Origin of the sequence: Halomarina litorea (assembly GCF_024227715.1) — an archaeon.
Classification (GTDB): domain Archaea; phylum Halobacteriota; class Halobacteria; order Halobacteriales; family Haloarculaceae; genus Halomarina; species Halomarina litorea.
This window is the reverse complement of record NZ_CP100449.1, coordinates 57672-169480: the sequence shown is the minus strand read 5'-3', so window position 1 is coordinate 169480 and position 111809 is coordinate 57672. Positions and strand designations below refer to the sequence as shown.

At 65.8% G+C, this 111809-nt stretch carries 111 protein-coding genes and 7 pseudogenes (2 of these 118 cut by a window edge); 54 read left to right on the top strand and 64 right to left on the bottom strand.

What is annotated here, in order from left to right; all coding sequences use genetic code 11:
- Positions 1-683: the 5' portion of a thiolase family protein gene (locus NKG96_RS18000; protein ID WP_254538542.1), read on the bottom strand. 472 nt of this gene lie to the left of the window's left edge; the window shows 683 of its 1155 coding nt (coding positions 1-683); the start codon lies at positions 681-683; the stop codon falls past the left edge of the window.
- A 270-nt stretch (positions 684-953) separates the two neighbouring features.
- Here NKG96_RS18000 and NKG96_RS17995 point away from each other — a divergent pair, with 270 nt between their 5' ends.
- Positions 954-1544: a flavin reductase family protein gene (locus NKG96_RS17995; protein WP_254538541.1), complete on the top strand. Its 591-nt coding sequence runs from the start codon at positions 954-956 to the stop codon at positions 1542-1544.
- A gap of 21 nt (positions 1545-1565) precedes the next feature.
- Here the strand turns inward: NKG96_RS17995 and NKG96_RS17990 are convergent, their stop codons facing one another.
- Complete coding sequence (locus NKG96_RS17990) at positions 1566-2816, bottom strand: acyl-CoA dehydrogenase family protein (RefSeq protein ID WP_254538539.1); 1251 nt, start codon at positions 2814-2816, stop codon at positions 1566-1568.
- Between the two features lie 213 nt (positions 2817-3029).
- On the bottom strand, positions 3030-3800 hold the full coding sequence (locus NKG96_RS17985; protein WP_254538537.1) for an IclR family transcriptional regulator: 771 nt from the start codon (positions 3798-3800) through the stop codon (positions 3030-3032).
- Between the two features lie 109 nt (positions 3801-3909).
- On the opposite strand from NKG96_RS17985, the gene NKG96_RS17980 reads away from it, so the two are divergent.
- On the top strand, positions 3910-5082 hold the full coding sequence (locus NKG96_RS17980) for an iron-containing alcohol dehydrogenase (RefSeq protein WP_254538536.1): 1173 nt from the start codon (positions 3910-3912) through the stop codon (positions 5080-5082).
- A 1-nt stretch (position 5083) separates the two neighbouring features.
- Here NKG96_RS17980 and NKG96_RS17975 read toward each other — a convergent pair whose 3' ends face one another.
- From NKG96_RS17975 to NKG96_RS17955, 5 genes are all read right to left on the bottom strand, one after another.
- Entirely contained in the window at positions 5084-5698 is a 615-nt protein-coding gene (locus NKG96_RS17975) for a hypothetical protein (protein ID WP_254538535.1), read from the bottom strand.
- Positions 5699-5702: 4 nt separating this feature from the next.
- The gene (locus NKG96_RS17970) at positions 5703-7274 is read right to left on the bottom strand and encodes a sodium:solute symporter family protein (protein WP_254538534.1); all 1572 of its coding nucleotides are present in this window, start codon (positions 7272-7274) and stop codon (positions 5703-5705) included.
- On the bottom strand, positions 7274-7411 hold the full coding sequence (locus NKG96_RS17965) for a hypothetical protein (protein WP_254538532.1): 138 nt from the start codon (positions 7409-7411) through the stop codon (positions 7274-7276). Before NKG96_RS17965 ends, NKG96_RS17970 begins: the two co-directional genes overlap by 1 nt.
- Before the next feature lie 97 nt (positions 7412-7508).
- Entirely contained in the window at positions 7509-9011 is a 1503-nt protein-coding gene (gene scpC, locus NKG96_RS17960) for a succinyl-CoA:acetate CoA-transferase ScpC (protein WP_254538530.1), read from the bottom strand.
- Positions 9011-9592: a MaoC family dehydratase gene (locus NKG96_RS17955; protein ID WP_254538529.1), complete on the bottom strand. Its 582-nt coding sequence runs from the start codon at positions 9590-9592 to the stop codon at positions 9011-9013. Before NKG96_RS17955 ends, scpC begins: the two co-directional genes overlap by 1 nt.
- A gap of 95 nt (positions 9593-9687) precedes the next feature.
- Between NKG96_RS17955 and NKG96_RS21105 the strand changes: the two are divergent.
- Positions 9688-10140 (top strand): annotated as a pseudogene (locus NKG96_RS21105) (CoA transferase); the annotation flags it as partial.
- A 199-nt stretch (positions 10141-10339) separates the two neighbouring features.
- Positions 10340-10729 (top strand): acyl-CoA thioesterase, encoded by a 390-nt coding sequence (locus NKG96_RS17945; RefSeq protein ID WP_254538527.1) that lies wholly within the window; start codon positions 10340-10342, stop codon positions 10727-10729.
- Between the two features lie 9 nt (positions 10730-10738).
- Here NKG96_RS17945 and NKG96_RS17940 read toward each other — a convergent pair whose 3' ends face one another.
- The 4 genes from NKG96_RS17940 to NKG96_RS17925 all read right to left on the bottom strand — a co-directional run bounded on the left by NKG96_RS17940 (position 10739) and on the right by NKG96_RS17925 (position 15757).
- A complete protein-coding gene (locus tag NKG96_RS17940) occupies positions 10739-11878 on the bottom strand; it encodes an acyl-CoA dehydrogenase family protein (protein WP_254538525.1) in 1140 nt (379 codons plus the stop codon).
- A 47-nt stretch (positions 11879-11925) separates the two neighbouring features.
- Positions 11926-13302 carry an MmgE/PrpD family protein gene (locus tag NKG96_RS17935; protein ID WP_254538524.1) on the bottom strand — a complete coding sequence of 459 codons (1377 nt, stop codon included), beginning with the start codon at positions 13300-13302 and terminating at the stop codon, positions 11926-11928.
- 73 nt (positions 13303-13375) lie between these two features.
- Positions 13376-14482, bottom strand: a complete 1107-nt coding sequence (locus NKG96_RS17930) for a zinc-binding dehydrogenase (protein ID WP_254538523.1) — start codon at positions 14480-14482, stop codon at positions 13376-13378.
- 69 nt (positions 14483-14551) lie between these two features.
- On the bottom strand, positions 14552-15757 hold the full coding sequence (locus NKG96_RS17925; protein ID WP_254538522.1) for an acyl-CoA dehydrogenase family protein: 1206 nt from the start codon (positions 15755-15757) through the stop codon (positions 14552-14554).
- Between the two features lie 893 nt (positions 15758-16650).
- On the opposite strand from NKG96_RS17925, the gene NKG96_RS17920 reads away from it, so the two are divergent.
- Complete coding sequence (locus NKG96_RS17920; RefSeq protein ID WP_254538521.1) at positions 16651-17433, top strand: enoyl-CoA hydratase/isomerase family protein; 783 nt, start codon at positions 16651-16653, stop codon at positions 17431-17433.
- On the opposite strand, the gene NKG96_RS17915 is transcribed toward NKG96_RS17920, so the two are convergent.
- Positions 17434-18570: an acyl-CoA dehydrogenase family protein gene (locus NKG96_RS17915; RefSeq protein ID WP_254538519.1), complete on the bottom strand. Its 1137-nt coding sequence runs from the start codon at positions 18568-18570 to the stop codon at positions 17434-17436.
- A gap of 92 nt (positions 18571-18662) precedes the next feature.
- On the opposite strand from NKG96_RS17915, the gene NKG96_RS17910 reads away from it, so the two are divergent.
- The 9 genes from NKG96_RS17910 to NKG96_RS17870 all read left to right on the top strand — a co-directional run bounded on the left by NKG96_RS17910 (position 18663) and on the right by NKG96_RS17870 (position 27297).
- Entirely contained in the window at positions 18663-19841 is a 1179-nt protein-coding gene (locus NKG96_RS17910; protein ID WP_254538518.1) for a thiolase domain-containing protein, read from the top strand.
- Positions 19838-20251, top strand: a complete 414-nt coding sequence (locus tag NKG96_RS17905; RefSeq protein WP_254538517.1) for a Zn-ribbon domain-containing OB-fold protein — start codon at positions 19838-19840, stop codon at positions 20249-20251. The genes NKG96_RS17910 and NKG96_RS17905 overlap by 4 nt, the downstream gene beginning before the upstream one ends.
- Positions 20252-20347: 96 nt before the next feature.
- Positions 20348-21538 (top strand): acyl-CoA dehydrogenase family protein, encoded by a 1191-nt coding sequence (locus tag NKG96_RS17900; protein WP_254538515.1) that lies wholly within the window; start codon positions 20348-20350, stop codon positions 21536-21538.
- Positions 21528-22451: a TIGR03619 family F420-dependent LLM class oxidoreductase gene (locus tag NKG96_RS17895; protein WP_254538514.1), complete on the top strand. Its 924-nt coding sequence runs from the start codon at positions 21528-21530 to the stop codon at positions 22449-22451. The genes NKG96_RS17900 and NKG96_RS17895 overlap by 11 nt, the downstream gene beginning before the upstream one ends.
- 79 nt (positions 22452-22530) lie before the next feature.
- Complete coding sequence (locus tag NKG96_RS17890; protein WP_254538512.1) at positions 22531-23835, top strand: ABC transporter substrate-binding protein; 1305 nt, start codon at positions 22531-22533, stop codon at positions 23833-23835.
- A gap of 30 nt (positions 23836-23865) precedes the next feature.
- Positions 23866-24762 carry a branched-chain amino acid ABC transporter permease gene (locus NKG96_RS17885; RefSeq protein WP_254538511.1) on the top strand — a complete coding sequence of 299 codons (897 nt, stop codon included), beginning with the start codon at positions 23866-23868 and terminating at the stop codon, positions 24760-24762.
- On the top strand, positions 24759-25829 hold the full coding sequence (locus tag NKG96_RS17880) for a branched-chain amino acid ABC transporter permease (RefSeq protein WP_254538510.1): 1071 nt from the start codon (positions 24759-24761) through the stop codon (positions 25827-25829). The genes NKG96_RS17885 and NKG96_RS17880 overlap by 4 nt, the downstream gene beginning before the upstream one ends.
- The gene (locus NKG96_RS17875; RefSeq protein WP_254538509.1) at positions 25826-26587 is read left to right on the top strand and encodes an ABC transporter ATP-binding protein; all 762 of its coding nucleotides are present in this window, start codon (positions 25826-25828) and stop codon (positions 26585-26587) included. Before NKG96_RS17880 ends, NKG96_RS17875 begins: the two co-directional genes overlap by 4 nt.
- The gene (locus NKG96_RS17870; RefSeq protein WP_254538508.1) at positions 26584-27297 is read left to right on the top strand and encodes an ABC transporter ATP-binding protein; all 714 of its coding nucleotides are present in this window, start codon (positions 26584-26586) and stop codon (positions 27295-27297) included. Before NKG96_RS17875 ends, NKG96_RS17870 begins: the two co-directional genes overlap by 4 nt.
- Positions 27298-27315: 18 nt before the next feature.
- On the opposite strand, the gene NKG96_RS17865 is transcribed toward NKG96_RS17870, so the two are convergent.
- Genes NKG96_RS17865 through NKG96_RS17855 form a run of 3 tightly spaced genes read right to left on the bottom strand, consistent with a single transcriptional unit; the run spans position 27316 to position 31604 of the window.
- Positions 27316-29010, bottom strand: a complete 1695-nt coding sequence (locus tag NKG96_RS17865) for a class I adenylate-forming enzyme family protein (protein WP_254538507.1) — start codon at positions 29008-29010, stop codon at positions 27316-27318.
- Positions 29011-29016: 6 nt separating this feature from the next.
- Positions 29017-30012, bottom strand: coding sequence for an LLM class flavin-dependent oxidoreductase (locus tag NKG96_RS17860; RefSeq protein WP_254538506.1), 996 nt, complete (start codon positions 30010-30012; stop codon positions 29017-29019).
- Positions 30009-31604: a class I adenylate-forming enzyme family protein gene (locus NKG96_RS17855; RefSeq protein WP_254538505.1), complete on the bottom strand. Its 1596-nt coding sequence runs from the start codon at positions 31602-31604 to the stop codon at positions 30009-30011. The genes NKG96_RS17860 and NKG96_RS17855 overlap by 4 nt, the downstream gene beginning before the upstream one ends.
- A 125-nt stretch (positions 31605-31729) precedes the next feature.
- Between NKG96_RS17855 and NKG96_RS17850 the strand changes: the two genes are divergently transcribed.
- Genes NKG96_RS17850 through NKG96_RS17840 form a run of 3 tightly spaced genes read left to right on the top strand, consistent with a single transcriptional unit; the run spans position 31730 to position 34927 of the window.
- The gene (locus NKG96_RS17850; RefSeq protein WP_254538504.1) at positions 31730-32881 is read left to right on the top strand and encodes an acyl-CoA dehydrogenase family protein; all 1152 of its coding nucleotides are present in this window, start codon (positions 31730-31732) and stop codon (positions 32879-32881) included.
- A gap of 45 nt (positions 32882-32926) precedes the next feature.
- The gene (locus NKG96_RS17845; RefSeq protein WP_254538503.1) at positions 32927-34159 is read left to right on the top strand and encodes an MFS transporter; all 1233 of its coding nucleotides are present in this window, start codon (positions 32927-32929) and stop codon (positions 34157-34159) included.
- A gap of 24 nt (positions 34160-34183) precedes the next feature.
- Positions 34184-34927 (top strand): SDR family NAD(P)-dependent oxidoreductase, encoded by a 744-nt coding sequence (locus tag NKG96_RS17840; RefSeq protein WP_254538502.1) that lies wholly within the window; start codon positions 34184-34186, stop codon positions 34925-34927.
- Between the two features lie 12 nt (positions 34928-34939).
- Here NKG96_RS17840 and NKG96_RS17835 read toward each other — a convergent pair whose 3' ends face one another.
- Positions 34940-36631, bottom strand: coding sequence for an AMP-binding protein (locus tag NKG96_RS17835; protein WP_254538500.1), 1692 nt, complete (start codon positions 36629-36631; stop codon positions 34940-34942).
- Positions 36628-37284, bottom strand: coding sequence for an enoyl-CoA hydratase/isomerase family protein (locus tag NKG96_RS17830; RefSeq protein WP_254538498.1), 657 nt, complete (start codon positions 37282-37284; stop codon positions 36628-36630). The genes NKG96_RS17835 and NKG96_RS17830 overlap by 4 nt, the downstream gene beginning before the upstream one ends.
- Positions 37285-37370: 86 nt before the next feature.
- Here NKG96_RS17830 and NKG96_RS17825 point away from each other — a divergent pair, with 86 nt between their 5' ends.
- The 4 genes from NKG96_RS17825 to NKG96_RS17810 all read left to right on the top strand — a co-directional run bounded on the left by NKG96_RS17825 (position 37371) and on the right by NKG96_RS17810 (position 41478).
- A complete protein-coding gene (locus tag NKG96_RS17825; RefSeq protein WP_254538496.1) occupies positions 37371-38147 on the top strand; it encodes an SDR family NAD(P)-dependent oxidoreductase in 777 nt (258 codons plus the stop codon).
- A gap of 61 nt (positions 38148-38208) precedes the next feature.
- Entirely contained in the window at positions 38209-39435 is a 1227-nt protein-coding gene (locus tag NKG96_RS17820) for a CaiB/BaiF CoA transferase family protein (RefSeq protein ID WP_254538495.1), read from the top strand.
- An 80-nt stretch (positions 39436-39515) separates the two neighbouring features.
- Positions 39516-40712 (top strand): CaiB/BaiF CoA transferase family protein, encoded by a 1197-nt coding sequence (locus NKG96_RS17815; protein ID WP_254538494.1) that lies wholly within the window; start codon positions 39516-39518, stop codon positions 40710-40712.
- A 43-nt stretch (positions 40713-40755) separates the two neighbouring features.
- A complete protein-coding gene (locus NKG96_RS17810; RefSeq protein ID WP_254538492.1) occupies positions 40756-41478 on the top strand; it encodes a cyclase family protein in 723 nt (240 codons plus the stop codon).
- Here the strand turns inward: NKG96_RS17810 and NKG96_RS17805 are convergent.
- Entirely contained in the window at positions 41453-41890 is a 438-nt protein-coding gene (locus NKG96_RS17805) for an enoyl-CoA hydratase/isomerase family protein (protein WP_254538491.1), read from the bottom strand. The two genes, NKG96_RS17810 and NKG96_RS17805, sit on opposite strands and share 26 nt — an antisense overlap.
- Positions 41887-42741, bottom strand: a complete 855-nt coding sequence (locus NKG96_RS17800; protein ID WP_254538490.1) for a 3-hydroxyacyl-CoA dehydrogenase family protein — start codon at positions 42739-42741, stop codon at positions 41887-41889. Before NKG96_RS17800 ends, NKG96_RS17805 begins: the two co-directional genes overlap by 4 nt.
- A 112-nt stretch (positions 42742-42853) precedes the next feature.
- Between NKG96_RS17800 and NKG96_RS17795 the strand changes: the two genes are divergently transcribed.
- The 5 genes and pseudogenes from NKG96_RS17795 to NKG96_RS17775 all read left to right on the top strand — a co-directional run bounded on the left by NKG96_RS17795 (position 42854) and on the right by NKG96_RS17775 (position 47703).
- Complete coding sequence (locus NKG96_RS17795; protein WP_254538488.1) at positions 42854-43753, top strand: SDR family NAD(P)-dependent oxidoreductase; 900 nt, start codon at positions 42854-42856, stop codon at positions 43751-43753.
- Positions 43753-44740 (top strand): annotated as a pseudogene (locus NKG96_RS21215) (FAS1-like dehydratase domain-containing protein). Before NKG96_RS17795 ends, NKG96_RS21215 begins: the two are co-directional and overlap by 1 nt.
- A 92-nt stretch (positions 44741-44832) precedes the next feature.
- Complete coding sequence (locus NKG96_RS17785) at positions 44833-45318, top strand: Lrp/AsnC family transcriptional regulator (RefSeq protein ID WP_254538487.1); 486 nt, start codon at positions 44833-44835, stop codon at positions 45316-45318.
- A gap of 82 nt (positions 45319-45400) precedes the next feature.
- On the top strand, positions 45401-46564 hold the full coding sequence (locus NKG96_RS17780) for an acyl-CoA dehydrogenase family protein (protein WP_254538486.1): 1164 nt from the start codon (positions 45401-45403) through the stop codon (positions 46562-46564).
- A 2-nt stretch (positions 46565-46566) separates the two neighbouring features.
- Entirely contained in the window at positions 46567-47703 is a 1137-nt protein-coding gene (locus tag NKG96_RS17775; protein ID WP_254538485.1) for a thiolase family protein, read from the top strand.
- Between the two features lie 42 nt (positions 47704-47745).
- Here NKG96_RS17775 and NKG96_RS17770 read toward each other — a convergent pair whose 3' ends face one another.
- Positions 47746-49020, bottom strand: a complete 1275-nt coding sequence (locus tag NKG96_RS17770) for an MFS transporter (protein WP_254538483.1) — start codon at positions 49018-49020, stop codon at positions 47746-47748.
- 182 nt (positions 49021-49202) lie between these two features.
- Positions 49203-49397, bottom strand: a complete 195-nt coding sequence (locus tag NKG96_RS17765) for a hypothetical protein (RefSeq protein ID WP_254538481.1) — start codon at positions 49395-49397, stop codon at positions 49203-49205.
- A 184-nt stretch (positions 49398-49581) separates the two neighbouring features.
- Between NKG96_RS17765 and NKG96_RS17760 the strand changes: the two genes are divergently transcribed.
- From NKG96_RS17760 to NKG96_RS17745, 4 genes are all read left to right on the top strand, one after another.
- Positions 49582-50373, top strand: a complete 792-nt coding sequence (locus tag NKG96_RS17760; protein ID WP_254538479.1) for an enoyl-CoA hydratase/isomerase family protein — start codon at positions 49582-49584, stop codon at positions 50371-50373.
- 316 nt (positions 50374-50689) lie between these two features.
- The gene (locus NKG96_RS17755; RefSeq protein WP_254538478.1) at positions 50690-52318 is read left to right on the top strand and encodes a thiamine pyrophosphate-binding protein; all 1629 of its coding nucleotides are present in this window, start codon (positions 50690-50692) and stop codon (positions 52316-52318) included.
- Between the two features lie 74 nt (positions 52319-52392).
- Positions 52393-53505, top strand: a complete 1113-nt coding sequence (locus NKG96_RS17750; protein WP_254538476.1) for a TAXI family TRAP transporter solute-binding subunit — start codon at positions 52393-52395, stop codon at positions 53503-53505.
- Between the two features lie 12 nt (positions 53506-53517).
- The gene (locus tag NKG96_RS17745) at positions 53518-55515 is read left to right on the top strand and encodes a TRAP transporter permease (RefSeq protein ID WP_254538473.1); all 1998 of its coding nucleotides are present in this window, start codon (positions 53518-53520) and stop codon (positions 55513-55515) included.
- 112 nt (positions 55516-55627) lie between these two features.
- On the opposite strand, the gene NKG96_RS17740 is transcribed toward NKG96_RS17745, so the two are convergent.
- Entirely contained in the window at positions 55628-56374 is a 747-nt protein-coding gene (locus NKG96_RS17740) for a thermonuclease family protein (RefSeq protein ID WP_254538470.1), read from the bottom strand.
- A 191-nt stretch (positions 56375-56565) separates the two neighbouring features.
- Between NKG96_RS17740 and NKG96_RS17735 the strand changes: the two genes are divergently transcribed.
- Positions 56566-57447 (top strand): ArsR/SmtB family transcription factor, encoded by an 882-nt coding sequence (locus NKG96_RS17735; protein WP_254538468.1) that lies wholly within the window; start codon positions 56566-56568, stop codon positions 57445-57447.
- Positions 57448-57504: 57 nt separating this feature from the next.
- Here the strand turns inward: NKG96_RS17735 and NKG96_RS17730 are convergent, their stop codons facing one another.
- From NKG96_RS17730 to NKG96_RS17710, 5 genes are all read right to left on the bottom strand, one after another.
- The gene (locus tag NKG96_RS17730; protein ID WP_254538467.1) at positions 57505-58803 is read right to left on the bottom strand and encodes an O-acetylhomoserine aminocarboxypropyltransferase/cysteine synthase family protein; all 1299 of its coding nucleotides are present in this window, start codon (positions 58801-58803) and stop codon (positions 57505-57507) included.
- Between the two features lie 170 nt (positions 58804-58973).
- Positions 58974-59639 (bottom strand): DUF2270 domain-containing protein, encoded by a 666-nt coding sequence (locus tag NKG96_RS17725; RefSeq protein WP_254538579.1) that lies wholly within the window; start codon positions 59637-59639, stop codon positions 58974-58976.
- A gap of 264 nt (positions 59640-59903) precedes the next feature.
- A complete protein-coding gene (locus NKG96_RS17720; protein ID WP_254538466.1) occupies positions 59904-60290 on the bottom strand; it encodes a DUF302 domain-containing protein in 387 nt (128 codons plus the stop codon).
- A gap of 53 nt (positions 60291-60343) precedes the next feature.
- Entirely contained in the window at positions 60344-60952 is a 609-nt protein-coding gene (locus NKG96_RS17715) for a DsrE/DsrF/DrsH-like family protein (protein WP_254538465.1), read from the bottom strand.
- Between the two features lie 2 nt (positions 60953-60954).
- The gene (locus tag NKG96_RS17710) at positions 60955-61200 is read right to left on the bottom strand and encodes a sulfurtransferase TusA family protein (protein ID WP_254538464.1); all 246 of its coding nucleotides are present in this window, start codon (positions 61198-61200) and stop codon (positions 60955-60957) included.
- Positions 61201-61430: 230 nt separating this feature from the next.
- Here NKG96_RS17710 and NKG96_RS17705 point away from each other — a divergent pair, with 230 nt between their 5' ends.
- The 9 genes from NKG96_RS17705 (at position 61431) to NKG96_RS17665 (ending at position 69109) form a co-directional block, all read left to right on the top strand.
- Positions 61431-62621, top strand: a complete 1191-nt coding sequence (locus NKG96_RS17705; protein ID WP_254538463.1) for an MBL fold metallo-hydrolase — start codon at positions 61431-61433, stop codon at positions 62619-62621.
- 22 nt (positions 62622-62643) lie between these two features.
- Positions 62644-63141 (top strand): YeeE/YedE family protein, encoded by a 498-nt coding sequence (locus NKG96_RS17700; protein WP_254538461.1) that lies wholly within the window; start codon positions 62644-62646, stop codon positions 63139-63141.
- On the top strand, positions 63138-63617 hold the full coding sequence (locus tag NKG96_RS17695; RefSeq protein ID WP_368409333.1) for a YeeE/YedE family protein: 480 nt from the start codon (positions 63138-63140) through the stop codon (positions 63615-63617). Before NKG96_RS17700 ends, NKG96_RS17695 begins: the two co-directional genes overlap by 4 nt.
- A 93-nt stretch (positions 63618-63710) precedes the next feature.
- Complete coding sequence (locus NKG96_RS17690) at positions 63711-63860, top strand: DUF7512 family protein (protein ID WP_254538458.1); 150 nt, start codon at positions 63711-63713, stop codon at positions 63858-63860.
- Between the two features lie 17 nt (positions 63861-63877).
- Entirely contained in the window at positions 63878-64858 is a 981-nt protein-coding gene (locus NKG96_RS17685) for a sulfite exporter TauE/SafE family protein (protein WP_254538577.1), read from the top strand.
- 66 nt (positions 64859-64924) lie between these two features.
- A complete protein-coding gene (locus NKG96_RS17680) occupies positions 64925-65329 on the top strand; it encodes a helix-turn-helix domain-containing protein (RefSeq protein WP_254538457.1) in 405 nt (134 codons plus the stop codon).
- 100 nt (positions 65330-65429) lie between these two features.
- A complete protein-coding gene (locus tag NKG96_RS17675) occupies positions 65430-66554 on the top strand; it encodes an MBL fold metallo-hydrolase (protein ID WP_254538455.1) in 1125 nt (374 codons plus the stop codon).
- Positions 66555-66575: 21 nt separating this feature from the next.
- Positions 66576-67853, top strand: coding sequence for an MFS transporter (locus tag NKG96_RS17670; RefSeq protein ID WP_254538454.1), 1278 nt, complete (start codon positions 66576-66578; stop codon positions 67851-67853).
- Positions 67854-67864: 11 nt separating this feature from the next.
- Positions 67865-69109 carry a M20 family metallopeptidase gene (locus NKG96_RS17665; RefSeq protein WP_254538452.1) on the top strand — a complete coding sequence of 415 codons (1245 nt, stop codon included), beginning with the start codon at positions 67865-67867 and terminating at the stop codon, positions 69107-69109.
- Positions 69110-69488: 379 nt separating this feature from the next.
- Here NKG96_RS17665 and NKG96_RS17660 read toward each other — a convergent pair whose 3' ends face one another.
- Positions 69489-69932, bottom strand: coding sequence for a hypothetical protein (locus NKG96_RS17660; RefSeq protein ID WP_254538451.1), 444 nt, complete (start codon positions 69930-69932; stop codon positions 69489-69491).
- Here NKG96_RS17660 and NKG96_RS17655 point away from each other — a divergent pair.
- Together NKG96_RS17655 and NKG96_RS17650 are read left to right on the top strand one after the other, a co-directional pair.
- Positions 69917-70462 (top strand): winged helix-turn-helix domain-containing protein, encoded by a 546-nt coding sequence (locus NKG96_RS17655; protein ID WP_254538450.1) that lies wholly within the window; start codon positions 69917-69919, stop codon positions 70460-70462. The two genes, NKG96_RS17660 and NKG96_RS17655, sit on opposite strands and share 16 nt — an antisense overlap.
- Complete coding sequence (locus NKG96_RS17650) at positions 70459-70746, top strand: DUF7521 family protein (RefSeq protein WP_254538448.1); 288 nt, start codon at positions 70459-70461, stop codon at positions 70744-70746. The genes NKG96_RS17655 and NKG96_RS17650 overlap by 4 nt, the downstream gene beginning before the upstream one ends.
- 132 nt (positions 70747-70878) lie before the next feature.
- Here NKG96_RS17650 and NKG96_RS17645 read toward each other — a convergent pair whose 3' ends face one another.
- The 9 genes and pseudogenes from NKG96_RS17645 to NKG96_RS17605 form a co-directional block, all read right to left on the bottom strand.
- Positions 70879-73071 carry a heavy metal translocating P-type ATPase gene (locus NKG96_RS17645; protein WP_368409332.1) on the bottom strand — a complete coding sequence of 731 codons (2193 nt, stop codon included), beginning with the start codon at positions 73069-73071 and terminating at the stop codon, positions 70879-70881.
- Positions 73072-73216: 145 nt separating this feature from the next.
- Positions 73217-73318: a universal stress protein gene (locus NKG96_RS20945; protein WP_256558123.1), complete on the bottom strand. Its 102-nt coding sequence runs from the start codon at positions 73316-73318 to the stop codon at positions 73217-73219.
- A 1189-nt stretch (positions 73319-74507) separates the two neighbouring features.
- Positions 74508-74729 carry a hypothetical protein gene (locus NKG96_RS17635; protein ID WP_254538447.1) on the bottom strand — a complete coding sequence of 74 codons (222 nt, stop codon included), beginning with the start codon at positions 74727-74729 and terminating at the stop codon, positions 74508-74510.
- A 356-nt stretch (positions 74730-75085) separates the two neighbouring features.
- Positions 75086-75481: a PIN domain-containing protein gene (locus NKG96_RS17630; RefSeq protein ID WP_254538446.1), complete on the bottom strand. Its 396-nt coding sequence runs from the start codon at positions 75479-75481 to the stop codon at positions 75086-75088.
- Positions 75478-75708 (bottom strand): antitoxin VapB family protein, encoded by a 231-nt coding sequence (locus tag NKG96_RS17625; protein WP_254538444.1) that lies wholly within the window; start codon positions 75706-75708, stop codon positions 75478-75480. The genes NKG96_RS17630 and NKG96_RS17625 overlap by 4 nt, the downstream gene beginning before the upstream one ends.
- A 1076-nt stretch (positions 75709-76784) precedes the next feature.
- Positions 76785-77714, bottom strand: a pseudogene (locus tag NKG96_RS17620) (transcription initiation factor IIB).
- A gap of 529 nt (positions 77715-78243) precedes the next feature.
- On the bottom strand, positions 78244-78702 hold the full coding sequence (hepT, locus tag NKG96_RS17615) for a type VII toxin-antitoxin system HepT family RNase toxin (RefSeq protein WP_254538442.1): 459 nt from the start codon (positions 78700-78702) through the stop codon (positions 78244-78246).
- Entirely contained in the window at positions 78699-79187 is a 489-nt protein-coding gene (gene mntA / locus NKG96_RS17610) for a type VII toxin-antitoxin system MntA family adenylyltransferase antitoxin (protein ID WP_254538441.1), read from the bottom strand. The genes hepT and mntA overlap by 4 nt, the downstream gene beginning before the upstream one ends.
- Before the next feature lie 378 nt (positions 79188-79565).
- Positions 79566-80072 (bottom strand): helix-turn-helix domain-containing protein, encoded by a 507-nt coding sequence (locus tag NKG96_RS17605; protein ID WP_254538440.1) that lies wholly within the window; start codon positions 80070-80072, stop codon positions 79566-79568.
- 143 nt (positions 80073-80215) lie between these two features.
- On the opposite strand from NKG96_RS17605, the gene NKG96_RS17600 reads away from it, so the two are divergent.
- The 5 genes and pseudogenes from NKG96_RS17600 to NKG96_RS17580 all read left to right on the top strand — a co-directional run.
- Complete coding sequence (locus tag NKG96_RS17600) at positions 80216-81025, top strand: nucleotidyltransferase domain-containing protein (protein WP_254538438.1); 810 nt, start codon at positions 80216-80218, stop codon at positions 81023-81025.
- Complete coding sequence (locus tag NKG96_RS17595) at positions 81018-81542, top strand: DUF8154 family protein (RefSeq protein ID WP_254538437.1); 525 nt, start codon at positions 81018-81020, stop codon at positions 81540-81542. The genes NKG96_RS17600 and NKG96_RS17595 overlap by 8 nt, the downstream gene beginning before the upstream one ends.
- Positions 81543-81898: 356 nt before the next feature.
- On the top strand, positions 81899-82291 hold the full coding sequence (locus tag NKG96_RS17590; RefSeq protein ID WP_254538436.1) for an ArsR/SmtB family transcription factor: 393 nt from the start codon (positions 81899-81901) through the stop codon (positions 82289-82291).
- Positions 82292-82419: 128 nt separating this feature from the next.
- Positions 82420-83343: an ArsR family transcriptional regulator gene (locus NKG96_RS17585; protein WP_254538435.1), complete on the top strand. Its 924-nt coding sequence runs from the start codon at positions 82420-82422 to the stop codon at positions 83341-83343.
- A pseudogene (locus tag NKG96_RS17580) lies at positions 83340-83652 on the top strand (hypothetical protein); the annotation flags it as partial. The gene NKG96_RS17585 and the pseudogene NKG96_RS17580, both read left to right, overlap by 4 nt.
- A 137-nt stretch (positions 83653-83789) precedes the next feature.
- Here NKG96_RS17580 and NKG96_RS17575 read toward each other — a convergent pair.
- Positions 83790-85187, bottom strand: coding sequence for an FAD-binding oxidoreductase (locus tag NKG96_RS17575; protein WP_254538573.1), 1398 nt, complete (start codon positions 85185-85187; stop codon positions 83790-83792).
- Between the two features lie 259 nt (positions 85188-85446).
- On the opposite strand from NKG96_RS17575, the gene NKG96_RS17570 reads away from it, so the two are divergent.
- Positions 85447-86832: an FAD-binding oxidoreductase gene (locus tag NKG96_RS17570; protein ID WP_254538433.1), complete on the top strand. Its 1386-nt coding sequence runs from the start codon at positions 85447-85449 to the stop codon at positions 86830-86832.
- 185 nt (positions 86833-87017) lie between these two features.
- Here the strand turns inward: NKG96_RS17570 and NKG96_RS17565 are convergent, their stop codons facing one another.
- The 4 genes from NKG96_RS17565 to NKG96_RS17550 all read right to left on the bottom strand — a co-directional run bounded on the left by NKG96_RS17565 (position 87018) and on the right by NKG96_RS17550 (position 89639).
- On the bottom strand, positions 87018-87341 hold the full coding sequence (locus NKG96_RS17565) for a hypothetical protein (RefSeq protein WP_254538432.1): 324 nt from the start codon (positions 87339-87341) through the stop codon (positions 87018-87020).
- A 196-nt stretch (positions 87342-87537) separates the two neighbouring features.
- Positions 87538-88356, bottom strand: a complete 819-nt coding sequence (locus NKG96_RS17560) for a TrmB family transcriptional regulator (RefSeq protein ID WP_254538572.1) — start codon at positions 88354-88356, stop codon at positions 87538-87540.
- Between the two features lie 270 nt (positions 88357-88626).
- On the bottom strand, positions 88627-88956 hold the full coding sequence (locus NKG96_RS17555) for a DUF7344 domain-containing protein (protein ID WP_254538431.1): 330 nt from the start codon (positions 88954-88956) through the stop codon (positions 88627-88629).
- Positions 88957-89117: 161 nt separating this feature from the next.
- Positions 89118-89639 (bottom strand): Lrp/AsnC family transcriptional regulator, encoded by a 522-nt coding sequence (locus tag NKG96_RS17550; RefSeq protein WP_254538429.1) that lies wholly within the window; start codon positions 89637-89639, stop codon positions 89118-89120.
- A gap of 312 nt (positions 89640-89951) precedes the next feature.
- Between NKG96_RS17550 and NKG96_RS17545 the strand changes: the two genes are divergently transcribed.
- Positions 89952-91760 carry an SLC13 family permease gene (locus NKG96_RS17545; RefSeq protein WP_254538570.1) on the top strand — a complete coding sequence of 603 codons (1809 nt, stop codon included), beginning with the start codon at positions 89952-89954 and terminating at the stop codon, positions 91758-91760.
- A 101-nt stretch (positions 91761-91861) separates the two neighbouring features.
- Here NKG96_RS17545 and NKG96_RS17540 read toward each other — a convergent pair whose 3' ends face one another.
- Positions 91862-92233: a hypothetical protein gene (locus NKG96_RS17540; protein WP_254538428.1), complete on the bottom strand. Its 372-nt coding sequence runs from the start codon at positions 92231-92233 to the stop codon at positions 91862-91864.
- A gap of 234 nt (positions 92234-92467) precedes the next feature.
- Between NKG96_RS17540 and NKG96_RS17535 the strand changes: the two genes are divergently transcribed.
- Entirely contained in the window at positions 92468-92896 is a 429-nt protein-coding gene (locus tag NKG96_RS17535) for a DUF7539 family protein (protein WP_254538427.1), read from the top strand.
- A gap of 669 nt (positions 92897-93565) precedes the next feature.
- Entirely contained in the window at positions 93566-94174 is a 609-nt protein-coding gene (locus NKG96_RS17530; protein WP_254538426.1) for a hypothetical protein, read from the top strand.
- A gap of 108 nt (positions 94175-94282) precedes the next feature.
- Here NKG96_RS17530 and NKG96_RS17525 read toward each other — a convergent pair whose 3' ends face one another.
- The 13 genes and pseudogenes from NKG96_RS17525 to NKG96_RS17470 form a co-directional block, all read right to left on the bottom strand.
- Positions 94283-95491 (bottom strand): CBS domain-containing protein, encoded by a 1209-nt coding sequence (locus NKG96_RS17525; RefSeq protein ID WP_254538425.1) that lies wholly within the window; start codon positions 95489-95491, stop codon positions 94283-94285.
- A 130-nt stretch (positions 95492-95621) separates the two neighbouring features.
- Positions 95622-95804, bottom strand: a pseudogene (locus NKG96_RS17520) (DNA-binding protein); the annotation flags it as partial.
- Positions 95805-96585: 781 nt separating this feature from the next.
- Positions 96586-97116 (bottom strand): PIN domain-containing protein, encoded by a 531-nt coding sequence (locus tag NKG96_RS17515; RefSeq protein ID WP_254538424.1) that lies wholly within the window; start codon positions 97114-97116, stop codon positions 96586-96588.
- Positions 97113-97343 (bottom strand): UPF0175 family protein, encoded by a 231-nt coding sequence (locus tag NKG96_RS17510; protein WP_254538423.1) that lies wholly within the window; start codon positions 97341-97343, stop codon positions 97113-97115. Before NKG96_RS17510 ends, NKG96_RS17515 begins: the two co-directional genes overlap by 4 nt.
- A gap of 325 nt (positions 97344-97668) precedes the next feature.
- A complete protein-coding gene (locus tag NKG96_RS17505; RefSeq protein ID WP_254538422.1) occupies positions 97669-97995 on the bottom strand; it encodes a DUF8158 family protein in 327 nt (108 codons plus the stop codon).
- A gap of 9 nt (positions 97996-98004) precedes the next feature.
- A complete protein-coding gene (locus tag NKG96_RS17500) occupies positions 98005-98352 on the bottom strand; it encodes a DUF8105 family protein (protein ID WP_254538421.1) in 348 nt (115 codons plus the stop codon).
- Between the two features lie 106 nt (positions 98353-98458).
- Positions 98459-98791 carry a ribbon-helix-helix domain-containing protein gene (locus tag NKG96_RS17495; protein ID WP_254538420.1) on the bottom strand — a complete coding sequence of 111 codons (333 nt, stop codon included), beginning with the start codon at positions 98789-98791 and terminating at the stop codon, positions 98459-98461.
- 60 nt (positions 98792-98851) lie between these two features.
- Positions 98852-99421 carry a hypothetical protein gene (locus NKG96_RS17490; RefSeq protein ID WP_254538419.1) on the bottom strand — a complete coding sequence of 190 codons (570 nt, stop codon included), beginning with the start codon at positions 99419-99421 and terminating at the stop codon, positions 98852-98854.
- Positions 99418-99786 (bottom strand): ribbon-helix-helix domain-containing protein, encoded by a 369-nt coding sequence (locus tag NKG96_RS17485; protein WP_254538418.1) that lies wholly within the window; start codon positions 99784-99786, stop codon positions 99418-99420. Before NKG96_RS17485 ends, NKG96_RS17490 begins: the two co-directional genes overlap by 4 nt.
- A gap of 99 nt (positions 99787-99885) precedes the next feature.
- Complete coding sequence (locus NKG96_RS21210) at positions 99886-100050, bottom strand: DUF7558 family protein (RefSeq protein ID WP_438267431.1); 165 nt, start codon at positions 100048-100050, stop codon at positions 99886-99888.
- Positions 100051-100137: 87 nt separating this feature from the next.
- Positions 100138-100887, bottom strand: coding sequence for a cupredoxin domain-containing protein (locus tag NKG96_RS17480; RefSeq protein ID WP_254538417.1), 750 nt, complete (start codon positions 100885-100887; stop codon positions 100138-100140).
- A 304-nt stretch (positions 100888-101191) separates the two neighbouring features.
- Entirely contained in the window at positions 101192-101554 is a 363-nt protein-coding gene (locus NKG96_RS17475; protein ID WP_368409331.1) for a winged helix-turn-helix transcriptional regulator, read from the bottom strand.
- Positions 101555-101586: 32 nt separating this feature from the next.
- Positions 101587-102806: pseudogene (locus tag NKG96_RS17470) on the bottom strand (RNA-guided endonuclease InsQ/TnpB family protein).
- Positions 102807-103198: 392 nt separating this feature from the next.
- On the opposite strand from NKG96_RS17470, the gene NKG96_RS17465 reads away from it, so the two are divergent.
- On the top strand, positions 103199-103540 hold the full coding sequence (locus NKG96_RS17465) for a hypothetical protein (protein ID WP_254538416.1): 342 nt from the start codon (positions 103199-103201) through the stop codon (positions 103538-103540).
- Between the two features lie 98 nt (positions 103541-103638).
- On the opposite strand, the gene NKG96_RS17460 is transcribed toward NKG96_RS17465, so the two are convergent.
- From NKG96_RS17460 to NKG96_RS17430, 7 genes and pseudogenes are all read right to left on the bottom strand, one after another.
- The gene (locus NKG96_RS17460; RefSeq protein ID WP_254538415.1) at positions 103639-104631 is read right to left on the bottom strand and encodes an arsenic resistance protein; all 993 of its coding nucleotides are present in this window, start codon (positions 104629-104631) and stop codon (positions 103639-103641) included.
- Positions 104632-104984: 353 nt separating this feature from the next.
- The gene (locus NKG96_RS17455) at positions 104985-106178 is read right to left on the bottom strand and encodes a hypothetical protein (protein WP_254538413.1); all 1194 of its coding nucleotides are present in this window, start codon (positions 106176-106178) and stop codon (positions 104985-104987) included.
- 192 nt (positions 106179-106370) lie between these two features.
- The gene (locus tag NKG96_RS17450; protein WP_254538412.1) at positions 106371-106781 is read right to left on the bottom strand and encodes a plastocyanin/azurin family copper-binding protein; all 411 of its coding nucleotides are present in this window, start codon (positions 106779-106781) and stop codon (positions 106371-106373) included.
- A gap of 26 nt (positions 106782-106807) precedes the next feature.
- Complete coding sequence (locus NKG96_RS17445; protein ID WP_254538411.1) at positions 106808-108043, bottom strand: ZIP family metal transporter; 1236 nt, start codon at positions 108041-108043, stop codon at positions 106808-106810.
- Positions 108044-109309 carry a multicopper oxidase domain-containing protein gene (locus tag NKG96_RS17440; protein WP_254538410.1) on the bottom strand — a complete coding sequence of 422 codons (1266 nt, stop codon included), beginning with the start codon at positions 109307-109309 and terminating at the stop codon, positions 108044-108046.
- A complete protein-coding gene (locus NKG96_RS17435) occupies positions 109309-110013 on the bottom strand; it encodes a metal-dependent transcriptional regulator (RefSeq protein WP_254538409.1) in 705 nt (234 codons plus the stop codon). The genes NKG96_RS17440 and NKG96_RS17435 overlap by 1 nt, the downstream gene beginning before the upstream one ends.
- A 449-nt stretch (positions 110014-110462) precedes the next feature.
- Positions 110463-111148, bottom strand: a pseudogene (locus NKG96_RS17430) (DUF7405 family protein); the annotation flags it as partial.
- A gap of 167 nt (positions 111149-111315) precedes the next feature.
- On the opposite strand from NKG96_RS17430, the gene NKG96_RS17425 reads away from it, so the two are divergent.
- Both NKG96_RS17425 and NKG96_RS17420 read left to right on the top strand, forming a co-directional pair.
- Positions 111316-111477: a DUF7556 family protein gene (locus NKG96_RS17425; RefSeq protein ID WP_254538407.1), complete on the top strand. Its 162-nt coding sequence runs from the start codon at positions 111316-111318 to the stop codon at positions 111475-111477.
- Between the two features lie 237 nt (positions 111478-111714).
- Positions 111715-111809: the start of a PadR family transcriptional regulator gene (locus NKG96_RS17420; protein ID WP_254538406.1), read on the top strand. The gene runs 250 nt beyond the window's last position; only the first 95 of its 345 coding nucleotides appear in the window; it begins with the start codon at positions 111715-111717; its stop codon lies beyond the right edge, outside the window.

The window sequence follows — 111809 nt, the reverse complement described above, 5'->3', positions numbered from 1 at the left end:
TCGCCGTCCGCGTTCCCCGACCGTTCGCTCGACACGACCAGCGCGGCCGCCCCGTCGCACGGACGGGGGCAGTCGAACAGTCGGAGGGGGTCGGCGATGGGTCGCGACCCGAGCACCTCGTCGGCGCTCACGCCCGCGTCGAAGACCGATTCGGGGTTCGTCGCCCCGTTGGCACGGTTCTTCACGACGATATCCGCCATCGCCTCCCGCAAGACGCCGTACTCGTGGCAGTAGCGTTGCATCGACTGGGCGTAGACGGCGGGAATCGACGGTCCCGCCGGGGCCTGAAACTCCCGGTCGAAGATGCCGAGGATGTACCGGAAGTAGTCGGCGGTGTCGATGATGGAGTTGCGCTCGACGGCGAGGACGACGGCCGTCTCTGCCCGGCCCGCGCGAACGTCCGCGACGGCGGTCTGGAAGGCGCTCCCGCCGCTCGTCCCACCGGTGTACGTCTCCACCGTCCGCCGGGGTGCCGCCCCGAGGAGGTTCGCGAGGAGCGTCGAGAAGAACCCCTGTGGCGTCCACGGGCGCGGCTTCGGCAGGTAGAGGCCGTCGATGTCGCGTGGGGAACGGCCCGCGTCGTCGAGTGCGTCGAGGACGACCCGGAGTGCGAGGTCACGCTCCGGCGCGTCGTACCGTCCGTTCGGGAGGGCCGCGAGGCCCGTCACGTGTGCTGTCGGCACTGGGTGGTCACCGACCTGAGGTCCGGCCGCGGGGACTTAACTCCCCGGTCGGCGGCGGAGCGACCGACGCGCCCGATGACCGGACACAGGATCGCAGGGGTCGCCGGGCGAGTCACCGTCCGGGGGTCGCGCCGCGGGCCATCGCCGTTCCGTTACACTCTGGACGAGGGGTCTCCCGGAGGCGGTGGGACCACCCCGTGCGGGGGGCGAAACGCTTTGGCGGTCGCCGCGAAAGCGACGGCAGCGTCCCTCGCGAGGGAACCAGACCACATGGAACTCGATCCGAGCACCCACGACCGTTCGATGTACCGCACGCTGACCGGCACCGTCGTCCCGCGACCCATCGGCTGGATTTCGACGACGAGCACCGAGGGCGTCGACAACCTCGCGCCGTACTCCTTCTTCAACGTGGTGAGCGTCTCGCCGCCCGTCGTCATGTTCGCGCCGGGGGTCCGCCCCCACGGGTTGACCGACACCGCCCGGAACGTCGAGGAGACGGAGGAGTTCGTCGTCAACGTCGTCACCGCGCCGTTCGCGGAGGCAATGAATCGGACGAGCGCCTCGGTTCCGAGCGACGAGAGCGAGTTCGACTTCGCGGACCTCGAACGCGCCGCCTCGACGAAGGTGCGCCCGCCCCGCGTCGCGGGCGTCGAGGTGGCCTACGAGTGCGAACTGTACGACATGCAGCGGGTCGGATCGCACCACGTCGTCATGGGCGAGGTGGTGTACGCGCACATCGACGACGGCCTCCTGACCGAGGACGGGAAGGTGGACGTCGGGAACCTCGACGTCGTGGGGCGACTGGCCGGGAGCTTCTACGACTCCGTCGAGAGTCGCTTCCGGATGGAACGCCCCGACTGACCTCCTCCCTCCGACGCCCGCTCACCACGGCAGGCCCTCGTGTTCCCGTCCGACGAGGGACCCGTCGAAGTCCTCGTCGCGCAGTCTGTCGTAGGCGTCGTGCTGGACGATGGCCTTCATCACCTCCGTCGCGCCGCCCATGTACCGCCCGGCGCGCACGTCTCGCTGGATGCGCTCGACGGGGTACTTCGCGGTGGTGGCGACGCCGCCCATCACCTGCATCGCGGTGTCGGCCACCGCGTGGGCCACCTCGTTGCCGAACTGCTTGGCCATCGCCCCCTCCATCCGGCCGGCGGCCATCCCGTCCCGGTCGAGGATGCGCGCCGCCCGCGTGTTGAGGAGGTAGGCGGCGTCCAGCCGGGTCGCACACTCCGAGAGCTGGTGGCTCACGCCCTGATAGCGCGAGAGGGGCCGCCCGTTGACCTCGCGGGCCTCGGTGTAGTTCGCCGCGAATGCGAGTGCGCGCTCGGCCGCACCGAGGCAGTACCGCGAGATGGTGAGGTGTTCGAGGTTGAGTTCGTTCGTGATGTACGACCACGCGCTGCCCGCCTCGCCGATGGTGTTCTCGACGGGGACGTGGGCGTCGTCGAAGCGAATCCACGACGCGCCCGTCCCCCGGAAGCCGTGCCAGTCGGCGTGGCGTTCGAGCACCTCGAACCCCTCGGTGTCGCCGTCGACGACCAGTATCGACAGGCCCTCCCGGTCGCCCGCCTCGCCACCCGTCCTGACGGGGACGAACAGCACGTCGGCGTAGGGCGCGAAGTCGATGAACCGCTTTTCCCCATCGACGACCCAGTGGTCGCCCTCGCGTTCCGCGCGCGTCCCGAGGTGGGCGATGTCCGTCCCGCTCGCCGGTTCCGTGAACGCCTGCGCGACGACGAACTCCCCGGCGAGCATCGGCTTCAGGTAGGTCTCCCGAACGTGCTCGCTTCCGTGTTCGTACATCGTCCGCCCGATGTGCTGGGTGAGCGAGGCCTGACAGGCGTGGACGATGCTCCCCCGGTTGCCGATGGCCCCCTCCGCCAGCGCCGTCTCCGTGAACGTCCCGCCGGCCCCGTTGTACGCCTCGGGGACGCTGATGCCGAGCAAGTCGCGTTCGCCCATCCGCCGCATGTACTCCCGCCAGTCCTCCGCCGACTCCTCGTTGCGGTCCAGCGCACGGACGTGCTCGCGGTCGAGTCGCCCGACGAACACCTCCTCGTCGAGCGCTCGCCGCGTCTCAGCGAGGTACGCCGACTCCTCGTCGGTCAGCAGTGGGTCGTCGCCGATCATACCCCCTCGGTTCGTTCGAGCTGACATAAACCCCGGTGTGGGTACGCCGGCGCCTCCCGGTCCGCACGGGGCGTCGTTCTGCGCGGCGGAACGGCCCGCGGCGCGCGGAACGCGGTCGCTCCCTCCTTCGGGGTTCGATTTCGGGGACGACGCGCGCCGGATGGCGGTTCTACGAGACGAAACAGATACGCCGACGTGACAGTCGTAGCCCTGTCACGAGTAGGTGATGTTGAGTTCGAGTTCGTTGGCCGTCCCCAGCAACAGGTCGGGCAGGTCCCGTTCGAGGCGGTCGCCCTTCATCCGGTGGGTCGGGCCGGAGACGCTCAGCGCACCGACGACGAACCCCTCGGGGCCAGAGACGGGGACGCCCACCGCGCGGATGCCGCGGGTGTTCTCCTGGTCGTTGACGCTGTACCCCCGGTCGCGAATGGTCGACAGGTCCTCGAACAGCGAGTCCGGGTCGGTGATGGTGTGGTCGGTGAGTTCCGACATCCCGTCGCGGTCGAGGAGTTCGCGGACGTACTCGTCGGGGAACTGCGCGAGGATGGCCTTGCCGGCGGCGGTGGCGTAGAGGGGGATTCGCCGGCCGACGCCGGAGTCGGTGTGGACCGCGTGGCGTCCGGTCTCGAGGTGGACGTACACCCCCTCGCCGTGTTCCTCGACGATGAACTGCGCGCGCTCCTCGGTCTCACGGGCGAGTTCCTCTACCTTCGCGCGCGCGAGTTCGTACTCCGGTTTGCGGAGGCGGGCGTGTTCGGACAACTGGAGGAACCGGAGGCCGACGTGGTACTCGTCGCCCTCGCGGACGACGTACCCCCGGCGGTACAGCGTATCGAGGTGGCGGTGGACGGTGCTCTTGGCGACGCCGAGTTCCTCCGACAGTTCCGTGATGCGCGCCCCGTCGAGCGTCCGGAGGGCTTCGATAACGTCGAACGCCGTCCCGATGGACTTGACGCCACCCGTGTTCGTGTCCTGCTGTATCATGGGCTACGATGCCATATGCCTACCCGATATTTAACGTTCCGGTAGAGGGAACGTGGAGTACCGTGGCGTCGTCCCCGAGGACTTTCAGCGGCGGGTGCGAACACGGGGCATGGACGACGTTCACGGCACTCCGATAACGTTTCGAACTCCAGACGTGCGCTTCGGTGCGACCGTCGCCTCGGAAGTCCCGGCGGCACTCGACCGGTACGGCGTCGACCGTCCGCTCGTCGTCACCGACGAGGGCGTCGAGGAGGCGGGCGTCCTCTCGCGGGTCACCGACCCGGTCGAGCGTCCGGTGGAGACGCACTACGCGACGACGGAACCCGGTACCGACGACTTCGAGGACCTCCCGCTGGACGACGTGGACGGCGTCGTCGCCGTCGGCGGCGGCTCCGCCATCGACACCGCGAAGGTGGCCGCAGTCCTCGCGGCCCACGGCGGCCACCCCGCGGACTACCTCGGCGTCGGTCGGGTCGCCGGCCCGACCGCTCCGGTGCTGGCGGTGCCGACGACCAGCGGGACGGGGTCGCAGGCGACACAGACTGCCGTGCTCGCGCACGAGGGGGTAAAGCGCGGAATCAGCGACGAACACCTCCGTCCGACGGCCGCGCTCGTCGACCCGACGCTCACCGAGGGCTTGCCGGCACACGTCACCGCCCGCTCGGGGTTCGACGCGTTCGTCCACGCCCTCGAATCGCTCACCGCCCGCGACCACCGCTGGGTCCCCGAACGGCCCATCACCTATCAGGGGGCCAACCCGGTGTCCCGGCCGCTCTCCCGGCAGGCGCTCACGCTCGCCCACGGGTCGCTCGAACGGGCGTACGCCGACGGTGGCGACCGGGCGGCACGGCGGGCGATGAGCCTCGGCGCACACCTCGCGGGGGCGGCGTTCTCGACGGCGGGACTCGGCGTGGTCCACGCCCTCGCGAGCACCGTCGGCGGGATGACCGGTCGTCCCCACGGGGAGTGTCTCGCCGCCTCCGTCCGACCGGGCCTCACGTACAACCTCCCGGCGCGCCGGGGGGAGTACGCCGTGCTCGCCCGTGACCTCGGCGTGACGGAGGCGGCTACGGACGACGAGGCCGCGGCCGCCCTCCTCGCGGAGTGCGACCGCCTCCGGGCGGCCCTCGATCTCCCGGGGTCGCTGTCGGACCTCGGACTCGGGACCGACGACGTGGGGGCGATAGTCGAGCGGACGGTGGCTCAGGACCGGCGCATCGCGACCAACCCGCGGACCGTCGACGACCGACTGCGGGCCGTCGTCGCCGCCGCGTTCGACTGAGTCACTCGCGGGCGCCTGCTCCCCGCGTCTCCGCGTAGTACCCCTCGACGGGTTTCAGCGAGACGACCTCCTCGACTTGCTTCGTCAGGCCGCTGACGACGTAGCTCTCCTCGGCGCTCCCGTAGTCGACCAGCCAGTAGGGGACGAAGACGAGTTCGAGGTCGTCGAGCGTGTAGTCGGGGCGCTTGACCGGCCGGAAGCGACGGTCGAGGTAGGGGAAGAGCCACTCCTCCCACTCGGCCTCGGCGTCGACCGGCGAACGGTCGGGCGCGATGACCGCGCTCGGGTCGACGCGCCGCGCCTCCCGCGTCGGCAGGTCGACGTCGACTTCGCCGACGCGACCGGTGACGGCGTCGATGCCGACGAGGAACTTCACCGTCCGGTCGCCACCGACGTAGCGGTGGAGCGTGACGGTCGTGTAGGCGACGTAGTCGGGGTAGTAGACGAGCGAGACGTCCGCCGGGCGCTCGTCGCGTCCGAACAGCGACGCGACGCGCGACCGCAGGTAGGCCCCGGTCGTGATGCGGTCGGTCCGCTCTGTCGCCGTCCCCGCGTCGAGGCGCGGGTCGAACGTCCGAACCTCGGTCCCGTCCGGGTGGGGGGTCGTCGTGGCCATGGGATCAGTCGTCCGCCCCCGACTCGGACCTGGTCCCCGACTTCGCCGTCCCCTTCCGCTCGGGTCGGAACACCTCGTCGAGGTGGCTCGCGGGGAGCGGTTCGGTGAACTTGCTGACGAGGTACGTCGTCACACACGAGATGACGAACCCGATGGCCGAGGAGGCGAACGGGTTCTCGTTGTAGGGGTACCAGCCCTCGTAGAGGCCGAACTGCGGGCCAAGGTGGATGACGAAGTAGACGACGAACGCGAGGGAGAACCCGCTGAGGGCGGCCACCTTCGAGGTGTTCTCACGGAACGCGCCGACGAAGTACGGCCCGCCGTACCCGGCGATGATGCCGCCGATACCGACCCACAGGAGGATGGCGAGGTACTCCGGCGGCGTCATGACGGCGGCGACGGAACCGAGCGTCACGAAGACGGTGGCGATGCGCGATATCCAGAGGGCACGCTGGTTGACCGCGTCGTCGTTCGGGTCGCGGCCGCGCCACGGGGCGTACGTCTTCCGGTAGAGGTCGTTCGCGAATATCTGCGAGATGGCGATGATGAGGCCGTCGGCCGTCGAGATGATGGCGCTGAGGATGGCCACGCCGAGGAACGCCGCCACGACCGCCGGCAGATTCTCGACGAACAGCATCGGAACGATGGCGTCGGGATTCTCCAGTTGGATTCCCTGTGCGCGCCCGAGGATCCCCCCGAGGAACATCAGCGGGAGCGCCATCCCGATGACCGCCGAGACGGTCATGAACTTCTTCATGTACTGGGTCCCCTTGATGGCGAAGAACTTGTTGCCGAGGTGGGGAAGCGCCGTGAAGCCGATGTGCGCGATGAACAGCAGGAAGATGACCCACCAGCTCGCGAACGTCGGGTTCGCCGGGTCGGTGTGGGTGTTCCACTGCATGTCGGTCGGGAGCGCGCCGTTGACGGCGGTCATCCCGCCCTCCATGCCCCACCCGGTGACGAACATGACGACGATGAGCAGGGTGACGCCGACCATGATGGCTCCCTGTACGGCGTCCGTGAGGATGTCGGCGTGCGCCCCGCCGGCGGTCAGGTACAGGAGCAACAGGCCACCGGCGAACCAGATGCCGATGTCGTACTCCAGCCCGAGGATGGTGTCGAACATCCACCCGGCGGCCGCTATCTGCGCCATCACGTAGAACAGGAGGAAGAGGGCGAGGAGCGCGGCCAGCAGGCGGAGCAGGGGGCTCTGATAGCGGTCGCCGAGGAAGTCGGGGACCGACTGGGAGCCGAAGCGGTCGCCCACCTTCTTCGTGATGCGGGCGACGAACAGCATCCCGAGGTAGATGCCGATGGGGTAGATCATGGCGTAGTAGCCGGCTTTGAACCCCATCCCGTAGGCCATCGCCGGGATGCCCATGAACGTCGAGCCACTGGCGACGGTGGCCGCGTACGCGAACGCCAGCGTGAGAAAGCCGAACCCGCCGCGGGCCGTCGCGTAGTCGTCCTGCGAGTTCGTCCGCCGGTACCCGAGGTACCCCAGCCCGGCGATGAGGACGATGTAGCCGACGAGGAACCCCCAGCCCCACGTCGAGACGGCCCCTCCCTGTGCCATCACTGCTCACCCCCGGCAGCCGTGGTCTCCCGGTTCTCCTCGCGCGTCTGGAGGTAGTCTTCCATCTTGAGTATCCAGAACGCGACGGCGACGAAGTACAGCACCGTCGTGACGGTCAGCACCTCTAGGACGTTCATCGGTGATCCACCGTGTCCCACGATACCACGGGTGGTAAAATTATTGTTCTTCCGTTAGAAATTCTCAGGAACGTAAACACGAACGGTGCGCGCCCGACTACTCCCAGTCGAACGCCGAGGGGAGGTCGTGGGGGACGTGCCCGCCCGTCTCGCGGGCCCGGTCGAGGTACGACCGGAGCGCGGGCCGGAAGTCGGGGTGAGCGCACTCCTCGACCAGCAGGTCGGCGCGTTCGCGCGGCGAGCGACCCCGCAGGTCCGCGACGCCCTGTTCGGTGACGACGACGCCCACGTCGTGTTCCGTGTGGTCGACGTGGGGGGCCATCGGGACGATTCGGGGGATGTCGCCCCCGGCGGCAGTTGAGGGCAGGGCCGTCACCGAGACGAGGGCGTTGCGGTTGAAGTCGCCGCTCCCGCCGACGCCGGTGCGGACGTGCGTCCCGCCGACGTGCGTCGAGTTGACGTGGCCGTAGAGGTCCACCTCCAGTGCGCTGTTGACGGCGACGACGCCCAGTCTGGCGACGAGTTCGGCGCTGTTCGAGACGTCCGCCGGACGGAGGACCACGTCGTCGGCGTAACGCTCGACGTCCGCGAACAGGCGGTCCTGTCCCTCCGCGGAGAGCGCGAGCGAGGTGGCGCTGGCGGCGGCGAGCGACCCTTCGTCGAGCAGGTCCAGCAGGCCGTCCTGGATGACCTCGCCGAAGTACGCCACCTCCCGGTCCCCGAAGTCGACCGAGCCGAGTTCGCCCATGAGGGCGTTGCCGAGGCTCCCGACGCCGAACTGGAGGCGGACCGCCTCGGCGAACGCCGGGTTGCGCTCGACCTCCTCGCTCAGGAAGTCGCCGAGGTTCGCGGCGATGGCCTCGTCGCGCGGCGACGGGTCGCGGAACGAGTAGGGGGAGTCGCGCGTCTCCGTCTCCACGACGGCGACGAGTTTCCCCGGGTCGAACCGGACCCGTCGGTCGCCCATGCGCTGGCCGGGTCGCGTGAGCGGGATGGGCTCGCGGTGTGGCGGCGGCGCGAGGCGGTAGACGTCGTGGAGGTCACCCAGCGCCAGCGGCTGTGCGCGGTTCACCTCCACGACGAGGCGGTCGGCCGCCGCGACGAACGCCGGGGTGTGGCCGATGGACGTGGAGGGGACCAGCCAGTCCTCGCCCACCGACACGGCCTCGACTATCGCGATGTCCGGGTCCGCGAGCCCGCCAAAGCGCACCTCGTCGCCCAGCCCCGCGATGTGCCGGTCGTGGAAGGCCACGCTCCCGTCGTTGGCGGCCGACCGCGAGGCGGCCCGCGCCTGATAGGGGAAGCGGCGCGCCATCGCGCCCGCCTCCACGAGTGCGGTGTCGAGTTCGTCGCCGACGCTCCCGCCGGAGACGACGGTCAGCGAGAGGTCCCGGTCGCCGGTCGCGGGCGGTCCATCGCCCTCTCCGCCGTCCAGCGTCCCCTCCCACCCCGCCGCCCGTGCGAGGGCGAGCGGGACGGCCTTCGGGTAGCCGACGCTCCCGAACCCGCTGACGGCGAGACAGGCGTCGTCCGGTACCTGTTCGGCCGCCGTCGCCGCGTCGGTCAGAGGCAGGTCGCCGACCAGTCGCTCGTCGCCCATCAGTCGCCCCGCTGGTCCCCGAGGTCCTCGGGCTGGGTACCGACGCCCTCCGGCCACCCCGGCGGCCGGGCGGCGCTCGGCTGGGCGTACTCGCGCTTGAGCACCATCGGCGTGCGCTTCAGGCTGAGGACCTTCTCGCCGTCCTGATTGAACGCCCGGAGCTTCGTGGTGACGATGCCGACGTGGTCCCGGGAGGAGGATTCCCGTTTCTCGATGACCTCGCTCTCGGCGAAGATGGTGTCGCCGTGGAAGACGGGCGCGTGGTGGCGAACCTCGTCGTACCCGAGGTTCGCGGTGGCGTTCACGGAGACGTCCACGACGCTCATCCCCACCGCCAGCGAGATGACGAACAGGCCGTCGACGAGTCGCTCGCCGAACTCCGTCTCGGCGGCGTACGCCTCGTTGAAGTGCATCGGGTTGAGGTTCATCGTCACGTTCGTCAGCCAGACGTTGTCCGTCTCCGTGACGGTGCGCCCGAAGGGGTGTTTGTAGACGTCCCCGACCTGGAAGTCCTCGTAGTACCGTCCCTGCCAGCCGGTCTGCAGACGTCGCTCCGTCGTCGCCGAGTCGTCGTCGCTCATCGTGTTACGACGTGTGCGAGTCGCGCTACTAAGTGTTTCTGTGCGATAACACGTCGCACGGGCGGACTTAACCCCGCCCGCGCGTCCCCGAGAGTATGGCCGTCGTCTCGCTCATGGGCCACCAGCTCGCCGAGTACACCGGCGGCCAGCACCACGTCGACTACGACCCCGCCTACCGCGCGACGTTCGCCCCGAACGGCTACTTCGCCACCGCCGAGGACTACCTCGGACTGCTGGTCATCGACGACCACTGGCGGGACTTCTGTTCGGCCATCGACCGCCCCGACTGGACCGACCCGGACCACCCCTACGGGACGAACACGGCGCGACTGGAACGCAGGACGGAACTTCAGGCGGACGTCGAGGCGGTCCTCGCCGACCGAACCGCCGAGGAGTGGATGGCGTACTTCGTCGAGTGCGAGGGGACGATTCTCGCCTCGCCGGTCAACGACGGCGAGGGGATGGTCGCCGACCCGCAGGTGCGCGCACAGGGGGCCGTCGTCGAGCGCGACCACCCCGAACTCGGGTCGTACCACCTTCCGGGCGTCGTCCCGGAGTTCTCGCGGACGCCCGGCGGACTGGACGACGCGCCCGGCCGGGACGCGGACACCGACTCCCTCCTCGACGCGCTGGGCTACGACGCGGCCGAACGCGACCGGCTCAGAGGGGCGGAGTCGTCGAGTGACCTGCTATCCCCGTGGCGCGCGATGGCGGGAGGTTTAGTACGGCGGGGCGCCCCACGGCGGTATGGACGACCCGTTCGTCACCACGATTCAGGTACGGTTCAAGGACATCGACGCGATGGACCACGTCAACAGCGCCGTCTACTTCACCTACCTCGAACAGGCACGCGCCGCGTTCTACGACGAGGTCATCGGCGAGCGACTCGACCACGTCGACACCGTCATCGTCAGCCAGGAACTGACCTACCACGCGCCGGTCGAACTCGGCGCCGAGGTGCGCGTCGAACTCACCATCGACGGGATGGGGGAGTCCTCGCTCCCGATGTCCTACGAGGTGTACGGCGACGGCGAACTCGCGGCCACCGGCGAGTCGGTGCAGGTCGCGTACGACCGCGAGGCGGGGACCTCGACGCCCATCCCCGAGGTGTGGCGCGAGCGCATCGAGTCGTACTGACGACCGGACTCAGGCGAGGTCGGGCAGGCCGTCCTCGAAGACGGCGCTGGCGATCTGGTCTTTCAGCACCTCGTCGGTCCCGGCGGCGATGCGCCGCCCGCGCTGGAGGCGGTAGAGGTACTCCAGCGGGTGTTCGCGCTGGTAGCCCGTCGCGCCGAACACCTGCAGGGACTCGCTGACGACCTCTTCGGCGGTCCGCGAGGCGACGAGTTTCGCCATGCTCGTCGCCAGTCGGTCGGGAACGCGCCCGCGCGCCTCGGCTTCGAGGGCCGCCCGCCACGTCATGTTGCGCGAGATTTCGAGACTGGTGGCCATCTCCGCCACCTTCCAGCGCATCCCCTGGAACTCCGCGATGGGCTGGTCGAACTGTTCTCGCTGTTGGGCGTAGTCGACGGCCTTCTCGAAGGCACACCGCGCGATGGCGTTGGCGTAGGCGGCGCTCCCGCAGCGCTCCCAGTTGAGCGCCTTCAGTTGCTCCTTGAACGCCTCCCGGCCCCGAACGAGGACGTTCTCCGCCGGGACGGGGACGTCCTCCATGAAGAAGTGCGTCTGGGAGTGCCCGGCCATGTTCGTGTAGTGCTCGCCGACGTCCACGCCCGGCGCGTCGAAGTCCATCAGGACCGTCCCGAGGTTTCCATCGGGGAACCGACACCAGACGACGGCGGCGTCGGCGTCCTCGACGTAGCTGACCCATATCTTCTCGCCGTTCAACACGAAGTCGTCGCCGTCCGCCTCGACGTGGGTGTCCATCGCGCCCGCGTCGCTCCCGGCGTGAGGTTCCGAGATGGCGATGGAGAGCGCCGACTCGCCCGCGGTGACGGGCGGGAGGTAGCGCTCCTTCGCTTTCTCGGTACCGAACATCTCCACCGCCCGGGGGGCGACCATCGACTGCCCGTAGAGGTAGTTCGCCGTGTCGGGACAGACCCGCCCTACCGCCTCGATGGCGAGCATGGCCTCGAATTCGCCCATCCCGCCGCCGCCGTACTCCTCGGCGATGTTGATGCCGACGAGGCCCTGATCGGCGAGGGTCCGGGCGTTCTCCCACGGCAGTTCTCCGCCGTGCGAGCAGGCGTCCTCGGCGAACTCGCGTTCGGCGAGGTCCGAGACGAGTCTGAGAACCATCCGCTGTTCGTCGTCGAGTGCGAACATGGCTCACGAATGGCGGAGGGGGACAAATAGGTTCCCGTCGGCGCCGCCTACGAGAGCGACGACAGCACGCTCCCCGCGTCCTCTTGTTCCCGGAGCGAGTCGAGGCGGTCGTACGCCGCTCCCGCGTCGTCCCCCCGCCCCGCGCGCGCGAGACACATCTCGAACTTCTCGCGCAGTTCCGCATCCGAGAGTGGGTCCGCGGGCGTTCCCGGGGGCACCTCCTGTGTCCGTTCGTAGCGCTCGCCGTCGCGCGTCTCCAGTGTCACGGACGTGAAGTAGGGGTTGTACCCGAGGTCGGGGTCCACCTCGAAGGTCACGCGCTCGCGCACCGCCTGCACCTCGGGGTCGGAGACGTTCTCGTCGTCGAACGCCGCGAGGCCGACCCGGTCGCGCGCGGCCGCGCACGCGACGGTGTACTCCATCGAGAACTTCCCCTCCAGCCCCGTGCTCGGGTCGGGGTAGTGGAGGGCGTCGGCGGCCCCCTGCGAGGCCGACACCGTGATGGACTCCACGTCCTCGGGGGCCACGCCGTTCTCGGCGACGAGTTCCTCCGTTGCGTAGATGGCGGGGTGGGTGAAGTAACAGCAGGGGTACTTTTTCACCTGAATACCGTCCGTGCGGAGCGCCCACTCCTCGCCGAGGGAGGCCATCTCGCCGACGGCGGGGTCCGAGTTCCCCGAATAGAGGTCGATGAAGCCGCGGTCGAGGCCCATCGCGCCCGGCGTGGCGGTGTGGCCCCGCTCGGCGAGGAGCGCCGCCGTGAGACCCGACCGGGCGGCGTGGCCGGCGTGCATCGGCTTGGTCATCGTCCCGAAGTTCGCCTTCAGCCCCGCGGGCAGGGAGGCGGCGGCGTTCAGGGCGTGGCGCGCCTCGCCCTCGTCGAGTTCGAGGAGGGCCGCACCGGCCGCCGCCGCGCCGAACGTCCCGAAGGTGGCGGTGGCGTGCCACCCCCGCTCGTAGTGGGCCGGCAGGAGGGCGTCCGCGAGGTAACACTGCGTCTCGTAGCCCGCGACGTAGGCCGTCACCGCCGCCTCCCCCGACAGCCCCCGCGCTTCGGCGAGTACGAGGATGGGTGCGACGATGGGGACGCTCGGGTGCCACACGCCCCGAGTCACGTCGTCGAAGTCGAGCGCGTGTCCGGCGGTCCCGTTCGCGAAGGCGGCGTCCGCGAGGGAGGCGCTCCCGCCGCCGACGAGGGTGGCTGGACCGTCGCCACCCGTCGCCTCGATGGTCTCCATCGCGACCCGACCGGCGCCCTCCGCCGCGCCGGGGACGGTCACGCCGACGGTGTCGACGAAGGCGCGTTCGGCGGCGCGGACGAGGTCGTCGGGCAGGTCGTCGTACGCGAGGTCCGTGACGAACGCGGCGAGTTCCGCGTCGGGCGCCCGGTCCGTGACGTCGTTCGTCTCGCTGTGGTCGCTCATAGCAGGGGTGAACGGGCGGAGCGACATAACTCCGCGTGTCGGGTGGGGGAAGGAGGGGACCGCCCCGTCGCGCTCAGTCGTGGGCGTGGGGAATCAGCTTCGCCCGCGTCACCTCGCGGTTCTCCGACTTCTGGAGCGCCTCGCTCACGTCCACGAGGTCGAACTCGGCGTCGATGAGGTCGGCGTAGGGGTACGCCTCGTGGTGGTCGGTGAGGAACGAGAGCGCCTTGTGGAGGTACCACGGGTTGTACCGGACGGCGGAGGTGATGTCGATGGACTTCCGCGTGAGGAGGCCGGGGTCGAACTCGGTCATCTGGCCGGGCGAGACGTTGCCCATCTCGAGGTAGCGCCCGCCGTGGCGCAGGAGGTGGATGCCCTCCGAGAACGCGGCGGGGACGCCCGCCACCTCCACACCCACGTCCGCGCCGCGCCCGTCGGTGAGTTCTCGGACCCGCTCGGCGCGCGCCTCGACGGAGTCGTACTCGCGGAAGTCGACGACGTGGTCCGCGCCGAACTCCCTCGCCCGGTCGATACGGCCGTCGACGCCCTCCACGACGATGGTCTCCGCGCCGCGTTCGGTGGCGACGGCGATGGCATTCAGGCCGAGGCCGCCCGCCCCCTGGACGACGACGGTGTCGTCGTAACCGACGCCTACCTCGTCGAAGCCGAACAGCACCTGCGAGAGCGCGCAGTTCGCGCCCGCGGCGATGTTCGTCGGCAGGTCCTCGGGCACTTTGTAGAAGTACTGGTCGGGGTGGACGTAGTAGTGCGTCGCGAACGTCCCGTGGAAGTGCGGCGGCTCCTCGGGGGGCTTCGACCAGTAGCGATACGCGTTCTCACAGAGGTGGAACTCACCGACCAGACAGGCCGGACAGCGCCGACAGGTGATGTAGTAGACGGGGGCGATGCGGTCGCCTACCTCCACCGGTTCGCCCGCGTAGTCCGTCTCGACGCCCTCGCCGAGTTCCTTGATCCGACAGAGCGCCTCGTGACCGAGGACGCCCTCTTTCACCTGCGGGTGGTGGCCGCCCCAGATGTGCAGTTCGGACCCGCAGACGTTCGCCTGTTCCACCTCCGTGACGACGGCCCCCGGTTCCGCCTCGGGGACGGGATACTCCTTCAGTTCCAGTCGCTTGGGTTCGGCGAGGTAGGCCAGTCGTCCGGTTTCGCGTTCGGTCATGTGCGCACTGTTCGCAGGTGTCGGCATAAATGTTGCAGACCGCGACAGGGCGTTCGAGTCGGGGACGGCTCAGTACGACCGGGGCAGGCCGAGGACCTTCTCGCCGATGTAGTTTAACACCAGTTGCTGGGTGATGGGGACGAGGCGGGTGAGGCGCGCCTCCCGGAAGTAGCGCTCGACGTCGTACTCGGTGGCGACGCCGAACCCGCCGTGGGTCTGGACGGCGGCGTCGGCCGCCTCGAAGGCCGCGTCCGCCGAGAGGAACTTCGCCATGTTCGCGTACGCGCCGAGGTCGACGCTCTCACCGCTCGCGCTCTGGTTGGCGGCCGCGTACGTGAGCTGTCGGGCGGCCTGCAGGCGGGCGAACGCCTCCGCCAGCGGATGCTGGATGGCCTGGTTCGCGCCGATTGCGGTCCCGAACACCTCTCGCTCGTTGGCGTAGGACACCCCGCGGTCGATGGCCAGCCGACCCAGTCCGAGGCACTCGGCCGCGATGACGAGGCGCTCCTCGTTGAGGCCGTCGAGCACCTGGTAGAACCCCTGACCCTCCTCGCCGATGAGGGCGTCCTCGGGGAGGCGCAGGCCGTCGAAGTAGAGCTGGAAGGAGTGGACGAACTCGCTGGCCGACTTGTCGATGTGGTCCATCTCTAGTGCGCCCTGCTCGACGGCGTCCTCGACGTCCACGAGGAACATCGAGATGCCCCGCGTGCGCTTCTCCACCTCGTCTTTCGGGGTGGTGCGCGCGACGAGGACGAGGTAGTCGCTCACGTCGACCCGCGAGGTCCAGATCTTCTGGCCGGTGACGACCCACTCGTCTCCCTCCTTCTCCGCGCGCGTCTCGATGGACGTGGAGTCCGACCCCGCGTTCGGTTCGGTGAGGCCGAACGCCTGGATCGACGCCTCGCCGTCCGCCACCCGCGGCAGGAGGTCCTCCTTCATCGACTCGCTGCCGTACTTCACCAGTGGGACGGAGTTGTAGATGCCGCCGTGGACGGCCTGTGCGGCGGCGAACCCGCCGCCGCCGGCCGCGATCTCCTCCATCATCACGACCGTCTCGGGCGTCCCCATCCCCGCGCCGCCGTACTCTGCGGGGATCAGCGCGCCCATCCACCCCTCCTCGGCGAGGACGTCGACGAACTCGTGGGGGTACTCGCCCTCCGACGACCTCTCGCGCCAGTACTCGCGGTCGAAGTTCGCACAGATCTCCCGGATGGACTTGCGGACCAGCCGCTGGCTCTGCGAGAGCTCGAGGCTCCCGCCCAGAAATTCGGCCATACCCACCCGTGCGAGGCAGTCAGCAAAAGCATTGCCGTGGTCTCGCCGTCCGTGCTCGACGTTCGCCGGGCCGCCTCGTCCGCTCCAGCGTCCCGTACGGTCACTTCCGTGCTCCTCCCCCGCTGCTGGTCGAACCTCCCTCGCCGGGGGTCGAAGGTCCACCCGTGGAACTCCGACGAGGTAGCCGGAACCGACGACCAGTGCGATTCTGTGACACGCTTCTATTCCACAATGAGGAACCGAAAGAGGCGCCCCAAAAGCAGCCACTGACCCGAGTATCGGGCCGTATCGGGTCCTATTCACCTCAGAAATAATCTTCCTCGATGAGGAACTGACTATTGAGCGGCGGAGTGCTCTGTACGGCTTTGAGGGCCTCTCAAATGGCGCTGTTTCAGTCCCCCGGCTCGCGAGTGAAGCCGAGGGCTGGCACTGGTTCCCGTAGAAGTCCCTCAAGCGCGATACCGAGGGGTTCACCAATCGGAGTCGTGACCGCCGACTGGTTCCGGAACGCGGAACACACGTCCGGACCGTCGTGTCACACGAACGCACGACGAGGCGGTGCCGCCGGGCCGCGACCGGCCCCCCGCCCGGCGGTGTCTCCGACGACGGGTCGCCTTCCCCGGCCCTCGCCGGCGTCCGACCGCAGTCGAATCCGGTGCGGTCGACCCCCGTCACCAAAATCTGGATCTGTCGGGGCGTGGTGGAGCCACGAGTATTCCTGTCGTTACAAGCATATGCGTGTAATGTCACGTGGTCGGGTCTCTCGAGAAGGCAGGAACCCCGGTTCGTCTCGTTACGCGGAACGCTCCGTTTCGCCCGGGCGCGGGAGGCATAGAGTCAAGTGTCATGGTGTGTGTTCTCGAGACACGACCCGCCGCGTGCGGGCGGTACCCATGTACGACGACGTTCGATACGACACCGACGGGGGCATCGCGACGATAACCATCGACCGGCCGGAGGTGAAAAACGCGTTCCGCCGACAGACCATCCTCGAACTGAACGCCGCCCTGCGCGACGCGCGGGAGGACGAGGGCGTCTACGTCGTCGTCTTGACGGGCGCGGACGACGGGTTCTGCGCGGGGGCGGACGTCTCCACGATGCCCGACTGGTCCGGGGAGATGACCTACGAGGACTACGCGGGCTACCTCTGGGGCGTCCAGAACGTCGTCCGCCAGCTCCGAGGGATGTCGAAACCCTCCATCGCGGGCGTCGGCGGCCCGGCCGTCGGTGCGGGGTGTGACTTCGCGCTCGCCTGCGACCTGCGTGTCGTCGGGCCGAACGCCCTCCTCCGCGAGGGGTTCGTGAAGGTCGGACTCGTCCCCGGCGACGGCGGGGCGTGGTTGCTCCCGCGACTCGTCGGCGAGGCGAAAGCCCGCGAGTACCTGCTCACGGGCAGGGACATCACCCCCGAGGACTGCGTCGACCTCGGACTGGCCGTCGAGGAGCGCGAGGACCCGCTCGCCGGCGCAGTCGCCCTCGCCGAGGAGATACTCGCGCTGCCCGCGCTGGCCGTCCGCCGGACGAACGACCTCGTGGACCCCGAGCAGTCCTTCGAGGAGTACTGCGAGCGAGCCATCGACTACCAGTGGGACTGCGTCAACGACGAGGAGCACTCGGAGGCCATCGCCGCCTTCTCGGAGAAACGCGCGCCCGAGTACGACCGGGACTACTCCTGACTACGCGAGGTCCGGCAGGCCGTCGCGCTTGAGGACGGCGGCGATCTGGTTCTTCTGTATCTCGTCGGTCCCAGCCGCGAGCCGACGGCCGCGCGCGAGGCGGTAGAGGTACTCCAGCGGGTGGTCGCGCTGGTAGCCGTTCGCCCCGTGGATCTGGAGGGACTCGCTGACGACGCGTTCGACCGTCTCGCTGGAGAGCAGTTTCGCCAGCGAGGCGTCGAGGCGGTCCGGAATCCGCCCCTGTTCGTGGGCGCGGGTGGCCGCCCGGTAGGTGAGCGCGCGGGAGGCTTCGAGGTCTTTCGCCATGTCCGCGAGTTTCCACTCGATACCCTGGAAGTCGCCGATTGGCTGGCCGAACTGCTCGCGGTCGCCGGCGTACTGGATGGCCTTGTCGAGGGCGCACCGCGAGATGCTGTTGGCGAGCGTCGCACTCCCCAGCCGTTCCCAGTTGAGCGCCTGTAACTGCTGTTTGAACCCCTCTTTCCCCCGGGTGACGACGTTCGCCTCGGGGACGACGACGTCCTCCATGCGGAACTGGGTCTGCTCGTGTTCGGCCATGTTGGTGTAGTGCTGGTCGACGCTCACCCCGTCCCAGTCGAACTCGACGACGACGGACCCCAGCCCCTCGGGGAACCGCGTCCAGACCACCGCCGCGCTGGAGTGCTGGACGTTGCTCACCCAGATCTTCTCGCCGTTCAGGACGAGGTCGCCGTCCTCCTCTACGACTTCGGTGCGCATCGACCCCACGTCGCTGCCCGACTCGGGTTCGGAGATGGCGATAGCGATGCTGTCCTCGCCCGCCGTCACCGGGGGGAGGTAGCGCTCTTTGGCCTCCTCGGTCCCGAACATCTCGATGGCGCGCGGCGCGACCATCTGCTGGTTGTAGAGGAACTCGGCCGTGTCCGGGCAGACCCGCCCCACCGCCTCGATGGTGAGCATGGCGTCAAACTCCGTCATCCCCCCGCCGCCGTACTCCTCGGCGATGTTGATGCCGAGGAAGCCCTGTTCGGCCAGCAGTTCGACGTTCGCCCACGGCGGGTCGCCCTGCCACTCGAAGGCGCGGTCCGCGAACTCCCGCTCTGCGAGGTCCTCAAGCGACGATACGAGCATCTGCTGCTCCGCTGAGAGTGCGATCATCACCCACACCTTCCGGTGTCCGCTAATAAGCGTTGGCACCCTCCCCCCGGTCGTGGTAAAGACTTACGTCCCCGTGCCCGGAGAGACGAGCCATGACGGCCCGAGAGCCGGTGTTCGTGGCGGGTGCCTTCGAGCACCCGACGCGCGAGGCACCGGAGAAGTCGACGATGCAACTGCACGCCGAGGTGGCCCGCGGGGCCCTCGACGACGCGGGACTGACGAAAGACGACGTGGACGCCTACTTCACGGCGGGGATGCCGTGGTACGAACACGGCCTCACGCCGCTCATCATGGCCGACTACATGGGGCTGGACGTGGCGTACGCCGACACCACCGACTACGGCGGCTCCTCGTACGTGAGCCACGTCGGCCACGCCGCCAGCGCCATCCGCGACGGCAAGTGCGACGTCGCCCTCGTCACTCTCGCGGGTCGGCCCCGGTCGGAGAGCCACACCAGCGGTGCCAGCGCGAGTCCCCTGCGGACGATGCAGGACTCCTTCGAGGTCATCTACGGGGCATCCACCCTCTCGAAGTACGCCGTCGCCGCCCAGCGTCACATGCACGAGTTCGGCACGACGAGCGAGCAACTCGCCGAGATACGGGTCGCCGCCTCGGAGCACGCCCAGCACAACGAACACGCGATGTACCGCGACCCGGTGACCGTCGAGGACGTGGTCTCCTCGCGGATGATTGCGGACCCACTCCACCTGCTGGATTGCTGTGTCGTCTCCGACGGCGGCGGCGCACTCGTCGTCGTCAGCGACGACGTTCGCCGAGCAATCGAGCGCGAGTGCGTCGAGGTGCTGGGCCACGGCGAGGCCGTCAAACACCTCGACGCCGGCCGGACGGACCTGACGTACACCGGCGCGGCGGACTCCGGCCCGCGGGCGTTCGCCGAGGCGGGCCTCGGTCCCGAAGACGTGGACTACGCCTCCATCTACGACTCCTTCACCATCACCGTCCTCCAGACCATCGAGGACCTCGGGTTCTGCGCGAAGGGCGAGGGCGGGTCGTTCGTCGAAGGGGGCACCCTGCAGGCCCCGGACGGAGACCTGCCGTTCAACACGGACGGCGGCGGCCTCTGTTCGAACCACCCCGGAAACCGCGGCGGGATGACGAAGGTCATCGAGGCCGTCCGCCAGTTGCGGGGCGAGGCCAACGCCCCCGTGCAGGTCGAGGACGCGCAGGTCGCTCTCGCCCACGGGACGGGCGGGAGTCTCGGGACGCGCCACGGCTCCGTGACGGCGCTCCTCGGGAGGGACGACCGATGACGTGGGAACCCCGCCCCCTCCCGAAGCCCACCCCCGAAACCGAGGAGTTCTGGCGGGCGGCGACCGAAGGGAAGTTCCTCCTCTCCGCGTGCCGAGAGTGCGGGCTCACGTATCACTACCCGCGGGCGCTCTGTCCGGACTGCTTCAGCGACGACGTCGAGTGGCGCGAGGCCGAAGGGACGGGCGAGGTGTACTCCTACACCGTCATGCGCGGCGTCTCAGGGTGGCCCGAGTCCTCGCTCCCGCTGGTGTACGCCCACGTCGAACTCGACGAGGGCCCGCGTGTCATCACCAACGTCGTGGACTGCGACCCCGACGAAGTCGAGGTGGGGATGCCCGTCGAGGTGCGCTTCGAGGAGACGGACCGCGAGGACGTCGCGGTGCCCGTCTTCGCCCCCCGCGAGGACTGACTCCCGCGCCCGTCGGGGGGCGGCTCGTGGGGTCACCGTCGTCCGGTCTCGTCACCCACGCGAACACTTATCACAGCTACGACAGAGGTGACGGCTATGACGGTCGAACTGACCGAGTCACAGCGGGACCTGTGGGACCGAGCGCGCGCGTTCGGCGAGGAGCACATCGAACCGGTCGCGATGGAGTACGTCGAGTCCGGCGAGTGGCCGTGGGAGGTCTACCGGAAGGCGGCCGAGGCGGGCCTCATCGGTCTGCCCTTCGAGGAGGCCTACGGGGGGCAGAACGCCTCGCTCGTCGAGCAGTGTCTCGTCGCGGAGGCGTTCTGCCGGGCCGACTCCTCGGTCGGCATCGCCCTCCACGGCGCGATGACAGGCTGTTTCGTCATGGACTCGTTCGGCTCCCCGCAGCAGAAGGAACGCTGGCTCGAACCGGTGACGCGCGGGGAGATAACCACGGGCATCGGCCTCACGGAACCCGACACGGGGTCGGCGCTCGCGGAACTCACGACGACGGCAGAGCGGGTCAGCGGACCCGCAGGGGAGGAGTACGTCATCGACGGCGAGAAGGACTGGATCGCCAACGGCGCGAGCGGCGACTGGGTGGCGACGCTCTGCCGGACGGACCCAGACGTGGACCCCGAGAAGCCCTACCGGGGGCTGAGCCTCATCGTCGTCCCCACCGACAGCGAGGGGTACGACGCGACGCCCCGCGACCGACTCGGCCTCGACGCGGCCGAACACGCCCGCATCACCTACGACGAGGTTCGAGTCCCCGCCGAGAACTTGCTCGGCGACGAGGAGGGCCAGGGGTTCTACCAGACGCTCGCGTGGCTGGAACACGGTCGGGTCGACATCGCTGCCGCCCATCTCGGGATGGCGGAGGGGGCGTTCGACCGGGCGCTCGCCTTCTCGAAGGAGCGCGAACAGGGCGGCCAGCCCATCGGCGACTACCAGGGGATGCGCTGGAAACTCGCCGACATGCGAAAGAACTGTCAGGTGGCCAGAGCGCAGGTGTACCACGCCGCCCGGACCATCGACGCGGCGGAACGCGAGAGCCGCGAGGTGGACCAGTCGCTCATCGAGCAGGCGAGCATCGCGAAACTGTTCGCGACGGAGATGGCCTGCGAGGTGGCCGAGGAGGCGGTGCAGGTGTTCGGCGGAAAGGGCTTCGCCCGCGAACACGAGGTCGAACACTTCTACCGCGACGTGAAGGCCGGCACCATCTACGAGGGGACGAGCGAGATACAGCGAAACACCATCGGGAAGGTGCTGTTCGATGAACTCTGAGGGAATCGAGTTCGGCGTGATGCTCTCGACGTTCGGCGACCACGCCACCCCCGAGGCGTTCCGTCGGGTCGCGCAGACGGCGGAACGCGAGGGGTTCGACGCGGTGTGGGCCGGCGACCACGTCACCTTCCCCGCGGACATCCCCGACGAGTACCCGTTCTCCCGCTCGGGGGAGTCGCCCTTCCACGTCTCGCAGGACGCCTACGACGTCTTCGACGTGCTCTCGCACCTCGCGGGCGTCACCGACGAGATACAGTTGGGCACGAACACCTGCATCGTCCCGTACCGCCACCCCGTCGATTTGGTCCGGGAGGCGCTGACGGTGGAAGCGCTCTCGGGCGGCCGGTTCGACTTCGGCGTCGCGCCGGGGTGGCTCCGCACCGAGTTCGAGGTACTCGACGTCCCCTTCGAGGAACGCGGCTCCCGGACCGACGAGTTCCTCCGCCTGTTCGAACGCGCCCGCGAGGAGGGGCAACTCGCCTTCGACGGTCCCCACCACTCCTTCCAGGAGACGGGCTTCTACCCCACGCCGGGCGAGGGCAGACCCAAGGTCTGGATCGGCGGCCGGTCCGGGGCCGCCTTCCGCCGCGTCGGCGAGTTCGGCGACGGGTGGACCATCTTCTGGGACCACCCGGAGGACGTCGCCAGCGCCCGCGAACGGATGGGTCGTGCGTGGGACGACTACGACCGCACGGGGACTCCCGAGGTCGCCGTCGTCCGGGCGGTCCACGTCGGGTCCGACGTCGACCGGGATACCCTCCTCGTCGGCGAGGCGTCGAAGGTGATCGAGGACGTAGAGGCGTACGTCGAGGCGGGGACCACCCGCATCGTCCTCGACTTCTACACCACGGACGTTGACGAACAGGTCGAGCAGGTCGAACGGTTCGGGCGGGAGGTGGCGAGCGAGTTCTGAGTGTCCCTCCTCCGGTCGGTTCCCGTCATCCTCTGGGTGACACATAACTATAAATAAGGGCAGTGCTACTTGCCATCGAATGACACGCAGCAGTAGACGCACCTTCCTCAAAGGGACGGGTACCGCTTCGATCGGCGCACTGACGGCGCTCGCGGGTTGTGCGGGCGACGGCGGCAACGGAGACGGTGGTGGCGGCGGTGACGGAGGCGACAGCGGCGGAGGCGGAAACGGGAGCGGTGGCGGGGGCGGCGGGGGTGGTGGCACCCAGTCGCTCAAGATCGGCCATCTGGTCCCGCTCTCCGGTCCGTTCGCGACCATCGGCGAACCATCGCAGAAGGGCGCCGACCTCGCCGTCAAGCAGGTGAACGACGCCGGCGAGGGCGTCGAACTGGAGGTCGTCCACAAGGACACGGAGTCCTCGCCCGATACGGGCGTCCAGCGGGCCCGCGAACTCGTCCAGCAAGAGGAGGTGGACGTGCTCCTCGGCTTCGCGAGCAGTTCGGTCGCGAAGGCCGTCTCCGAGTTCGCGGCGAGCCAGGACGTCCTCGCGGTGGCGACCATCGCCCAGACGCCGACCATCACCGGTTCGGAGTGCAAACCCCAGACCTTCCGGACGGCGTCGAACCTCGACCAGTTGACGACGGGACTGGCCCAGACCACCGCCTCACTCACCGACGGGTCGGCCATCGCGGGCGTCATCCCCGACTACTCCTTCGGCAAGGAGACGTGGGCGGTGTTTCAGGAGGAGATGTCGGCACAGGCCGACGCCTCCGTCGTCGCGGAGACCTTCCCCGCGTTCGGGAAGGGGGACTTCCAGAACGAGATTCAGGCGGTCCTCGACGCCGGTCCGGACATCGTCTACACGTCGCTGTGGGCGGGCGACCTCATCACCTTCATCAAGCAGGCCCAGCAGTACGACTTCTTCGAGCAGGTGCCGGAGTTCGTCGCCGGGAGCGGCGCCATCACGGACGTCTCCCGGTCGCTCGGGTCCGACATGGTCGAGATGATCGCCGTCGACCGATACTTCTTCCAGTACCCCGACACGGAGCGCAACACCGCCTTCGTCGAGGCGTGGCGCGAGGAGTACGACGAGATTCCCCTCAACGTCGGCCAGGAGACCTACGCCGGGGTGTACGCGCTCATGAACGCCATCACCGAGAGCGGCGGGACGAGCACCGACGACCTCGTCTCGGGGCTCGAGGGACTGGAGTTTCAGGCCCCTGAGGGGACGAAACGAATCCGCGCCGCGGACCACCAGGTCATCGACGAGAACATCTGGACCGGGCGCATCGGCCCCGTCGACGACCTGGAGTTCTACGGCTTCACCGAGATGAATCCGGTCCCCGGCGAGAGCGTCACGCCCGAACCGAACTGTGAGATGTAGCTCCCCCCTCGCAATGAACTCCACACGACTATGACCGACCTCGCCAGTATCGGCATCGCCCTCGTCAACGGCGTCGCCAACGGGATGCTGTTGTTCCTCGCCGCCGTCGGCCTGACGCTCATCTTCGGCGTCCTCGGCGTGCTGAACTTCGCCCACGGCTCGCTGTACATGCTCGGGGCGTACTTCACGTTCTTCCTCGTGACGGCGAGCGGGCCGTTCGCGTTCTTCAACGGACAGTTCTGGCTCGCGCTCCTCGTCGCACCGCTGCTCGTCGCGGTGGTCGGCGGCGTCATCGAGCGGGTGCTCATCCGCCCCATCTACGACCGCGACCACGAGTTCCAGTTGCTCCTGACGTTCGCCGTCGTCCTCGTGATCGACAACGCCGCCCGCATCTTGTGGGGGACCGACTTCCGGTCCATCGGCGTCCCGGCGGGCCTCGACTTCCAGGTGTCACTGCTGGGTCGGGGCTACCCGGTCTACAACCTCTTCCTCATCGCTGTCGGGGCGGTGTTCGCGCTGGGGATGTGGCTGGTGTTCGAGCGGACCCGCGTCGGCAAGATGGTCCGGGCTGCCGCACAGGACCGCGACATCGCAAACGCCCTCGGCGTGAACGTCCCCCTGCTGTTCACCGCGATGTTCGTCGCGGGGAGCGTCCTCGCGGGACTGGGCGGGGCGCTCTCGGCTCCCTATCAGACTATCCAGCCGACGATGGGCGAGAGCATCATCATCAACTCGTTCGTCGTCGTCGTCGTCGGCGGTCTGGGGTCGTTCTCCGGGGCGCTCGTCGGTGCACTCCTCATCGGGGTGGTCAACTCCCTCGCGTTCCTCGTCGCCCCGGCGCTCCAGCCGGTCATCCCGTTCGTCCTGATGGCCATCGTGTTGCTGAGCATGCCCACCGGCCTGTTCGGCAGGGAGGTGACGGCGTGAGCGCACGCACCGACCTCGTGAGTCGGGTCTGGTCTCGACGGGGTGCCGTCCTCGCCGCCGCCGTCGTCCTCGCCGCGCTCCCGCTCGTCGCGGGCGGCGTCCTCGGCGAGTACGAACTCGGCTTGCTGATCACGGTGATGATACTGACGCTGTTCGCGACGAGTTTCAACCTCCTGTTCGGCTACACGGGGTTGCTCTCGTTCGGGCACGCGGCGTACTTCGGTCTCGCGGCGTACGCCTTCGGCATCCTTCTCAGCGGCCGCATCGAGATGCTCCCGGCGGCCTTCGAGTCGTTCCTGGTCGGCGGTGTGGTGGCCGTCATCGCTGCCGCCGCGTTCGCGGCCGTCGTCGGCCTGCTCTGCGTCCAGCGCGGCGAGATATACTTCGCCATGCTCACCCTCGCATTCAACATGATGCTATACCAGGTCGCGTTCCAGTGGGACGACGTGACGGGCGGTGCGAACGGCATCACGGTGAGTGCGCCGGTGGTCGAACTGCCGGGGCTGACGGTGAACTTGCTGGACACGGTGACGTTCTACTACGTCACGTTCGCTGTCCTCGTCGGCTCGCTGGCGGTGCTCTGGCGCGTCGTCAACTCGCCGTACGGCGCACTCCTGAAGGTCATCCGCGAGAACCCACAGCGCGCGGAACTCGTCGGCATCCCGGTCAAGCGCTACCAACTCTCGGCGTTCGTCGTCGCGGGCCTGTTCGCGGGCGTCGGCGGCGTGCTGTTCTCGGTCAGGAACTTCATCGTCACCCCCGAGACGCTCCACTGGTCGATGAGCGCGGAACCCGTGCTCATCACGCTGCTCGGCGGTCCCGCGTCGTTCTTCGGGCCGGCCATCGGGTCGTTCGTCTTCGTCTTCCTGGAGGAGTGGCTGACGAGCATCACCGACTACTGGCAGATCGGACTAGGCATCGTGCTCATTCCCATCGTCCTGTTCGTCCCCGGCGGCCTCGTCGGCCTCGCGACGGGTGACGGGACCGAGGCGGTCCGATCGTTACTCGGGCGGGACGGGGACCCGGACACCACCCGCGAGCGCCCGGCGGAGGTGGACGAGCGATGACGGCCCCGCTCCTCGAACTGGACGGGGTGACGAAGCGCTTCGGCGAACTCGTCGCCGTAGACGACATCTCGCGCACGCTCGCCCGCGAGGAACTGTGCGCGCTCATCGGCCCGAACGGGGCCGGCAAGACGACGATGTACAACCTGCTCATCGGGACGCTGACGCCGACGGAGGGGCGGATTCGGTTCGACGGGCGGGACGTGACCACCACGTCGCCCGCCGAACGCACGCACCTCGGCATCGGGCGCTCGTTCCAGGTGACGAACGTCTTCGAAGGTCTCACCGTTCGGGAGAACATCCGCGCGCCGGTCATCTCCCGGTCCGACGAACGCTGGAACGCGTTCGGCCGGGCGGGGGCGGACGAGGACATCACCGCCGGGACCGACGAGGTGCTGGACCTCGTCGGACTGGGCGACATCGCCGACGAGCCGGTGACGGAACTCTCCTACGGGGACAAGCGCCGGGTCGAGATCGGCATCGTGCTGGCGACGGACCCGCAACTCGTCCTCCTCGACGAACCCACGGCGGGGATGAACCCGACGGAGACGGAGAAGATGGTCGACCTCGTCGAGGACTTAGACGCGCGCACCGACATGACCTTCCTCGTCACGGAACACGACATCGACATCGTGTTCTCCATCGCGGACCGGGTTCTCGTCCTCGACCGGGGGAGCATCATCGCAGACGGGACGCCCGACGAGATTCGCCGGGACGAGCGCGTCCAGAGTGCCTACCTCGGCGGGGAGGTGGCGGAATGAGCCTGCTGGAACTGGAGGACGTCCACACCTACTACGGGCAGAGCCACGTCCTCCACGGCGTGTCGATGGATGTCGAGGAGGGGGAGATCGTCGCCCTCCTCGGGCGGAACGGCGCGGGCAAGACCACCACCCTGCGGAGCATCGTCGGGCTGACCCCGCCCCGGTCGGGGTCGGTCACGTTCCACGGCGAGCGAATCGACGGTCTCGCCCCCTTCCAGACCGCGCGGCGCGGTATCGGCTACGTTCCGGAGGACCGCCGGGTGTTCCCGGACCTCAGCGTGGCGGACACGCTGGAGGTGACGATGGCCCGCGACTCGCCGTGGGACCACGACCGCATCTACGAGTTGTTCCCGGCGCTGGACGAACACTCCCACCGTCTCGGCGGGCAGCTGAGCGGCGGCCAACAGCAGATGCTCACCATCGCACGCGCGCTGGTGACCGACCCCGACCTCCTCGTTCTCGACGAACCGAGCGAGGGGCTGGCCCCGAACATCGTCGCGGACCTGCGGACGCTCCTGAAGGAGGTCATCGAGACGGGCATCACCGTGTTGCTCACCGAGCAGAACACGGCGTTCGCCTTCGCGCTCGCCGAACGCGCGTACCTATTGAGCAAGGGACAAGTTACGTGGGAGGGGACCGTAGCTGAACTGCGGGACAGCGAGGAGGTCATCGGACAGTACCTCGCCGTCTCGGACGCCGGGTCGCCGTAAATCAACTGTCAGAGGCGCTCACTCGCCGCCGCCCGCCCGGATGCCGTGTCGCAACGGCTCGGGCAGGAGGTCGCTCTTCACCACCTTGCCGCCGGGATTCTTCGGGAGTTCGTCGAGGATGCGGAACACCTCGGGTATCTTGTAGTCGGCGAGTCGACCCGCACAATGTTCGCGCAGGTCGTCCTCGGTGAGGCGGACGCCCTCGCGGGGGACGACGGCACCGAGGACCCGCTCGCCGAGCACCTCGTCGGGGAAGCTCGTGACGCTCGCCTCGAGGACCCCCGCGTGGGCGACCAGCACCTCCTCGACGTCGAGGGCGTAGACGTTCTCGCCCCCCCGGACGATCTTGTCGCGCCCCCGGCCCCGCAGTTCGACGAAGCCGTCCCCGTCGATGGTGGCGAGGTCGCCGGTGTAGTACCACCCGTCCTCGAAGGACTCCGCCGTCGCTTCGGGCCGGTCGAGGTACGACTCGACGACGATGGGGCCGCGGATGGCGAGTTCGCCCGTCTCACCGGGGCCGAGCGGGATCCGGTCGTCGTCGACGACTGCCAGTTCCATCGGCGGCGTGGGCAGCCCGATGGTCGAGGCGCGCTCGTCGGTGTACTCGTCGGGACACATCGTCACGAGGCCGCCGACGGTCTCGGTCGTGCCGTAGGCGTCACACAGCGCGACGTCCGGGAACGACTCGCGGAGCCGCCGGACCGACTCGGCGGGCATGGGTGCGCCGCCGTAGGCCGCGACCGCCCATGAGTCGAGGTCGTAGGCCGAGGGGTCGCCCCGCGCCATCGCGAGCGTGTAGTTCGTCGGCACGTCGAGGACGAACTCGACGCGTTCGGTCTCGATGGTCCCGAGGAACGTCTCGGGTGACGCTCCGTCGAGGATCACCGTGGTCCCCCGGCTCACTATCGTGTGCAACAGGTTGGCGACGAGGCCCGCGACGTGGAAGAGCGGCACCGTCACCATCGACCGGAGGCCGTCGCCGGTCGCGAAACTCGTCCGGTAGTTGTGTGCGCCGTTGGCGAGGTGGAAGCCATCGATGACACACCCCTTGGGGTGTCCCGTCGTCCCCGACGTGTAGAGGACGGCCGTCGGGTCCGTCTCGTCCGTCGTCGGTCGGGGAGGGTCCCCGGCGGCGGGGAGGTCGGCGTAGGGCCGTTCCTCGCCCGTCTCCTCACCGTCCGTGACGAACACTGGCGTCCCGTCGGGGACGCCCGCCTCGCGGACCGTATCGGCGAGGTCCCCGTCCCCGACCAGGCAGGCGGGGTCGGCCGTCGTCAGCAGGAAGTCGAGTTCTCGCGGCGAGACGCGCGTGTTGACCGGGGCGGCGACCGCACCGACCCGAACCGCGGCGAAGAATGCCTCCACGAACGCCGGCCCGTTCGAGCAGACGAGGGTGACGAGGTCGCCCGCCCCGACGCCCGCGCTTGCGAGTCCCGCGGCGACCCGGTCGACCCGTTCGTCGAGGGTCGCGTACGTCCAGCGCTCGCCCGACTCGGGGAAGACGACCGCCTCCCGGTCGGGTTCACGCTCCACCGCGCGCGCGAGGAGGCCGTCCACGCCGGCGGGTCCGTCCTCGCCGGTCGGCCGGTCGGCGTACGCCCTGACGCTGTACCCGTCGCGCTCGACCGTCTCCAGTTCGGGGAACGCCTCCGGGTCGTGGCCGACCACGCCGTCCCGCCAGCGAATCGTGTCCGTGTCGAAGCCCTGTTCCATCGTCGGTCACCCCAGTCGCCCGACGGCGTCGAGCGTCAGGTCGTACATCTCGTCGGTCGCGCCCATCGGGAACGAACAGAGCGCGGTGTCGAGGGTGCCGTCGAGTAGTTCCCGGTAGCGCTCGGGGACCGTCTCGGGGGTCCCCGCCACGCCGATGGCATCGAGGAGTTCGGGGGTGACGGCCTCGCTCGCGGCCGCGCGGTCGCCCGCCTCCCACGCCTCGGCGACGGCGGCGGCCGCCTCGGGGAAGCCGTTGTCCGCGACCACGTCGTTGTAGAACGAGGTCGACCCGACGTAGTAGGCGACGTGCTTCGCGAGGATTCGTCGGGCCTCCTCGGGGTCCTCGTGGACGCTGGTCGGGACGCTCGCGGCGCGGTGCAGGTCGTCGGCCGTGTTCGCGCGCTCCTCGGCGTCCGCGATGGCGTCGTCCAGCGCGGACAGCGGGAGCATGTGCGGGAGGATGCCGTCGGCGTAGTCGATGGTCATGGCGACGTTCGTCCGCCCGAGGGCGGCGTTCCAGACGGGAACGTGCGCGCCGTCGGCGTGATTCAGTCGGAAGCCCGCGAGCGAGAACACCTCGCCGTCGTAGTCGATTCGCTCGCCCGAGAGCGCGAGGTCCAGTATCTCGATGGTCTCGCGGATGCGGCGGAGCGGGCGCTCGAACGACGCGCCGTGGAACGACTCGACGATGGCGGGCGTACTCGTCCCGATGCCGAGGACGAACCGGCCGTCCGTCAGGTCGTGCAGTGCGAGGGCGTCGCCCGCGAGTGCGGCCGGACTGCGGGCGAAGGCGTTGGCGATGCACGTCCCCAGCGCGCAGTCGGTGCGCTCGCCCACGCGCGCGAGCAACTGGAAGGCGTTGTACCCCCAGCCCTCGCCACACCAGACGGAGTCGACGCCCGCCTCGACGGCCCGTTCGCCGAAGTCGACCAGCCAGTCGTCCGGCTTGTCGGCGTACTCCGGGAGGACGATGCCCGTCTCGGGGGACTCGAAGTCACTCATCCCGCCACCTCAGCTTTCAGTGCCGACCGTGAGATCTTCCCGCTCTCTGTCTTCGGTAGCGAGTCGCGGAAGACGTACTCGCGCGGGCGCTTGAACGCCTCCACGTCCTCGGCCGCCCGGAAGTGCTCGTCGAGGTCCGCCTCGGTCACGTCGGGGTCCGTCCGGACGCCGTCGGACTCACTTTCCTCGTCCGACGAGTCCCCACTCGCGGCACTCGTGGGAACGACGAACGCCGTTACGACCTCGCCCCACTTGCGGTGGGGGACGCCGACGACGGCGACGGACTCCACGCCCTCGTGGCGATAGAGGACGTCCTCGACCTCGGTCGGGTAGACGTTCTCGCCACCGGAGACGATCATGCTGTCCTTGCGGTCGACGAAGTAGAGGAAGCCGTCCTCGTCGCGCCGAGCGAGGTCGCCGGTCCGGTACCAGCCGTCGATGACCGCCTCCTCGGTCCGTTCGGGGTCCTTCCAGTAGCCCTCCATGCACGTCGGCGTCTTGACCAGTATCTCGCCGGTGGCCCCCTCGAGGACGCGCGCCCCGGGTCGCGGGTCGTCGGGGTCGACGAGTCTCACCTCGGCGTTCGGGACGGCCCGCCCGATGCTCCCCAGACGCTCGTCGTGGTCCTCGGGGTGGATGACGGTCCCGAAGACGATCTCGGTGGTGCCGTAGGCGTTGACGAAGTCGACGTCGGGGAAGTGCTCGCGGCACTCCCTCACTACTTCGCGGGGCATCGCCGCCCCCGAGTACTGGATCATCCGCACGTCCGAGACGTCCCGGTCGGCCACGTCGGGTTCCGAGACGAGGTCGTTGAAGTGCGTCGGGACGCCCCACATCGCGGTCACGCCCTCGGACTCGACGTAGTCGAGCGTGGTCGCCGGGTCGAAGTCTCGCTGGATGACGTTGGTCGCGCCGACGTGGAGGGCGGGCATGAAGTTCGCGAGCAGGGGACCGACGTGGTAGAGCGGCCCGAGGGCGAGGTTCGTGTCGCTCGGCCGAAGCCGATTGTACGGGAGACAGGCGAGGTCAGAGAGGACGACGTTCCGGTGGGTGTGGCGGACGCCCTTCGGCGTGCCCGTCGTCCCCGAGGTGTAGAGCAACAGCGCGGCGTCGTCCGCGGTGACGTGGATGTGCGGCGACTCGGTGGACCCGCCGGTGAGCGTCCCGTAGGGTTCCGACTCCTGGAACGAGGCGTTGCGTCCGACGAGGAGGGCCGGGAGCGTCGCCGACTCCACCTCGCGGACGGTGTCGAGGGCAGCCTCGTCGAAGACGAACGCGTCGGCCTCGGCGTGGTCGAGGACGTAGGAGAGACGACCCGCGGGGGCGCGGTAGCTGATCGGGTTGAAGAGGACGCCGAGTTCGGCGGCGGCGAACAGGAGCGTGAGCTGTTCGACCGAGTCCTTCGTCATGACCGAGAGGTGGTCGCCGGGGCTCAGGCCGGCGTCGAGCAACCCGTTCGCCACCCGGGTCACGAGGCCGTCCCACTCGGCGTAAGTGAGCGTGCGGTCGGCCGCCGGGTCGCGCAGCGCCGTCGCGTCCGGTGAACGTGCCGCTGTCTGTGCGAGAAGGTCTCGCACCGTCGGATAGACCATACGTCTGCCTTGAAGTGCGCCCACATAGTGTTACTGGGTAGCGTGCAACGTGAGGGTGTCTCCCGCGGGTATTATGATGCCACCCACCAACGTCGGGGCGAGGGCCTGACGCTCTCCGACCCGACATGATATCGCACTTCACGCTGACGGACGAGCATCGAGACCACCGGGCGGCGGTCCGGGAGTTCTGCGAGGAGGAGGTCGCCCCGCACGTCGAGGGCTACGAGGACCGCGGGGAGTTCCCCCGCGACCTCGTCGCGGCCGTGGGCGAGGCGGGCTTCCACGGCGTCCCGTTCCCGAGCGAGTACGGCGGGGCCGGCAAGGACTTCCGCTCGTTCGCCATCACCATCGAGGAACTCGCCCGGACGTGGAAACTGCTCGCGGGGGCCGTCTCCGGGGCGAACTGTCTCGTCGGCTACCCCATCCACCAGTTCGGCGACGAACGTCAGAACGAGGAGTGGCTCCGGTCGCTCGCCACCGGCGAGTGGGTGGGTGCGCTCTCGCTGACCGAACCCGAGGCGGGCAGCGACGCCGGGGGACTGGAGACCACCGCCCGACGGGAGGGAGAGGAGTTCGTCATCGACGGCCACAAGGTGTGGACGACGAACGGTGCCGTCGCGGACTTCGTCCTCGTCGCCGCCCGAACCAACGACCACGACGACTACCGCGGGGTGAGTCTCATCGGCATCCCGAACCCGCAGGAACGCGACGGGTTCGAAGTCGTCCGCGACATCCCCTGCATGGAGGGGGAGGCGGCCGTCGAGAGCGAGATTCGCTACGACGGCCTCCGCGTGCCCGCCGAGAACCTCGTCGGCGAGGAGGGGCGGGGCTTCCGGTACGTCATGGAGGGCCTCGACATCGGGCGCATCGGGACGGGCGCGCAGGGCGTCGGCGTCGCGCAGGCCGCACTGGAGGCGAGTCGCGACTTCGCGGACGAACGAGAGCAGTTCGGCCAGCCCATCCGCGAGTTCCAGGGCGTCTCGTTCAAACTCGCGGACATGGCGACTGAGGTGGAGGCCGCCCGCCTGCTGACGCTCCACGCCGCGAACGAACGCGACCGGGGCCAGCGCGTCACGCAGGAGGCCGCAATGGCGAAACTGAAGGCGACGGACGTGGCGATGGACGCCGCGACGGAGGCCGTCCAGATACACGGTTCCCGGGGCTACTCCAAGGACTACCCCGTCGAGCGCTACATGCGCGTCGCGAAGGGGATGCAGATATACGAGGGGACCAACGAGATCAACCGCCTCGTCGTCTCAAACCAGCTCTACGAGTAGCGCCGGAACGGGAAAGTTCAAGCGACGAGGGGCGAACGCTCACTCGTGTTTCGCGCCCTCCGGTCCCGACTCTGCGGACTCACCGCCGCCGCCCGCGCCGCCCGCTCCGACGGGAGGACCGGCGTCCTCCTGACGGTGGCGACGGGGTGGCTGCTCGTCCTCGGCGTCCGCCTCGTCCTTCCCGCGCTCCTCCCGCGCATCAGCCGCGAGTTCACCATCTCGCACACCGTCTCGGGGTCGCTGTTCACCCTCCTGCTCGCGGTGAGCGCGTTCATGCAGTTCCCGAGCGGTCTGGTCGCCGACCGCATCAGCGGACGGGCCGTCCTGCTGGCCGGGTTGCTCGTGGCGGGGGCGGGCGTCCTCCTGATGACCGCCGCGCCCCTGTTCGCCGTCTTCGTCCTCGGCGTGGCGCTGTTCGGCCTCGGGACGGGCCTGTTCGGCACCCCCCGCGTGACGGTGCTCTCGGCGGCCTTCCCCGACAACGAGGGGACGGCCATCGGTTTCTCCTCTGCGGCGGGCAACGTTGGGACGGCCACCCTCCCCGTCGTCGCCACCGCGCTGGCCGTGAGCGTCGGCTGGCGCGGCGGGTTCGCGTTCGTCCTCCCCCTGTTCGCGCTCACCGCAGTCGCCACGTGGCGCGTCGTCCCGGTGGGGGGCGAGCCCTCGACGGACCCGGTCGGCCGGACGCTCGGCCTCGTCGCGAGGAGCCTCTCCCGACGGAGCGTCCTCCTCGCCTCGACGCTCATGCTGGCGATGTTCTTCGTCTATCAGGGCGTCACCGCCTTCCTCCCCACCTACCTCGTCGAGGAGAAGGCGCTCTCGGAACCGCTGGCCGCCACGCTGTTCGGTCTCTTCTTCGCGGGCGGCGTCGTCTCGCAACTCGCCGTCGGGCGACTCGGCGACCGCTACGGCCCGCGGCCGGCCCTCGTCGGCGTCGTCGGGACGAGCGCGCTCCTCCTCGCGGTGGTGCCCGCCGTCTCGGGTGTTGGCGCGCTGGCCGCCCTGAGCGTCGGTCTCAGCGTCCAACTGGGCGTCTGGCCGGTCGCGTTCTCCTACACCGTCGGCGAACTCCCCGACGCCGTCCAGACCAGCGGACTGGGCCTGCTCAGGAGCGGCTACCTCGTCCTCGGGTCGCTCGGGTCGCTGTTCGTCGGCGTCCTCGCCGACGCGGGCCGGTTCGACGAGGCGTTTCTCGCGCTCTCCGGGGTGGCGCTCCTCGCCCTGCTGGTCTGCTTCCTCCTGCCCGCGCCCGCGGGACCCGCCGGGGGGAACGGTTAGGTCCCCCCGTTCGCAAGGAGGGCCATGCCCGCAGCAGTCGTCACCGGTTCCTCGCGGGGTATCGGTCGGGGCGTCGCGCTCCGGTACGCCCGCGACGGCTTCGACGTCGTCGTCAACTACCACTCGAACGAGGCGGCCGCCACCGAGGTGGTCGAGGCGATACGCGAGACCACCGACCGGGACGCCGTCGCCGTCGGCGCGGACGTGGCGGACCCGGACGCCGCGAGCGCCCTCGTCGAGGCGGCCGTCGAGCGCTTCGGCTCCCTCCACCACGTCGTTACGAACGCCGGTATCAACGAGCACGTCTACCCGGAGGACCTCACCGCCGAGGGGTTCGATCACGTGATGGGGACGAACGTAACCGGCACCTACGCCGTCTGCCGGGCGGCGCTCCCGCACCTCCGGGCCGCCGCCGCCGATGGCGCGGCACCCTCCGTCGTCACCGTCTCCTCTCGACTCGCCTTCACCGGCGCGGACTACGAACCCCACTACGCCGCCTCGAAGGCGGCCGTCGTCGCCCTCACGAAGAGCCTCGCACTGGCGTTCGCGCCCGAGGTTCGGGTGAACTGCGTCGCGCCGGGCTACGTCGAGACGGACATGACCGACGCGACCAACGACGCCGAGGACAAACGCGAGCGACGGGACGCCATCCCGGTGGGCCGCCTCGGGACCCCGGACGACGTCGCCGAGGCCGCCGCCTACCTCCGGGACGCCGGCTACGTCACCGGCGAGACAGTACAGGTCAACGGTGGGCAGTTCATGCGCTGACCGGGGACGGCCTCACCGGTAGTCGTCGGGGAGTTCCTCGTAGTACGCTACCCGGTCGACCTTCCCCACGTCTGTCCGGGGGAACGAATCGCGGAGGACGACCGACTTCGGCGTCTTGTACTCGGCGAGTTCGCCCGAGAGCGCGGCGAGCACGTTCCCCTCGTCGACCGACTTGTCGGTCGGGACGACGTGGGCTTCGAGGACCGCCCCTCGCGTCTCGTGGGGGCCGCCGACGACGATGCAGTCGCTCGCGAGGCCCGTCGATTCGACCGCCAGTTCCACCTCTCGGGGCGCGACGGTGTGTCCCGAGACCTTGATGGTGTCCTTGCGCCGCCCGAGGAAGTAGAGGTTCCCGTCGGGGTCGAGGCGGCCCACGTCGCCGGTGTGGAGGAAGCCGTCCGGTTCGAGGACCTCCTCGGTCACGTCGGGTCGCCCGAGGTAGCCCCGCATGGTCGCCGGCGTCCGCATGACGATTTCGCCCTGCTCACCCGTCTCCACCTCGCGGTTCGTCTCGAAGCCGCGTATCTCCACCTCGACGCCGTAGCACGGTCGGCCCACGAACCCCGCCTCGATGCGCCGGTCGCCGTAGGTGTGGGTGTCGGTCGTGTGCGTCTCGGTCAGACCGTAGCCCGACTCCTGGACGTAGGCACCCGTGACCGCCTCCCAGCGGTCGCTCAACTCTCGCGTGAGGGCCGTCCCGAAGCTCGAACAGTTCGTGAACCCGCGGCGCGCCGACAGCGATGTGAGGTCGAACTCCTCGCGTGCGGGGTGGTCGAGCACCTCCGCGATGGCGGGCACCGCGAGCCACGTCGAGGTCACCCGGTGGGCGTCGACGGCGGCCAGCACCGCCTCGGGCGTGTAGCGCGCGAGGAGGACGACGTGACAGCCCGCGACGGCCAGCGCGTCGCAGTAGCGCTGTTTCCCCGCGACGTGGAACAGTGGCATCGCCCCGAGGAGGGTGTCCGCCTCGTCGTACGCCCGAACGGCGGCCGTCGTCGCCGCCTTGAACAGGACGTTCCAGTGGGTGTGCTCACAGCCTTTCGGGAGGCCCGTCGTCCCGCCGGTGTACTGGAGGAGCGCGAGGTCCGAGAGGGCGGGACGGCCCCGGGGAGTGTCACTCGGCGCGCCGTCGAGGACGGCCGAGAGCGTCTCGACCCCCTCCGGCACCGCCGAATCGAGGAGCGGCGGTCCGGGGACGGGCGAGTCCTCGCCGCCGGCGAGGGACGCGTAGTCCACCGCGAGTAGGTCCTCGACGCCCGCCTCGTCCGCCGCCTCTCGCGCCACGTCGAAGCGGTCGGTCCCCGCGACGAGGAGCGAGGCGTCCGCGTCGTCCAGTTGTCGAGCGAGCGCCCGCCGCTCGAACTGCGGGTTGACCGGCGTGACGGCGAGGCCCGCACGGTGCGCCCCGTGGTACGCGATGAGGAACGCCGGGGAGTTCTGGAGGAAGAGCGCGCAGGTCCCCTCCCCGTGGACCCGGTCGTGGCAGGCGGCGGCGAACGAATCCACGAGGGAGTCGAACGCCCCCCACGAGAGCGTCCGGCCGTAGGACGTGACGGCGGGGTCGTCCGGTCGCTCCCTCGCGTGCGCGCGGACGTACTCGTTGACGGGCCGCCGTCCCTCGGGGAACGGGAGCGTGCGGGGCAGGTCGTCGGGCCACGACTCGCGCGTGACGGTGTACGCCCGGTCGTCGTCCGGGACGCTCATCGGCCGATGCGCTCCAGTACGCCCGCCACGGCCGACGGGTCGTGCTCCGCGATGCGTTCGAGACGGGCGCGGGCCGTCGCCTCCACCTCCTCGGGGGCGACGACGGCGTTGACGAGGCCGACGCTCGCCGCTCGATCAGGGTCGATGGGGTCGCCGGTGAGGAGGAACTCCACCGCCACCCGCCGCCCGACGAGTTCCGGGAGGCGGGTGGTGCCGTAGTCCGAGACGATGCCGTAGGATATCTCGGGGACCGCGAGGCGCGTCTCCTCGGCGACGAACAGGAGGTCGCTCGCCGTCGCGAACAGGAAGCCCATCCCGACCAGCGCGCCGCGGGCCGCAACGGCGACGGGCGCGGGGTACGTCTCGACGAGTTCGTACACGCGCTGGACCGTCGCATCGAGGTCCGCGTGTTCGCCGGCGTAGTCGCCCGAGACGATGGCCCGGTCCATCCCGGCGCAGGTCGCCCGCCCCTCGCCGACGACGAGGACCGGGCGCGCCGCCCCGTCGTCGTGCAGTCCCTCGAAGACGTCGGCGAGGCCCTCGACCATCTCCGCGTCGAGGGCGTTGAGCTTCTCGGGTCGGTCCAGCGTGAGCGTCACGACGCCGTCGTCTTCGTCGAGGCGGAGGCCCGCCGGTGTGGGGGGTAGTGGCATACGTTCGCGCGTGGGTGGGGGCCGACTTATCGCTGTGGGTGGTCGGGCCCCGGTGGAGTTAAGCGGGCCTTCCCCGATGCGGTGGTATGCTCGAAGGACTGACGGCGTTCGTCACGGGCGCGAGCGGCGGCATCGGGAGGGAAATCGCGGTGGTACTCGTGGACCACGGCGCGAACGTGACGCTGGCGGCGCGGAGCGAGGAGGGCCTGCGCGAGACGGCGGCGCGCATCGACGACGAGGATCGGACGCTCGTCGTCACCTGCGACGTGAGCGATGAGCCCTCCGTGGAGGACGCCATCGACGCCTGTGTGGGGGAGTTCGACGGACTCGATATCCTCGTCAACAACGCGGGCATCGGCGGGCCGACCAAGCCCGTCGAGGAGGTGTCCGTCGAGGAGTGGCAGGGGACGCAGGACGTGAACGTCCTCGGGACGTTCCTCACCGTGAAACACGCGGTCTCCCACCTCCGGGCGAGCGACCGGGCGAGCGTCGTCAACATCGGCTCCATCGCGGGGAAGGACCCCTACCCGACGCGAACGCCCTACTCGGCGTCGAAGATGGCCGTCATCGGCTTTGGGCGGAGCCTCGCCCACGAACTCGGCCCCGACGGCGTCACCGTCAACACGGTCTGTCCCGGCGCGGTGGAGGGCGACCGTATCGAGCGCATGATATCGAATCAGGCGGAGGTCCGGGACATCTCCTACGAGGAGGCGATGGCAAAGCGAGTGACCGACCGGCTCCCCCTCGACAGCATCGTCGACCCCGCCGACGTCGGCGAACTGGTCGCCTACCTCGCCAGCGAGCACGCCCGAAACCTGACCGGACAGGACATCAACGTCGACTCGGGCGCCATCGTGGACTGAGACGGGACCCCCACCCCCCCGTCACCCACACCTTGATACCTCCCCCCACGCAGGGTGGGGTATGCCACTCTCAGACGTGCGCGTCGTGGACTGCGGACAGGCAATCGCCGGCCCCATCTGCGCGACGTTTCTCGCTGACCTGGGTGCCGACGTGGTGAAAATCGAGCGCCCGGGCGGCGACGTGTTTCGCACCGACCGCCGCGAACTCGACGGGAAGCCGTTCAACCCCGCCTTCGAGCAGTTCAACCGCAACAAGCGCTCGCTCTGTCTGGACGTGAAGACCGAGGCGGGCCGCGAGGCCATCTACGACCTCGTCGAACGCGCGGACGTGTTCGTCCAGAACTGGCCGCCGGGCGTCGCGGAGCGACTCGGTGTGGACTACGATACCCTCCGTGACCTGAACGAGGACCTCGTCTACGTCCACGTGACGGGCTACGGCGAGACGGGCCCCCTCGCGCGGAAACCCGCGATGGACACCATCGTCCAGCACGTCTCCGGGCTGTCGAGCATCATGGGCTACGAGGGGCAACCGCCCATCCGCTCGCAGTCCTCGCTCGCGGACTACTACGCCGGCTGTCACGCGACCATCAGCGCACTCGCCGCGCTCCGCCACCGGGACGCCGGCGGCGGCGGGCAGAAGGTAGATGTCTCGCTGCTGGAGTCGCTCATGCACAACATGGACGGGGCCTTCGAGTACTACAACAACCTCGGGGAAGTTCCCACAAGAGCGGGCCGCAACGCCTTCTTCAACCCGGACATGCTGTACGGGGCCGCCGAGGCCGAAGACGGGTGGGTCTGCGTCGCGCTCCTGCTGTACTCCGAGACGATGTGGAACGGCTACTGCGACCTCCTGGAGCGCGAGGACCTGCGGGAGGACCCCCGCTACCAGACGGACTCGGGCCGCCTCGCGGACGCCAAGCGCCTCACCACCATCTTCGAGGAGTGGCTCCGCCAGCAGCGGGCGGACGAGGCGGTCGACGCTCTGAACGACGCGGGCATCCCCGCCGCGCACCACTACACCGTCGACGAGACGGCGGCGCTGGACCACGTCGAGGCCCGCGAGGTGTTCCGGGACGTCGACCACCCCCGCCTCGGACGGGTCACCCTCACGGACACGCCCCTGTCGCTCTCGGAGACCGAACCCGGCATCCGGCGACACGCGCCGGTCCTCGGCGAGCACAACGCCGAGGTCCTCGAAGAGCTGGGCTACTCGCCCGAGGAGGTGGCGGCGCTGGCCGACGAGGGGGTCCTCGACGCCCGCCCGGACTGGGACCCGGCCGACACCTGACCCCGACGGTTCCGTCGATACCTGCCGCCCGGGCGACACGCGTCGGTACTGTTTTGTAGCGAAGCCCGCTCGGTGGGAGTATGCAACCGTACGAGGGAATCGACGTCCTCGACCTCACGCAGTCCATCGCCGGGCCCATCTCGACGCAGTTCCTCGGGACGCTCGGTGCGAACGTGGTGAAGGTAGAGCCGCCGGGCGGCGACGCGTTCCGGGGCCTGCTCGACGGCGCGATGTTCGCCTCCGTCAACCTCGGGGGCAAGCGCAGCGTCTCGCTCGACCTGAAGACCGAGGAGGGGCAGGCCGCCGCACAGAGCCTCGCCGAACGCGCCGACGTCGTCGTCGAGAGCTTCCGCCCCGGCGTCGTCGAGCGCTTCGGCCTCGACTACGAGTCCGTCGCCGAGGTCAACGAGGACGTGGTCTACCTCTCGCTGACGGGGTTCGGACAGGACGGTCCCCGGACGGACTGGCCCGCCTACGACCCCGTCGTGCAGGCCATGAGCGGCCTGATGTCCACCATCGGGTACCAGGACCGCCCGCCCGTCCGCATCGGCGCGAGCGTCATCGACTACGGGACGGGGACGACGGCGGCGTTCCTCCTCGCCTCGGCGCTGATGGAGCGCGAACGCTCGGGCGAGGGCACCCACATCGACGTGAGCCTCTTCGAGGTGGCCGTCTCGTGGATGGGCTACTGGATCGCCCACTACACCGGCACCGGCGAGGTGCCCGAGCGCTCCGGGCAGGGCTTCGCCGGCCTCGCGCCCAACGAGGTGTTCCACGCCGCCGGGGACGAGCCGTTCTACCTCAGCGTCGTCAACGACCGCCTCTACGAGCGACTCTGTCGGGGGCTGGACCGCGAGGACCTCCTGACCGACGAGCGCTTCGCGGAGAACGCCGACCGCTGGGAGCACCGCGAGGCCCTCCGAGCCGAACTCGACGCCGAGTTCCGCCGGCACGACCGCGAGGACCTGACCGCGTTGCTCGCCGAGGCGGGCGTCCCGACCGGCCCCCTCCAGACCGTCGACGAGGTGGCCGAGGACCCGCAGGTGCAGGCCCGCGAACTGCTCACCGACTCGTACAACCTCTGGAACGACGTCGACGTGCAGACCGCCGGCGCGCCCTACCAGGCGTCGGGCGAGCGGCCCGAACTCGGTGAGCGGCCGCCCGCCCGCGGCGAACACACCCGCGAGGTGCTGGAGGAACTGGGCTACTCCGAGGAGGACGTCGCGCGCCTCGTGAAGGAGGACGTCGCCCACCCCTCGGAGCACGACCCGCGGTAGCACGGCACGGTACACTTATCGCGCCCCGTTCGCAGAGTGGGACATGACCGAACTGGTCGACCTGACGGCGCACATCGAGGAGGGGATGCCGAACCATCCGGCCCACGGGCGGAGTCCGCTCTTTCTCACGGGGACGCGGCGGAACCACGAGGACAGCGAGGCCACGTGGCGCGGGCGGGGCGTCGAGGACATGTCGTTCAAGAACGGCTTCGTCTACATCGCCGAGCACAACGGCACGCACCTCGACGCGCCCGTCCACGTCCACCCCGAGGGGGCGTCCATCGACGAGGTTCCCTTAGAGGAGTGCCACGGTCCGGGCGTGTGGCTGGACATCTCGGACGCCGGCCCGAAGGGACTCGTCGGCCCGGACGAACTGGAATCCGCGGCCGAGGAGGCGGGCGTCGAGGTGCGGGCGGGTGACGCCGTCCTCCTGCACACCGGGTGGGACCGCTACGTCCCCGACGACCCCGAGACCTACCTCGGCGAGCACCCCGGTCTCTCGGCTGCCGGCGCGGAGTGGCTTCACGACCGGGACGTCTCGCTGGTCGGCATCGACTGCGGGAACATGGACGTGGCGAGCGACCCCGCGCTGCCGGCCCACCGCGTCTTCCTCCGGCGTGACGTCCCCGAGAAGCACACGCTGGTCGTCGAGAACCTGCGGAACGTCGACTCGATTCCTGCACACCGGTTCACGTTCAGCGCGGTGCCGTTACCCCTCGCGGGGGCGACGGCGAGTCCGGTCAGGGCGTTCGCCGTCGTGGAGTAGCGAGACTCGGAGCGAGCCCTGCGAGCGAGAGTCTCGGATTGGCGAACGGGGAATGGGGCGGGACGACTCCGCCGTCCCGCCGGAAACCGGCGACGGAGTCGCCGGTGACGCAGTGACCCGTGAGCCGCGCGGTTCTGAGGGCGCGAGGTTCGGAACCGAGCGAGAACTTCGGCGTGAAGCGCCCGAGAACCGCGAGCGTGCTCTCGCCCGCGCCCGTGAGGACGACGGCGCGGACCTCGCTCTCCAGGACCCACCCGAGGGCCGCCCGAAGGTCGCCTTTCACCGCCTCGGTGAGCGAGTTGCGCTTCTCGGGGCGGTCGATGGTGACGGTCGCCACCCGGTCGGCGGGCGTGTCGAGTTCGACCCGCGCCGTATCGAGCGTCTTCGGGTCGGCGGCGGGGTAGCGCGTCATTCGTCGCTCCAGTCGTAGAACCCCTGCCCCGTCTTCTGTCCGAGGTCGCCGGCGCGGACCATCTTCCGGACGATCTGGGGCGGGTGGAACACGTCCCGGCCGAGTTCGTCGGCTAGCGCCTGTCCGATCTCGAGGCGGACGTCCCAGCCGTTGTAGTCGCCGAGTTTCAGCGGTCCCATCGGGTGGTTGTATCCCAGTTCCATCCCGCGGTCGATGTCCTCGGCTGAGGCGACGCCCTCCTGGACCATCCGGGCGGCCTCCATCCCGAGGGCGACGCCGAGTCGCGAGGTGGCGAAGCCGGGGAAGTCGTCGACGAGGATGGACTCCCGCCCCACGTCCTCGGCGAACACCTCCGCGCGGTCGACCGTCGCCTCGCTCGTGTGGTGGCCGGTGACGAGTTCGAGGAGTTTCATCTTCACCGGCGGGTTGAAGAAGTGCATCCCGATGACCCGTTCGGGGTGCTCGGCCGCGCTCGCTATTTCGGTGATGGGGAGCGAGGAGGTGTTCGTCCCGAGGACGACGTCCGGGTCCGTCGCGGCGTCCAGTTCCTCGAACACCGACTTCTTGAGGTCCATCCGCTCGGGGACGGCCTCGATTATCAGCGTCGACTCGGCGGTGAGTTTCCCGAGGTCCGTCGTCCCGGTGACCCGCGCGAACGTCCCGGCGGCGTCCTCGACGTGGCCGCCCGCTTCCGCCTCCCGAAGGTCGGACTCGATGCGGTCCAGCCCCCGCTGGAGTTGGTCCTCGTCCACGTCGCGCAGGGAGACGTCGAAGCCGTACTGCGCGGCGAGCTGTGCGATGTTACTACCCATGGTGCCGGCGCCGACGACACCGATGGCTCGTTCTACCATACCACACGCGAGCGGAGTGCCGACAAAAGCGTTTCCCGGCGGGCGACCGCTGTCGATTCCGCGACCGGACGGCACGTGGGTTTATGCCACCTGCCCCGGAGACACGGGTAGCATGCTCTCGGGAAAGGTCTGCGTCGTCACCGGCGCGGGACACGGACTGGGCGAAGCGGCGGCTATCGAACTCGGCCGACTGGGCGCGACGGTCGTGGTCAACGACCTCGGGTCGGACGTCTCCGGTGAGGGGGCCGACGAGACGCCCGCCGAGTCGACCGCCGAGGCGGTCCGCGAGGCCGGCGGCGAGGCGATGGCGCACTTCGGCGACGTGAGTTCGCTCGACTACACGCGGGAACTCGTCGCCGACACCGTCGACGAGCACGGCCGACTCGACGGCGTGGCGAACTTCGCGGGCGTCCTCCGGGACGCCCTCTCGTACAAGATGAGCGAGGAGGAGTGGGACACCGTCGTGCAGGTCCACCTGCGCGGGCACTTCGCGCTCCTGCGGGCCGCGGCGGCCCACTGGCGGGAGGCGGTCCGCGAGACGGGCGACGATAGCCTCGACGCCCAGCGCTCCTTCCTCGCGGTGTCGAGTCGGTCGGCGCTCGGCAACGTCGGGCAGATGAACTACGCGGCGGCGAAGGCGGGCGTCCTCGGTCTCACGCGGACGGCCGCGCGCGAACTCCACCGTCACGACGTGCGCGTCAACGCCCTCATGCCGACGGCGTACACGCGGATGATCGCCGACATCCCCGAGGAGAAGCAGGCGTTCACCGCCGAGGAACTGCCCCCCGAGAAGGTCGCGCCGATGGTCGCCTACCTGATGAGCGACGCCGCGGAGGACGTCACCGGGTGTACGGTCCGGGCGGCGGGCGACGAAATCGGCCTCGTCACCGACCCCGAGACGGTTTGCGTCGGCGTCAGTTCCGGGGGGTGGACGGCCGAAGCCATCGCCGAGCAGTTCCGCGAGGCGGTCTGTGCCGGCGAGGACCTCACGAAGACCGGGAGGGCGTTCTGATGCCGACGCGTCCCCTCTCGGAACTGGAGGCGATGGTCGGCGAGACTCGGACGACGACGGAGGGTCTGCTGGTCGAGGCGGGCAAGGTCGAGGAGTTCGCCCGCTCGCTGCACGACGACAACCCCGTGTTCCGCGACGAGGAAGTGGCGGAGAACCGGGGGTACGAGGCGGTCCCCGCCCCGCTGACGTTCACCCGGACCGTCCTCTTCCCCCGCTACCGACCCGACGGGGTCGACACCTACCGGGGATTCGAACTGGGCTTCGAGCGCGAGTACTCGCTGCACGGCGAACAGGGCTACGAGTTCGAGCGACCGCTGCTCGTCGGCGACGAACTCTCCGGGGAGACGACGCTCACCGACGTGTTCGAACGCGACGGCCGACGCGGCGGGACGATGACGTTCGCCGTCTTCGAGACCGAGTACACCGACACCGACGGCGAACTGGTGCTCACGGAACGCTCGACGGTCATCGAGACGGCGGGGGCGGTCGACGACGGCGGGGACGCCGCGGGGGAGGGAGGTGCCGCCGATGCGTGAACAGGATGCAGTCGCGCGCGAGGGGCCGCTCTTCGCCGGCGACGTGAGCGCCGGGGACACCGGTCCCGAGGTGGTCGTCGAGGACCTCACCCGGCAGGACTTCGTGCGCTACGCGGGGGCCAGCGGCGACTTCAACCCCATCCACTACGACGAACCGTTCGCGACGGGCGCGGGCAACCCCTCCGTGTTCGGACAGGGGATGCTCACCGCGGGGTTCGCGGCCACGCAGGTCACCGACTGGTTCGGCCTCGACCGAATCGAGGCGTTCAGCACCCGGTTCCAGTCGCGGGTGTTCCCCGGCGACACCGTCCGTGCGACGGGCGAGGTCGTCGGAATCGAGGAGGCCGACGACGGGAGCCACGTCGTCGAAGTCGACCTCGTCGTCACCGTCGCCGACGGCGAGGCAGTGGTCACGGGGTCCGCGAGGGCCCGCCTCCCGCCGCGGGAGTAGCGGGGTGGGGGCGACTCGCCGACCGTCGCCCGTCCGTGGACTGACGTAGAGTGACCGACAGCGGTTTGCCCCTGCGCGCGAGCGTCCCTCGTATGGCCAACCGGAAGATCGACGACCTCGACGAACTCGACCGCCTCATCCTGAAGGTGCTGGCGTCGGACCCGAGAGCGCCGTACTCGGACATCGCCGAGCGAGTGGCCGAAGAGGGCTACGAGATGTCGAGCGAGGGCGTCCGCTACCGGGTCTCGAAGCTCTTCGAGCAGACGTCCATCTTCTTCCTCCTCGCGCCCAGCGAGCACAACTGGGAGATCGTCAGACTGGCCATCTCCGTGAGCGACGACCCCGACGCGAAGTCCGAGGCGCTCGCGGCAGTCTCCGAGATGCCCTTCTGGCTGGTCTGTCGCGGCGTCGGCTCCTACGACATCTACGCGGTGGCGACGGCCGCCTCGAACAGCGAGGTCGACCGCCTCGTCCGCGAGGTGGAGGAACTCCCCGCCGTCGAGTCGGTCGACTACTCCATCGAGACGGAGCGCTACACGAACGTCGACAACTACCTCTCGCCCGACCAGCTCTCCTGACTCCTCGATTACTTTCCATCGTCAAGTCACGAGACGATGCCAGTTTCCACAGGTTCATAACCGCCCGGTCGTTCCTTCCGGTATGCTCGACTACGTGGGGTTGGAAGCGGACCTCGGCGCGGAGGAGCGGATGATTCGGGACACGGCGCGGGAGTTCGTGGAGGACAACGTGCGCCCGGACATCGGCCAGCACTGGATCGACGGCACCTTCCCGAACGAGCTCATCGAGGAGATGGGCGAACTGGGTTTTTACGCGCCGAATCTGGAGGGGTACGGCTCGCCGAACGTCTCGGAGACGGCGTACGGCCTGCTGATGCAGGAACTCGAAGCCTGCGATTCGGGCCTGCGCTCGATGGCCTCCGTGCAGGGGGCGCTGGTGATGTACCCCATCCACGCCTTCGGGAGCGAGGCACAGAAAGCGCGGTGGCTCCCCGACATGGGCGAGGGCAAGGCGGTGGGTTGTTTCGGGCTGACCGAACCCCAGCACGGGTCGGACCCGACGAGCATGGAGACGTACGCGGTGGAAGAAGACGAGGGCTACACGCTGAACGGGGCGAAGACGTGGATCACCAACTCACCTATCGCCGACGTGGCCATCGTCTGGGCGCGCGACCGGTCGGCCGCCGAGACGCCCGTTCGCGGCTTTCTGGTGGAGACGGACCGCGACGGCGTCTCGACGAACAAAATCGACGAGAAGTTGTCACTCAGAGCCTCCATCACGGGCGAGATCGGCCTGAACGACGTGTACGTCCCCGAGGAGAACGTCCTGCCGGGCGTCGAGGGCATGAAGGGGCCGCTCTCCTGTCTCACGCAGGCGCGCTACGGTATCGCGTGGGGGGCAATCGGTGCGGCCCGGGACTGCTTCGAGACGGCGAGACAGTACGCGACCGACCGCGAGCAGTTCGGCGGGCCAATCGCGCGTTTCCAGCTTCAACAACAGAAACTGGCGGAGATGGCCACGCAGATTACGACGAGTCAGTTGCTCGCTCACAGGTTAGCAGAGTTGAAAGAGCGCGGCGAGCTGCGTCCCCAGCACGTTTCGATGGCGAAACGCCACAACGTGCGGATGGCTCGTGACCAGTCCAGAATCGCCCGGGAGATGCTGGGCGGCAACGGCATCACGGCGGACTACTCGCCGATGCGCCACATGGCCAATCTCGAGACGGTGTACACCTACGAGGGGACCCACGACATCCACACGCTCATCCTCGGCGCCGACCTCACCGGCATCCAGGCATTCGAGTGACCATGACGCGCGACACCACCCCCGTCATCGTCAGCGCGCGTCGGACCCCGCAGGGGAAGTACGGCGGCGTCTTCGCGGACGTCCGCAGCGAGGACCTCGCGGTCCCCGTGATAGACGAGATTCTCGACGAGACGGGCCTCGCGGGCGACGACGTCGACGACCTGATGCTCGGCTGTGCCCGGCAGGTCAAAGAACAGGGCAACAACCTCGCGCGCATCGTCACGCTCCTCTCGGACCTCGGCGAGTCGGTGCCGGGGACGACGTTCGACCGCCTCTGTGCCTCCTCGGCGCAGACGCTCATGAGCGCCTCCGACGCCATCCGTGCCGGTCAGCGCGAGTGCGTCCTCGCGGGCGGCGTCGAGAGCATGTCACGCGTCCAGCGCGACCACGGCGTCGACGTCTACCCCGGCATGGTCGAGCGCTACGACACCGACGAACTCGCGATGGGACAGACCGCCGAGAAGGTCGCACGCGAGTACGGCGTCACTCGGGAGGCACAGGACGAGTACGCCGCCCGCAGTCAGCAGCGTGCCGTCCGCGCCAGCGAGGAGGGCCGTTTCGAGGACGAAATCGTCCCCGTCGAGACCGACGGGGGGACGGTCACCACGGACGAGGGCCTGCGTCCCGGCACCACCGCGGAGGTCCTCGGGAACCTCTCGCCGGCGTTCGAGGAGGATGGCACCGTCACCGCGGGCAACGCCTCGCAGGTGACCGACGGGGCGGCCGCCGCCCTCGTCACCTCGCGGGCGTTCGCCGAGGAGCGCGGACTGGACGTGCTCACGGAAGTGGGGAACAACGCCGTCGCGGGCGTCGACCCCACCGTCATGGGTATCGCCCCCGTCCCCGCCGTCCGCCAACTCATGGAGCGCTCGGGCACCGACATCGAGGACTACGACCTCGTGGAACTGAACGAGGCGTTCGCCTCCCAGACGCTCTACTGCCAGCGCGAACTGGGCATCCCCGACGAGAAGTTCAACGTCAACGGCGGCGCAATCGCCATCGGCCACCCGCTGGGCGCCTCGGGCGTCCGCCTGCCGGTGACGCTCGTCCACGAGATGATTCGCCGCGACGTCGAGACGGGTCTCTCGACGCAGTGCGTCGGCTACGGGCAGGGCGGCGCAATCGAGTTCAGCCGGTAGGTCGGCCGTCCTCCCGGTCTCTCCATCGCCGAGGGAGAGCGGTCAGTCCTCGCTCACCGCCACGCCGCGCACGGCGTACTCCACCGGCGGGGAGACGTGCGCGACGACGAGGACGAGGACGCCGACGCCCGCACAGAGGACGCCGACGCCCGCGACGGTCCAGCGCACCGCGACGACGAACCCCAGCGAGTCCTGCGTGAGACCGACCGTCAGGCCCATCGCGAGGGGGGCGACGGTCGCCGCCGCCCGCCCGAGCGACGCGCCCGCGCTCACGACGCCGCCGCGGAGTGCGGTCGGGGCGAGGCCGGTGATGACGCTCCGGTAGAGCGACAGCGAGAGGCCGAACCCGAGGCCGACGACGCCCCCCGCCGCGAGCACCACCGGGAGCGTCGGCGCGAGTCCGAGGAGCGCGAGGCCGCCGCCGAGTGCCAGCGCGCCGCCCATCAGCGGGTAGAGCCGCGAGTCGAAGCGTTCGGTGACCCGCCCGGCCTGCGTCGCCGCGACGGTGTGGGCGACGCTCGTGACGGCGACGAGGAGGCCCGCCTGTTCCGGCGTGCCGCCCACCGCCCGCACGACGATGAACGAGTTGTACGTGAGGAAGGCGATGTACGCGAAGTTGGGGACGCTCCGCCCGACGAGGACGGCCGCGACCCGGGGCTGGCGGAGGAGCGAGAGCAACTCCCCGACGGACCCGCCCGCGTTCTCGCCGCCCTCGCCGTCGGTCTCTTCCCGCGACGGTTCCTCGAAGAACAGGTAGAGCAGGACGGCGACGGGGAACGGGACGAGGTAGAGGGCGAACGGGACGTACCACGCGACGGCGACCAGCAGACCGCCGAGGAGGGGGAGGGTCATCAGCGTCAGGCCGGAGGCGGCAAAGCGCAGTCCCTGCGCGGTGGCCTCCGCGCCGCCGTCGTAGAGGTCGCCGATGCTGGCGACGATGACGGGCGTGAGGCCGCCGAAGCCCACCCCCTGGACGAACCGGAGGGCGAGGACGGCCCCGAAGTCGGTGGTGAACGCCAGTCCCGCTCCGCCCGCCCCGAACAGGAGCAGGCCGGCGAGCATCACCGCCTTCCGGCCGTAACGGTCCGCCAGCAGGCCGATGAGGGGGATGAGGAAGATGCTCGGCGCGGTGAACGCCGTCACCATCAGGCCGATTTCGGCCTCGCTCACCCCGTAGGTGCCCGTCAGCGTGTCGAGGAGGGGGGAGACGAGCGCCGTCCCGAGCGGCGGGCTGACGTTCACGAGCAGGAGGAGTTGGAACTCCCGGTCGCGGAGGACGGCGGCGTCGGCGCCGAACAGCGTGCCGAGCGAGACCACGGCGGGGCTACACCACCCCGCCCGTGGCTCGCGGGCGGCGGGGCCGTCGCGCGCTGTTCGGACCCGGATTCCGGGTCGGTCGCATCTGTCCCTACCTCCCGACGGACGAGTGATAACTGGACCGGTCGCTTCCCGGTCGGGGTCGACGAGCGGGCGGGACGGGGGTCACTCCGGCCGCCGGCTCACTCCCACTTGCTGGGGTCGACGCACGCGCGCAGTTCCTCGACGAGCATCTCGGCCTCGAAGCTCATCTGCTGGCGGTCGTCCTCGGTGAGTGCACCGTCGGCCGCCACCTGCTCGATGATGGTGAGCAGTTCCTGTTCGGCCGCCGCGAGGGCGTCGAGTTTCGTCCGGTCTACCTGTGGGCTTTCGTCCATACACTCCCCTGCAGGGACGTGAGGGTGTCACTTCCCCATACAGGCGTGGCCTCCTCGTTCCCGAGGAGGCTATACTGATATCTGGGGTGAGGCTGACCGTACGGGTCGCCGAACCGTCGCGTCGGACGGCCGGGTGTATCGGACTCTCCCGTACACTCATTGCGGTCCGCCCGTAGGTCCGCCCATGAGCGAGCGCGTCACGTTCACCCGCGAGTCGGACCGTCCCCACGTCGGCCACCTCCGCATCGACGCCGACGACCACAACCTGCTCACCCCGGCGCTCGTCGGCGACATCCGCGAGGCGGTGGCGTCGGTCCCCGACGACTGCTCGGTCCTCACGGTCGTCGGCCGCCCGGGTCCCGACGGGGCGGTGTCGGGGCTGACCGCCGGCCTCCACCTCGGTGAGGCGAGTGACCTCTCGTCGAGCGAAGCCCGCCACCTCATCGGCGACCTGCGCGACGCGATTCGGGCGGTCCGCGACCTCGACGCGGTGACGGTCTGCTCCTGTGGGGGCTACGCGCTCGGCGCTGGCCTCGAACTCGCGATGGCGTGTGACTTCCGGGTGGCGACGACAGACGCCGTCCTCGGCCTCCCGGAGGTGGAGGTGGGACTTGTCACGGGCATTCAGGGCGGCCTCCTGATTCGCCTCGTCGGCCTGCAGGCCGCGAAGGAACTGGTGTTTCTCGGCGACCCGGTGTCGGGCGAACGCGCCGAGTCGATGGGGCTGGTCAACCGCGCCGTCTCCCCCGACGAGTACGACGACGCCGTGGCGGGCATCGTCGACGGACTGGCCGAGAAGAGCCCCCTCGTCCTCCGCTGGCAGTCCGAGGTGTTCCGGGCGTGGCGCTGTCGGGGCGTCGAGGCGGGCGTCGACCACTCTCGTGAGACCATCGCCGCCTGCTTCGACACCCACGACCAGCGCGAGGGGATGACCGCGTTCCTCGAGGGTCGCGCCCCGGCGTTCGAGGGGCGCTGACCCCCACCTCTCGGCTCGACTGCATCGTCCGTTGACAGCGGTCTGGGCGGCGTTCGCGCACGAGTGCGCGGTGGCTATCGGCCTCGGGAGTGTACCCCGACCGACAACGTGTACTCGATTCGAACGTGCGTGTTCTGCGACTGGCAGTCGGTGAGTGGAACGGACGAAGACGCCTTCGAGCACCTGGAGACCCACGACCTGGGACGGCTCTGGCGACTCGGACGCGCGGAGTAGGTACGAACGCTTATTAGGGGTATCCGGAAACGTACCCGTGTGATGGATACACACAGGACGGGCGGTCGTCGAGGGGAGGGCCGTGCGCGTCGGTGAGGCGGTCGTGGCGGCGCTAGCCGACGAGGGCATCGACGCCGTCTTCGGCATCCCCGGCAAGCAGACGCTCCCGCTGAACCAGGCGATGGCCGACCACGGCATTCGGTACGTCGTCGCGCGCCACGAGACGGCCGTCTCCCACCAGGCGTGGGGGTACGCCGAGACGACGGGCCGGCCGGCCGCGACGGTCGTCATCCCCGGCCCCGGGGACATGAACGCGATGAACGGCCTGAAGAACGCGCTCAACGACTGCACCCCGCTGGTCCACGTCGCCGTCGAGACGGACCCGGACGTTCGGGGCGGCGACGGCATCCACGAGACGCCGCCCGAGACGTACGACACGGTGGTCAAGGCCAACTACACCGTCGAGACGCCACAGGGGGCGGCGGCGACGGTCCGCCGGGCCGTCGAGGAGGCGACGACCCACCCGAAGGGGCCGGTCAGGGTGGGAATCCCGAAGGGGTTCCTCCCGAGGACGGTCACGCACGCCTCCTCGGGGGAGCGGACCCCGTCGGACCCCGCGGAACCGTCGGAGTCGGCGGTCGAGGCCGCGACCGACCTTCTCGCCGGCGGCGACGCTCCGGTCGTCCTCGCGGGCGGGGGCGTGCGCGCGAGTGACGCCGCGGACGACCTCCGGGCGTTCGCCGAACACGTCGACGCGCCGGTGGCGACGACCTACAAGGGGAAGGGCGTCCTCCCGGAGGACCACCCGCTCTCGGCGGGCGTGCTCTGTGGCGGGACCAGCCCCGACCTCGCGGCCCTCCTCGAGGGTGCCTCGCCGCTGGTCGCGGTGGGGACGGACTTCGACGCGGTCGCCACCGGGAAGTGGCGCTACGACCTGCCCGACGATCTGATCCACGTCACGTACCACGCCGACGACGTGGGGACGGGCTACGACCCGGCGGTCGCCGTCGTCGCCGACGCGGGAGCGACCCTGCGGGCGCTAACCGCGGCGGCCCCCGCGCGGGACGCCGACGGTTCGGACCGCGCGGGCGCGGTCCGCGAGGCGGACGCCGCCCGTCTCGACGAACTCGTCGGGGGTGACGGGCCGCTCACGTCCGTCGCGGCGCTCCGGGCGGTCCGCGAGGCGCTCCCCCGCGAGGCGGTCGTCGCGGTGGACGCCGGCGGCTTTCGCATCTGGACGCTCGTCTCGTTCCCGGCGTACGACGAACGGGGGTACGTCAACCCCGGGTCGTGGGCGACGATGGGGACCGGTCTCCCGTCGGCCGTCGGCGCGAAGGTGGCCGACCCGGACCGCGAGGTGGTGGCGCTCACCGGCGACGGCGGTCTCATGATGTGTGTTCACGAACTGCACACGCTCGCGGCGGAGGACATCGACGTGACGGTGGTGGTGTTCACGAACCACGACTACGCCATCATCAGCGAGGAGGCCTCGCGGAGCTACGGCCTCGACGACGGGGCATACGGGTGGGACGAGGCGTCCATCGACTTCGTCGCGCTCGCCCGGTCGATGGGACTCGACGCCGTCCGGGCCACCGACGCGGCGGGCATCGAGTCGGCGCTGGCAGACGCCCGCGCGAGCGACGCCCCGACGCTCGTGGAGGTCCCCACCGACCCCACCGAACCGCAAGCTAGCGAGTGGATGAGCAACTAAAACCAAACGACAGCGGCTGAATTTGCCAGCCGGGGACAGAAACACTTATCGCCGGCTAGCCACGGCCTCAGTGTATGCCTAGCATTAGCAGGCGCGACGTGTTACACGGACTCGCGGGACTCTCGGCAGTCGGACTGGCCGGCTGCGCAAGTGACGGCGGTGGCGGCGGCGGCAACGGGAGCGGCGGAAACGGCAGCGGTGGCGGTGGTGGCGGCGGCGGCACCACCCGTATCGGCGTCGGCATCCCGAGCGCCGGCACGACGACCGGTGCGGCGAGCAACTCCTTCCAGCGGGTCGTCGAGAACGTCTCGGCGGACACCGAACCCGCGGGGACCCTCCGGTGGAACAACCAGGAGACGGGCGGCGACCCGCCCAGCCTCCGGCAGTTCGACGCCGGCAACATCCAGGCGATGACCGGCGGGAACTTCATCATCGCGTCGGCCAAGCAGGACCTCCCGCCGTTCCAGAAGAAGGCCGTCGGGTCCATCCCCCATCAGGCGTTCTCCATCACGGCGCTCCACATGCACATCCTCGCCGTGGAGGGGTCGGGCATCGAGACGACCGACGACCTCGTCGGGAAGAACTTCTGGCCGCTCCCGCCCCAGTGGGGGCTCCGCCAGCAGGCCGAGACGGTCCTCAAGAACGCGGGTCTCTGGAGCGAACTCCAGGACTCCGGCTCCGTCGTCAACGCCGACACGGGCGACGTTGCCGGGGCCATCAGCGAGGAGCGCATCGACGCCATCGTCGCCTACGGTGCCGGTGGCGCGAACCTCGCGGGCTGGGCCACCGAGGTCGACGCGCGGGCGAACCTCCACCTCGTGAAGATGACCGACAGCTTCCAGCAGGGCGTCGAGAGCACGCGCGGGACGAGCTTCAGCGAGATCAAGCCCTACGGCTGGGAGAACCAGGAGTTCGAGGCCGACACGATGGACGTCTACGGCGCGGACTTCCAGTTCTGGTTCGGCCCCGGCATCTCGCGGGACGCGGGCTACGAACTCGCGAAGATCAGCTCCGAGAACGTCGAGTCCATCCAGGAGGGCCAACCCGCCTACGCCGACCACAGTGACCCGGCGAACATGGCGAGCCTCTACCTCGACGATCACCCGGTCCACGCTGGCGTCTACGACTTCCTCAAGGAACAGGGCGTCGACGTCAGCGGGTACACGCGCGGCGAGGTACAGGGGTAAGGGGGTCCGCACATGAGCTCTCAGGAGGAACCGTCGGTGGTGTCGCCCCTCACGACGGAGCGAAAGCACCTGCTCAACAACCTCGTCACCCTGTTCGCCGCCGTCTTCTGGATGCGGGTCGTGTGGTACGCGTTCTCGCAGGAGGCTCCCCGTGCGAAGTACGGGGCCGTCTTCCTCGGCGGCGGCATCCTCATCTACGTCCTCAAGGAACTGTACGAACTGGACGGGGAGAAGCGACTCGAACGCCTCGGGCTGTGGGCCACCGCCGCCGTCGGCGTCGGGTTCTCGGGGTACGTCTGGCTCAACTACAACGTGCTCGAAACCCAGCGCATCGGCTACGCGCTCGAACACGAGTACGCGATGGGCGCGCTGTTCACCCTCGCGGTGCTCTATCTGACCTACCGGGCGTTCGGGACGGCGTTCCTCGCCGTCGTGCTGGTAGCCATCGGCTACGCCTTCTTCGGGGCGTCCATCCCCGGGCTGATGGGCCACGGGGGCATCGCGGGGCGACAGATCATCAACGTCCTCACGCTGGAGTTCGACGGCTTCTTCGGCTCCATCACGCAGATCGTCGCGGCGTGGGTCGCCCTCTTCCTCCTGTACGCGGGGCTGATGCGAGGGTACGGCGCGTTCAACCTCATCATGCGCCTGTCGTTCAAGACGGCGAAGTACCTCCGTTCCGGGGTGGCCCAGTCGGCCGTCGTCTCCAGTCTCATCGTCGGCTCCATCAACGGCGCGCAGACCGCCAACGCCGCGATGACCGGGTCGTTCACCATCCCGCTGATGCAGAACAGCGGGATGAAAGACGAGTCCGCGGGCGGCATCGAGGCCGTCGCCTCCTCGGGCGGACAGATCATGCCCCCCGTGATGGGCGCGGCGGCGTTCGTCATGGCCTCGCTGCTCACCGGCGTCGGCTACGTCGACGTGCTCATCGCGGGCATCATCCCGGCGCTCGTGTTCTTCGTCTCCGTCGCCGTCGGCGTCCACTACATGGCGGTCAAGCAACTCCCGGAGGGGGGCATCGACATCGAGTCGCGTCTCGCCGACCTCGACGAGACGTACCATCCCGCCATCGAGGCGGTGCGCTTCGGCGTCCCGTTCGCCGTCCTCCTGTACACGCTCGGGGTCGCACAGTGGACCGTCCTCTCCTCGGCGCTGTACACCTGCGGCGTGATGGTGCTCACGGGCGCGGGCATCCCCATCGTCCTGAGCCTGTTCGACGACGAGTCGAGCGTCGGGGGGAGCGCGGTCGACGCCCTCGTCGACACCGTCTCCGGGTTCAAGTTCGGGGCCATCACCGTCGCCCCCATCGCCATCATCATCGCGGCGGTCAACGGCATCGTCGACCTGCTGAACGCGACGGGGATGCCGGGGAAACTCTCGCTCGCGCTGGTCGGCATCGCGGGCGGCGCGATGCTCCTCACGACCATCCTCGCGATGATCATCTGTCTCATCCTCGGGCTGGGCATGCCGACGGTGGCAGCGTACACCATCGTCGCCCTGCTCATCGCGCCGACGCTGACCGGCCAGTTCGCCGTCCCCGAGTTGGCGGCCCACTTCTTCGTCTTCTACGCGGCCATCCTCTCGGGGATCACGCCGCCCATCGCCATCGCGGTGGTGGTGACAGCGGGCATCGCGGGGTCGAACTTCTGGCGGACGAGTCTGGAGGCGCTGAAACTCGCGCTCCCCCTGTTCGTCCTCCCGTTCACGTTCATCTACAACCCCGAAATCGTCACGGGCGGGTTCTCCCTGTTCACCGTGCAGTCGGGGGTGCTGGTCCTGCTCGGCGCGGTGTCCATCATCCACGGGCTGAACTGCGCGGCGCGGCCGTTCGGTCTCTCCGCGCCCCTCAGCTACGGCGTCCGGACGGTGTACGTCGCCCTCGGCGTCGTCGCCATGGTCTACCCGGGGACGATGGTCCGTGTCGGTGCGCTCGTCGTCGCTATCGGCCTGTTCGGTGTCCAGCGCTGGATGCCGCAGGTCCAGCAGACGGGTGTCGTCGCGGAGTAGCCGGACCCGCGAGCGCGCTGCCGCCGCTCTTCTGCGGGCGTTCTCGGCTCCGGTTCCGTCGGAGCCGATTCCGACCGCCCGAACAGTCGCCGACCCGCGAGCCGACGGCCGTTCAGTCGTGCGAGTGGTCCTCGCCCGAGTTGTTCTCCCAGAGCCCCTCGCCCTCCGCCTTCGCCCAGTCGCGGGCGGCCGACAACTGGTCGTACAGCACGTCGCCCTCGTCGGCGGTCAGCACGGCGTAGCCGTGACCGAGCAGGTACTCGTTGAACGGCGTGTCGCGGCCGTCCCAGTCGAACCAGAGGTAGACCAGCGGCGTCCCGTCCTCCGTGGTCTCGCCGGTGTGCTGGATGCGGACGTTCTCACCGGACGGGTGCGAGAGCTTCTCACGCGCCTCGCGGACCGCCTCGTAGCCGAGTCTCCGTAACTCCTGTCGGTGCGCTTCGCGTTCGGCCTCCGAGTCGGTGGCGTGGTAGCGGAAGTCGGTCGGCTCGATGTCCTCGGCGTGGATGTCGGGCACGGCGACGCCCGCCAGCTTCACCGTCGCCGTCGTGTTCGCCTCGGCGTAGTACATCACGTACGTCGAGGGGCCCTTCGACTCGACGAACGACCCCGTCTTGTTGCCGGTCTGGAACGCCGTCGGGTCAGGGGCCTCGTTCGTCCCGACAGCGGTCGCCGATTCCTCAGTCGGGGCCTCGCCGTCGGCCGTCCCAGACTCGTCCCCCGATGCTGGTCGTTCGGTCGTCGTGTTCGGCGCATCGCCGTCAGACTGTGTCGGCCCGGCCGTCGGTTGTGTCCCACCTGTGCACCCAGCGGTCACAATCAGCAGTGTCAGCAGCAGAATCGTCGGTACGTGTCGCATACATTCACGGTAGATGAACTATCTTCATATCAAGATTTCTGATTCCGGGTCGGGTGAGACGGGTCCAGTCACCGCTCGCCCGCGTCAGGGACCCTCTGGACGACACCCACTCTCCGGGCCCGCTCGATAGCGTCGGCGACGGAGTCGGTCGGGAGACCAAGGTTTACGTCCGACCCCGTGGGGGTGGTGGTATGGACGACGGTCCCCACGACACGACGGCCCTCTCCCCGGACGACGCGTTCGCGGTCCTCGGCAACGAGACGCGCTTCGGGATACTCCGGGCACTCGGTGAGGTCGACGGACCGTGCTCGTTCTCCCACCTCCGCGACCGGGTCGGGGTGGCCGACAGCGGCCAGTTCAACTACCACCTCGACCGACTCGTCGGGCACTTCGTCGAACACACCGACGAGGGGTACGGTCTGCGACGGGCGGGCGAACGTGTCGTCGAGGCCGTGCTCTCGGGTGCGGTGACGGAGGCGCCCGTCGTCGCCCCGACGACGGTCGACCGTCCCTGTCAGTACTGCGGCGCGCCGGTCGGCATCACCTACGACGAGGAACGGGTCAGGGTGTACTGCACCGAGTGCGAGGGAATCTACGGCGAGCGCTCCGAGGTGGACGGCGCGGGCCACCTCGGGACGCTGTTCGTGCCGCCCGCGGGACTTCACGACCGGTCCGCGAGCGAACTCCTGCAGGCCGCGTACGTCTGGGGCGAACTGTCGGTGATGGCGGCGACGAACGGGGTCTGTCCCCGGTGTGCCGCGACGGTCGAAGAGTCGGTCCACGTCTGCGAGAGGCACGACGGCGGCGACGGCCCGTGTCCGAGGTGTGACGAACGGTTCGCCGTCGGGGTCCACCTCGAGTGTACTAACTGCCTCTACGACCGCGGCGGGGCATTCGGCGTCCGACTCCTCTCGAACACCGACCTGCTCGCCTTCCTGACGGACCGCGGCGTCAACCCCGTCGCGCCGCGGCGGACTCGCCCATCGGCGCGATGGTCGACTACGAGGAGGAACTGGTCTCGGCGGACCCGTTCGAGGCCCGCTTCACGTTCGAGGCGGCGGGCGACACGCTGACGCTCGCCGTCGGCGAGGACCTGACGGTGACCGACGTGACGGAGGGGTAGCCCGCGCTCAGTTCGACGCCGCCTCGATGGCCTGCTCCAGGTCCGCGACGATGTGGGCGGGGTCCTCGATGCCGACCGAGAGACGCACGAGGTCGTCGCTCACGCCGGAGGACTCGCGTTCCTCGGCGGTGAGTTGCTGGTGGGTCGTGGAGGCGGGGTGGATGATGAGCGTTTTCGCGTCGCCGACGTTCGCGAGCAGACTCGCGAGTTCCGTCGACTCCACCGTCTTGCGGGCGGCCTCGTACCCGCCCTCCAGTCCGAAGGTTATCATCCCGCCGTAGCCGCCGTCGAGGTACTCGCTCGCGTTCTCGTGGGTCGAGTGGCTCTCCAGTCCGGGGTAGGTGACCCACGCGACGTCCTCGTGGGCCTCCAGTCGCTCGGCGACGGCCATCGCGTTCGAACAGTGCCGTTCCATCCTGAGCGGGAGGGTTTCCAGCCCCTGAATCGTCTGCCACGCGTCGAACGGCGACTGCTGGTTGCCGAGGTCACGCAGGCCGCGGGCGATGCCGGCGTAGGTGAACGCCGCCTCGCCGAACGTCTCCGCGAAGTTGACGCCGTGGTAGGCGGGGTTGTCCGCCGCGAGTTCGGGGTACTTTTCGGAGTATTCGGCCCACGGGAACGACCCGCCGTCGACGACGACGCCGCCCACCGTCGTACCCGACCCGTGGAGCCACTTCGTCGTCGAGTTCCAGACGAGGTCCGCGCCGTGTTCGAGGGGCCGACAGAGCGCGGGCGTCGCGAACGTGTTGTCCACGAACAGGGGCGCGCCGTGGTCGTGGGCGATATCGGCGATGCGGGAGATGTCCGGCGTATCCAGCGCGGGGTTGCCGATGGTCTCCAGGTGGACGTAGGCGGTGTCCTCGTCGATGGCCTCCTCGTAGGCGTCGTAGTCGAGCGTGTCCACGAACCGGGTCGTCACCCCCCGACGCTCGACGGAGTGGGTGAGGTAGGTGTACGTCCCGCCGTACAGCGAGGAGGCGCTGACGATGTTGTCGCCCGCCTCGGCGAGGAGGAAGGTGGTGAGGTCGAGGGCGGCCATCCCCGAGGCGGTGGCGACGGCCCCGACGCCGCCTTCGAGGGCCGCGAGGCGTTCCTGTAGCGTCTCCAGGGTGGGGTTCATCAGCCGCGAGTAGATGTATCCGGGCTTCTCGAGAGCGAACTGGTCCGCCGCGTCGTCGGCGTCGCCGAAGACGTACGACGTGGTCTGGTACAGCGGCGGCGCGCGGGCACCCGTCGTCGGGTCGGGGTCCTGCCCGGCGTGCAGCGAGTCGGTGGCGATGGAACGCTCGGCTGGTTCGTCGCTCATATCTCTCCGTGCGTGCGGGGACGTATTACGCTACGTCGTGTGGTAATGCTTGCCGGACTCTGTGACGGCGACTCGCGCGCCCGAGGTGCGACCGACGCGTTACCCGTCAACAGGTGGGCGGAACGCCGGGTCGGGGCGGCCCGGGTCGAACCGTTCGGGTCCCCGACCGGTCACTTGATATCGTCCCACGCACCGACCTCACTCCGCCGGAGTTCGCCGGTCGCCTGCCAGACACGCGGGCGGAACGTGATACCGACGAGCACGAGGTAGAACGCGCCGACGAGGCCCATCGTGAGGGTCCCCGGGAGCGCACCGACGGCGGCGCTCTCGGGCCACGTCCCCCCGCTCTCGGGCGTGACGAGGATGCGGAACAACCACGCGCCGAGCAGTACCGTGAACAGGGGGAGGTACACCCGGCGAAGGCGGTGGGCGATCGCCTCCTCGTAGGAGATCTTCGTTCGGGGTTCGCGGTAGTCCCGGGAGAGGCGCGGCCGCCAGTCGGGGTCCTCGATTCCCTGCGACGGGTCCAGCGAGTACGCGAACACGTTGCGCTGGAGGATCCGGACGCGAGAGCGCCACATGTCGTACCCGCGATACCGACGGGCCTCGATGACGAGGAACACCGTCACCATCACGACGCCGACGAGGATGACGTAGTGGGGGCGGTTGGCACTGGAGAACGCGTAGGTGAGGATGGCCGCGATGAGCGTCACCGCCCAGTTGGAGGTCCGGTCGAGGCGCTCGCGCCAGAGCTTCATCCGGTGGATCTCCCCGCGGTAGAGGTGTGCCATCGCCGACCCGGGGGAACTCGACTCCTCGAAGAACCCCCGGCCCATGGTCCGGGCCTCCTCGCTTACCGCGTCGAACGACTCGTCGCAGTCGGTTCCAGGGGGCTCGGGGTCGGACTGTCCGTCACTCGTCGAGTTCGTTCGTCGTTCGCTCATGGTAGTCGTCGTTCTGTCGACAGGTGGCGCTTGTCCTCCGTATCCGGACGGGAACCGTCCCATCGTCGGCTCCGTTTCGCGTTCTCCGTCCCGAACGAATCCAGCGGGTGCTCGGTCACTGTGAACGGCCCCGGGGTGCTCTCCGGTAGACGTGGTTCACAGCGATTCGAGGACGCGCTGGAACCGTTCCGAGACGTCGCCGGCGATGGTATCTAGGGCAGGGTTGTCGGTGAGTCCGACGAGTTGGCCCGGGTCGACCGCACTCACCACGACGGTCCCGTCGTCCTCCTCGTACACGATGACGTTACACGGGAGGAGCGCACCGAGTTCGATCTCCGCTTCGAGCCCCTCGCGTGCGAGTTGCGGGTTGCACGCACCGAGGATCCGGTACTGGCGGAACTCCTCGTCGAGTTTCTTCGCGAACGTCGCCTGCACGTCGATGTCGCACAGCACCCCGAACCCTTCGTCTTCGAGTGCAGCGATCGTCTGCTCGACGACGTTGTCGAACGGTCCGCTCGTCTCTTTCTGTGTTGTGTAGCTCATTGTGGGATTGTGTGGTTCGTTCGATGTGATCCTAATTCTGCGAGCAGTGACGCTCAGACCAGCAACTGGATGTCGGCATCCGCCATCCGCTGGAGCGCCGTGGCCGCGCCGACGCCGGTCGTGACCCCGTCGTAGAAGTCGGCCTCGTCGTAGTCCATCAATTCGATGGTCATCTGGCAGGCCTGGAGGTCGACCCCCTGGTCGAGCGACACGTCGACGAGTTCCTCGATGGTCGCGGTGTTGTTGTCGGCGATCTTCCGGTTCATCATGCGCGTTGCCACCGAGTCCATTCCCGGCAGCGCTGCCAGCGCGTTCGGCATCGGCATGCTCGGGTTGCCGACCGCCGAGAGCTTGAGCTCCTTCGACTTCTCCTCGTGGAGGATGTCGAGTCCCCAGAAGGTGTGGAACACGGTGACGTCCCAGCCGAACGCGGCCGCCGTCGACGCGAGGATGAGCGGCGGGTACGCCATGTCGAGGCTCCCCTTCGTCGCGACGATGACCATCGACTGCTGGTCGTCGCTCACCTCCGCTCTGAGGTCGGTCATCTCCTCGCGGAGTGTTTCGACCTCGGCGGCGAGTTCGGCCGTCGTCAGGTCTTCGGGGTCCTCACTCGAGTCGACCGGCGTCTCCGTCTCCGAACCGTCGGGTGTGTCCATGCTCATCGTTACTCCGTCTTGCGTACGTAGTGTTCGAACACGTCGCCGTCCTCTCCCTGGTCGAGAAGTTCGACGCCGTTCGTCGTCTCCGCCCACCCCGCGATGTCGCTCACACTACCGGAGTCGGTAGCGAGCACCTGCAGTACGTCACCCCGACTCAGGCCGTCGATTGCGCCTTTCGTCTTCACGACCGGCATCGGACACGATTCACCTTTCACGTCGAGCGTCTCTGTGACTGTGTATTCCGAACTCATTGTGGCTCGGCCCATTCCGTATTGGGCTTAGCAGACAATACTGCCCCGTCATTGAAAAGTGTGTTGATTATTGGGCAATGCTCGAACTTCTCTGTCCCGCAGTGATGCTTCAGCAGCTCTCTCGCAACGCTTCGGCCGCTTACAGTCTCAGAATGGCCTAGGATGATTGTGTGAACTGTGCAATAGCATAGAAACCCTTTTGAGTCGCGGGGCGGTACGAACGGGTACAGATGGACGACGGATTTCCCGAACCGGATGCGGACGTCGAGTCGATCGCCCCCGAAGCGCTCAAACAGCGCATCGACGACGGTCGGCCGGTGACGATACTCGACGTGCGTGCAGAGAGCGAGTACGAGGAGTGGCGCATCGACGGCGAGAGTGCCGAGGTCGCCAACGTCCCGTACTTCGAACTGCTCGACGGTGTGAGCGAGAACCACCTCGAACGTATCCCGGCAGGCGACCCGACGGTCGTCGTCTGCGCGAAGGGTGGTTCCAGCGAGTACGTCGCTGGCCAGCTCCTCGACGAAGGAGTCGACGCCGTCAACCTCGAACGCGGGATGAACGGCTGGGCGGGTATCTACGAGTACCGCGAACTCGACGCCGACACGGACGCGACCGTCGCACAGTACCAGCGCCCCTCCAGCGGCTGCATGGCCTACATGGTCGTCAGCGACGGGGAGGCCGCGGTCGTCGACCCGCTCCGGGCGTTCGTCGACGACTACGTACAGGACGCACGGGCGATGGGTGTCGACATCACGTACGCCATCGATACGCACGTCCACGCCGACCACGTCAGCGGCGTCCGCGAACTCGCCGCCCAGACTGGCGCGCAGGTCGTCCTCCCTGAACCGGCGGTCGATCGCGGCGTCGAGTACGACGTCGACTACGAGACGGTCGGTGACGGCGACACGCTCACCGTCGGCGACATCGACGTCGACGTCCTTCACACGCCCGGCCACACCTCTGGCATGACGTCGTACCTCGTCGACGACGCCGTCCTCCTCAGTGGAGACGGCCTGTTCACCGAGAGCGTCGCCCGGCCGGACCTCGAAGGGGCCGACGACGAGGAAGCACGCGAGGCCGCCGCCGAACTCCACGAGACGCTCCAGTCGACGATTCTGCCGCTCGGCGACGACGTCCTCGTCGCGCCAGCCCACTTCAGCGACTGCGCGACACCGCGCGACGACGGAACCTACGTCACCAGGCTCGGCGACCTGAAACGTGAGATGGACGCCCTGTCGATGGACCGCGAGGCGTTTGTCGAGTTCATCCGCTCGGACATGCCGCCACGCCCGGCGAACTACGAGGAGATCATCGGAACGAACCTCGGCCAGCGGGCGACCGACGACGAGGAGGCGTTCGAACTCGAACTCGGCCCGAACAACTGCGCCGCCAGCAGCGACGCGATGACGAGCGACTGAGAACGCGACCCCACACGAGACAATGATCACAACCACACTCCCCCTGGTCGCGTTCGCGGAACTGTTCCCGCGCGGTATCGCTCAGTACGCCGCCGGTGGCCTGCTCATCGGCCTGGGCGTCGCGACGATCTACCTCGGGACAGGCATCATCGCGGGCGCCAGCACGTTCCTCGAGTCGACGCTGTCGTACGTCTCGGACGTCCCCCGGTTCAACCGGACGAAGTACCTGGCCTCGCGCGACTGGCGCGTCGTGTTCACGCTCGGTATCGTCGGCGGAGCGGCGGTGTACGCCCTCGCGTTCGGCGAGTTCGGGTGGACGACCGCGGTCCAGCCGTGGCGACTGCTCGGTGGCGGGTTCCTCGTCGGCGTCGGGACGCGCCTCGGGAAGGGCTGTACCTCCGGCCACGGCGTCTGTGGGGTCGGGTCGCTCTCGCAGACCTCGCTGGTGAACGTCGCGACGTTCATGGCCTTCGCCATCGGGACGGCTCAGATCGTCGCCGCCCTGGGGGTGTCGCCGTGAGCGCCGCGACCAACGAGGACCGGAGCCTCGGGGTCACCCTCCTGATACTCCTCGGGGGGATGGTGTTCGGGTTCGGCCTCGCGCTCAGCGGGATGGCGAAACCCGAGATCGTCCTGGACTTCCTCCAGTTCGATGACCTCGGCCTGCTGTTCGTGATGGGCGGGGCCGCGGTCGTCTCTGGGGTGGTGTTCTTCGTCGCCACGCGCTTCCTCGACCGCGCACCGCTCACCGGGCGGGCGTACACCCGTCGGCTGAAGTCGATGAACCGCAACGTCCTCGCTGGCGGTGCCATCTTCGGTGTCGGGTGGGGCATCTCGGGAATCTGTCCCGGTGCGGCGTACGCGAGCGTCGGCATCGGGAATCTCCCCATCCTGTGGGCGGTCCTCGGGATGTTCCTCGGTGCGTACGCGCAGGGGTACGTCCGGTCGTACCGCGCCGACGACGCCGACACCTCGGACACCGTCCCCACCGACTGACGACCGTGGTTCTCACCCCATCGCTGGTCGGTGTTCGCGAGCTGTATTGTGCAGTAAACGACGTTCCAAACAATACGACAGGAAACACGTAATATGTCCGTAATCGGAGTCTTGAGCGGGTCGACAGGTGCGGTGACGACAGTCGGTCTCGTCCTCGGGGAGGCGTTAGTGCTGTACGTCGGGTACGGCGTCCTCGGCGGTCTCGTCAGGGGCACGGTCCTCGACGCGGTCGGAGGTGACTGAGGGTGGAACTCCTCGGGATGAGTCTGCTGCTGGTCGCGACGTTCGTCGGATTCGGACTGCTCATCGGGACGCTGTTCGGGTTCTTCGGGATGGGAGGGTCGTTCCTCGTGACGCCGGCGCTGCTCGTCATGGGCTACCCCTCGACGGTCGCCGTCGGGAGTGGCCTCGCGTTCGTCTTCGGGACGAGCGTCATCGGCGCGCTCCGTCACCGCGAGCACGGGCAGGTCGACTACAAACTCGCGACCATCATGACCGCGGCCATGACCCTCGGCATCGAGGGCGGGAAGAGCGTCGTCTTCCTCCTCGACGCGAGCGGGATGGCGGACCTTGTCATCAACGTCGCGTACGTCGGCCTGCTCGGTGCCGTCGGCCTGTTCACACTCCACGACGCCCGCTCGGACGGCGGCACGTCGGACGGCGGCGGCCTCGCCGACCGCGTCCAGGCCATCCACATCCCACCGATGGTGACGCTGCGCGGGGGCGTCCGCGTCTCGGGGAGTATCGTCTTCGCCATCGGACTCGTCATCGGCGTCCTCTCGGGGTTCCTGGGCGTCGGTGGCGGCTTCCTCCTGATGCCGGCGATGATGTACGGGCTCGGTGTCCCGGCCGCGATCGCCGTCGGGACGGACATCCTCCAGATCACTATCTCCGGCGCGTTCGGCGCGTTCACGTACGCGCAGTCCGGGGCGGTCGCGCTCCCCGTCGTCGGGTTCCTGCTCCTCGGGAGTGCGCTCGGGGCACGGATCGGGGCGGGAGCGACGAACCTCGTCGACGAGGCCGACATCAAGGGGTACTTCGCCGCCATGCTCCTCGCGGGGAGCGCCGCCGTCGCCGCCAACAGGCTCGGAACGGTCTACGGTATCGAACTCCTCGACACGCTGAGTACGGTGCTCATCTTCGGGGCGGCGCTGCTGGTGAGTAGCGCCGTCGTCCTCGCCGCGATCTGCCAGCTCCGGGACGACCAGAGCGGGACGTGGTGTCGGCTCACCACGTCGTAGCTCGGGCCAGTATTGTATCGAGCTTACAAAGTCTTTTGGCCACTCGCTCCCTACGTTCCACCACTCATGGCCGACTCGATGAACGAGATGCTCCGGAAGGACATGGAGTGCGAGGGCCTGCTGGAGTGTTTCCACGATCTCAAAGCTCTCGACAGGGAGATATTCCAGCTGCTCAGCGAGCGACAGGACCCGCTCACCGTCGACGAGATCGCCGAACAGGTCGACCGTGAGCGGACGACCGCCTACCGTGGTATCCAGCGGCTCCTCCAGGCTGGCTTCGTCCAGAAAGAGCAGGTGAACTACGACCACGGCGGCTACTACCACGTCTACCGGCTTCGTGACGCCGACGAGGTCGCACGCGAGATGCAGCGGACGCTCAACGACTGGTACGCAAAGATGGGACAGCTCATCGGCGAGTTCGAGGACAAGTACGGTGAGGACCTCCACTCGCCCGCTTCTGCCGAGAGCTGAGTCGAACGTAGACGAGCACTGATATACGCGACCGTCCTGCTGAGTCGTCGACCGTCTCATCAACGCATTTATCACCCTCTGGCAGTTTGTATTGTATGTAATGCGCAATACAGACATCGAAGCATCCGAAGTCGCGCGCCGTATCGTGGACGAGAACAGCGAGGACCTGTTCGTCCTCGACGTGCGCAACGAGGACGACTACGAGGAGTGGCAGATCCCGGAGAGCGAGAACGTCCCCATCTACGACGAACTGCTCGCCCACGACTTCTCGGGGCTGGAAGACCACCTCGACGAACTCCCCGAGGACGAGGAGATCGCCGTCGTCTGTGTCGGGGGAATCACGTCGGCGCGCGCCGCCCAGTTCCTCCGCGAACAGGGCTTCGACGCGAAGTCCATCCCCGACGGGATGAACTCGTGGGGACGGGTCCACCGCGAGTACGAACTCACCGACCTCGACGGCGTCGTCCAGATCGTCCGTCCCGGGACCGGGTGCGTCTCGTATCTCGTCCACGACAGCGGCGAGGCGGTCGTCGTCGACCCCTCCCAGTACCTCGACCACTATCTGGGCGCGGCCGACGAACGGGACGTCGAAATCGTCGGCGTCGCAGACACCCACGCGCACGCCGACCACGTCTCCGGGGCGCGCCGCCTCGCAGGCGAACTCGACGTTCCCTACTACCTCCACGGCGAGGACGTCGCCGCTCTCGACCGCGTGACCGAACTCGCCGACGGCGACGCCATCGAGGTCGGCGAGCGCGAACTCACGGTCCGGCACACGCCCGGCCACACGCCCGGGAGCGTCTCCTTCGAGTTCGGCGACGCGCTCCTCTCCGGGGACACCCTGTTCCTCCGGAGCGTCGGCCGCCCCGACCTCGAGGACAGTTCCGAGGACGCCGTCCGGACGGCCGCGAGCCGGCTGTTCGAGAGCCTCGATGAACTCACCGACCTCGACGACGGGACCGTCGTCCTCCCCGGCCACTTCAGCGACGAGGAGGTGCGACCGCTCGCGACCGAACTCGGCGAGCTGAAAGCGGAGTCGACGAACGAACTGCTGAGCTACGTCGAGGACGGCGACGAGGAGGCGTTCGTCGAGACCATCGTCGAGAGCCTCGCCGACGAACCCGCGAACTACAACGAGATCAAGCAGATCAACTGGGGCGAGGAGCAACCCGGCGACGACGTCGAGGAACTCGAACTCGGCCCGAACAACTGCGCCGCGAACTGAGGACGAACTCGTCTCCCCATAATGTCGTACACGCAGGGTATCCGACGGAACTGGCAGCAGTTCGCACTCCAGTTGCTCACCGTCTTCGCCGTCGGGCTCACCATCGGCGCCGAGCGGAACGTCGTCCCGATTCTGGGCCGTGACGTGCTCGGTGTCGAGTCGGTACTGGTCATCGGCTCGTTCGTCGTCAGCTTCGGCTTCGTGAAGGCCCTGCTCAACCTCTACGGCGGGAAGTGGTCCGAGACGTACGGACGGAAACCCATCCTCGTCGCCGGGTGGGTCGTCGCCCTCCCGATCCCGGTGATTCTCGCCTTCGCCCCGAACTGGTGGTGGATCACGCTCGGGAACGTGCTCCTCGGCGTCAATCAGGGGCTCGCCTGGTCGATGAGCGTCAACGCGAAGATCGACCTCGCGGGGAGCGACGCCCGCGGCTTCGCCGTCGGGCTCGACGAGGCGTTCGGCTACGGCGGGGTCGCCGTCGGGGCGTGGGTCACCGGCGTCATCGCGGCCCGGTACAGCCTCCGTCCCGAACCGTTCTACTTCCTGGCGGGCGTCGTCCTGCTCGCCCTCCTCGTGTCGGTCCTGTTCGTCGACGAAACGCTCCCGTACGCACGTGCAGAGGCCGACGACCAGGCCACCGAGGAGGACGCCGACCTGCCGTTCGGGGCGGTTCTGAAGCGGGCGACCTACGGCGACAGGACGCTGTTCGCGGCAGCGCAGGCCGGGAGCGTCGAGAAGTTCGTCGACGCGCTCGTTTGGATCGCTTATCCGCTGTACCTGACGGCCGCCGGTCTCTCGACCGCGCAGGTCGGTGTGATCGTCGGCGTGTACGGCGGCGTCTGGGGCGTCCTCCAGTTGTACACGGGGCGACTCGCCGACCGCGTCGGGCGACGACCACCCGTCATCACGGGGATGTTCGTCGCTGGCGGAGGAGTCTTCCTGACGGGACTCGTCGACGGCTACTGGCCGTGGGTCGGAACCGCCGCCCTGACAGGCGTCGGCATGGCGCTCCTCTACCCGAACCTCATCACGGTCGTCGGGGACGCTGCCCACCCGTCGTGGCGGGCGACGGGCCTCGGCGTCTACCGGATGTGGCGCGATGCCGGCTACGGGTTCGGGGCGATCCTCATCGGCGTGACCGCCGACCTCCTGTCGACGGCTGCCGCCTTCTACGTCGTCGCCGCGGCGATGTTCCTCTCGGGGACGGTCACGCTCGTCTGGATGCGCGAGACGCACCCCGACCGCGAAGCGAGCGTGCCCACCGACGCCGACCCCGCAGGTCCGGCCGACACCGACTGACCCCGTTACCCATGACCGAACCCCCAGTCCGATACGTCTCGAACGACCAGGACGCTCCGGTCGACCTCCTGCTTGACCTGCTGGCACTGGACACACAGAACCCACCGGGTGAGACACGAGCCATCGTCGACCACCTCGAACGCCGGTTGGACCCGCTGCCGGTGACCCTCGAACGAGTCGTGGTCGACCCCGCGAAACCGAATCTCGTCGTGACCGTCCCGGGAGCGAGCGACCGGACGCTCCTCTACAACGGCCACCTCGACACCGTGCCGTTCGACGAGACCGCCTGGTCGTTCGACCCACTCGGCGAACGCGTCGACGACCGCATCTACGGGCGCGGTGCGACCGACATGAAGGGCGCAGTCGCCTCGATGGTCCACACCATCGAGGCGTTCGCTGCGACTGACACGCGACCGCCGGTCGACCTCGTGTTCGCATTCGTGAGTGACGAGGAGGTCGGTGGTAAGGCGGGTCTCCCGGCGCTGCTGGAAGGCGGCCACCTCGACGCCGACGCGTGCGTCATCGGCGAACCGACCTGTCGGGACGACCGCCACTCGGTCACGGTCGCCGACCGTGGCAGCATCTGGCTGACGCTGACCGCCACCGGCGAGAGTGCACACGGCTCTCGACCGGCCCTGGGGGAGAACGCCATCGACCGACTCTACGCGGCCGTCGAGACGCTCCGCGAGCGGGTCGGCACGCGAGAACTACGGCTCCCCTCGACGTTGCGACCGGTCGTCGAGGAGTCGGTCGCGTACTACGCGCCGATGATGGGCGAGCAGGCCGCACGCGACCTCTTTCAGTACCCGTCGATAAACCTCGGAACGCTGCGTGGTGGGGACGCCATCAACAGCGTTCCCCAGTCGGCGACCGCGGATGTCGATATTCGCCTGACCGCCGGTGCCCGAACGGAGGACGTACTCGGTGAGATTCGGGCCTGTGTCGCCGAGTGCGAGGGTATCACCATCGCGGACGTCGTCTGGAGCACCGGGACCGCCGAACCGGTCGACAGTCCACTCGTCGATGCCGTCACGACGGTCGCCAGCGAGGTGCTAGACGACACCGTCTATCGGCGAAGTGCGACCGGTGGCGGCGACGCCAAGACACTGCGGAACGCGGGGATACCCACCGTCGAGTTCGCGCTGGGAACGGAGACGGTGCACGCGGTCGACGAGTACACGACGGTCGACGCAGTCACCGCGAACGCGCTGGTCTACACGCGACTACCGTTCTCCCTGGCACTCGACAGTGGATAGTCGCCACCGAATCGCCAGCGTCGAGGTCTGCCCAGTACGGTTTTTTGCACAGCGAGCGTATCGCCGGACCTCATATACGCGAGATTGTCGGAGTAGGTGGTATGGAACCCCCTGACTCCCTGACGAGGCGTCGGGCGATTCTCGGTGGTGTCGGGACCCTCCTGATGAGTGGAGGCAGCGTGTACGGTGCCTCCCGGCTCGAGTCGAGTCCGGTGGCGCCGACGGCGGCCCCGTTTCACGCGAGCGCCGAGACGACCGATTTCGGCATCGACCTCTGTGGTCACCCCATCATGGGGTCGCTGGACGCCCCCGTCGACATTGACTCGTCGCGTCCGTCTCGTCGACGTCGTCTGTGTGGCTGTCGGTCATCGTGTGTGAACTACTGATGAGCGTTCCGCTGTTCCGACTCGACGGTACACGAGTCGCAGGGGCGCTGTGAGCGGGTGTAGACGAGCCCCGCGAAGAGTGCGACGCTCACGACCCCCAGTACCGGACGGAGGGGGTCGAGGTACGTCATCAACGCGGAACTACTGAAGAGCGCGAGCAGGAACACGTTGCAGATGGGACAGCCGAACGCCAGAAATCCGAGGATCGCACCTGTCGTCGCTGTCTTGTCGTCGGCACCTCGATGGCTGGTTCGTTGTAGCGTGAAGAAACCGAGGAACCCGGCTGTGAGTACGAGGAAGAAGTAGTCCACCGGAGTACGTGGGACCATCCGAACGTAGATCGGGTTGGGGATCAACCCAGTAACGACTCCGAAGAGGAGGAACGACCCCACACTGACGACTGTCGCCTTGAGGTGACGTTTTGTCGGCGATTGCATCGCTGTCCTCGCTTCGGCCCGCGAGCGCTAAAACGACCCGACTGTTCGCTAACTCGGCGAAAAGCCGGTCTGTTCCACCACCGCCCACTACTACGGAGGTTGCCTCCTACGATCCCCTCTCCGGAGAAGCGTACCGACGACTCTTTGCCCGTGACCGAGACGAGGTCCGCATGGGTGGTGATGAGGTCGACTCGTCTGTGGCGCTTTTCGACGTGTTCGCAGACGACTACTCGCGAGCGATCCTACTCGCGGCCGACGAGCAGACACGGACGGCGAAAGCCCTCTGTCAGATCTGTGATGCATCGCTGACGACGGTGTATCGGCGTCTCTCGACGTTGCGAGAACACGGTCTCGTCAGGGTCCACTCGACGATCGGTTCGGGGGGTGAACACAAACGGCTGTTCGAGACGACGATAGAGGCGTTTCACGTCTCGATTTCCGAGGGGAGCCTCGACCTGTCCGTCGAAACGCGCGACGAACTCGCCGACAACTTCACCGCACTCTGGCGGAACCTGCGTGACAACACATGATCGGTCCGTTGACCGCCTTCATCAAACTCGTGACGCTCTTGCTCAGCCTTAGCGTCGCGTATCTCGCGTTCTACGCCTACAGACGGAGTGAACTCTTCCCCATGGTCTACGTTTCGGTCGGGTTCGTCTTCATCGGCGTCGGTGCGATCTGTGAAGGCCTCATCTACGGTGTGCTGGGGACGTCACTGTTCTCGGCCGCGCTCGTCCAAGCAGTACTCGTCTCGTCCGGGATGGCACTGATCTTGCGGTCCATCATGCTCAGCCCGGACCGACAGGGTCTGTAACGCTACGAACGCCGCCATCGGTATCGAGCGAGAATTCGCCGAACACTCCATCCACGGACTCTGTGTTCGCTCACACCGGGCGGTCATCGATTCGGTCGACGAAACCGGCTCACGGTCGAGATCCACCGTGCGTCATCGATAGCCGAGCAGTCGGAGTCCGTTCAAGGAGACCAGCACGGTCGACCCCTCGTGCCCGACCACGGCGAGAGGGAGCGCGAGCCCCTGGAAGAGGATGGTGCCAACCATGAGGGCAATCGCTCCAAAGGCGATTGCGAGGTTGGTCACGAGGGTCCGGCGCGTCTGGCGCCCCAGCTCGAGGACGTACGGAATCTTGCTCAGGTCATCCCCCATTAGGACGACGTCAGCCGTCTCGAGTGCCACGTCGGTACCGGCACCACCCATCGCGATACCGAGCGAGGCGGTCGCGAGCGCAGGGGCGTCGTTGACGCCATCGCCGACCATCGCCACGGTATCGTGGCGTTCGACCAGCGCCTCTAAGCTGGCCACCTTCTCCTCGGGGAGTAGCTCTGCCCGTACTTCGTCGATATCCACTTTGTCGGCGATGCGACGTGCGACGCGCTCGTTGTCCCCCGTCAGCATGACGATGTGTTCGATGCCGAGCGCCCGGAGGTCGGAAATCATGTCGGCGGCCCCCGGACGGAGGGTGTCTGTGAACGCGAGCCACCCGACGACGCGGGTCGCATTGTCGGACTCGAGTGCGACGATTACAGCCGTCTTTCCCTCACTTTCGAGCGCTTCGAGTTTCTCGAGGCCGACTTCCTGCCCCTCGACGGGTGTGTCGGCCAATACCGTCTGGAAGTAGCTCCGGTTGCCGATGTGGACCGTCCTGCCATCGACGGTCGCCCGCACCCCTTTCCCGGCAGTCGCCTGAAACCCTCGCGCCTCGGGGAAGTCGAGCGAACGGTTCTCGACTTCCGTGACGATGGCTCGAGCGAGGTGGTGTTCGGAACGGTCCTGGACCGCCGCGGCCCGGACGAGTAACTCTGTCTCCGAGAGTCGCTGCCCGTCGGGGATATCGTCGCGCACGACCACGTCCGTCAACCGCGTGTTGCCCTCGGTGAGTGTCCCCGTCTTGTCGAATGCGACGGCGTCGACCGTCGCCGCCGTCTCGACGTGTTCGCCACCCTTGAATAACACCCCCTGTCGTCCGCCCGAAGCGATCGCCGAGAGCACTGCCGCCGGCGTCGAGATGATGACCGCACATGGTGACGCGGCGACCATCAGCGTCATCGCACGGTAGAACGTGCTCGTGAACTCGCCACCCAGGAGTAATGGGACTATTATCGCCGCGCCGGTGAGTCCGAACACGCCCAGTACGTAGGGCTGTTCGAGACGGTCGATGAGTCGCTGCGTGGGTGCTTTCTCGCTCTGGGCACTCTCGACCATATGGATAAGACGGGTGATAGCCGATTCGTGGGCTTGACGGGTCACCGAGACCTCGAGGCTCCCGCTTTCGTTGATCGTCCCACCGAACACCTCGTCGCGTGGCTCTTTCGGCACTGGGACGGACTCTCCGGTGAGCGACGCTTGGTCGACTGTGCTCTCACCCGACTCGACGGTGCCGTCGAGCGGGATGCGGTCACCAGGACGGACCACGAAGACGTCGCCGACGGCCACATCGTCGATCGGTACTGTGACCTCCTCACCACCACGGAGGACGTCCGCGGTGTCTGGTCGCATGTTCACCAGCGATTTGATCGCCCGGCGTGAGCGCCCGATTGCGTAGTGCTGGAGGGTATTCGACAGGGAGAACAGGAAGAGGAGCATCGCCCCCTCGAACGGTGCGCCGATCGACAGTGCACCGAGTGCGGCGACGATCATCAGCAGGTCGATGTCGACGGCACGGTGCCGAAGCGTCTCGACGCCCCCTTTGAGCCCATACCAGCCGCCGAAGACGTACGCTGCACTGTACCCGACCCACCCTAGGGCGGCCGGGCCACCGAACCAGCCCACGCTCAGACCGATTATCATCCCTACGAAGGTGATGACAACGAACAATGCCTCGGTGCGCAGTTCCGAGGTCGTAGTCTCGTCGGCCTCCTCACTCAGTCCACCGGCATCTGCCTCGTCCCGGAGCGAGACCCTATGGTCGCGGATGACTCGTTTGAGGTCGGCCTCCGAGGTGACGCTGCTGTCGTACGTGATGCGTGCGGTCCCTGCACGAAACGAGACTTCAGCGTCGTGGACGCCTGGCATATCGGAGAGTCGCCGTTCGAGTGATAGCGCCCCCGATTCACTCCGCCCACCGTGCCTGCCGATTTGTATCGTATAGCTCGAGAGTGTGGCTGGTCCTGTACTCGTCACGTATTGTCGCCCTCGTTCGTGACGTCACGCCCCGATATGAACAAGTCCTGCGAACTGCTCCCGGGCGTCAGCAACAACTGCTCCCTACATCTTCTGAGGACCACCCCCTCCGTAGGAACCACAGAGACACCCCGGCGAGAGGCACTCATCGAACGATTGTCACCAGAATCCTCGAACGTCGTATTACTGTCTCTGCGACGCTCCCCAGCATCGCACGGTCCAGCTCGCCACGACTGTGGCTTCCGATGACGATGTAACCGATGTCGTCCTTCAGGCATCGGCACTGAGCTTAGCTGGTGAATGACATGACAGTACCGGTCGTCAGAGTCGTACCATAGTCGTTCACAGTCGACCTCCGTCCCGCGAGTGAGACGTCGCAGGTCACTCTCGGTACGTGAGAACGGCGGAGGTCCTATCTCCCCGTATCGACAACCATCTAGTAGGTGAGGCGAACCCTGAATCTCGTTCGAGCAGTCATCGGTGGCGTGGAGATACTGCTGATAGGGCTTGCGCTGACTACTATTGCAACCGCGGGGGTTCACAGTGCGGATACACTCACAGATCCGGTCGCGACCATCGGCCACGTCTGTGACAACTGGGGAGTCGATAACGACTGGGGGGGCATCAGCACGACGACAACTGGGTGAATCACGCTCACCACGTCGGGCACGCGCCTCATGCGCCCCACGGGCCACTCGGCCACGATTCCTCCCACGACCCGGTCCACACACAGGACCGAACGGGTACCGGTAGCTGATTCACTGCTGAGCGACCGAACTGATACATCGGCGGCACAAGTCTAACGGGTGCGTCACCGCGAATCGGCATGAAAGAACGTGTCGTCTGCGAGCGATTGTCAACGCTACACCCTGGCTACTCTCTCACCTTAACCAACAGAACTTGGTCTTTTCAGGCTACAACGGGACAATCGATCCAGACACTACTGACGACAGGTAACAGTAGCTTCAGCAGCAGTATCGGTGTCGCATTCCCGGCAAAAAGACCAATCGGAACTGCATCCCGCTCCTGTTGGTTAATCTGACCGGTGACGTCCGTGCTGTGTCGATACGTCGCTTACCACTCTCGGACGTGGAAATGAGTTGATCTCCATCAGGCCAGTGGCAATTCGACACCACGGCGTGGTCGGGGCGGCATGTCCGTCTGCACTATCGGTTCAGACGCGGCGAAAAACGGGTGGAATCGACAGACAACATCGCCGTTGACAGCCCTGCACTGAGGATTCCGATAGTTCTGATTGTCGGTCTATTGGCCGATCAGTGCCCTATCGGCCTGCGTGGTCACGAGCGTGACCGCCAGATCCTCTCCCGTTCGATATCGGAACCGGAACGCCCGTTGCTTGACGCGGATTCATCGTCGTCGGTGGGAACGAGCCTAGGAGGTCGGTCGACCTCGATTAGTTGGGCACAGCCACGCTGTCACCACGACTGGGAGGTCATATGGTCGGTCAGGACGGTATTGGCTGAGTCGTGGCTGGCGGCGGGATAGCACGCGGTACGGCGCCCGTCGTCGACGACCCAGTAGGTCTCGTCGGTCGTTTCGACAGCGATGACGAGTGCGCTGCCCTCGCTCGTCGTCAGTTGCTCAGCGATGCGCGTCGATTCGATCGTCGTAGCTGTCTCGCGTTCGACGAGCCTCACCGCATGCTCTCGGATATCCCCACCATCCATGTAGGTGAGTCACAGTGTCTGACGGATACCTTTTGGGATGGCGCTACGGCCAGCAGAGCGCTCGTTGTTCGGGGTGAGGAACAGCTGATTTTCGACCTGGTAGAGATCGCCTTTCAGGCGGAGCTATTCGATGGGTCTCCTGTAATGGCAGTTGAGCCACCGAGCGGGCCGCTTACACTCGGATGTACCTCATCGACGGACCGGCTGCGATACGGGACGTCCCGTTGTGGACGCCCCATCCGGTGATGCTTCAACCCGTCTACGGTCCTGCTGAAATATAGGACAGGGCCCGCTACAAGCCGGTTCCACAGAAGTACGCTTGATCGTCAGTACGTCTCGACATCGACACCCAGTTGCTTGAAGTGGTCGACGTTGTCCGTCAGCACTGGTTCACCAACGACGACCGAGACGGCCGCTATCATCGGGTCGATCGGGTCGATGCCACTCTCTCCACCGTCCGTACGGTCGGCCTTCGCGAGAAGTTCGCCCGAGAGTCGCGCGAGTTCGCGTGTCTGCGTGACGACCGGGTACATCGCCATCGCGTTGTCGAACTTCCGGCGCTCCGCGTTGGTTCCCTCCATCTCGACCCCGTAGGCGAGTTCCGCGACCACCGGCGCGGGGACCCGCTGGACGGCACCCGCCGCTACGAGTTCACTCCCCTTCTGAAACGCGGCGTCCTGCCCCCGAAACAGGTCGATGAGAAACGAGGTATCGAGAATCACGAAAACCGCTCGCGAACGTCCGCTTTCGACTCGATGCCTCGCTCGCGTTTGCGCTCGACGCGCTCTTTGATCCTCTCGGCGGTCTCCTCCGAGAGGATGCCCGCCACATCCTCTGGCCGTGGACCGCCCGTCAACCGCCGTAGCGTCTCTTCCATCGTCTCGCCCTCACGATTGTGCGCTTTCAGATACGCGTGGTAGTCATCCGAAACGCGAATCGTCTTACTCATACTGTGTATTCCGATATACGGCGACAAGAATCCTCCGCCGTCACGCCGAAGCGCGCGTTTCACTGTTATCGTCGAGTTCTCCCGTGTCGAGTTCGCCGTCGAGATACTGCTCACCATCATTGGTAATTAGCTTTCACTCGTCTACGGTCCTGCTGTAACGTAGTCTGTTCACGTAGTTCCGTCGACCCCCCCGGGAGTAACCCAGAGTCGAGGGTCGACAAAAGCCCTTGTCAGCCTGCCCCTGAAACAGTCTACAGACAGCCTGAACAAGGAACTCGTACAGAGACACTGTAGGGGTTGAAGCCCCGCAGGCGGCTCACCGCGTCGGCGTCAAGAAGAGCTGTCCCTCGACCTCGTAGAGATAGCCACGAAGGCGAAGTCGCTCGATCGTGTCCCGCGCATCGATTACATCGAAATCACCGTCGGTGAGTACCGTTGTCGCTTCCTCACGAGTCAACCCGTCGTGCTCTTCGAGCGGCTCGCTGAGGTGCTCGAGGGCCTCCGTAGCAGTTGGACCAAGTGGCGTCGGCGGATTGCGAGACATATCGGCGCAGGGTACCGGTGCTAACGACTAGCCCCTCATAACACCTTGTCAGATGCGACGACAGTTTCCTGCTCGCGGCACTAAATAGCAGGCACTCGCAACGGGCATCGTCTCGTCTTCGAGTCCCATCGTGAGAGGACACGCCACCACGATCACGGAAGCGAGAATGAGCTCACCCCTGCGTCGAGTCCGTGGCCGTTGGACACCACGACTCGGTCAGGGTGGCGTGTCGATACGCACGCCTCCAGCAGAGACGGTCGAAAACGGGGATGGAATGGACAGACGAATCGGCCGCTGACAGCCCCGCACGACGTGACTCGGGCGACGCCGTCTGTAGTTCTGTTGGCCGTCGATTAACCCCCTGTTGCCTGGCAAGCTGGTGTCTGTAGACGACTCGCTTCACCGATTGAAAAATCTCAATTCCGTCGTAGTTCGTGTCGTTGGTTCGTCTTTGATGACGCCGTCCCGGCTTCATGAATATTCGCTTCCAGCTACCCCTCAGACTGGAAAGACTGCGACCGCGCTCCGCGGGTCAGTGCGCCACATCCTGGAGTGTCTTCCAGTGAGTTCGCACCGTGACCGCCGTGACGTTCGCTGCTTCGGCGACCGTCGCCTGCGTCACCTCTCGTTCGTGGTCACGAAGCGCGTCGTAGAGACAGGCCGCGGCGACGCCGGACGGACTGACGCCTGTCACTGCACCCGCCGAATCCACCTGTTCTGCGAGACTTCGCGCTCGATGTCGCACGTCGTTCGCGACGTTGAGTGCTGACGCCAGTCGGGGAACGAACGAACTCGGGGTCATGGGCTTCGCGGGGAGGCCGAGTTCTCGGTTGAGTACTTTGTAGGCGCTGCGGACGCTCGTCTCGTCGACTCGCGCTGGAACGACAACGTCGTCAAGCGTTCGCGAACAGCCGTTGCACCGACAGGCACCGTAGACACTTGCGGCGGCCATCGCTTCGATCGGCCGACCGGGGAACAGCCCGTCCGACTGCGCGCTCCGGAACAGCTGACACGCCTGGTCGCGAATCGTCTCGGCGAGGCCGAGTGCCCCGGCGATGCGTCGGACCTCGCCCAGCCCGTGCGCGAGGTTCCGCTCGGCGGTCGACCGGAACTTCCCACGCCGGTGCTCACGTCGCAGTCACCCTAGCTGTCGTCGTTTCCGTCCCGAGAGGTCACTGCCGATCACATCCACGTTCCGCCCGATCTCGGTCGACAGGCCTCGGTCGTGGCGTGCTGACGTGAGCGGTGCACCCGTTCGCTCGCATTCGCCCTCGTCGTACGCCCGCCACTCCGGCCCGTGGTCGATCAGCTGCTCGTCGATGATTAGCCCACAATCCTCGCAGGCAGTCTCGACGCTGTTCGTTCGGACAACGCCATCGCACTCTGGGCAGAACGGCGTCGTGTTGGTTTTAGTCGGTACATCCTCATCGAACGTGCACATGTAGATGTCTCTCGTCGCCATTGGTCGAATCGAGGCGAGCCAGTATGACTTGCGCCGCACCCTTCGGGGGCGAACAAACGCAACCATACAGTAGCCGCGTCGGTATGATCTGTTCCTCATCTCTGTAGCTACTCGCATTTCACCCCAACAGTAATCAGACGGCGGATTCTCAAGATGAGTGAAATAATATCTAACACGATACTCCCTGATGGCTTCTTTAAGAACCTGACTGACCGACAGAAGGTGATGCTGACGGTGCTTGTTCGAGATGGCGACTGGGTCCGAGGGACGGAACTCCGTCAACAGATGCGTGACGACCACTCCTGGCGGACTCAGGACGGGCGAAATCGTCCCGGTCGTTCCCCGAGCCCACAAGTAGCGAGTGAAACGAGGCACGCAGCGTGGGTCTCGGGATACCGGACGGTCGAGGGCTTTCAATGTCCGGGAAACAGTGAACAGTCAGCAGCTCCTGTTCGTCACGTCAGCACCGGATCGTATGCCCCAGGTGTCGACAGTCAGCTCTACGAGCTACCATTCTCACTCCACGAACTCAGTCGTCGAGTGCGCCGATTGAATCGAGATGATCCCGAACCGCCTGCACGAAGGCTCGGTAGCGCTCGAGGTCCTGGAGGGCGTTGTAGACGACGTCGTGGTCGATGATGCTCCCGTAGGTATGGGACAACATGTTCCGGAACCGAGCGCCCTGCGCCATCTCCTCGGCCAGTGCCCCCGAGAGAACACCCAACTCACCGAGCGTGCGCATCGACGCTGGATTACTGGCTGGTGGCTGGCCGCGCTCGTGTTTGACGAGTTCCTCGGCGATATCGATGCTAGCTTCGGTCATCTTCACGAAGCGGTGCTCGACGATATCGCGCGTATCCGAATCGGTCTTGTAGTCCGCCCGACTGACACGCTGCTTGCGAGCGAGGACTCCAAGGCTCTCCTCGATGGTTTCGACAGCGGTCAGAATTCGGTTGAGGCGATCCGCCGGCAGTCCCTCGCCCGTCATCCGTCGTTCTCTGCCTCCCCTGCGGCTGGCACTCCAGCATCACGGTCGCCGAGATGGTCATCGATCCGTTCGAGAGCCGCGTCGAGCCGGTCGCGTGGTGACTGCTGGTCGTCCGCGGACGCCGTGAGCTGGCGGCGACGCTCGGCGGCGTGCTCCGCTGTACCGACGAGTAGGACGCCGTTCTCGAAGATTGCTGCTGCGAGTGCTGGCGAGACCGCATGGAGGTCGACGAGATCGACGTCATTCGTCTCGAGTGTGTCACTGAGGTCGGCGCTCAACCCGAGAAAGACGTCGTTGTAGTCCGGGTCGGAGGGCCGGTGGTCGTCGAACTCGACTGCGAGATCGATATCGCTCGTGGCGTGGGTTGTCTCGGCGGCGTGGGAACCGAAGAGCACCGCGAGTCGGACCGGATGCTCCCGAAGGACAGCCTGGAGGGCGTCGAGATCGAGGGAGGCATCGAGCGTGGTCGACTCGGCGGTTCGCATTACTCGAAACCACGTCCTCGGGTCATATAAATCGCAGGTGGAACTCGGGTGATCGTTGCGGTGTTCGTCCTCGTCGACGGCGTGAGGCGTCCACTCGGCGGGAGCGTCCGCACCGAAACGCTCGTTCGCTGACTGTGTGCTTTCTCGAAACTCTATTACTGGGGTGGATGTTGGCTCATGATCCCTGCGATCGCGCCTCAGTAGCGAACGGTGACCAGCGGGAACCGTGAGCAAGCGAAGGGCGGCACGCGGCGTTCCTCGTCGGTCTCGGCCGCCTACCGCTCGTAGAGTCGACGGACCGCCTCGTCGACCTCGGTCGAGGAACTAGTGCTGGATGTCATTGACCAGGTGTGCAGTCGTGGTCGCCGTGCGTGGGTGTCAGTACTCCTCGAGTGCGGTCTTCTCGGCACCGATGAACGCCGTCACGGCGTCGATGAGGTCCGCACCGAGCCCAGTCAGTTCGTAATACGAGTACAACCCGTCTCGGTCGGGGACCGACTGACGACGGTTGGCCACGAGCCCGGCGTCGACCAACCGATCGAGGTGGTAGTGCAACCCGTTTTCACTCCGACAGAGGCGCTCGCCGAGTTCCTTCGCGCTCAACCGACCGTCCTGCTGGAGGGCGTACAGCACGGCGAACCGGGGGCGTGCGGCCACCTCCTCGAACAACTCCAGATGTGCATCGAGGTCGAGGAGCGCGGGCTCGCCGAAGAGGTCGGCCGTGAGGGAGTCAATCGCGTCCCCATCGTCGGCACCCGACGCCGATGCGGATGAGCCGTCGGCCATACGTGCGGCAACGAACCCCGAGCACATGAGGTTACCGAGCCTTAACCTCATCGCAGTCTCGCGTCTCGGTATGCTCGGCCCAACCGACTGCTCCCTCATGGTCAAGTACGAGGGACGACCGATGTGAGAGGTGCTATTATCTTGACCTCTGGCCTGTCTCGAACATGAGTCGTCGTATCCGGGCTCAGCCTCCCGACCAACTAAATATAAAGTATAAATAGTTTGGTGTGCTGCAATGCCGTATGCAGAATCACAGTTCAACAGAAGCCCCAGGTGACCCCCCCGACTCGGATCGGGGAATGTCGATCGAACTCGCGCTTCCTGTTCGAGATGCCGACCTGTTCAAGCATGGTGCCACGACATATATCCTCAACTTCCTCAGCGACAATCCCAGTATCAACGTCTCACTTCGACAACTCTCGAAGGTCGTTCCCCTCAGCGAGCGGGCGACCCGCGAAGCTGTCGACGTCCTTGAGGCGAATGAGCTTGTCGAGACGTTTCACAAGGGCAATGCGCGGCGGGTCCACATCAACAGAAATCGACTCGACAACCCGGACGACCCGATCCGTAGCATCCCACAAACGAACTTCCAGACGCCCGTGCGCGTCGCGTACCACTATCTGGAAGACGAACTCGACGATGTCCTGGGTATCATCCTGTTCGGAAGCGTTGCCCGGGGGGAGGCCGATCGCCAGTCGGACATCGACCTCTGGGTCCTCGTCGGTGGCGATCATATGCAGCAACGACACGAGGCGAACAAACTCGCCAAACGCCTCGAGAGACTCCAGATTCCGCCAACCATTGCGGTCGCAGACGCAGTGAACACCGATTTCGAAAGCGGCTGGGCCGACCTGAAAGAGACCCTCGAAGCGGATGGCCAGGACCGGGCCTCTGCACACCGGTATTCGTTCGAGATCCTCGTCGAGACGCCCCAATCGATCATCAATCAACTAGAGCGCGTCGACACGGAGCGGCTGTTCGGGACGGGAATCACCCTGCTGTCCTCAGAGACGCTTGACCGCGTCAAGCAGGAGGTTCTCGATCATGAGTGACCCAACGCACTTGCTCGAGGAGATTTCGGCAGCCGAAGACGCGTTTGGCCACGCACATGGGCAACCGACGTTCGAGCCCACACTGAACCCCGGTCCCGATGCCAGCGACGGGGAGGTCCAAATCCAGAAAGCCTGCCGGTTGATCGAGCTGACGAACAGAATCGATGCACTGGGCGAGTACTACGGGGCGATTCTCGAACACTCGTTCATCGTCATCGAGCACACGCTTCAGGGATACTTGCTAGCGATGACTGGGACTGACGCGAGGGAGTTACGGGATCATACATCACCCTACGAGTTCGCGAAGGGACAGGTTCCGCTGGAAGACAGCACGATCGAGTCGCTCAAAACCCTGTACGATGCACGCCGGACGGAACACTACTACGGGACGACTGTTACGACGAAGGAACAGGCTCGTGCGATGCAGCGAGTCGCCACAACGGTTCACGAGCACATCGTCACGTTCGATCCACAACTCGAAGGGTTCTGTCAGTGTTCGTCGATCGACGGCGCGTAACGCCTCTTGGTCGGGGGCGTCCGATTATATCGTCGTTTTGATGATGGGGACTCGGTGAAGGCATCCGATTGGATACGCTGCTGTGGAGGGTCTGAAAACCCTGCTCGGTACGAATGACCGACTATTCGGGACACCCCCTACAGTGCGGCGTGTTGGACTGTCACAAGACGGGAGGAAGCGAACAGGACAGGGAGGCTGTCCCTCGAGTTGTGGGGGGTTGCCACGTTATTCGCGTCGCGCGCGATCCCGGACGAGCAACCAGAGCTGACGGACGAGAGCATCGCGGTCGTCATACGGGGAGATGCAAGCTGTTGAGTCAGCAAGCGCTTATGCGCCTGCTTGTGTAAGTACTGTGTATGTCCGAAACCGATCGTTCCTCCCCCGACGCAGACGATCTGGCAGGACTCTTGCCGGAACACAGTCTCCTCTCTCTCGAAGCCTATCTGGACATGCAGCGAGCGATCGGGAACGAGACTCGCTTTCGGATTCTTCACGTCCTGACCGAACAGGGGGCCCACAGTGCAGAGGAACTCGAAGAGGGACTGGACCTCCCGTCGAACACGCTCCACTACCATCTCGACACGCTCATCGACGTTGGGCTCGTCGAGAATCGAAAGCGGAAACAGCCCGACACTGACGGCCTCTATTCGTACTATCAGGCCACCTCACTCGGTGATGGGATACTCGACCACGGCGTCCGAGAACTGATGCGCGAGGAGTGGGACCTCCTCGACGCCGATAGCGACTAGCCGGCGCGTCTGTCCCGTCCGTGAACGGCCGAGGGCTTTCACCCTGTACGTTCCCATCTCGACTGACTCAGTCGAGTGTTGCAAAATACCGAACTGATTCATATATTGGTTCGCTAGTATGCAACAGTATGCTCACAGAAGGCGAGGTTCGCGCCCTTACTACCCTCCACGGTGAGCAGACGGTCTCTGACCTTTCGACGAATCTCGATCGGAGTCTCAGCTACACCTCAGAACTCATCGAACGCCTCGAAACGGCTGGCCTCGTCGAGACACGCCGAGAAGGGAAAACAAAGCAGATTCGACTGTCGGACGCAAAGGCTCTCGAGTTACTCACGGACCTCACGCAGCAGTATTCACACATCGACTGGCCGGAGCTGATGTCGGGATCAGCCCTCCGCGTGTGCTACTACCTCGATACTCCACGGACCGTGACCGAACTCGCACGCCGCGCCGACGTCCACAGAAGTACCGTCCACCGCGCGCTTGCCCCGCTTCAGCACCGTGGAATCATCTATCAGACTGACGACGGGGCGTACGCACTGAATGATGGCTTCGAACCGCTGAGCGTATTCGCTCGTGAGCTTGCCCATCACGCCCACCGCCAGACTGTCGAAGAACAGACCATCACCTACACGATTCTCTGGGAATCTCTCGACGAGTTCCTTGTCCAAGCGCCGACTGAAATCGCTGACGAACACTTCAGTCCGACAGGGCCAGACCAATTCCAGCGATACGGCCTCCCGCTGTTGGCACGTGACCGCAGACACTACCTCTACTCGGAGACGACGAGTGAGCTCTCCCCGGAGATGTTGTGCTGCCACATGCTCGTGATCGATTCGGGCGCACGAACGCAGTCATACTGCCTGCTCTTGCTCAGTCACGTCGACATCAACAGCGACGAACTCCGAGCCCAAGCCGTCACATACGGCGTTGACGACGTCGTCGACGACCTCTGCACGTATCTCGACACCAGCGGTGCCCAACGGACGTCTCGCCTTCCCGAGTGGGAGGACTTCCAGAAACTGGCTGAAGAGTACGAGGTGACGCCATGAGGGCGCGATTCGATAGCTCATACATTCGCTCAGAACTCGAGCGCATCGGTCAGCAGCTGGACAACCCACTCAACGTCTTCTTGATTGGCGGTGGATCGATGGCGTTTCGCGGACTCAAAGAGACGACCAAAGACATCGACCTCATCGTCTCCTCCGGCGACGATCTGAGTCAGCTACAAGCGGTGCTCCTCGAATCGGGATACGATATCGTCCAGGAACCGGACGAAGAGTACGAAGCACTCGGTGCCCAGCATCCTCGAGAACGACGATGGGTATCGCATCGACATCTTCAACCAGACTCTGTTAGGAACTTCGTGACCGACTCGGAGCATGCATTCAGCAAAGAGTCGCTATTTATTTCCCCGTTTCGTCTCTGAAACGGCTGTTAGCACGAGAGAGTGAGTTCAGCAGAAGGGACGATCAGGGTAACCTGTCCGGCGATCGAATCAGGCCGTCGGCGCGACGTTCTGGTTCAGGTGGAACAGGTTGTCTGGGTCGTACTTCCGCTTTAGCTCTACGAGCCGGTCGTAGTTTTCCCGATAGGCGGCGCGCTCCTCGCCCACTTCCTCGGGGATGAAATTGACGTAGACGCCGCCGGTGGCGTGTGGCGCCATTGCGTCGTAGCACGCACGGGCCCAGGCGACGCACTCGGCGTCTTGTGCCGGGTCGGTCCAGCGCGTGTGGAGGTTCATGAGGAACTCCGCGTCCCGGTGGGGGTACGCCGTTGCGTCCACGGGCACGTCGTTGATCGCACCGCCGAGCTGGGCGATGGCGATCTCGCTCTCCGATGTGGGCAGCGACTTGCCGTACTCGACGAAGGTGTCGATCATCCCGTCGGTGAACTCCATGAAGTTGTGGGACTTCCAGTAGTTCCGCGCCCCGGGGGTGAGCAAGCCATCGAACCCCTGCTGCCAACCGGCGTACGGGTGGGGGCCGATCGCGTCGGCGATGGGGTCGCCGATCTCCCGTAGCGGCTGCAGGACTGTCTCGCCGTCGGTTAGAGCGCCGTCGTAGTAGACCGCGATGACGAGTACCTTCTCACCGTGCCACTCCTCCGGGATGAACGGGAGCGGTGGCGCGTGCCTGATGACCATCCAGGCGGTCACCTCGTCAGGGGCCTCGGCGACGAACTCGCGGTAGGCCTTCATCACCTCGGCCGTGTGCTCGAACGGGTGGACGAGCAGCCCCGAGAGCACCTCGGGACCGACCTCGTGGAGGTCGAACTCGAAGGACGTGACGACGCCGAAGTTGCCACCACCGCCGCGGAGCCCCCAGAAGAGGTCGGAGTTCTCGCCCTCGCTGGCGTGGACGAGCCGACCATCGGCCGTGACTACGTCCGCTCCTCGGAGGTTGTCGGCGGTGAGGCCGTACTTGCGGGAGAGCCAGCCGAAGCCCCCGCCGAGCGTCAGCCCGGAGATGCCCGTCGTCGAATTGTATCCGACGGGCGTGGCGAGGCCGAACGCCTGCGCCTCGTGGTCGAACTCTGCGAGTATGACGCCCGGTTCAACTCGCGCCGTCTTCGCCTCTGGATCGATACGGACGGACTTCATGGGCGAGAGGTCAATCACGAGCCCATCGTCAACGATGGCGGCTCCGGCGATGTTGTGGCCCGCCCCCTTCACAGCGACGGGCATGCCTTGTTCGCGAGCGAAGTTCACTGCTGCGATGACGTCGGCGACACCCGCACACTGGGCGATGAGCGCGGGTCGTCGGTCGATCATGGCGTTCCAGATTGTCCGGGCTTCGTCGTACTCCGCGGTCTCTGGAGTGAGAAGTTCACCGCGGAACCCCGACTCAAGGTCTGATACTGCACTGTCGTCTAACGGGGTAGCGTGAATCGCCAAGATAATTTCTCCGAGGTTTTGTACGCGGTGTGAGTATAAGTAGTTCTGTAAGATTATTAAGTATATATTCCTCCCTCCATCTTGATTCCAGGTGGAAATCTCCCCCGGGTCATGGGAGATATGCGCTCTGTATCTCGCAGTGCCACAACGAACTACCGGGGAGCTGTCAGTAGGAACGTGCAAGATGTAGAGTATGTATTCAACAGACCTTGTGCTACGGTAACGGCTAACTCGATTCGTGTGGTAGAGGGAGTGACACATGGTGACCGTTAACGACCTCAGAGGAACGCTTCGGGGCACCCTGATCCAGCCCCACGACGAGGGTTACCACGAGGCCCGTGCGGTCTGGAACGGAACAATCGACCGCCATCCTGCGGTCATCACCAAGTGTGCAGGCACCGCGGATGTAATCGCGGCTGTGAACTTCGCACGGGAACACGACCTCGAAATCGCGGTCCGCGGCGGCGGCCACAATGTTGCCGGCACCGCCGTCTGCGACGACGGGATCGTCATTGACCTCTCAGCGATGCGGGCCGTGTGGGTCGACCCGCGCACGCGGACCGCCCGGGTACAGGGCGGTGCCCTGTGGAGTGACGTCGACCACGAGACCCAGGCCCACGGCCTGGCGACCACGGGCGGCATCGTCAGCCACACCGGCGTCGCTGGACTCACACTCGGCGGTGGGATTGGCTGGCTGATGCGCAAGCACGGCCTCACCGCCGACAACTTGCTCTCCGCCGACGTGGTGACCGCCGATGGTGAGTTCATCCGAGCCTCGGAAGACGAGCACTCCGACTTGTTCTGGGCGTTGCGCGGTGGGGGTGGCAACTTCGGAATCGTGACCTCCTTCGAGTTCGCCCTCCACCCTGTCGGTCCCACTGTACTCGCCGGCCCCGTGTTCTGGGCGGCGGACGACACCGCCGACGTGCTACGCTTCTATCGCAACTTCGCGCGGGATGCTCCCGACGAGCTTGGCACCGTCATCAGGTTCGGGACTATCCCTCCCCTCCCAGCCGTCCCCGAGGAGCTTCACTGGCGACCCGCCGTGGCCATCAACGCCTGCTACGCCGGCCCGGTCGACGAGGGTGAACGCGTCCTCCGACCGCTGAGCGAACACGGCACACCGCTTCTCGACCTGGTCTCCCCCAAGCCCTATTTGGCACACCAAGGCGGACTCGACAGCACCGTCCTCCATGGATGGCACTACTACTGGAAGTCGACCGATCTGCCGGAACTGTCCGACGACCTGATCGACGTGTTCGTCGACCACGCCTTCGCCGCGGAGTCGCCTCGCTCGTACTCGGTGCTCTTCCATCTCGGCGGAGCGGTGAGCCGCGTCGATGATGACGCCACCGCCTACACCGGTCGGGGCTCGCCTCACAACATCAACATCAACGGTGTCTGGCGTCCCGACGAGGAGGAGAAGTACGTCGAGTCGGAAACAGCGTGGACCCGTCGGTTCTTCGACGCGCTCGAACCCCATCGAGAGGGAGTCTACGTGAATTTCCTCGACGCCGATGACGGCACCCAACGAGTCCGCGAATCCTACGGTGAGGACACCTACCGGCGTCTCACCGAGATCAAGACCGAATACGATCCCGAGAACGTGTTCCACCTCAACCAGAACATCGAGCCGACCGTCTGAGAAGTTTTCCTCCGACATTCCTTCGAAGTACCGGTCGATCCGACAAAGCTTGATGAATACGCGCCCTGCATGCAGCACGCTCGCTGAAACCTACTCAGATGCTGTCATGAGCGGCGTGCGAGATTCAGAGCGTGCATGCAGCATGCTGGGAACTGGGGGACAGGCATACCTAACGGTGCTGTGGGTCAGCCTAGGCTATACCAGGCGTACCACTTTGCGTATGTCTCCGCTCGCTTTGACGCGCCGAACCGGACGACTGGGATGCGTTCTTTTACCCAGAGTGGCACCATCGTGTCCGCAATGACGAGGCAAATTAGCGCCAAAAGTATTTGGAGGCCGTAAATCAGAGAACCGATGCTGGGAATCGTCGCCGAGACCAGGTTCAGGGCCTGGAGCGGAATGCCCGCGAGCATCAAAATCCCGATTGCCTTCCCGAATCCGACGGTCGCTTCCTTTATCTGCTCGCTTTTTGTTTCAGGGGGTGCCCGAGGCATTCGGTGTTCAGACATAATCTTGAGAGTAGTATTCCCAGATATAAGAATTTCGATGTATAGTACCTGATAGAGGAAGTCACTCCGACGTCCACAGATTCAGGGAATCTCACATAACAGGTCTCACATCTGTATTAGTGGGGCAGATTCGTTCAGTATAGTGCCTGTAGTCATCACTCTGTTCGCGCAGTCTAGCCCGAGAACCGCTGACTTGCTACCTCACCGGGTTCGCCACGGGGAGCAGACCCGAGGAGATTATCCGGCGAAGGAGGACGACGACACCGTTATCCAGGCCGTTAGCGAAGACCGCCTGCTCGTGTGATTCATCGGGATCGGCGTCCGGGTAGAAGGAACTGACCAGCAACGTCGTGCGGTCGACCAACAGCAGCCGGCTGATGGCAATCTCGTCGTCGCTCGCCGGCCCCAGGAGCCAGTCCAGTTCGGTTTCGAACACCTTCACGGATGGTATCTCGGTATCGAGCTTGGCGATGATCGCGTCCGTTTCGCCACCGATGATCACGTCGACACCGCGGTCGACTGCGTCGTTGAGCCACTCGTACAACGCCTCCGTCAGGAGTTCCTCCTCGACGACCAGCAGGACGATCTCCGATTCGGCGTCCGCCAGCAGATTGTGTGTCCGGGCCTCGATGCCATCGTGGCCGGACAGCGTCCATACCTCCTGCATTCGGTCGCTGTCGTCGATCTCCGGTTGGAGATCGAGCGCTTCGAGGTGTGACTGAAGGGTGTCGATCCGCGTGTCGTACTGCTGACGCAAGATCGCGGTTGCTTCCTCAATGCTGACCCCGCGAAACTGCTGGGGGCTCGAGTGCTGTACTTCGACCAGCCCCTTTGACTCCAGCACTCGGACGGCGTCGTAAACCCGGGTCCGAGGGACCTCGGAGATCTCGCTGATTTCCTTGGCGGTCCCCGTCGAGAGTTGGGTCAACGCCAGGAAACTCCGCGCCTCGTACTCCTTCAGCCCGAGGTCCTGCAGCAGACTTACCGTCTCGGCTTTACGTTGCTCAGCCGTCATTGTGTTGTCAGTCATGGCCGAGTGGTTGAGAGGGCTAATTCACGCTTGGACGGGATTTGGGTGACTGACTCTCCACACTTTGAGCAGGCGTCCATCACTTTGCTGATGTACGTCCTCTCGCAGACAGAGCACGAAAACAGGGCCGTGGTGACTTCGTCCTCGGAGTCGTTGCGAGTGGGCAGTGTCTCGGCCTGTGTGCGCCCACTGAGTCGGGAGAGCCACGTGTGAAGCCGGCTCATGGGTTACGGCCCTCCCGCGGGCAGTACGTCTTCATGGTCGGCCACCAACCGGAATAACGACGCGTTCTCGTCCGAAGCTGGGTCCTCGCCGAATCGTGCGGGAGTCCGTATCCCACGCGATATAGCCTGCCTCAGAGAATTTGGGCAGATGAACGCGATACAGGGCTGTGCGCATCTTGGTGAGGGTGGCGTCGTCGACGGCGTCCGGGTCGCTGTCGGTGTGCCAGGCAGCAACCCGAGTGGCGAGGCGGTCGAGGGAGACTGGAGTCTCCTGCTCGTCGAGGTAGTACAGGACGTACCGACGAACGGGATTTGCCAATATGCTGAAAGTATTGGTTACCGCCTCGGTTGACTGGGCCATAGAGTGGCAAGGACGAGCTAACGAATAAGCCCTTTTACTCATATAATTGTTACATTTGGAAACTCCAACTAAAAATGGTTGTCGATGGAAATATTCAAATCATGATGTGAGCTCGGGACCTATGCGCGCGGATAGATTTGAAAATTTCAAGCGATCCTCGATTATCCTTGATTGGTGACAGACCCGTCGTCGCTGTCGTCGTCCTGGCGCGCGTCGGGGGCCGGCCGTGGATAGAAGTGGTCCCATGACTGGATCCGCGTCTCGGAGATGATCTCAGAACTGTTGATCGTCAAGCCCAAGTCCGCTATTTCGTTGCGGATCTCTTCGATCTCCCCGACCGTGTCGGCGACGACCTCGACGTGGACATTCCGTTCGCCCCCGAGCAAATCGCGGGTAGTCACCACACCGCGAACGTCGAGGATCTGTTCGGCCAGCGAGTCCAGCTTGATCGGATTGACCGTGCAGACGAACATGACGTGGAGGGGGTAGCCCGCTTGCTCGTAGTTGATCTCGGGGTGATAGCCCCGGATCACGCCCCCGTCTTCGAGTTTGTCGAGGCGATTTCGGACCGTCGTGGAGGTCACATCCACCTTCTTGGCGATCTCCGTATCAGTCTGGCGGGCGTTGAGTTGGAGTTGGTGCAGGATGCTCCGGTCCACGTCGTCGATTTGAATGCCGTCCATACCGTGTCCTTGGACGGGGCGAGTGAAAAGTCCGCACGGGCCCATCACTATTATAGATTGAATCAGTCTCTCGTATCGAGAGGTACCCGCCCATATTCATAACGACCCGATCAACGATATCTCGCTGGAGGGTATCATTCCCTATTGAGCGGTCGGGAACGCACTCTCGAACACATCATACCTGGAACGTTCTGCCGAGCAGCCGGTGTCGATACCAGTTCTTTTCTCCTGTGCTCATCTCTGTTCTGTATGTCCTTCTCTGCAGTACCTCTGACAGTTCAGGGTGTGGCTGCGACTCCGGTGACGGATGATATGCTCGTCGTTTTCGCACTTATTGTTCTCGCGCTCGTGTTGTTCTCGACCGAATGGCTTCCAATCGACGTCACCGCAATCCTCGTGATGGTGTTGCTGATGATCTTCGAACCGTGGACACAGATTACCCCGCGGGAGGGGATTTCTGGATTCGCTAGCCCTGCGACTATCACCGTGCTGGCGATGCTCATCCTGAGCACTGGCATCAACCGAACCGGAATCGTCCAGTTACTCGGTCGGCGGATGGCGGCGTTTGCCGGATCAAACCGTCGAAAGCAGCTTGCGGCGACTATCGGGATCACCGGGCCGGTCTCGGGAGTCATCAACAATACACCGGTCGTCGCCATCTTGGTTCCGGTCATCACCGATCTCGCACACAACGGCAAGACATCACCGTCGAAGCTCCTCATCCCGCTGTCGTTTGCCTCGATGCTCGGGGGGACGCTGACGCTCATCGGAACGTCGACGAACATTCTCGCGAGCGACATCGCAGCCCAACTCGGCGCAGAGCTTCCCGGTCTCGGGTTACACGCGTTTGGGATGTTCGAGTTCACCAAACTCGGTGCAATCGTGTTCGTCGTCGGGGCGACATATCTCATGACTGTTGGTGTTCGGTTGCTCCCCGAGCGGATTCCAGCAGAAGAGGACCTCGTCCAGGAGTACGAGCTTCAAGAATTCCTTGCAGACGTCGTCGTGCCGACGAATTCGTCGTTGATCGGGCAGACTGTCGGTGAGGCACTCGGAGACGATACACTCGATATCGACGTGTTACAACTGATTCGCTACGGCGAGCGGTTCGATGAACCGCTCGCACGTAAGGAGATTCACGAAAACGATACGCTCCGCCTGCGGACGAATCGAGAGACCCTCGAACGCATCATGGACGCGGAAGGACTCATACTGTCCGGGGGTCCCCGAACTGAAGACGACCTTCACCCGGGGGAGGAAGAGCCCGTCCTCGTCGAAGTCGTCATTCCATCTGGATCCTTTCTCATCGGAGAAACGCTCGAGAGTTCGACGTTCCGACAGCGCTACAACGCGAACGTCCTCGCGTTTCGAACCCGTGGAAATGTGATCCGCGACCGATTTGAGGACATTCACATTCGGGTCGGTGACACGCTCCTCGTGCAGGCACCGCCCGATAGCCTCACGCGTCTCGTCCAGAACGAGGACTTCATCGTCGCCCACGAATTCGACGACGTCGAGTACCGGACGGAAAAGATTCCGTTTGCAGTCGGCATCATCGCCGGAGTCGTCGCGCTGCCGGCACTGAACGTCCTTCCCATCGTCGTCTCGGCGTTAGCAGGTGTGGTGGCGATGGTCCTCACCGGTGTCCTCAAACCGAACGAACTGTACACGGCCGTGGAATGGAACGTGATCTTCCTGCTCGCGGGGGTCATTCCGCTCGGCATCGCTCTCCAGCAGACGGGGGCCGCTGCCCTTCTGGGAGACGCTGTCGCATCGACGGCGACATTCCTGCCGGCGATCGGCGTCCTCTGGGTGTTCTATCTCGCGACCGGACTGCTGACGAGCGTCATTAGCAACAACGCGAGTGTCGTGTTGATGATCCCAGTGGCTGCCAGTGCAGCCCAGTCGATCGGTGCGAACGCCTTTGCGTTCGTCCTTGCGGTGACGTTCGCGGCTTCGACCGCGTTCATGACGCCAGTCGGCTATCAGACGAATCTCTTCGTCTATGGGCCTGGTGGCTACCGGTTCTCGGACTTTCTCCGGGTCGGAGCGCCGTTGCAGTTGCTCCTGTCGGTTGTCACGACCCTCGGAATCGCGTTCTTCTGGGGCGTCCGTGTCTGATTTCTGTGTTCTCTCTCCCCTGAACATCGACGCAAAGATACCGAGATCCTTGTGTTTCACGAAGCTGTTGCAGAGAACGCGCCATGGCCGAGTGAATCGATTCACTCGTTTTCGAAGTGTGGGTCCGTCATTTTCACCGTATAGACGCGTTCTCTGGGGATGTACGTGTACTCATCATCGCCGTGGTGGATCTGCCAGTGGTCCTCTCGATAGTTCAGCTTCTCATCGTCGATCACTTCCGAAACGGTGTCGTCCACGCCTTGATAGACAATCGTCGCCATGAACGACAGTAGGCGGGCTACGTCGATGAACTCATTGGATGAGATGGCGACTGACCGACACTGATCGACGGGCCACGTGTTGTCTCCCAGTGGGTCGGTATATTTACCGAAATCGATGTCAGCGACGACAATAAAATAGAGACTCGGTCCGGTTACATAGGGTTCGTCCCACCGGCTGAAGGGGAGACTCAAACTCTCTGCGATATATCTGAGGATGTCGATAGCTTCTAGGATTGTGGCATACTCCGCTTGACCGCCGTTGGGTTCTAAGATTACTCTCTCACCGACATACTCGATTTACATGGAGGGTCCGTTTGAATACTCTGCCCGTGATAGAGACTACTAAAGTACACCATCACCACAGACACACCTACCATCCGTAAACGTTGTACAAACGTTCATTCGCCTTGCACCCCTTCTAGAACCATGGCCGAGTTCTCAGACGAACGACAGCTCGTACTACGGGCACGCTCTCAATTGGACCAGTGGACGAGAAGTGCTCGGATGGAAGCGTACACTGAACTGTTCGAAGGTGACGACCCCATCCTCTCCCCCAAAGAGGTACAGCTGCTCGATGCGCTCGACTCCGAACTGGAGCGAGAGGGCGGCGATGGTGTCTGGGGAACCGATCAGTACGGCATTCACACGGCGGGGACCTCGAGTTCGGATACCTCACTCGGCGTCGTTTGTGTGTTCCACCCCCAGATCACCAAAGACTCCGTCCTTCGTGGGGCAGACGAACTCGATGACGAGGCCGAAGAGCGACTCAACGCAGCACTCTGGCGATATAGTGAACGGGTTGCGACACTCATCGAAGACGCACTCGACGAGTTCATCAGTCAAACACAGAGCTGACGATTCGTCTCGTCCCTTTTGCCAGACCGCTTTCGGTATGCAACTACCGTCTGGTTCGTTCGTGTTCCGGTGCGAGATTTAAGAATACGTCTTCCTCGGCTCCACACTCCGGACAGGCGTGCACAAAGTGGAGACCGTCCTCATCGCGCTTTTCGATCCGCCACTCCGACTGGGAACGGGCTTCGTTTCCACACGTTGGACAGCGTTTGGGATGGTCCTGGAGGTATGTACTCATGAAATCGATGAACGACTTCGTTCCATGATGGTGTGCCCGCATTGTCTGTTGGGTACGGCGGCCTCGCTATTAGGTTACACCTCTTGCTTGATTGTTTGGTCACCAAAGATTGGTTGATCAATGCTGTTAAACTCCTCGAATAGAAATCGATATCGCTTCCTCGGCAGCACCGTGTTACTGGCCGAAATTCGAGGTATGGGCGTATCTTGATGAATAGCTGTTCTGGAGAGTGGGAATTGTGTCTCCCTGTGGGAACGGACGACAGAGTGAACCGTCTCGATAGCGTATACACACGGTAGCCGTACGGCCGAATCGGTGACGGCGTTCGTCGACGCAGTCCGTGCCAGCCAGACGGATGTGGATCACCCGATTGAACGGACGTCAGGTCGACCCACCTTCTGCTCGCTGTGTCCGGTACGCTAGAGCCACCAACTATGACTGAACATACGAAGAAAACGATAGAAACGCGAACGATCGACGGTGTCGAAGCACTGGTCAACGTAGATCCGGAAGAGATCTTTATCGATCTCCCCGTGTCGAATCCACGGTATATCCGTGTTCAGGAAGGCGACCGTATCCAAGAAGGCGACGTCGGTACTCAGTCAACTGCTGAGATGTCCGGACCGCTACTCACACACTGGGGCATCGAATCGATCACCGAGGAGACCGTAATAGGAAGGGATACCGAGACCAACGAGTCACGGGAATGGGATCGCGAACAGCTGATTCAGCGCCTTGGGGCCGGTGAATTCAGCGCAGAGCTTACGACGTTCGATCGGGTGAGCGTCACCGAACTCGAAGAGTGGCGCGGGAGGCACTCCCCCGAAGCCTCCGAAGAGATGAAGCCGTATGTGGTCGTCATTGTGTACGGCAACAACGGGGGGAAGTTCACACAACTGTATGCGGCAACCGAAGCCGGTGACTGGGATTCGCTAGAAGTAGTACAGCAGGATTCACACGTCCAGGCATTCAGCGACGAGCTACGGACACACTTCGACGACGCCGTCCGCGAGGCGCTCGAGGTCGAACAACGGTATCACTAGATTCGCCATTGGTGCAATCGGTCTCTCACAGACCACCTACCAACCGACGCACACTGGTTGTCTTTCGATCGACTCCTTGCAGCCATCTCTGTAGGGGTGTGGAGTCCGTTACCCGCCGAGCCACCACCCGTAGAGGTGCTCTTGAGCCTCTGCGTCGGATTGCTTCTTCGATTGGCCGTACGTCTTCCCCTTGAGGAGTTGACGTTCGATTGTGTTCGCGGCAAGACGGAGGGCGTGCGTGGCACCGTAGCCTTCGCCCTCAGCCGTAAAGTAGCCGCGGTCGGTGACCAGCCGAATCCGTGCCAGTACGAGTGGTACGCCCCGGCTCTGTTCCGTATGCTCCTGCAGTTCGATACTGGCCTTGATGATGCTCATTTCGCCGTACTTCGAGGTGACACTCTCGATCAACGCGGAGACGTCGTCGTAGTCCATTCCCTCTAGCAAGTCGAGTCCGAACACTTGCACGGCGTTCCGGTCGTCGCGTTCCCAGGTAAGCGCCCCAATGACGTCCGTCTTCGTGATGATTCCGACCGGGTCGTCAGTTTCGTCGGCAGTGACGACGAGCGATGAGATCTCATGTTCGAACATCGCTTCGACGACCTCATCGAGCGGGGCGCTTTGCCGAACCGTCACCACTGCATCGGACATCAAATTCCGGACCGGCAGATCGAGCATCCGGTCGGAGTCGCCCTCACGGGCACCGAATCCACCGTGACTGCCTCCAGCGCGCCCGCGGCCACTGACACTCCCCGACGATCCACCCTGGCTCTTGCTCCCACCTCGTGTCGTGAATTCGATCACGTCGTACAGGCTTACCATCCCCACGAGATCGTCTCCGTCGATAACAGGGAGGTGGGCGATACCGGATTCCCGAAGCATGTTGAGGGCTTTTCCAATTGTCGTTTCGGGGCTCGCGCTGACCAGCGTCGACGAATACGCGTCTTCGACGGTCACCGCATCGAGGAAGGGGCGGACAGCCTCGAGAACAGCATCTGCGGTCACCACACCGACGGGGCGGTTGTCATCGAGCACGGGAAGCGTTTTTGCGTCGCTACCGATCATTAGTCGTGCGACCTCCCGAACGTCCTCTGTGCGTTCGACGGTCGGGACATGCTGGGCCTGTGAGCCGACCTTTGCAGAGGGCTGATTGGACGAGGAAGCCAACTGTCGGCGGCTGACGACACCACGATATTCGTCACCGTCAGTCACCACGACGGCATCGAGTTCTTGATTCTTGAATGCGCCGGTGACCTTCGAGAGCGGCGTCCCAATATCGAACTCGGTGAACTTTGTGGAGAGGATCTCGGAGATATCCATGAGTAACTCTCTAGTGGGAGAGGGGTGGAGGACGGTTATGCCTGTCTCACAGTTCAGCAGTACGTGACAATTGGTTCCGCTCGTACTCGCTTTGGCCACGAACTACCAATTGCACTTCCACTCGGCCATGAACAATCCCGTCCGGGTGGTTCGCATCGACCTTTGCCTGCACCTCCATCTGCACCGTCGCCTGGAACTCCGGCGTCTCATCGACGACCTCGAAGCCCTCCTCATTGACCGCCGCTTCGTCCGCCTTTTCGAATGCCTGTTCATCGATCGAAACTACATTACTGGTAGCGTTGTTACTTGACATTGGAATCACTCACAGGGTGATTTCCGACGAAGGCGCTCACGCGCCGACACCGCGATGCGACTACATCGCGGTTTTCCGACGACAACAACCGACAGACCCATCTGCGCGCTCTCGCTCGCGCCGTCGCGAGCGCCCCATAGGGAGGCCACCCAACCAGCACCGCGCGCCCGTCTCACCGAGCGCAGCGAGGTGAGGCACGGGGCGCGAACGGAGTGAGCGACCCGGTGACCCGCCCGCAGCGAGCGGCCAGCGTTAAGCCGTTTCTCGCGTCCGGCCCGGACTGCGGGTCCGTGTCCAGGGCGACGGTCGTGAGCACGGCGAGCCGTGGTGTGGCTCGCCGCGCGGAACGGCCCAAAGCGCTGGAACGCGAAAGCCCGCGAGGGGCGCAACCGAAAACGCGCTTAATGCTGGCGTCGAGACCAGATTCACTTTAGCCCGGAACGGGCGCAGGCGGTGCGGAGAGCGCCCGCATGCCCGGAATGGTCGGTCGCGAGCGACGCGGAGGGCGGCAGCGGCGAGCGGGGCGTGCCGTTAAGAAACACCGCTCAACCGGGCCCGACGCTCACTGACACAACCGATAGCCTGGCGGACTTAGAAAGGGCGAGGCCGCCTCGGTCGTCCCCCGATCCCGCTAGCACCGAGTGAAACGAGGCGCGCAGCGAGGGGTGCGGGATGCCGAGCGGCCGAGGGCTTTCGGGATTGGTTCACCGATCCTGACCAGCGTACGTTCTCGTATGTGCTGGCCTGCGCTCCACTCCCGTGCTATCACGAAGACGGCTGGTTATTCTTCGAAGTCGTCAGGAAGAACCGCAGTCACGCTGTCGATCGGTGAGTAGTAGTTCCGCTCCTCGATCCACGTCGTAAGCCACTCATCCGCCGTCTCGACCGTCAAATCCTCGAGAACGACGCCGCGAACCAGCAAGCCGATTGACCCGGTGAGTGCAATGTCGTAGTCGGCCGCGAGCGCTCGGGCAGGCCCGTCATCCGTCACGAGCGTCCCGGCAGCTGTGTGCGCAGCCACAAGGGCTTCGGCTTCACCGGGATCGAGACGGGTCTGAACCTCCGGATAGTCCTGCTGTAGCTGCTCCGGTGCAGTCGTAGCAATCCCGATCCGTCCTGACTCAAGGACATCGATTGCGTGCTCCAGATACGCATAGCCGACCTCACAGCCCTGCTCCAGTTCGGTTCGGACAGCGGGAACTGTCTGGAGGTCATCGAGCGTCGTTGTTAGCCAGGCAACGGAGTTAGTGCTCGCGTAGTTGCTGAGCACGGTCGCGTCGAGGACAACAGGACGCGAAAACGACTCGCTCATTCAAGGTCGAGCGCCGCGTCGACTTCATCGTCGAGGTCGTCCATGGATTGCGGGCCGAGCTGAAGCTCAACACCGGCTTCCTGGAGGATTTCTTCCATCTCCCAGCGAGTCACGCCGGTCCGCTCGGCGGCCTTGCCGAGCGAAATCTCGCCAAGGACGTAGAGCCCGATCGTGGTCGCGAGCTCCTGTCTGTCCTCAACGGCGTTACGGCGGCGATCAGTAGCCATGGGGTCTACCTGAACGAAGGGGCGGTGGGCTCATTAATGTGTCTGCAAAGGGGTTGGTCATGAGCGACGCGGAGGGCAGCAGCGGCGAGCGGGGCGTGCCGTTAAGAAACACCGCTCAACCGGGCCCGACGCTCACTGACACAGTCGATATCCTGGTGGACTCAGAAAGGGCGAGGCCGCCTCGGTCGTCCCCCGACCCCGCTAGCACCGAGTGAAACGAGGCGCGCAGCGGGGTTCCCGTGAGCGAAGCGAACGGGAGCTAGCGAGACGGAGTCTCGCGTGGTCGCGGGATGCCGAGCGGCCGAGGGCTTTCAGGCACGGTGTCTCAACTATCTGGTTCCGCGTTCAATTCCTCAAGGAACCAGCCAGCCGTCGTGCCGATTCGAACGCCATCGATGTTGCGCATATCGAGGTCGACCGTGGCTGTCCGAAACGGGTAGTGTTCGACGAGTACTCGATGGATGACGGTTCGCACGATGTCTTCGCCATATCGACCAACGACAGCAGCCATGCCCTCATCGAAATGTGCGTCCTGGTGGTCTTCTCGCTGGTTCCGTGCTCGCTCGAATACGAGTTCGATTACGTCGACCGACGCATGGGCTGGATCCCCCGTACGTTCACGAATGTCATAGAGGGCATCGGTATCGGTCATGAAGGGTACCTAGTCACCGTCGAGGTCGTCAGCTGAGTCAGACGTTGTCGGCTCGAGACGGCGAATCTCCGCGAGAGCATCTTCGAGCGTCGCGAGACTGTCGATTGCCGTGGCCTCACGCGTAATATCGTCGAGAAGCGCGGCTCGCTCAACAGCGTCGGCATCACCCTCGGTTGTCTCGATCGAATCAATGACCACTGACCGCTCCTCAGTCCAGCCACACGCCCAGCAGTTCCGGGCCACGATGATCTGCTCGTCTTCGTCGGCGGCGAGCAGTGCATCCGCCACTGATGCTGAGAGTGGTTGGTCGGGCCCTACTTCCATTGTGACGGGACTGCCACACGCCGGGCACTCCATACCGACACCGAGTATCGCTGTCGCTTTTAATATGTGGCGTCAGTGCCACTAACTCACACGATGTCAAGCGGACTGTCGTGGCAAGACAACCCATCTTCAGAAATCCTCACACATCCGACCCGTACACTTGATCGGAGGTTTCCTCACGTGCTTCTTCGACAGCTCGTTCGAGGTCGTCCGAATCGATGTTCTCCCCGAGCGCCGCGAGCTCGGCGTCGATCTCACTATCGGACTCGCGGCTCTGTTCTGCCTGCGCGAGTAGCTGCTCCAGCCGAAGCGCAGCGATTGCCGTGTCGTCGTTGAGGTCTCGGAGGTGGGCGCGGCAGGCCTCCTTGATGAACTCGCTCTTGTTCGTGTAGATTCCCGTTTCATCGAGGAACCGCCCGATTTCGGTGTCAAGCTCGACTGGAAACTTGACGCTGACACTCGCGTATGTCATGGTAATACCATCGTGCTACGAAACCGTAACAACCGGGGACACCGGAATCGGAACGTAATTCTACTCCAAGAGAGCCAATAATTGAGCGACGTAGGGGCTGCTCTCCCAACTCCGATGCGGGATAATGGTTACGATGAGCGTCTGTGCCTCTTCGTGGGCCATGTGGTCGTTGCGGGCGTAATCACAGAGCAACCGTGGTGTCGGGACGATACGCGGGCCCTGCAAGACTGCATGGATGAGCGCGAAATTCGTCCCGCCGAACTCGTCGGTCAGAAACCCGTCGACATCGAGGGAGTTCGCGAGCACGATGCCGTCGGTTTCACCGTCGTCGAGGCCGAACGTCGGTCGCGACTCGGGCGTGTCGACTCGCTCATAGGGGTCGTCAACCGTGTAGTGGTCGCGAGCAGTGAGAACGTTGGACGCTGCAGCGCCGTGGATGTCCTGGTACTGGGCCATGTCACGGAGCTCTGCCACGACTTCCGGCGGCACGGAGACGTCACACGAGGTGAGGAGATACTGGAGCGGGTCCGGCGCGGTGTCGGTGTCATAGGCTGCGTCGGCTCGTGGGACAGCGAGACTGACCAGCGCACTCGTGTCGGCGACGACTGTCCGCAGCCGCGGCCTGCTCATCGCTCGTCGTCGTCCGCGGTATCCACCGTCGTCGCGTCGTCGCCGTAGATGTTGACGTCAGCAGGCGCATCGAGATCAAACGGTTCACCCTCGAGATCCGCTTTGAGGAGCCGAAGCCGTTGGGCGGTCTCGGCGCCGACCAGCTGCTTGACCGTCTCGAACTCGAGTTGGTCGTCGTAGTATTTCGTCGCCACCAGCTCCTGGAACGTCTCGCTGTCGGCAGTCTCTTCGATGTACTCGCGGATCGCCTCGACGAGGACATCGGTCCGATCTTTGTCGAAGAGCTCCGCGATCGCGTCGAGACGCTCGACGAGATACTCCGGGGACTGGAAGTGGACCCGTCGGGGCTTGTCACTCGCGCTCATTCTATGTGCAAGTTCTGCACACAGCCGGATAACGGTTCTGGTGTATGCACATAGCTTGCACATCGATACAGAACAATGGTTGAACAGGCTGGTCAACGGCTACTGCGACGTGGCGTCACGAACAAGATGTTCGTCGAGGTCGCGCGTCCAGTACGTTGTGAGCCCGCCAGGACTACAGCGGACACAGCGGTGTAGTGTCCCCTCGAGATGCCCGAGATCCACACGAAATCTCGTAAGCGCAGCGCGACCTCGAATTCGTCTCATTGACCCCTGGTGATGGTGAATCGACTGCGACGACGCTCGATGCATTCTCCGAGCACGAGCGTTAATGCCGGACCGGCGACAGGGTCCTCACGGACTCGAGACGACGAGGGCGCTCGGAGCGACCATGTACGAGTGGCCGTACCCACAGTAGGTCGGACAGACCACGGTGAACGGCCCGGGGACGGTAACGACGAACTCGAGTACCGTCGGGGTAGTTGCGTGGTGCCAGAGTGTGAGCGGCGGTGCGACCATTCCGCCCTGGTGGCCGGGCCAGCCGGGACCATGAGGCCCGGGGCCTGTCCGGCGACCTGGGCCGTATCCATCCCACTGTCCGCCACCGTGATGCCCCCATCCGGGGCCGTGGTGGCCCCACCCCGAACCGGACCCCATCCCGCCGACCCACTCATCGGGGACGATGGCGACGCCGTGGTCGGGATAGTTCCGCTCGGCGTGCTCCAACAGCGATGCGAGGTTCACACCGGACGGGACAGGGATGGTACTCAGGTTCCGCTCTTCGAGTGTCTCGTGATTCGGGAGGCCGCCACGAACCGCCTCCGGAAGTGCGGCGACCGCCTCGGACGCCTCGACGCTAAACGCGGTCAGCCGAAGCCGTGTGTCCGTGCGGACGCTGACCTGTTGGAGCTCCGTACCGCTGTCGTCTAGCAGTACGAACCCCCAGTGGTACGCACCGATGTAGAGCGACTGCGTGGACTGTTGTGTCTGTGAGTGTCCGGTAACGGTTCCCTGCGTGAGTCGGATCCCGGGGTACGCCGTCGCACCGAGCAGTGCTCCGAGTGTAATCCCCAGTGCCTGACGCCGTGAGACGACTCGAATCATATGTCTTCGATGCGTATACGGAAATCCGGGCAAAGAGACGCGCCCTCACTACGTGGGGTGGGGCCAACGAAGTCCTCGTCGGTGCGAGTGCAGCAATCGTCGCCTACACCGTCGGCAACCTCCTCACGAAGCGTGATTCGACGTTCTTTCCTCAGAGCACTATCCGTGCAGCATCACTACAGATATCGACATGCGTCTACCAGCCGAGTTACTCCAACTCGCGGCGAAACGAACCGCTGTATCGTTAGCCAGGGTTGTTAGACACAGAGCGTACGTCTATCAGCTCCCTTCAGACTCGCGGGGGTTATCCCGATGGGTCGCGGGATTCGACCCACTGAAGCAATGGCTCCAAGACCGCACAGAGCTCCGCCCCGTCGGTCGTTAGCCGATACTGAACTTCTGGTGGAATCGTATTGCGTTGCTCTCGGTCGAGGAGGCCGGCTTCTGTGAGTTCGCTCAGACGCGTCGAGAGCGTCGAACTGCTCACCTCTCCAAACGCGGCTTCGATCTCCGTGTATCTCGCTGGTTGCATCGCGCCGACCACACAGACGACCTGTATCGCGTACTTTCGTCCGAGGAGGTCGATGACCCCTCCAACGGGGCAGTAACACTGGACGTCGGCCGCGGTCAGCTGGTCGGAGGTCGGTCGTTCGGGGGTATCGGTCATACGTTCGAGTGGGCGAAGTGAACTACCCCACCCTACCGCTCGCCTGACGGCTCGCGCTTGAGGGTGGGGCTTCCTGTCTCAACGACGCGCTTTGCAGATACGGACATATCCACAGGGAGCGCAGTCTCCACAGGCGTTGATTCGGAGTATCCCACTCCTATATCTTCAAGGCCGCGAGAAAGGATATTCCATGCCGCGTTCGCGTCTCTATCCGCCTCGAATCCGCACGCCGGGCAGGAGTGCTCACGGACCCACAGCGGCTTCTCCGTCGAAACGCCGCAGGACGCACACTCTTTGGTCGTTCCGGTGGATTCACGGCGACGAAGTGGGTTCCCTCGCGCTCGCACTTGTATTCGAGCATCCGCAGGAACGTCCCCCACGCCGCCCCCGACCGGTTCCGAGAGTTACCCGGTAGCTCTACCAATCCCTTCGCGTCCAAGTCCTCGACGGCCACAAAGTCATACTCTCTCGCGTAGTAGTTCGAGAGCTTGTGGAGGAAGTCGCGGCGCTTGCTCTTCAACTCGGCGTGGCGCTCAGCTACAACCTCCCGCTGTTTCTCCCAATTCGCAGACCCGTGTTCCTTCCGAGTGAGGTCGCGCTGTGCGCGTTCCAACCGCTCGCGTTCGTCTGACAAGTCGAGCGATTCGACGGCGGTTCCGTCCGTGTCGTGGGCGTACGTGAGAATCCCCACGTCGATGCCGACGCACTTCTCGGGATTCTCGGGTTTCTCCGGCGGGTCGTCCGGGGTTTCAACCCCGAGGACAGCGTACCACTTGCCGGTGGGTTCACGTTTGACCGTGACGGTCTTTATCTCGGCGTCGTCGGGGAGGTCGCGGTGGAAGGTGAGCGGGATTTCACCGATTTTCGAGAGCCACAGTCGCGTTCGGCCACTCGTGTTCTTGAGTTCAAAGCCGGACTGACTGTAGGTGAACGAACGGTACTCTCCCTGTCCTTTCCACTTGAGTGTCCCGACGCGGTGGCCGTTTTGCTTTCGGCCACGGAGTGTCGAGAGGTTGTCGTACAGTCGTTGTACGACCTTCTGTAGAACTTTTGAGTGAACTTGTTTCAGGTCGTTCCACCACTTCTTGAGGCTCGGCAGGAGTTTCTGTTCGGAGTACGCCGATGTATCATCGTTCCGATTCAAGCGGTGGAGGAAGTGGTTGTAGACCTGTCTACAGGTATCGACAGTCCACGCTAACTGTTCGCGGTGAGCGTCGGACGGTCGGAGTCGATACCTGTAGTTGTAGTTCACGAGCGTTCTTCGATGAGTTCGTCAAGTTGGCCGCGAACGAACGACGAGAGGTTGAGGTGGTTCTCCTCGACCCACTCGGCTTGGTCTTCGCGGATGGTGATGTTCTTCCGCCTCACTACATACACACTATGCGCATCTGTGCGTATAGTTGTTGCGATTGCGTGGGCCTGTGGGCCGAGCGTCGAACGTGTTTGAGAACTGTGCGGCGTTGACGAGACGCTCTGCGTCTCGTTCGCGCACGAGAGCGAAGCTCTCGTGAACGCTGTATCCCCTCCCTACTCGCTCGCTCCGCTCGCTCGTTGAGGAAGGGGCCTTAGCGCCTCAATTCAGGTAACTCCAGTTTGTTGGACTCGGCGACTTATCTACTTCGCTATCGAAAGCTATGGCGAATCATGGATAAAGGCGCGTCGGAAACACCGATTGCGTGTACAGCGACAAACGACCATATCGAAGCCCAAGCGACTCATGTCCACTCGGCACTGCGCCCCCGATATCTCGGTGCAGACGAGCACGCTGATGGCTATACCATCCGATTCGACGGGGTCGAAGACGCAGTAGTGGAGGTTGCGACGTTCCTTGCGGGCGAGTTCCAGTGCTGCTCGTTTGCCGAGTTCAACATCCATATTGCCCCTCCGTACGAGGAGACACGGCTGCGGATTTCCGGGGCAGAGGGAACGAAGGAGCTGTTCAGGGAGGGATTCATCGACCAACTGAAGACCACGGACGACTCGTAAAACCCCAGTTCGTGCCGGTGACGGTACTATATCATCTGCCGCCGTTCAGCACCCTGCTTGGCCGAATACTACACCGGCTCCTGCGATGTGACCTGCTGTTACTGAATCCCGACGTTGCGTATCATCGTTCCCGACCGCTCCCAAACCCACGATTCGACGAGGCGGGTGAGTACGACCATGCCGGTGAGTTCGACGAGCGTCTGCGTGACGACTACTGCCGGGACGAGCGCGTAGTCCGCTGGCAGCGCGAGTGCCAAGGGAAGCACCACCAGTGAGTTGCGCGTCACGGCCGTGAACACGAGCGCTCGACTTTCACCGTCGGGGAACCCGAGACGCTCGGCGACGATTCGCGCGAGGACGGGCATGATGACGAGGAACGCGACGTAGACGGGGACGACCACCACAATCTGTCCAAACGACTCCTGTACACGGGGAAGTTGCGAGGCGATGACGACTAGTAGCGTCGCACCCATCATCGGAACCGGCAGCCACCCCACCAGGTCCTGCCACTGCTCACCGACATCTGAGCGGTCGGCCCAGAGCTGGGAGACCCACGCCAGCGTCAACGGGAGCGCGATGAGGAGGAGAAACGCCTCGATGAATGGCGCTGGCTCGATGGCTGTGGCGATACGTCGCCCCATGAACACCCAGAGGTACACCGGTAACAGTGCCAATTGAACGAGCATCAAGAGGGGTGTCACGGCGGTGAGCTGGCCAACGTCGCCACCAGCGATGTCGGTGAACGCGATGACGTAATCGATGCAGGGCGTCAACAGTACCATGAACACGCCGACAAGGACGACCGGGTCGGGCGGGAGCAAGCGCGTGAGCCCGAAGACGACGACCGGCACGACCAGGAAGTTCATCCCGAGCGCGCCAGTGATGAACCGCTTATTGGTGAACGACCGCCGAAGCCTGTTGAATGGGACTTCGAGAAACGTCGCGTACAACAGCACAACCAACACAGGATTGATGAGCCGCTCAAGCAGCGAGGCAGTTCCCGGCAGTACGAGTCCGATGGCAACCGCAAGCACCACAGCGAGGGCATAGACGACGACCTGATGGCGTTGTAACCCTGCTTTGGTCTCCATTGACTGCGTCTACGAACGAGTACCGGAAACCAGCTGCGGATGTGGTACCTCTCCTCTCGGAGCGATTCACGTCATCAGTCAGTAAATACGTTCAGACGGGTGATGTTAGACTCGCGGTATCGGTCCAACGGTTAGCTCACTTGGATATCACATGAAATTTCAATATTCGTGTATACCTTGGTGTCTGGAGTGATAGATGGTTACAACTTGAACGATAGATACGCTCCACATGCTGATCGCACTGTACATCTGAATCAGGGTTGGGTCTGTCTGTACGATTGCTTGGACAGGTTATCACCGCGCTTCTCTGCGATTGCAGAGTAACTGTTCTAGAGAAATCCATTGTTGGCTCTTCAATCCATGGAGGCGACTGCTGTCGACCGATCCGGGCGTTGTGCTGCCTCGATAGAATAGACGAGGCTCCCGGTGAACAGGACGAAACTGCCGACGATGAACAGCGCACTGAGTGGGGAGGCTGTGTCGACGAACACCCAGTACAGGGGAGCCGCGATCGCCGGACCGGCTGCCAGTACCGCGAGCTTCGCGACCAGTGGCCCACAGCACCCACACGTACACGTGCCTACGATTGCCGCACTTCCAGCGGTTCCCTGTGTCATGCCCGCCCGTTCATCGACGCGCCAGTGGCGAGCGATGACAGCGGCGTTCAGTCCGATAAGCGAACTCAGGACGCCGATCACGATGACTAGACCGGGTGATATGGCCAGGAAGAACGGGATGTGTGGCAGCACGATCTCGAGCGTTGGCCACATGACTAACTGGTAGACAACAGGCAGGACGACGATGGTCGTCTCGTGTATCCCTTCCTCGGGGAACAGCGAGAGATACCCCGTGACGGTAGTGAAGAACAACGCGAGCATGAACCCGACGCCAGCGCCGAAGCGGCGGGCGATCGGATCACGGAGAACGGCACGGAGGACGGTACCCGCATCCGTCCAGACGATGTAGCCGACGAGGATCGGTGCTCCGAGGACGATTGCATAGCCGAGCGGGTGGTAGTAGCCAGCCGGAACCGGAACGAGATAGGGATACGACACCCAGAGTCCCATCAGCAGACCGAGGAAGGTGTATCGTGGGCGGGCCGGCCAGCGAAACCAGCCGATGACGAAACTCGCCATTGCGATGAACAGACCGACAGCTAGCCCGAGTGGTTCGTACCACGACCGGGGGAACGGCATCGAACTCGCTGTGTAGGACGGGTCCGGGGACAGCCCTTCGAAGAGAACAGCACCGAGTGCAGTCACGACGATTCCAACGAAGACCCCATAGAGAGCGACAGTCGGCGACAGGTATTCGAGGCGCTTACAGACGACGACAGCTCCAATCAACCCGACACCGACGAACACGAGCAGAAGACCGTGTCCGTCTGTGAGCCCCGCAGTCGCGGTTGCCTCATGAGCGGAGGCGAGGGGTACACGTGTCAGCAGCACTCCGACGACGAGGAGTAGTGACAGCGACTGTCTGTCGACGTGTGAGTGGAAACGGTTCCAGATGCGCCTCCAGATGGACGTCTCCCACTCAAAGGCCATTAGCGCCAGTTACACAGCAAGCTACTTCTACCTGCCTAACCCTCTTCCCACCGAACGGCCCGACGCTCGCGGTCGGAGGCACCACTGTGCAGTACACGATACGTGCGGTACTACAGGACAGCGCACACTCTTGCTAATCAACCCGGCCCAGAGGTGGTTGTTGTAGGCAACGTCCCCCACTCCGGGCTGGGACTACCTGACGACGACGCCCCCGGTCATCCCCGACCCCTCGTGGGGAATACAGAAGTACTCGAACGTCTCGGTAGCCTCGAACGTGTGCTCGTACGCCTCCCCAGAGGCGAGGAGTCCGCCACTCACGTCGGCGCGTGCGGCCCGCTCGGATTCGAACCCACCGCTGGCGAAGTACGCCGCATCCGCGGGAATGCCGTCCTCGTACGCTGTCACTGTGTGCCCGACGTCACTGTCGTTCACCCAGCGGACCGTCGTCCCTGGGCGAATCGTGACCCGTTCCGGCTCGTAGCTGAACCCATCGGCCATCGATACCCGCGGCGGTTCGTTCGACCCACCAAGCGACGAACAGCCCGCAGTCACAGTCGCTACGAGCCCTGCGCCGCCGAGTCGAAGCACCTGTCGTCTGTTCATATCGAAGTACGAGGTATCCACTGAGGTTAGAGTGTGACGAAGAGGTCGGTGACGTACATCACGACGAGGCCCAACAGGAGGGCGGCAAGGTTCAGTGCGGACCCGACCCGCCCGTTGCGACTGATCATTCCGCGCAGTTCCCAGACGACCTGCAGGATGGCCCCGACGCCGACGACGAGGAAGAACGCCCCGAGCGTCGGCGAGAACGCGAGGCTCCCGAGCCACCCGCCGAGGATGACCGGAGCCCCCGCGATGATCCCGAGCGCCACGAAGTGGCCGAGGTGCGGCCGTTCGCCCCGGGTGACGGGCGCGACGACGGCCGGTCCCTCCGTCACGTTGTGGAGCATGAACCCGATGACGAGGAACGCGCCAAGCGAGACACGCCCCAGCGCGAACGAACTCCCGATGGCCAGTCCCTCGGCGAGGTTGTGCAGGCCGATGCCGAGTGCGACGAGGTAGGCGACCCACAGCCCGCTCTGGGCACGACTGTCACCGGCAGCGGCCCGGCCCGTCCGCCACGCGCTGACCGCCTGCACGACGAGGAATGCACCGAGGACGCCGAGAGCGACGAGGATGGGCCCCTCGAACGCCCCCGGCACCTGCTCGGCGAGTTCGAACGCCTCGAACCCCGCGTCGATGGCGAGGAAGGCGAGCACGCCCGCCGAGAACGCGAGGATGGCGTGGAGCCACCGGTCGCTCATCGAGCGCAGGAAGGGGAACCACAACATCCCGAGCGCGACGGGGATGACGCCGACGAACAGACCGATGACGGCCATCGTCACCAGGAGGTCCATCGTCAGCCCAGGCGACTCGTTGGGCGCGACGATAGTGTGATGGACCGTACTCCCGTCAGAGAGCAGCAGTGCGACTTCGAGGTCCCACCCCGGGTTCCAGTGGTAGGGGATGACGACCTCGGCGCTCTCACGTGGGGCGAGCGTGGCATCACCGCCCGACCCCTGTACGTCGAAGTTCCAGTACGCCTCGGCGACGAGCACCTGCGAGATGGTCACCTCGTCGGGACCGTTGTTCGTGACGTGGACGACGACCGTCTCGTCGTTCGGTAGTGTCGTGTGGGTCACGGTCACGTCAGGGAGCGGTTCCCCACCGGTGTCGAGCGACGCGAATGGTGCCGCCGCGAAGAACCCGCCGGCGATGAGTCCCAGCAAGACAAGTGGGAGGAGCGCGGCCACCCACCGGGGAAGGCCGAGCGGGCGCTCAGTTCGCGTCACAGCCGTACCGCCGTCGGTGTTTGCTCTGCTCATTTAGACCACCTCGAAGAAGCTCATCCAACCGAGTTCGGCGAACTCCGACTGGTGGGCGTGGAACATGTACAGTCCCGGGTCGTGAGTCGAATAATCCAGCTCGATGATACCGCGCTGTGCCTGACACTGCATGATCGTGTCGACAGTCTGGAGTGTCGGTGTGAGCGTCGTCCCGTGATCGTAGTAGTCGAAGAACTGCGAGTGGGTGTGGAACGAGTTGACGAGGTCGAACTCCGTCGCGTTAGCCAGGTAGATCCGCTGGCGCTGCTGGCCGTCGATCTGGATGGGGTGTTTGGTCTCGCCGGCTTGCCAGTTGCCCTCACCGTCGGTCCGGCCGACACCGTAGGCGAACGCCCGGGTGTTGGCGGCGTATACCTCGTTGCCGCCGTCGAAGTTGGTGTCGAAGGAGTTCATCACGATGACCATCTCGTTGACGGCGTCGTTCTCGGGATATTCGTGGTTCCGTGTCTTCGCCTCGGCGACGAGGTCGGCCCGCAGTTCGTCCGTAATCTGCGAGGCGTGGTAGTTGCAATACTCCTCCGGTCGCTCGGCGACCCGCTCGGGGTCGGGGTCGATGACAATGGTCCCGTAGAGGCCGCGGTGGATGTGCTCTTTGAGCGGCAGCGAGTGGCAATGATAGAAGTGCGTGCCCGCCGGTTGGGCGATCCACTCGTAGGTGAACGACTCGCCCGTATCGAGGACCCCCGGCCCGTTCTGTGGGATCCCGTCCATCTCCGGGTTGAGGTTCCGCAGGTGCGGGTGGATGGTGTGAGCGTGGCGACCGAGGTTTTCGAACGTCACACGGATGAGGTCGCCCTCGACCGCTCGGATGGTCGGACCGGGGACCTGCCCGTTGTACGCCCACGCGGGGAACTCGATACCGGGGGCGATAGTGACGGTCGTGTCGACGGCGGTGAATTCGAACTCACGGACGGTGCGTCCGTCCTCCTCGTAGATGGCCTGCGGGACGTTCTCCTGTTCCCCACGTCCCGTGTTGAACTGATAGAGGAACTCGTGAGGGTCGAAGGTGGTGTTGTCGTACTCGCCGACCGCACCGAAGTTTCCGTGTGACCCGCCGCCGCCACCACCGTGTTCACCCTCGCTATCCGCTCGCCCGATACCGGTCAACGCGGCGCTCCCCGCCAGCCCGATGCTCCCGAGGACGGCTCGGCGCGTCGTCGTGACGTCCGACTCGAGGGAGTCGACAAGGCGTTGCTCTAACCGCTCGGAGAGGTCCGCCGCTCGTGAGTAGTCCAGTGACGGCATCAGCGTGCCTCCGTGTGCTGTCGTCGGTCGTGCGTCGATTCGTCGGCCACGTATGCGACGGAGACGGCTGAACCGGCGTCTGCAGGGATGGACACCTGTTCGCCAGTCTCACTCACTTCGACCGTCAACTCCCCGGTGGAGGTGGGTTCGAGCACATCGAGCGCCGTTCCGGGAACGACGCCACTCTTCGAAAGGGACGCGAGGGTCTCGAGCGACTGGTCTTCGACAGCGGAAACGACAACAGTCGCTCCCTGTTCGCACTGTGCCAACGACTGGAGAGCTCGTTCTCGACGAGCCGTCGACTCGACGAGGGCGACCGGTGCGTCGTGCGGACCCACCGATTGGGATTCGAGCCGCGCGGCGATGCGATCGACGAACTGTTCGCTCACGTGAGGTACCAGGGCGTCAGCCTCGTCGTGCACCTCGCTCCGGTCGTACCCGAACTCCTCGGTGAGAAACCGTTCGAGGAGTCGACGGCGGCGGAGTGCCGCGAGTACGCGCCGTTCCCCACTCGCAGTGAGCCGAGCACCCCGGTAGCGTTCGTAGTCGACGAGTTCCTCCTCGTCCAAGCACTGGAGCGTTCGCGTCACTGTTGGCGATGTCACCCCCCGTTCAGCCGCGATGGCTGACGGTGGGACTCGTCGATCTGTATGCTGTAACCGATAGATTGCCATCAGGTAGCCATCGACTTTCGACTCGTCCATGATTAGTATTTAGACGCGTCTAAAATAAGGCTTTGCTAGTCCTACTCACGGATATCTCTACTTCGACACTTCTGCGCGTGGTTGCTATCGTCCATTCAGAACAAGCTCATTCCTACGGAGCTGAACCCGGAGGCAGCACCGAGTCGTACATCGTTCACCAGCGAATGAGCCGAAGGGGACGTTCTGGGGACGGAATCGCCCACCCAGCAACGTAGCCGAGGGTACCGAAGACGGGAATCACGAGTAGTCCCACAGCGAACACGACGTAGGGATCGTACCCGGCGAGATACCAAGGAATCGGGAGCCGTGTCACGAGGAGGTTCGTCGGATACCGATACGCCCCAACGGAATCCAGTCGATGTACATCGTCGTCCAGTAGGCACCTGTGAATCCAACACCTCCAATTGCGCCGGAGATAGCGCCGTACCGGGCTCGTCGATGCTGCGGACGTCCATCGAGTCGAAGTCCCGCCGCAAAATGATGGGTGAGCCGGCCTCACGGGCGAGCGCCGTTTTTTGGAGTGACCAACGCGGCCGTACTCCCGTGCGGATTCGTTCAGCTCGGCACACTCGTCGACCCGGCTCGAGTCGCCGAGGCTCTCACCGGTCCCCTCAACGAGGTTCTGTTCGGCGTGGAAGGGACAGAACATCTCCCTGACGCGGTCGTCGTGGTCTTGCTCGCTGTACCAGTCGTCCAACCGGAGCCGGATTTTCGAGATGTGCTGGGTCGTCCCATCGGTGAACGGTCCGTCCCCGATAGCGACCCGGTCCTCGCTGGCCTGGTTTTTCTGAAAACCCGTTTTGAATCCCGTATACAACGGGGCGTCCTCCGGGACGGGATCGGAGTCGGGGATGCCATCGACGTCCTGGTGGTCAGCAGGCAGGCCCTCGCCGACGAAGCCCGTTCGGCGATCGACTCGCTCGAAGACGTCTTCGAGGGACGCCTCCACGTCGACGCCGTTGAGTGTGTCTTTCTGGCCGAGTAGTGCCACCTCGGCAGCGAGGACGACCGACCCGTAGTCGCTCGCGAGGTGGATGACTGCGTGGGGCGTGTCAAACTCTGGTTGTTCGAACGGCGAAAAGGGCTCTGGCGCGGGGAGATCCACGCTGTCGGAGAGCAACGCGCCGAAGCGTTCTCTGCACCCGAGTCAGCGCCTGCCGACGAGTGATTCGGGTGATCGACGCCGGCCTCGACACTTGTCGAGCTGCAATCCACTCTCACCGTGCAAGTCACACATTCCATAGACCGTCATTCTCCAGAACATTAATGTGTGTTCGAGTCCCATACTGTGACACTCCGCTGATGAGCCGCTCGGCACTCCATTCGACGACCGACGGGGAGGTCATGGCCGCCCTCGACAATGCGGGCCCGACCACCCAGTTCATCATCGCTGACGTCACCCGCGACGACGCGTGGCTCTCGATCACCGCCTCCGAGACGCTCGATCTCGACGAGTGGCGCTGAGTCCGGTGGCCACTGACCCCGGAGTGCGTCCCCAGTGACCGTGTCGTCCGTCTCGCTCACCGACTCGACACGCCACCTCGCTGCATCCTGGTCAGGGAACCAATCGTCGCTCCCGGTGACTGTAATCATCCCCAAACCAGTACGTCTGGACAGAGATTATCCTGAAACAGTTGCAGTTGCAGAAAAGCGCCGTCCATGTCTGTGGGTAACAATACCTCCTCGAGTACGTCAGACACTATGGGGGCTAACAGTAGCCAGACCGCGACACAGAGTGCCAGTGACACCGTCTCCGAGACGGAACGAGAGTTCCACCACCTGACCGGCTTTCAGCG

Excerpts from the sequence above, each read along its gene's own strand:
- NKG96_RS17525 (WP_254538425.1), bottom strand. The coding sequence starts at position 95,491 with ATGGATATCTCCGAGATCCTCTCCACAAAGTTCACCGAGTTCGATATT.
- NKG96_RS17445 (WP_254538411.1), bottom strand. The coding sequence starts at position 108,043 with ATGAGCAGAGCAAACACCGACGGCGGTACGGCTGTGACGCGAACTGAG.
- NKG96_RS17830 (WP_254538498.1), bottom strand. The coding sequence starts at position 37,284 with ATGCCACTACCCCCCACACCGGCGGGCCTCCGCCTCGACGAAGACGAC.
- NKG96_RS17700 (WP_254538461.1), top strand. The coding sequence starts at position 62,644 with ATGATCACAACCACACTCCCCCTGGTCGCGTTCGCGGAACTGTTCCCG.
- NKG96_RS17855 (WP_254538505.1), bottom strand. The coding sequence starts at position 31,604 with ATGGTCTATCCGACGGTGCGAGACCTTCTCGCACAGACAGCGGCACGT.
- NKG96_RS17625 (WP_254538444.1), bottom strand. The coding sequence starts at position 75,708 with ATGAGTAAGACGATTCGCGTTTCGGATGACTACCACGCGTATCTGAAA.
- NKG96_RS17780 (WP_254538486.1), top strand. The coding sequence starts at position 45,401 with ATGCTCGACTACGTGGGGTTGGAAGCGGACCTCGGCGCGGAGGAGCGG.
- NKG96_RS17505 (WP_254538422.1), bottom strand. The coding sequence starts at position 97,995 with ATGACCGATACCGATGCCCTCTATGACATTCGTGAACGTACGGGGGAT.
- NKG96_RS17810 (WP_254538492.1), top strand. The coding sequence starts at position 40,756 with ATGACCGAACTGGTCGACCTGACGGCGCACATCGAGGAGGGGATGCCG.
- NKG96_RS17765 (WP_254538481.1), bottom strand. The coding sequence starts at position 49,397 with ATGGACGAAAGCCCACAGGTAGACCGGACGAAACTCGACGCCCTCGCG.
- NKG96_RS17940 (WP_254538525.1), bottom strand. The coding sequence starts at position 11,878 with ATGTTCGCACTCGACGACGAACAGCGGATGGTTCTCAGACTCGTCTCG.
- NKG96_RS17685 (WP_254538577.1), top strand. The coding sequence starts at position 63,878 with ATGAGTCTGCTGCTGGTCGCGACGTTCGTCGGATTCGGACTGCTCATC.
- NKG96_RS17460 (WP_254538415.1), bottom strand. The coding sequence starts at position 104,631 with ATGGAGACCAAAGCAGGGTTACAACGCCATCAGGTCGTCGTCTATGCC.
- NKG96_RS17945 (WP_254538527.1), top strand. The coding sequence starts at position 10,340 with ATGGACGACCCGTTCGTCACCACGATTCAGGTACGGTTCAAGGACATC.
- NKG96_RS17670 (WP_254538454.1), top strand. The coding sequence starts at position 66,576 with ATGTCGTACACGCAGGGTATCCGACGGAACTGGCAGCAGTTCGCACTC.
- NKG96_RS17435 (WP_254538409.1), bottom strand. The coding sequence starts at position 110,013 with ATGGACGAGTCGAAAGTCGATGGCTACCTGATGGCAATCTATCGGTTA.
- NKG96_RS17905 (WP_254538517.1), top strand. The coding sequence starts at position 19,838 with ATGACGTGGGAACCCCGCCCCCTCCCGAAGCCCACCCCCGAAACCGAG.
- NKG96_RS17480 (WP_254538417.1), bottom strand. The coding sequence starts at position 100,887 with ATGATTCGAGTCGTCTCACGGCGTCAGGCACTGGGGATTACACTCGGA.
- NKG96_RS17535 (WP_254538427.1), top strand. The coding sequence starts at position 92,468 with ATGGCCGAGTTCTCAGACGAACGACAGCTCGTACTACGGGCACGCTCT.
- NKG96_RS17965 (WP_254538532.1), bottom strand. The coding sequence starts at position 7,411 with ATGAACGTCCTAGAGGTGCTGACCGTCACGACGGTGCTGTACTTCGTC.
- NKG96_RS17975 (WP_254538535.1), bottom strand. The coding sequence starts at position 5,698 with ATGGCCACGACGACCCCCCACCCGGACGGGACCGAGGTTCGGACGTTC.
- NKG96_RS17925 (WP_254538522.1), bottom strand. The coding sequence starts at position 15,757 with ATGGCCGAATTTCTGGGCGGGAGCCTCGAGCTCTCGCAGAGCCAGCGG.
- NKG96_RS17990 (WP_254538539.1), bottom strand. The coding sequence starts at position 2,816 with ATGATCGGCGACGACCCACTGCTGACCGACGAGGAGTCGGCGTACCTC.
- NKG96_RS17660 (WP_254538451.1), bottom strand. The coding sequence starts at position 69,932 with ATGCAATCGCCGACAAAACGTCACCTCAAGGCGACAGTCGTCAGTGTG.
- hepT (WP_254538442.1), bottom strand. The coding sequence starts at position 78,702 with ATGACGGGCGAGGGACTGCCGGCGGATCGCCTCAACCGAATTCTGACC.
- NKG96_RS17820 (WP_254538495.1), top strand. The coding sequence starts at position 38,209 with ATGCCACTCTCAGACGTGCGCGTCGTGGACTGCGGACAGGCAATCGCC.
- NKG96_RS17875 (WP_254538509.1), top strand. The coding sequence starts at position 25,826 with ATGACGGCCCCGCTCCTCGAACTGGACGGGGTGACGAAGCGCTTCGGC.
- NKG96_RS17595 (WP_254538437.1), top strand. The coding sequence starts at position 81,018 with ATGAGTGACCCAACGCACTTGCTCGAGGAGATTTCGGCAGCCGAAGAC.
- NKG96_RS17910 (WP_254538518.1), top strand. The coding sequence starts at position 18,663 with ATGACGGCCCGAGAGCCGGTGTTCGTGGCGGGTGCCTTCGAGCACCCG.
- NKG96_RS17680 (WP_254538457.1), top strand. The coding sequence starts at position 64,925 with ATGGCCGACTCGATGAACGAGATGCTCCGGAAGGACATGGAGTGCGAG.
- NKG96_RS17825 (WP_254538496.1), top strand. The coding sequence starts at position 37,371 with ATGCTCGAAGGACTGACGGCGTTCGTCACGGGCGCGAGCGGCGGCATC.
- NKG96_RS17935 (WP_254538524.1), bottom strand. The coding sequence starts at position 13,302 with ATGAGCGACCACAGCGAGACGAACGACGTCACGGACCGGGCGCCCGAC.
- NKG96_RS17510 (WP_254538423.1), bottom strand. The coding sequence starts at position 97,343 with ATGGCTACTGATCGCCGCCGTAACGCCGTTGAGGACAGACAGGAGCTC.
- NKG96_RS17970 (WP_254538534.1), bottom strand. The coding sequence starts at position 7,274 with ATGGCACAGGGAGGGGCCGTCTCGACGTGGGGCTGGGGGTTCCTCGTC.
- NKG96_RS17605 (WP_254538440.1), bottom strand. The coding sequence starts at position 80,072 with ATGAGGGAGCAGTCGGTTGGGCCGAGCATACCGAGACGCGAGACTGCG.
- NKG96_RS17600 (WP_254538438.1), top strand. The coding sequence starts at position 80,216 with ATGCAGAATCACAGTTCAACAGAAGCCCCAGGTGACCCCCCCGACTCG.
- NKG96_RS17485 (WP_254538418.1), bottom strand. The coding sequence starts at position 99,786 with ATGAGCGCGAGTGACAAGCCCCGACGGGTCCACTTCCAGTCCCCGGAG.
- NKG96_RS17860 (WP_254538506.1), bottom strand. The coding sequence starts at position 30,012 with ATGAGTGACTTCGAGTCCCCCGAGACGGGCATCGTCCTCCCGGAGTAC.
- NKG96_RS17800 (WP_254538490.1), bottom strand. The coding sequence starts at position 42,741 with ATGGTAGAACGAGCCATCGGTGTCGTCGGCGCCGGCACCATGGGTAGT.
- NKG96_RS17590 (WP_254538436.1), top strand. The coding sequence starts at position 81,899 with ATGTCCGAAACCGATCGTTCCTCCCCCGACGCAGACGATCTGGCAGGA.
- mntA (WP_254538441.1), bottom strand. The coding sequence starts at position 79,187 with ATGCGAACCGCCGAGTCGACCACGCTCGATGCCTCCCTCGATCTCGAC.
- NKG96_RS17795 (WP_254538488.1), top strand. The coding sequence starts at position 42,854 with ATGCTCTCGGGAAAGGTCTGCGTCGTCACCGGCGCGGGACACGGACTG.
- NKG96_RS17915 (WP_254538519.1), bottom strand. The coding sequence starts at position 18,570 with ATGATCGCACTCTCAGCGGAGCAGCAGATGCTCGTATCGTCGCTTGAG.
- NKG96_RS17775 (WP_254538485.1), top strand. The coding sequence starts at position 46,567 with ATGACGCGCGACACCACCCCCGTCATCGTCAGCGCGCGTCGGACCCCG.
- NKG96_RS17735 (WP_254538468.1), top strand. The coding sequence starts at position 56,566 with ATGGACGACGGTCCCCACGACACGACGGCCCTCTCCCCGGACGACGCG.
- NKG96_RS17720 (WP_254538466.1), bottom strand. The coding sequence starts at position 60,290 with ATGAGCTACACAACACAGAAAGAGACGAGCGGACCGTTCGACAACGTC.
- NKG96_RS17840 (WP_254538502.1), top strand. The coding sequence starts at position 34,184 with ATGCCCGCAGCAGTCGTCACCGGTTCCTCGCGGGGTATCGGTCGGGGC.
- NKG96_RS17710 (WP_254538464.1), bottom strand. The coding sequence starts at position 61,200 with ATGAGTTCGGAATACACAGTCACAGAGACGCTCGACGTGAAAGGTGAA.
- NKG96_RS17515 (WP_254538424.1), bottom strand. The coding sequence starts at position 97,116 with ATGAGCGAGTCGTTTTCGCGTCCTGTTGTCCTCGACGCGACCGTGCTC.
- NKG96_RS17835 (WP_254538500.1), bottom strand. The coding sequence starts at position 36,631 with ATGAGCGTCCCGGACGACGACCGGGCGTACACCGTCACGCGCGAGTCG.
- NKG96_RS17740 (WP_254538470.1), bottom strand. The coding sequence starts at position 56,374 with ATGCGACACGTACCGACGATTCTGCTGCTGACACTGCTGATTGTGACC.
- NKG96_RS17900 (WP_254538515.1), top strand. The coding sequence starts at position 20,348 with ATGACGGTCGAACTGACCGAGTCACAGCGGGACCTGTGGGACCGAGCG.
- NKG96_RS17750 (WP_254538476.1), top strand. The coding sequence starts at position 52,393 with ATGCCTAGCATTAGCAGGCGCGACGTGTTACACGGACTCGCGGGACTC.
- NKG96_RS17725 (WP_254538579.1), bottom strand. The coding sequence starts at position 59,639 with ATGGGCCGGGGGTTCTTCGAGGAGTCGAGTTCCCCCGGGTCGGCGATG.
- NKG96_RS17675 (WP_254538455.1), top strand. The coding sequence starts at position 65,430 with ATGCGCAATACAGACATCGAAGCATCCGAAGTCGCGCGCCGTATCGTG.
- NKG96_RS17930 (WP_254538523.1), bottom strand. The coding sequence starts at position 14,482 with ATGACCGAACGCGAAACCGGACGACTGGCCTACCTCGCCGAACCCAAG.
- NKG96_RS17425 (WP_254538407.1), top strand. The coding sequence starts at position 111,316 with ATGAGCCGCTCGGCACTCCATTCGACGACCGACGGGGAGGTCATGGCC.
- NKG96_RS17895 (WP_254538514.1), top strand. The coding sequence starts at position 21,528 with ATGAACTCTGAGGGAATCGAGTTCGGCGTGATGCTCTCGACGTTCGGC.
- NKG96_RS17885 (WP_254538511.1), top strand. The coding sequence starts at position 23,866 with ATGACCGACCTCGCCAGTATCGGCATCGCCCTCGTCAACGGCGTCGCC.
- NKG96_RS17495 (WP_254538420.1), bottom strand. The coding sequence starts at position 98,791 with ATGACATACGCGAGTGTCAGCGTCAAGTTTCCAGTCGAGCTTGACACC.
- NKG96_RS21210 (WP_438267431.1), bottom strand. The coding sequence starts at position 100,050 with ATGAGACGAATTCGAGGTCGCGCTGCGCTTACGAGATTTCGTGTGGAT.
- NKG96_RS17890 (WP_254538512.1), top strand. The coding sequence starts at position 22,531 with ATGACACGCAGCAGTAGACGCACCTTCCTCAAAGGGACGGGTACCGCT.
- NKG96_RS17805 (WP_254538491.1), bottom strand. The coding sequence starts at position 41,890 with ATGACGCGCTACCCCGCCGCCGACCCGAAGACGCTCGATACGGCGCGG.
- NKG96_RS17715 (WP_254538465.1), bottom strand. The coding sequence starts at position 60,952 with ATGAGCATGGACACACCCGACGGTTCGGAGACGGAGACGCCGGTCGAC.
- NKG96_RS17920 (WP_254538521.1), top strand. The coding sequence starts at position 16,651 with ATGTACGACGACGTTCGATACGACACCGACGGGGGCATCGCGACGATA.
- NKG96_RS17815 (WP_254538494.1), top strand. The coding sequence starts at position 39,516 with ATGCAACCGTACGAGGGAATCGACGTCCTCGACCTCACGCAGTCCATC.
- NKG96_RS17475 (WP_368409331.1), bottom strand. The coding sequence starts at position 101,554 with ATGACCGATACCCCCGAACGACCGACCTCCGACCAGCTGACCGCGGCC.
- NKG96_RS17650 (WP_254538448.1), top strand. The coding sequence starts at position 70,459 with ATGATCGGTCCGTTGACCGCCTTCATCAAACTCGTGACGCTCTTGCTC.
- NKG96_RS17665 (WP_254538452.1), top strand. The coding sequence starts at position 67,865 with ATGACCGAACCCCCAGTCCGATACGTCTCGAACGACCAGGACGCTCCG.
- NKG96_RS17555 (WP_254538431.1), bottom strand. The coding sequence starts at position 88,956 with ATGGCCCAGTCAACCGAGGCGGTAACCAATACTTTCAGCATATTGGCA.
- NKG96_RS17500 (WP_254538421.1), bottom strand. The coding sequence starts at position 98,352 with ATGGAGTGCCCGGCGTGTGGCAGTCCCGTCACAATGGAAGTAGGGCCC.
- NKG96_RS17570 (WP_254538433.1), top strand. The coding sequence starts at position 85,447 with ATGGTGACCGTTAACGACCTCAGAGGAACGCTTCGGGGCACCCTGATC.
- NKG96_RS17560 (WP_254538572.1), bottom strand. The coding sequence starts at position 88,356 with ATGACGGCTGAGCAACGTAAAGCCGAGACGGTAAGTCTGCTGCAGGAC.
- NKG96_RS17490 (WP_254538419.1), bottom strand. The coding sequence starts at position 99,421 with ATGAGCAGGCCGCGGCTGCGGACAGTCGTCGCCGACACGAGTGCGCTG.
- NKG96_RS17760 (WP_254538479.1), top strand. The coding sequence starts at position 49,582 with ATGAGCGAGCGCGTCACGTTCACCCGCGAGTCGGACCGTCCCCACGTC.
- NKG96_RS17985 (WP_254538537.1), bottom strand. The coding sequence starts at position 3,800 with ATGATACAGCAGGACACGAACACGGGTGGCGTCAAGTCCATCGGGACG.
- NKG96_RS17465 (WP_254538416.1), top strand. The coding sequence starts at position 103,199 with ATGGATAAAGGCGCGTCGGAAACACCGATTGCGTGTACAGCGACAAAC.
- NKG96_RS17690 (WP_254538458.1), top strand. The coding sequence starts at position 63,711 with ATGTCCGTAATCGGAGTCTTGAGCGGGTCGACAGGTGCGGTGACGACA.
- NKG96_RS17850 (WP_254538504.1), top strand. The coding sequence starts at position 31,730 with ATGATATCGCACTTCACGCTGACGGACGAGCATCGAGACCACCGGGCG.
- NKG96_RS17980 (WP_254538536.1), top strand. The coding sequence starts at position 3,910 with ATGGACGACGTTCACGGCACTCCGATAACGTTTCGAACTCCAGACGTG.
- NKG96_RS17730 (WP_254538467.1), bottom strand. The coding sequence starts at position 58,803 with ATGAGCGACGAACCAGCCGAGCGTTCCATCGCCACCGACTCGCTGCAC.
- NKG96_RS17550 (WP_254538429.1), bottom strand. The coding sequence starts at position 89,639 with ATGGACGGCATTCAAATCGACGACGTGGACCGGAGCATCCTGCACCAA.
- scpC (WP_254538530.1), bottom strand. The coding sequence starts at position 9,011 with ATGGGCGACGAGCGACTGGTCGGCGACCTGCCTCTGACCGACGCGGCG.
- NKG96_RS17565 (WP_254538432.1), bottom strand. The coding sequence starts at position 87,341 with ATGTCTGAACACCGAATGCCTCGGGCACCCCCTGAAACAAAAAGCGAG.
- NKG96_RS17545 (WP_254538570.1), top strand. The coding sequence starts at position 89,952 with ATGCTCGTCGTTTTCGCACTTATTGTTCTCGCGCTCGTGTTGTTCTCG.
- NKG96_RS17705 (WP_254538463.1), top strand. The coding sequence starts at position 61,431 with ATGGACGACGGATTTCCCGAACCGGATGCGGACGTCGAGTCGATCGCC.
- NKG96_RS17745 (WP_254538473.1), top strand. The coding sequence starts at position 53,518 with ATGAGCTCTCAGGAGGAACCGTCGGTGGTGTCGCCCCTCACGACGGAG.
- NKG96_RS17785 (WP_254538487.1), top strand. The coding sequence starts at position 44,833 with ATGGCCAACCGGAAGATCGACGACCTCGACGAACTCGACCGCCTCATC.
- NKG96_RS17865 (WP_254538507.1), bottom strand. The coding sequence starts at position 29,010 with ATGGAACAGGGCTTCGACACGGACACGATTCGCTGGCGGGACGGCGTG.
- NKG96_RS17455 (WP_254538413.1), bottom strand. The coding sequence starts at position 106,178 with ATGGCCTTTGAGTGGGAGACGTCCATCTGGAGGCGCATCTGGAACCGT.
- NKG96_RS17450 (WP_254538412.1), bottom strand. The coding sequence starts at position 106,781 with ATGAACAGACGACAGGTGCTTCGACTCGGCGGCGCAGGGCTCGTAGCG.
- NKG96_RS17955 (WP_254538529.1), bottom strand. The coding sequence starts at position 9,592 with ATGAGCGACGACGACTCGGCGACGACGGAGCGACGTCTGCAGACCGGC.
- NKG96_RS17440 (WP_254538410.1), bottom strand. The coding sequence starts at position 109,309 with ATGCCGTCACTGGACTACTCACGAGCGGCGGACCTCTCCGAGCGGTTA.
- NKG96_RS17870 (WP_254538508.1), top strand. The coding sequence starts at position 26,584 with ATGAGCCTGCTGGAACTGGAGGACGTCCACACCTACTACGGGCAGAGC.
- NKG96_RS17530 (WP_254538426.1), top strand. The coding sequence starts at position 93,566 with ATGACTGAACATACGAAGAAAACGATAGAAACGCGAACGATCGACGGT.
- NKG96_RS17995 (WP_254538541.1), top strand. The coding sequence starts at position 954 with ATGGAACTCGATCCGAGCACCCACGACCGTTCGATGTACCGCACGCTG.
- NKG96_RS17585 (WP_254538435.1), top strand. The coding sequence starts at position 82,420 with ATGCTCACAGAAGGCGAGGTTCGCGCCCTTACTACCCTCCACGGTGAG.